At 71.2% G+C, this 115,343-nt stretch carries 98 protein-coding genes and 3 pseudogenes (1 of these 101 running past the window's edge); 62 read left to right on the forward strand and 39 right to left on the reverse strand.

All coding sequences use genetic code 11. The features are described from left to right. Window positions 1–165, forward strand: a pseudogene (locus SSP24_RS45075) (SDR family NAD(P)-dependent oxidoreductase); the annotation flags it as partial. A gap of 1,121 nt (window positions 166–1,286) precedes the next feature. Here SSP24_RS45075 and SSP24_RS06205 read toward each other — a convergent pair. Both SSP24_RS06205 and SSP24_RS06210 read right to left on the reverse strand, forming a co-directional pair. Then, a pseudogene (locus SSP24_RS06205) lies at window positions 1,287–1,953 on the reverse strand (nucleotidyl transferase AbiEii/AbiGii toxin family protein). A gap of 5 nt (window positions 1,954–1,958) precedes the next feature. After that, window positions 1,959–2,351: a hypothetical protein gene (locus tag SSP24_RS06210; RefSeq protein WP_141307777.1), complete on the reverse strand. Its 393-nt coding sequence runs from the start codon at window positions 2,349–2,351 to the stop codon at window positions 1,959–1,961. Between the two features lie 375 nt (window positions 2,352–2,726). Between SSP24_RS06210 and SSP24_RS45270 the strand changes: the two genes are divergently transcribed. Next, window positions 2,727–3,044: a hypothetical protein gene (locus SSP24_RS45270; protein WP_229864897.1), complete on the forward strand. Its 318-nt coding sequence runs from the start codon at window positions 2,727–2,729 to the stop codon at window positions 3,042–3,044. 44 nt (window positions 3,045–3,088) lie between these two features. On the opposite strand, the gene SSP24_RS06220 is transcribed toward SSP24_RS45270, so the two are convergent. Then, window positions 3,089–3,670: a DUF308 domain-containing protein gene (locus tag SSP24_RS06220; RefSeq protein WP_229864896.1), complete on the reverse strand. Its 582-nt coding sequence runs from the start codon at window positions 3,668–3,670 to the stop codon at window positions 3,089–3,091. Window positions 3,671–3,899: 229 nt separating this feature from the next. Here SSP24_RS06220 and SSP24_RS06225 point away from each other — a divergent pair, with 229 nt between their 5' ends. The 4 genes from SSP24_RS06225 to SSP24_RS06240 all read left to right on the forward strand — a co-directional run bounded on the left by SSP24_RS06225 (window position 3,900) and on the right by SSP24_RS06240 (window position 7,628). Further along, the gene (locus SSP24_RS06225) at window positions 3,900–5,081 is read left to right on the forward strand and encodes a sensor histidine kinase (protein WP_141307779.1); all 1,182 of its coding nucleotides are present in this window, start codon (window positions 3,900–3,902) and stop codon (window positions 5,079–5,081) included. Further along, on the forward strand, window positions 5,078–5,740 hold the full coding sequence (locus SSP24_RS06230; protein WP_141307780.1) for a response regulator transcription factor: 663 nt from the start codon (window positions 5,078–5,080) through the stop codon (window positions 5,738–5,740). Before SSP24_RS06225 ends, SSP24_RS06230 begins: the two co-directional genes overlap by 4 nt. Window positions 5,741–5,883: 143 nt before the next feature. Beyond that, window positions 5,884–6,597: a HEAT repeat domain-containing protein gene (locus tag SSP24_RS06235; RefSeq protein WP_141307781.1), complete on the forward strand. Its 714-nt coding sequence runs from the start codon at window positions 5,884–5,886 to the stop codon at window positions 6,595–6,597. Then, entirely contained in the window at window positions 6,591–7,628 is a 1,038-nt protein-coding gene (locus SSP24_RS06240) for a MerR family transcriptional regulator (protein ID WP_141307782.1), read from the forward strand. Before SSP24_RS06235 ends, SSP24_RS06240 begins: the two co-directional genes overlap by 7 nt. A 13-nt stretch (window positions 7,629–7,641) precedes the next feature. On the opposite strand, the gene SSP24_RS06245 is transcribed toward SSP24_RS06240, so the two are convergent. Then, window positions 7,642–9,360, reverse strand: coding sequence for an ATP-binding cassette domain-containing protein (locus SSP24_RS06245; protein ID WP_141307783.1), 1,719 nt, complete (start codon window positions 9,358–9,360; stop codon window positions 7,642–7,644). Further along, entirely contained in the window at window positions 9,357–10,607 is a 1,251-nt protein-coding gene (locus SSP24_RS06250; protein WP_229864895.1) for a P-loop NTPase family protein, read from the reverse strand. Before SSP24_RS06250 ends, SSP24_RS06245 begins: the two co-directional genes overlap by 4 nt. A 299-nt stretch (window positions 10,608–10,906) precedes the next feature. On the opposite strand from SSP24_RS06250, the gene SSP24_RS06255 reads away from it, so the two are divergent. The 11 genes from SSP24_RS06255 (at window position 10,907) to SSP24_RS06310 (ending at window position 24,275) form a co-directional block, all read left to right on the forward strand. Continuing rightward, window positions 10,907–12,316 (forward strand): sensor histidine kinase, encoded by a 1,410-nt coding sequence (locus tag SSP24_RS06255; protein ID WP_229864894.1) that lies wholly within the window; start codon window positions 10,907–10,909, stop codon window positions 12,314–12,316. Then, window positions 12,313–12,978 carry a response regulator transcription factor gene (locus tag SSP24_RS06260; protein ID WP_141307785.1) on the forward strand — a complete coding sequence of 222 codons (666 nt, stop codon included), beginning with the start codon at window positions 12,313–12,315 and terminating at the stop codon, window positions 12,976–12,978. Before SSP24_RS06255 ends, SSP24_RS06260 begins: the two co-directional genes overlap by 4 nt. A gap of 70 nt (window positions 12,979–13,048) precedes the next feature. Beyond that, entirely contained in the window at window positions 13,049–13,660 is a 612-nt protein-coding gene (locus SSP24_RS42745) for an NADH-quinone oxidoreductase subunit E (RefSeq protein WP_167529525.1), read from the forward strand. A gap of 129 nt (window positions 13,661–13,789) precedes the next feature. After that, the gene (locus SSP24_RS06270; protein ID WP_141307786.1) at window positions 13,790–14,956 is read left to right on the forward strand and encodes a glycosyltransferase family protein; all 1,167 of its coding nucleotides are present in this window, start codon (window positions 13,790–13,792) and stop codon (window positions 14,954–14,956) included. After that, window positions 14,946–16,214 (forward strand): glycosyltransferase family 4 protein, encoded by a 1,269-nt coding sequence (locus tag SSP24_RS06275; protein WP_141307787.1) that lies wholly within the window; start codon window positions 14,946–14,948, stop codon window positions 16,212–16,214. The genes SSP24_RS06270 and SSP24_RS06275 overlap by 11 nt, the downstream gene beginning before the upstream one ends. Next, window positions 16,211–17,389 (forward strand): glycosyltransferase family 4 protein, encoded by a 1,179-nt coding sequence (locus SSP24_RS06280; protein WP_141307788.1) that lies wholly within the window; start codon window positions 16,211–16,213, stop codon window positions 17,387–17,389. The genes SSP24_RS06275 and SSP24_RS06280 overlap by 4 nt, the downstream gene beginning before the upstream one ends. Before the next feature lies 1 nt (window position 17,390). After that, window positions 17,391–19,211: an ABC transporter ATP-binding protein gene (locus SSP24_RS06285; protein WP_141307789.1), complete on the forward strand. Its 1,821-nt coding sequence runs from the start codon at window positions 17,391–17,393 to the stop codon at window positions 19,209–19,211. Next, complete coding sequence (locus tag SSP24_RS06290; RefSeq protein ID WP_141307790.1) at window positions 19,208–20,311, forward strand: phosphotransferase family protein; 1,104 nt, start codon at window positions 19,208–19,210, stop codon at window positions 20,309–20,311. Before SSP24_RS06285 ends, SSP24_RS06290 begins: the two co-directional genes overlap by 4 nt. Continuing rightward, a complete protein-coding gene (locus SSP24_RS06295) occupies window positions 20,308–21,546 on the forward strand; it encodes a phosphotransferase (RefSeq protein ID WP_141307791.1) in 1,239 nt (412 codons plus the stop codon). Before SSP24_RS06290 ends, SSP24_RS06295 begins: the two co-directional genes overlap by 4 nt. A gap of 184 nt (window positions 21,547–21,730) precedes the next feature. Next, window positions 21,731–22,888 carry a PP2C family protein-serine/threonine phosphatase gene (locus SSP24_RS06305; protein ID WP_141307792.1) on the forward strand — a complete coding sequence of 386 codons (1,158 nt, stop codon included), beginning with the start codon at window positions 21,731–21,733 and terminating at the stop codon, window positions 22,886–22,888. A 163-nt stretch (window positions 22,889–23,051) separates the two neighbouring features. Beyond that, a complete protein-coding gene (locus SSP24_RS06310) occupies window positions 23,052–24,275 on the forward strand; it encodes a cytochrome P450 (protein ID WP_141307793.1) in 1,224 nt (407 codons plus the stop codon). A 508-nt stretch (window positions 24,276–24,783) separates the two neighbouring features. Here SSP24_RS06310 and SSP24_RS06315 read toward each other — a convergent pair. Continuing rightward, on the reverse strand, window positions 24,784–25,419 hold the full coding sequence (locus tag SSP24_RS06315; protein WP_141307794.1) for a TetR/AcrR family transcriptional regulator: 636 nt from the start codon (window positions 25,417–25,419) through the stop codon (window positions 24,784–24,786). A gap of 167 nt (window positions 25,420–25,586) precedes the next feature. Between SSP24_RS06315 and SSP24_RS06320 the strand changes: the two genes are divergently transcribed. From SSP24_RS06320 to SSP24_RS06335, 4 genes are all read left to right on the forward strand, one after another. Beyond that, complete coding sequence (locus SSP24_RS06320; RefSeq protein ID WP_141307795.1) at window positions 25,587–26,747, forward strand: VOC family protein; 1,161 nt, start codon at window positions 25,587–25,589, stop codon at window positions 26,745–26,747. After that, the gene (locus SSP24_RS06325) at window positions 26,744–27,685 is read left to right on the forward strand and encodes a fumarylacetoacetate hydrolase family protein (protein WP_141307796.1); all 942 of its coding nucleotides are present in this window, start codon (window positions 26,744–26,746) and stop codon (window positions 27,683–27,685) included. The genes SSP24_RS06320 and SSP24_RS06325 overlap by 4 nt, the downstream gene beginning before the upstream one ends. 49 nt (window positions 27,686–27,734) lie before the next feature. Beyond that, window positions 27,735–29,357, forward strand: a complete 1,623-nt coding sequence (gene mhpA, locus SSP24_RS06330) for a bifunctional 3-(3-hydroxy-phenyl)propionate/3-hydroxycinnamic acid hydroxylase MhpA (protein ID WP_141307797.1) — start codon at window positions 27,735–27,737, stop codon at window positions 29,355–29,357. 199 nt (window positions 29,358–29,556) lie between these two features. Further along, window positions 29,557–30,366 carry a VOC family protein gene (locus SSP24_RS06335; protein ID WP_141307798.1) on the forward strand — a complete coding sequence of 270 codons (810 nt, stop codon included), beginning with the start codon at window positions 29,557–29,559 and terminating at the stop codon, window positions 30,364–30,366. Window positions 30,367–30,451: 85 nt separating this feature from the next. Here SSP24_RS06335 and SSP24_RS06340 read toward each other — a convergent pair whose 3' ends face one another. The 5 genes from SSP24_RS06340 to SSP24_RS06360 form a co-directional block, all read right to left on the reverse strand. Further along, complete coding sequence (locus SSP24_RS06340; RefSeq protein ID WP_141307799.1) at window positions 30,452–31,057, reverse strand: DUF305 domain-containing protein; 606 nt, start codon at window positions 31,055–31,057, stop codon at window positions 30,452–30,454. 101 nt (window positions 31,058–31,158) lie between these two features. Further along, a complete protein-coding gene (locus tag SSP24_RS06345; RefSeq protein ID WP_373866236.1) occupies window positions 31,159–31,590 on the reverse strand; it encodes a DUF6153 family protein in 432 nt (143 codons plus the stop codon). Window positions 31,591–31,733: 143 nt separating this feature from the next. Further along, window positions 31,734–33,608, reverse strand: a complete 1,875-nt coding sequence (locus SSP24_RS06350; protein ID WP_141307801.1) for a DNA/RNA non-specific endonuclease — start codon at window positions 33,606–33,608, stop codon at window positions 31,734–31,736. Next, on the reverse strand, window positions 33,499–34,266 hold the full coding sequence (locus SSP24_RS06355) for a M14 family zinc carboxypeptidase (protein ID WP_167529526.1): 768 nt from the start codon (window positions 34,264–34,266) through the stop codon (window positions 33,499–33,501). Before SSP24_RS06355 ends, SSP24_RS06350 begins: the two co-directional genes overlap by 110 nt. Window positions 34,267–34,533: 267 nt before the next feature. Further along, window positions 34,534–36,087: a S8 family serine peptidase gene (locus tag SSP24_RS06360; protein ID WP_141307803.1), complete on the reverse strand. Its 1,554-nt coding sequence runs from the start codon at window positions 36,085–36,087 to the stop codon at window positions 34,534–34,536. Window positions 36,088–36,219: 132 nt separating this feature from the next. On the opposite strand from SSP24_RS06360, the gene SSP24_RS06365 reads away from it, so the two are divergent. The 5 genes from SSP24_RS06365 to SSP24_RS06385 all read left to right on the forward strand — a co-directional run bounded on the left by SSP24_RS06365 (window position 36,220) and on the right by SSP24_RS06385 (window position 39,867). Beyond that, window positions 36,220–36,417, forward strand: coding sequence for a hypothetical protein (locus SSP24_RS06365; protein WP_141307804.1), 198 nt, complete (start codon window positions 36,220–36,222; stop codon window positions 36,415–36,417). Between the two features lie 38 nt (window positions 36,418–36,455). Next, window positions 36,456–37,343: an IclR family transcriptional regulator gene (locus SSP24_RS06370; protein WP_229864893.1), complete on the forward strand. Its 888-nt coding sequence runs from the start codon at window positions 36,456–36,458 to the stop codon at window positions 37,341–37,343. Between the two features lie 277 nt (window positions 37,344–37,620). Beyond that, a complete protein-coding gene (locus tag SSP24_RS06375) occupies window positions 37,621–38,676 on the forward strand; it encodes a Rieske 2Fe-2S domain-containing protein (protein WP_141307805.1) in 1,056 nt (351 codons plus the stop codon). Next, a complete protein-coding gene (locus SSP24_RS06380) occupies window positions 38,673–38,861 on the forward strand; it encodes a hypothetical protein (protein WP_141307806.1) in 189 nt (62 codons plus the stop codon). Before SSP24_RS06375 ends, SSP24_RS06380 begins: the two co-directional genes overlap by 4 nt. 10 nt (window positions 38,862–38,871) lie before the next feature. Beyond that, window positions 38,872–39,867 carry a PDR/VanB family oxidoreductase gene (locus SSP24_RS06385; protein ID WP_141307807.1) on the forward strand — a complete coding sequence of 332 codons (996 nt, stop codon included), beginning with the start codon at window positions 38,872–38,874 and terminating at the stop codon, window positions 39,865–39,867. Window positions 39,868–39,874: 7 nt separating this feature from the next. Here the strand turns inward: SSP24_RS06385 and SSP24_RS06390 are convergent, their stop codons facing one another. Continuing rightward, a complete protein-coding gene (locus tag SSP24_RS06390; protein WP_141307808.1) occupies window positions 39,875–40,288 on the reverse strand; it encodes a VOC family protein in 414 nt (137 codons plus the stop codon). A 212-nt stretch (window positions 40,289–40,500) separates the two neighbouring features. Here SSP24_RS06390 and SSP24_RS06395 point away from each other — a divergent pair, with 212 nt between their 5' ends. The 4 genes from SSP24_RS06395 (at window position 40,501) to SSP24_RS06410 (ending at window position 43,164) form a co-directional block, all read left to right on the forward strand. Then, window positions 40,501–40,893, forward strand: coding sequence for a cell division protein SepF (locus SSP24_RS06395; protein WP_174864608.1), 393 nt, complete (start codon window positions 40,501–40,503; stop codon window positions 40,891–40,893). 83 nt (window positions 40,894–40,976) lie between these two features. Beyond that, window positions 40,977–42,152, forward strand: a complete 1,176-nt coding sequence (locus SSP24_RS06400; RefSeq protein ID WP_141307810.1) for an AAA family ATPase — start codon at window positions 40,977–40,979, stop codon at window positions 42,150–42,152. After that, on the forward strand, window positions 42,149–42,502 hold the full coding sequence (locus SSP24_RS06405) for a nucleotide pyrophosphohydrolase (RefSeq protein WP_141307811.1): 354 nt from the start codon (window positions 42,149–42,151) through the stop codon (window positions 42,500–42,502). The genes SSP24_RS06400 and SSP24_RS06405 overlap by 4 nt, the downstream gene beginning before the upstream one ends. Window positions 42,503–42,693: 191 nt before the next feature. Next, window positions 42,694–43,164 carry a DUF6099 family protein gene (locus SSP24_RS06410; RefSeq protein WP_141307812.1) on the forward strand — a complete coding sequence of 157 codons (471 nt, stop codon included), beginning with the start codon at window positions 42,694–42,696 and terminating at the stop codon, window positions 43,162–43,164. Between the two features lie 11 nt (window positions 43,165–43,175). Here the strand turns inward: SSP24_RS06410 and SSP24_RS06415 are convergent, their stop codons facing one another. Beyond that, window positions 43,176–43,382, reverse strand: a complete 207-nt coding sequence (locus SSP24_RS06415) for a hypothetical protein (RefSeq protein ID WP_141307813.1) — start codon at window positions 43,380–43,382, stop codon at window positions 43,176–43,178. 262 nt (window positions 43,383–43,644) lie between these two features. Between SSP24_RS06415 and SSP24_RS06420 the strand changes: the two genes are divergently transcribed. After that, on the forward strand, window positions 43,645–44,568 hold the full coding sequence (locus SSP24_RS06420; protein WP_141307814.1) for an LLM class F420-dependent oxidoreductase: 924 nt from the start codon (window positions 43,645–43,647) through the stop codon (window positions 44,566–44,568). Window positions 44,569–44,610: 42 nt separating this feature from the next. On the opposite strand, the gene SSP24_RS06425 is transcribed toward SSP24_RS06420, so the two are convergent. Together SSP24_RS06425 and SSP24_RS06430 are read right to left on the reverse strand one after the other, a co-directional pair. After that, window positions 44,611–45,093: a hypothetical protein gene (locus SSP24_RS06425; protein WP_229864892.1), complete on the reverse strand. Its 483-nt coding sequence runs from the start codon at window positions 45,091–45,093 to the stop codon at window positions 44,611–44,613. Next, window positions 45,093–45,947 (reverse strand): DUF4232 domain-containing protein, encoded by an 855-nt coding sequence (locus tag SSP24_RS06430; protein WP_141307815.1) that lies wholly within the window; start codon window positions 45,945–45,947, stop codon window positions 45,093–45,095. The genes SSP24_RS06425 and SSP24_RS06430 overlap by 1 nt, the downstream gene beginning before the upstream one ends. 195 nt (window positions 45,948–46,142) lie before the next feature. Here SSP24_RS06430 and SSP24_RS06435 point away from each other — a divergent pair, with 195 nt between their 5' ends. The 5 genes from SSP24_RS06435 to SSP24_RS06455 all read left to right on the forward strand — a co-directional run bounded on the left by SSP24_RS06435 (window position 46,143) and on the right by SSP24_RS06455 (window position 54,127). After that, on the forward strand, window positions 46,143–47,600 hold the full coding sequence (locus SSP24_RS06435) for a 3' terminal RNA ribose 2'-O-methyltransferase Hen1 (RefSeq protein WP_141307816.1): 1,458 nt from the start codon (window positions 46,143–46,145) through the stop codon (window positions 47,598–47,600). Further along, the gene (locus SSP24_RS06440) at window positions 47,597–50,137 is read left to right on the forward strand and encodes a polynucleotide kinase-phosphatase (RefSeq protein ID WP_141307817.1); all 2,541 of its coding nucleotides are present in this window, start codon (window positions 47,597–47,599) and stop codon (window positions 50,135–50,137) included. Before SSP24_RS06435 ends, SSP24_RS06440 begins: the two co-directional genes overlap by 4 nt. Before the next feature lie 103 nt (window positions 50,138–50,240). After that, window positions 50,241–51,464, forward strand: a complete 1,224-nt coding sequence (locus tag SSP24_RS06445; protein ID WP_141307818.1) for an arginine deiminase — start codon at window positions 50,241–50,243, stop codon at window positions 51,462–51,464. 81 nt (window positions 51,465–51,545) lie between these two features. Beyond that, window positions 51,546–52,553, forward strand: coding sequence for an ornithine carbamoyltransferase (gene argF / locus SSP24_RS06450; protein WP_141307819.1), 1,008 nt, complete (start codon window positions 51,546–51,548; stop codon window positions 52,551–52,553). Window positions 52,554–52,678: 125 nt separating this feature from the next. After that, on the forward strand, window positions 52,679–54,127 hold the full coding sequence (locus SSP24_RS06455; protein ID WP_141307820.1) for an amino acid permease: 1,449 nt from the start codon (window positions 52,679–52,681) through the stop codon (window positions 54,125–54,127). On the opposite strand, the gene SSP24_RS06460 is transcribed toward SSP24_RS06455, so the two are convergent. After that, a complete protein-coding gene (locus tag SSP24_RS06460) occupies window positions 54,066–54,539 on the reverse strand; it encodes an ATP-binding protein (RefSeq protein WP_141307821.1) in 474 nt (157 codons plus the stop codon). The genes SSP24_RS06455 and SSP24_RS06460 overlap by 62 nt on opposite strands. 342 nt (window positions 54,540–54,881) lie before the next feature. Here SSP24_RS06460 and SSP24_RS06465 point away from each other — a divergent pair, with 342 nt between their 5' ends. Together SSP24_RS06465 and SSP24_RS06470 are read left to right on the forward strand one after the other, a co-directional pair. Beyond that, complete coding sequence (locus SSP24_RS06465; RefSeq protein WP_141307822.1) at window positions 54,882–55,709, forward strand: enoyl-CoA hydratase family protein; 828 nt, start codon at window positions 54,882–54,884, stop codon at window positions 55,707–55,709. A gap of 5 nt (window positions 55,710–55,714) precedes the next feature. Continuing rightward, entirely contained in the window at window positions 55,715–58,081 is a 2,367-nt protein-coding gene (locus tag SSP24_RS06470) for a bifunctional salicylyl-CoA 5-hydroxylase/oxidoreductase (RefSeq protein ID WP_141308212.1), read from the forward strand. 34 nt (window positions 58,082–58,115) lie between these two features. Here the strand turns inward: SSP24_RS06470 and SSP24_RS06475 are convergent, their stop codons facing one another. Both SSP24_RS06475 and SSP24_RS06480 read right to left on the reverse strand, forming a co-directional pair. After that, window positions 58,116–58,928, reverse strand: a complete 813-nt coding sequence (locus SSP24_RS06475; RefSeq protein WP_141307823.1) for a PaaX family transcriptional regulator — start codon at window positions 58,926–58,928, stop codon at window positions 58,116–58,118. Window positions 58,929–58,943: 15 nt separating this feature from the next. Then, window positions 58,944–60,548: an AMP-binding protein gene (locus SSP24_RS06480; RefSeq protein ID WP_141307824.1), complete on the reverse strand. Its 1,605-nt coding sequence runs from the start codon at window positions 60,546–60,548 to the stop codon at window positions 58,944–58,946. Window positions 60,549–60,685: 137 nt separating this feature from the next. On the opposite strand from SSP24_RS06480, the gene SSP24_RS06485 reads away from it, so the two are divergent. Together SSP24_RS06485 and SSP24_RS06490 are read left to right on the forward strand one after the other, a co-directional pair. Further along, the gene (locus tag SSP24_RS06485) at window positions 60,686–62,059 is read left to right on the forward strand and encodes an acyl-CoA dehydrogenase family protein (protein ID WP_141307825.1); all 1,374 of its coding nucleotides are present in this window, start codon (window positions 60,686–60,688) and stop codon (window positions 62,057–62,059) included. After that, a complete protein-coding gene (locus SSP24_RS06490; protein WP_141307826.1) occupies window positions 62,056–62,454 on the forward strand; it encodes a RidA family protein in 399 nt (132 codons plus the stop codon). Before SSP24_RS06485 ends, SSP24_RS06490 begins: the two co-directional genes overlap by 4 nt. On the opposite strand, the pseudogene SSP24_RS43905 reads toward SSP24_RS06490, so the two are convergent. Then, a pseudogene (locus SSP24_RS43905) lies at window positions 62,454–62,615 on the reverse strand (DUF5999 family protein); the annotation flags it as partial. The gene SSP24_RS06490 and the pseudogene SSP24_RS43905 sit on opposite strands and share 1 nt — an antisense overlap. A gap of 216 nt (window positions 62,616–62,831) precedes the next feature. Here SSP24_RS43905 and SSP24_RS06500 point away from each other — a divergent pair. Beyond that, window positions 62,832–63,260, forward strand: coding sequence for a DUF6299 family protein (locus SSP24_RS06500; protein ID WP_141307828.1), 429 nt, complete (start codon window positions 62,832–62,834; stop codon window positions 63,258–63,260). Window positions 63,261–63,298: 38 nt separating this feature from the next. Here SSP24_RS06500 and SSP24_RS06505 read toward each other — a convergent pair whose 3' ends face one another. Then, window positions 63,299–63,532: a hypothetical protein gene (locus SSP24_RS06505; RefSeq protein ID WP_244951790.1), complete on the reverse strand. Its 234-nt coding sequence runs from the start codon at window positions 63,530–63,532 to the stop codon at window positions 63,299–63,301. 210 nt (window positions 63,533–63,742) lie between these two features. Here SSP24_RS06505 and SSP24_RS06510 point away from each other — a divergent pair, with 210 nt between their 5' ends. Further along, complete coding sequence (locus SSP24_RS06510) at window positions 63,743–64,726, forward strand: hypothetical protein (RefSeq protein ID WP_141307829.1); 984 nt, start codon at window positions 63,743–63,745, stop codon at window positions 64,724–64,726. A gap of 50 nt (window positions 64,727–64,776) precedes the next feature. Here SSP24_RS06510 and SSP24_RS06515 read toward each other — a convergent pair whose 3' ends face one another. Together SSP24_RS06515 and SSP24_RS06520 are read right to left on the reverse strand one after the other, a co-directional pair. After that, window positions 64,777–65,598 (reverse strand): GNAT family N-acetyltransferase, encoded by an 822-nt coding sequence (locus SSP24_RS06515; protein WP_167529527.1) that lies wholly within the window; start codon window positions 65,596–65,598, stop codon window positions 64,777–64,779. A gap of 171 nt (window positions 65,599–65,769) precedes the next feature. Then, the gene (locus SSP24_RS06520) at window positions 65,770–66,555 is read right to left on the reverse strand and encodes an alpha/beta hydrolase (protein WP_229864890.1); all 786 of its coding nucleotides are present in this window, start codon (window positions 66,553–66,555) and stop codon (window positions 65,770–65,772) included. 322 nt (window positions 66,556–66,877) lie between these two features. On the opposite strand from SSP24_RS06520, the gene SSP24_RS06525 reads away from it, so the two are divergent. Further along, entirely contained in the window at window positions 66,878–67,174 is a 297-nt protein-coding gene (locus SSP24_RS06525) for a hypothetical protein (protein WP_141307831.1), read from the forward strand. A 32-nt stretch (window positions 67,175–67,206) separates the two neighbouring features. Here SSP24_RS06525 and SSP24_RS06530 read toward each other — a convergent pair whose 3' ends face one another. Continuing rightward, a complete protein-coding gene (locus SSP24_RS06530) occupies window positions 67,207–68,034 on the reverse strand; it encodes a class I SAM-dependent methyltransferase (RefSeq protein ID WP_141307832.1) in 828 nt (275 codons plus the stop codon). Window positions 68,035–68,104: 70 nt separating this feature from the next. After that, window positions 68,105–69,304, reverse strand: a complete 1,200-nt coding sequence (locus SSP24_RS06535; RefSeq protein ID WP_141307833.1) for a hypothetical protein — start codon at window positions 69,302–69,304, stop codon at window positions 68,105–68,107. Window positions 69,305–69,404: 100 nt separating this feature from the next. On the opposite strand from SSP24_RS06535, the gene SSP24_RS06540 reads away from it, so the two are divergent. The 11 genes from SSP24_RS06540 to SSP24_RS06585 all read left to right on the forward strand — a co-directional run bounded on the left by SSP24_RS06540 (window position 69,405) and on the right by SSP24_RS06585 (window position 82,177). Then, a complete protein-coding gene (locus tag SSP24_RS06540) occupies window positions 69,405–70,382 on the forward strand; it encodes an ABC transporter substrate-binding protein (RefSeq protein ID WP_174864610.1) in 978 nt (325 codons plus the stop codon). Window positions 70,383–70,486: 104 nt separating this feature from the next. Next, a complete protein-coding gene (locus tag SSP24_RS06545) occupies window positions 70,487–71,506 on the forward strand; it encodes a FecCD family ABC transporter permease (RefSeq protein ID WP_141307834.1) in 1,020 nt (339 codons plus the stop codon). Next, window positions 71,503–72,510 carry a FecCD family ABC transporter permease gene (locus SSP24_RS06550; protein ID WP_141307835.1) on the forward strand — a complete coding sequence of 336 codons (1,008 nt, stop codon included), beginning with the start codon at window positions 71,503–71,505 and terminating at the stop codon, window positions 72,508–72,510. The genes SSP24_RS06545 and SSP24_RS06550 overlap by 4 nt, the downstream gene beginning before the upstream one ends. A 17-nt stretch (window positions 72,511–72,527) precedes the next feature. Continuing rightward, window positions 72,528–73,349 carry an ABC transporter ATP-binding protein gene (locus SSP24_RS06555; protein WP_141307836.1) on the forward strand — a complete coding sequence of 274 codons (822 nt, stop codon included), beginning with the start codon at window positions 72,528–72,530 and terminating at the stop codon, window positions 73,347–73,349. A 56-nt stretch (window positions 73,350–73,405) separates the two neighbouring features. Then, entirely contained in the window at window positions 73,406–73,519 is a 114-nt protein-coding gene (gene amiA, locus SSP24_RS43910) for a streptamidine family RiPP (protein WP_240980669.1), read from the forward strand. Between the two features lie 94 nt (window positions 73,520–73,613). Continuing rightward, window positions 73,614–74,435: a hypothetical protein gene (locus SSP24_RS06560; RefSeq protein WP_141307837.1), complete on the forward strand. Its 822-nt coding sequence runs from the start codon at window positions 73,614–73,616 to the stop codon at window positions 74,433–74,435. Beyond that, window positions 74,432–75,913: a CocE/NonD family hydrolase gene (locus tag SSP24_RS06565; protein WP_141307838.1), complete on the forward strand. Its 1,482-nt coding sequence runs from the start codon at window positions 74,432–74,434 to the stop codon at window positions 75,911–75,913. Before SSP24_RS06560 ends, SSP24_RS06565 begins: the two co-directional genes overlap by 4 nt. Next, window positions 75,910–77,289 (forward strand): YcaO-like family protein, encoded by a 1,380-nt coding sequence (locus SSP24_RS06570; protein ID WP_141307839.1) that lies wholly within the window; start codon window positions 75,910–75,912, stop codon window positions 77,287–77,289. The genes SSP24_RS06565 and SSP24_RS06570 overlap by 4 nt, the downstream gene beginning before the upstream one ends. A gap of 171 nt (window positions 77,290–77,460) precedes the next feature. Beyond that, window positions 77,461–78,699, forward strand: a complete 1,239-nt coding sequence (locus SSP24_RS06575) for a nitroreductase family protein (RefSeq protein ID WP_229864889.1) — start codon at window positions 77,461–77,463, stop codon at window positions 78,697–78,699. Further along, on the forward strand, window positions 78,696–80,435 hold the full coding sequence (locus SSP24_RS06580; protein WP_141307840.1) for an ABC transporter ATP-binding protein/permease: 1,740 nt from the start codon (window positions 78,696–78,698) through the stop codon (window positions 80,433–80,435). The genes SSP24_RS06575 and SSP24_RS06580 overlap by 4 nt, the downstream gene beginning before the upstream one ends. Then, the gene (locus SSP24_RS06585) at window positions 80,432–82,177 is read left to right on the forward strand and encodes an ABC transporter ATP-binding protein (RefSeq protein ID WP_141307841.1); all 1,746 of its coding nucleotides are present in this window, start codon (window positions 80,432–80,434) and stop codon (window positions 82,175–82,177) included. The genes SSP24_RS06580 and SSP24_RS06585 overlap by 4 nt, the downstream gene beginning before the upstream one ends. 20 nt (window positions 82,178–82,197) lie before the next feature. On the opposite strand, the gene SSP24_RS42750 is transcribed toward SSP24_RS06585, so the two are convergent. From SSP24_RS42750 to SSP24_RS06595, 3 genes are all read right to left on the reverse strand, one after another. Beyond that, a complete protein-coding gene (locus SSP24_RS42750) occupies window positions 82,198–82,587 on the reverse strand; it encodes a DUF2332 family protein (protein WP_218037067.1) in 390 nt (129 codons plus the stop codon). Beyond that, on the reverse strand, window positions 82,584–82,862 hold the full coding sequence (locus SSP24_RS06590; RefSeq protein WP_167529524.1) for a DUF2332 family protein: 279 nt from the start codon (window positions 82,860–82,862) through the stop codon (window positions 82,584–82,586). The genes SSP24_RS42750 and SSP24_RS06590 overlap by 4 nt, the downstream gene beginning before the upstream one ends. Before the next feature lie 424 nt (window positions 82,863–83,286). Continuing rightward, a complete protein-coding gene (locus SSP24_RS06595; protein ID WP_141307842.1) occupies window positions 83,287–84,990 on the reverse strand; it encodes a TIGR04141 family sporadically distributed protein in 1,704 nt (567 codons plus the stop codon). Window positions 84,991–85,146: 156 nt separating this feature from the next. Here SSP24_RS06595 and SSP24_RS06600 point away from each other — a divergent pair, with 156 nt between their 5' ends. Then, window positions 85,147–86,802: an N-6 DNA methylase gene (locus tag SSP24_RS06600; protein WP_167529528.1), complete on the forward strand. Its 1,656-nt coding sequence runs from the start codon at window positions 85,147–85,149 to the stop codon at window positions 86,800–86,802. 20 nt (window positions 86,803–86,822) lie between these two features. Here the strand turns inward: SSP24_RS06600 and SSP24_RS06605 are convergent, their stop codons facing one another. The 3 genes from SSP24_RS06605 to SSP24_RS06615 are packed head-to-tail and all read right to left on the reverse strand — an operon-like array spanning window position 86,823 to window position 92,046. Further along, window positions 86,823–88,958: a UvrD-helicase domain-containing protein gene (locus SSP24_RS06605; RefSeq protein ID WP_141307844.1), complete on the reverse strand. Its 2,136-nt coding sequence runs from the start codon at window positions 88,956–88,958 to the stop codon at window positions 86,823–86,825. Then, complete coding sequence (locus tag SSP24_RS06610; protein ID WP_373306662.1) at window positions 88,958–90,226, reverse strand: McrC family protein; 1,269 nt, start codon at window positions 90,224–90,226, stop codon at window positions 88,958–88,960. Before SSP24_RS06610 ends, SSP24_RS06605 begins: the two co-directional genes overlap by 1 nt. Continuing rightward, the gene (locus tag SSP24_RS06615) at window positions 90,223–92,046 is read right to left on the reverse strand and encodes a DUF4357 domain-containing protein (protein ID WP_141307845.1); all 1,824 of its coding nucleotides are present in this window, start codon (window positions 92,044–92,046) and stop codon (window positions 90,223–90,225) included. The genes SSP24_RS06610 and SSP24_RS06615 overlap by 4 nt, the downstream gene beginning before the upstream one ends. Window positions 92,047–92,889: 843 nt before the next feature. Here SSP24_RS06615 and SSP24_RS43915 point away from each other — a divergent pair. From SSP24_RS43915 to SSP24_RS06640, 5 genes are read left to right on the forward strand one after another with little or no spacing between them, the layout of a single operon-like run. Beyond that, window positions 92,890–93,807 carry a sigma-70 family RNA polymerase sigma factor gene (locus SSP24_RS43915; RefSeq protein ID WP_229864887.1) on the forward strand — a complete coding sequence of 306 codons (918 nt, stop codon included), beginning with the start codon at window positions 92,890–92,892 and terminating at the stop codon, window positions 93,805–93,807. A gap of 52 nt (window positions 93,808–93,859) precedes the next feature. Next, complete coding sequence (locus SSP24_RS06625) at window positions 93,860–97,009, forward strand: helicase-related protein (protein WP_141307847.1); 3,150 nt, start codon at window positions 93,860–93,862, stop codon at window positions 97,007–97,009. Beyond that, complete coding sequence (gene drmB, locus SSP24_RS06630) at window positions 97,006–98,886, forward strand: MrfA Zn-binding domain-containing protein (RefSeq protein ID WP_141307848.1); 1,881 nt, start codon at window positions 97,006–97,008, stop codon at window positions 98,884–98,886. The genes SSP24_RS06625 and drmB overlap by 4 nt, the downstream gene beginning before the upstream one ends. Window positions 98,887–98,891: 5 nt before the next feature. Beyond that, a complete protein-coding gene (locus SSP24_RS06635; RefSeq protein ID WP_141307849.1) occupies window positions 98,892–100,004 on the forward strand; it encodes a DEAD/DEAH box helicase in 1,113 nt (370 codons plus the stop codon). Between the two features lie 45 nt (window positions 100,005–100,049). Further along, the gene (locus tag SSP24_RS06640; RefSeq protein WP_141307850.1) at window positions 100,050–101,357 is read left to right on the forward strand and encodes a hypothetical protein; all 1,308 of its coding nucleotides are present in this window, start codon (window positions 100,050–100,052) and stop codon (window positions 101,355–101,357) included. 133 nt (window positions 101,358–101,490) lie between these two features. Here the strand turns inward: SSP24_RS06640 and SSP24_RS06645 are convergent, their stop codons facing one another. The 7 genes from SSP24_RS06645 to SSP24_RS45085 all read right to left on the reverse strand — a co-directional run bounded on the left by SSP24_RS06645 (window position 101,491) and on the right by SSP24_RS45085 (window position 109,193). Further along, on the reverse strand, window positions 101,491–103,992 hold the full coding sequence (locus tag SSP24_RS06645; protein ID WP_141307851.1) for an Hsp70 family protein: 2,502 nt from the start codon (window positions 103,990–103,992) through the stop codon (window positions 101,491–101,493). A 68-nt stretch (window positions 103,993–104,060) separates the two neighbouring features. After that, window positions 104,061–104,696: a nucleotide exchange factor GrpE gene (locus tag SSP24_RS42755; RefSeq protein ID WP_167529529.1), complete on the reverse strand. Its 636-nt coding sequence runs from the start codon at window positions 104,694–104,696 to the stop codon at window positions 104,061–104,063. Continuing rightward, window positions 104,693–104,986, reverse strand: coding sequence for a hypothetical protein (locus SSP24_RS42760; RefSeq protein WP_167529530.1), 294 nt, complete (start codon window positions 104,984–104,986; stop codon window positions 104,693–104,695). Before SSP24_RS42760 ends, SSP24_RS42755 begins: the two co-directional genes overlap by 4 nt. Beyond that, a complete protein-coding gene (locus tag SSP24_RS42765; protein ID WP_167529531.1) occupies window positions 104,983–106,818 on the reverse strand; it encodes a hypothetical protein in 1,836 nt (611 codons plus the stop codon). Before SSP24_RS42765 ends, SSP24_RS42760 begins: the two co-directional genes overlap by 4 nt. 144 nt (window positions 106,819–106,962) lie before the next feature. Further along, window positions 106,963–107,607, reverse strand: coding sequence for a PIN domain-containing protein (locus SSP24_RS06655; RefSeq protein ID WP_141307853.1), 645 nt, complete (start codon window positions 107,605–107,607; stop codon window positions 106,963–106,965). Beyond that, window positions 107,604–108,860: a helix-turn-helix domain-containing protein gene (locus SSP24_RS06660; RefSeq protein ID WP_141307854.1), complete on the reverse strand. Its 1,257-nt coding sequence runs from the start codon at window positions 108,858–108,860 to the stop codon at window positions 107,604–107,606. Before SSP24_RS06660 ends, SSP24_RS06655 begins: the two co-directional genes overlap by 4 nt. A 138-nt stretch (window positions 108,861–108,998) precedes the next feature. Beyond that, complete coding sequence (locus SSP24_RS45085; RefSeq protein ID WP_308439616.1) at window positions 108,999–109,193, reverse strand: ATP-binding protein; 195 nt, start codon at window positions 109,191–109,193, stop codon at window positions 108,999–109,001. Between the two features lie 414 nt (window positions 109,194–109,607). Between SSP24_RS45085 and SSP24_RS06670 the strand changes: the two genes are divergently transcribed. Continuing rightward, entirely contained in the window at window positions 109,608–110,489 is an 882-nt protein-coding gene (locus tag SSP24_RS06670) for a helix-turn-helix domain-containing protein (RefSeq protein WP_141307855.1), read from the forward strand. Further along, entirely contained in the window at window positions 110,486–110,680 is a 195-nt protein-coding gene (locus SSP24_RS06675; RefSeq protein WP_141307856.1) for a DUF397 domain-containing protein, read from the forward strand. The genes SSP24_RS06670 and SSP24_RS06675 overlap by 4 nt, the downstream gene beginning before the upstream one ends. A gap of 503 nt (window positions 110,681–111,183) precedes the next feature. On the opposite strand, the gene SSP24_RS06685 is transcribed toward SSP24_RS06675, so the two are convergent. After that, window positions 111,184–115,305 (reverse strand): Eco57I restriction-modification methylase domain-containing protein, encoded by a 4,122-nt coding sequence (locus SSP24_RS06685; RefSeq protein ID WP_141307857.1) that lies wholly within the window; start codon window positions 115,303–115,305, stop codon window positions 111,184–111,186. After that, window positions 115,305–115,343, reverse strand: the end of a protein-coding gene (locus tag SSP24_RS06690) for a DEAD/DEAH box helicase (RefSeq protein WP_141307858.1). 2,919 nt of this gene lie beyond the right edge of the window; 39 of the gene's 2,958 nt are visible here — the last part of the coding sequence; its start codon lies off the right edge, out of view; the stop codon is at window positions 115,305–115,307. The genes SSP24_RS06685 and SSP24_RS06690 overlap by 1 nt, the downstream gene beginning before the upstream one ends.

The raw sequence follows: 115,343 nt of genomic DNA on the forward strand, positions 1-115,343 counted from the left end.
TCGCCCGACTTCGCCAACCCTGACCCGCTCTCCAAGGAGTGGGAGACCACACCACGCGAGGCCAAGGACGCCCTCACCGCACAGTCACTCGTGGCGTGCATCCTGTTCGCCGTCGCCCAGCCCCGCGACTGCTTCATCAAGGCATTCCACTTCGAACAGGTCTGACCGATTCCTGGCATGTCCACGCACGGCGACTCACACCGCGGCCCGGGCGGCACATGGGCCCCGGACCGGGGGTGGGGGCATTCAGACAGTTCCCGCGCGAAGGCCCTGACCCAGCAAGTGAGGGCGTGGCAGCAAGCTGTGCGGATCCGCTTCTTCTGCGAAGGGTACGCGGTGCGGATCGACCCGCTGGCTTTCGAGACGCTCCCAGGGTGCCGCTCGACCTGCTGTTCTCGTGCCTGCGCAATGGCTGCGTACCAGCGGTGCCGCTGCTCGGCCTCGCGGAACTCCTTCTCCCGCTGTTGGCGCTCGGCGTCTGCCGCCAGGTGCTCGAGCTTCTGCAGCAGGCGCCCCAGCCGGGACTCCAAGGTCCATCGGGCGCCATCGCTGTACGAGTACGCATGCTCATACCGGCTTCCGAACGGTGCGCCGATCGCAAGACGCCCGTCGAACTTCTCGTCGTACGTGGGTGGTCGTACAGGGGTATGACCTCGGGCTTGCCCCTGGTGTTGACCACGGTCCGGGACCAAGCGAGCGCCTTGCGCGTCGCACGGACCAGACGGTGAGGGCGGCCCACGCTCTCGGGCACATCGACAGTCGCGCCGGTGGAGACTGGGCCGCCTTCTCGGCTTCCTCGTCGACCAGTCGGGGAAGATCACGGTCCCGGATCCCGCTCCTCAGATAAGGCGGAGCGCAGCCGGGAGATCAGCTCGACTCCGTCGGGCGCGCACAAGCTGGGCTGGTCCGGTCGCGCGAAGACGCAGTCGCCTCGCTGCCGGCAGGGGCACGGGCGGCTTCGTCAGCGTCTTCTTCCTACCGTTCCATTGCTGCCTGTACCTCGCGAGGGTGCTTGCCGTGCTTGACGTAGTAGCGGCCGTCCGCCGTGACGACCGCCACGGGTGGCCGCTGCTGCGCCACTTTCTCTTGATCAATCCGCGCTTCTCAAGCGCCGCAGCCGTATGGATGGCCTTTGGCGGGAGAACCACGGTCTCAGAAGCACCGCGATCTCTCGCTCCACTCGGCTTACTGCAGGGAGGAGCGTCACGATAGGCGGCAGAGGCAGGGTGCTGTCGGGTTTCGTAGCTCGTCTGGGCCGCTGGAGTCGTGTGAAGGTCCGGACGTGGTCAATCGATGTCCGGATCATCGGCCTCTTCCAGGAGCCGGGTCGCGAGGTCGTCGGCCCACTCCACAGCCCAAGCGCGGAAAGCGGTGATGGTGGCCTCATCGAGCCCATAGGCCGCAAAGGCTTCGTCATCGGTCCACTCGGCGCCCGTGAGGTTCGCCTGCAGGTCCTCGCGCTCGAAGCGGCCACGGGCATGGCGGCGGCCGAACTCCTCCAGCTCGGCATTGGACCAGCGGCGGGAGGCCGCGAACACGTCGATCAGGTCGCGGGGCGCTCCGCGGTCGGCGAGGGCACGGACCTTGGTTCCGATCACGTCTTCCTCCGCTAGGACGGGCCCGTACGGGCTCTGGGCGCCGGCCGCCAGAAGATCTCCTTGAGGATGTCGACCTCGCACTCCTGCCCGGTGGCCGGGTCGGTCACGGTGAAGCGGGCGGACAGTGGGGCGGTCTCCAGCGCGTGCACCTTCCAGCCGCGAGTTTCCAGGCCGGCCCGCAGCGTGGCCGCGTTGTCGGCCATGGGCGCCGGGTTCTCGGTGGCGACGTCGAGGTCCTGGCTGGGGCGGTTCACGAGGTGGTGCGCCTGCACGGCATATCCGCCGGTGAGGACCAGGGGTATGGGGAGCCGAGGGCGATCACGTCCGCCAGGAGCCGTGTGTGCAGCTCCGGCATGTCCGTCACGCGGCTGCCCGGGTGCGGGAGGCGAGCTGGGGGAAGGCGTCTTCCCATACGGTGCGCACGGTGCGACCGACGAGGGTGCGCAGCACCGGCCACAGCTGGAGGAGCAGGTCCCGGTTGAGGTAGCGGGGCAGGTCGTCGCGTAGGCCCTCGTGCAGGACGGTGCGGTACAGGCCCATGCGCTGGCGAGGCTTGCTCAGGTCGTACGAGGTCATCCCCGACCAGGCCATGTGCAGTGGCAGCTCCACGATCCCCTGGGTCGGGCCGTGCAACTCGTCCAGCGACTCCGGCAGACGCCGCCGGAACTTCTCCCGGTACAGCGCCAGGTCCTCGGCGACCGCGCCCGAGAGCTCGCTCGGCGTGGGTGCGGGATGCTGTGGGCTGGAGGGCATGAGTCCATTATGGCGGCCGGAGAAGTGGCGCGGGTCATGATGAGCCAGCGGCCTCTGGAGTGAGCGGGACGGAGCCTGCTGGGGGAGCTGGTCGTGGCAGCTCGGCTTGCCCTGGCCGTCGGGACGGGTTGTCGGCCGTGACGCTCGTTTGACGCTCTGGGCGCCCTCACGCTGCTGGAGTTCCCTGCCTCGATTTCGGCCTACTGTCGAGCCCAAGTCGCTGCTCAGCACGTGAGAGGTGGGGGCAGCAGCAGCGGTGTAGGAGGCAGGCGTCGAGCACGCCAGGACCGTCGCACACAGTTCGGTTTCCTTTACGAGGGCGTGGCGTGCGAGCTGGCGTCGAGGGCTGCGGCGCGGAGTGCGGCTGCCACGTGGGTGACGGCGTACGCCCGGAGGTGCGTCCGGGGCGAGGGCGGCGGGCACGGTGGCCGGGCCAAGCTCCACCTCGTCGCGGGCGGCGTCGCCATCCGGGTCGCCCAGCGCATCCCCGCGATGACCGAGGCGATCTGGCATAACCGCAGGACCAGCGGCGCCCCGGTCCCCCGATCCCTGATCGCGTACGACAGCGGTCCGGCGCGGGGTCCCGATGAACACTTCGCTGCTGTCAGGGCCGGCGCGGTGTCGATCTGCTGCTGGCCGGTGTGGAGCGCGGCCGCGACCATGTCTCTCCTCAGGTGGTCGTACTTCTGCTGAAGACGCCGCGCCTCCGGGAGAGACGGTGGCTCCGACGGGGTTGGTCAACGCTTTTCGCGTCGGCTGCGGATGCTCAGGGCGATGGCGGAGACGAGGAACCAGAAGGCACCGAAGGCTGAGTATCCGGCGACGGTGGACAGGCTGCTCGTCGCCGAGGCGGACATGGCGGCGAAGGAGGCACCGGCGAGGACGGACAGTCCGCCGCTGATGACCATGGGCCACTGGGAACCGACAGTGCGTCGGCGCCGGATCGCCACGACGAGCTGGAGCGCTCCGGAAAGGAGGGCCCAGATGCCGAACACGAGCAGGGCCGTCCCGATGGTGGAGAAGACGGCGATGATCATCCCGGCGGTGGTGGCGAGGCCGAGAGCCATGTTGGTGGTACCGACGCGGTCCGTGGAGCCGGTGCCGGCCATGCGACGCTCGAGGAGCGTGGCGATGACGTCCCACAGGGGATAGATGACGAGCAGCACGGCCGCGATCACTGTAGGCCTGTCCGTCGATACGAGCGAGGCGGAGGTCGTGACGACGAGTGCCACCCAGATCAGGGAGAAGGCGACTCGGATCAGGTAGAGCGATCGGAGACCGGAGGTCGTCGTCGTGGTCGTGGTCGTGCTCGAAGTCACGGAAGTCTGAGTCATCGGGTTGTCCCGTTTTGTGATCGTGATGGATTGAGACGGTCGCCTCGATGAGGAGTCTCAGCGGCCTCGGGAGGGGCCGTGTACTTCGAGCGAAGTAGTTCTGCCATCCACTTCGAAGATGAATGAGTTCTGCCGTCCCGATCGCCCGGACCGGGTTCGCCGTCTACATCATTCGAAGTACACGGCCGCAGCACCCGTGGACGAGAATTGGGCCATGGTCAAGGCGCAGAACTATCACGACGGGCCCCTGGCACCCCTGTGGGTCCGCCGCCCCGAGGCGCTGCACCTCATCGCCTATTCGGTGGCCGCGCTGGCGTTCACCGGCCAGATCGTGGCAGTGATCCTGCGAGGGTCGGATTGGCCGACGGCCCTCTCCGTGCTCCTCGCCGGTGGCGGTGTCGCCCTCTCATGGTGGAAACCGTGGGCAGGACTGGTCGTGACGAGCGCGGCGTCCTTCGCCGTCACAGCGGTGGGACACGACCCCCTGTCGGTGTGGATGATGGCGGTGCTCGTGCTGTTCTCGGTCACCCTCCGGGGGAAGCAGCCGCTGGCCGGAACCGGCCTCGTGGCGGCGTTCTTCCTGGGGGCGTTCATGACGCTGGGAGGATTCCGTGGCGGCGCGATCGTGGGAGCCGCCGCACTCTTCTCAGCCGTAGCAGGAGGTGCGACGGGGGCCGCGCTGCGCATCCATCGAGAGTACTGGCTCACCCTGGAGGAACGGGCCGAAAGCGCCATCGCCACCCGTGAGATCGAAGCCACCCGACGGGTGACCGAGGAACGACTCCGCATCGCCCGGGACCTCCACGACGTCATCGGCCATCAGGTCGCGATGCTGAGCCTGCATCTCGGTGCCGCGGAGATCGGGCTGCCCGAAGACGCCGAGTCCTCCCGGCAGGCCCTCGTCTCAGCCAGGTCCAGCGCCCGCACCGTCGTCGTCGAAACGCAACGGATCCTCGCGCTCCTCCGCCTCGGAGACGACATCTCCGACGACGAGGCGCTCCGGCCGGCCCCGGCGCTCAGCGGCCTGGAAAGCCTCATCGCCTCTTTCGAGAGCATCGGCCTCGACGTCCGGCCCTCCATCGACATCCCCGCCGGTTTCGTGGAGCCCAGCGTCGGCGTGACGGTCTACCGGGTCGTTCAGGAAGCGCTCACGAATGCCTACCGGCATGGAGAGGGGGCGGCAACGGTGGATGTGCGCGAGCGCGACGGCAGGATCTGCGTCACCGTGGAGAACCGCGTCGGTCACTCACGGCGCGGCTCCGGCTCGGGCAGCGGACTCGGACTCGTGGGGATGCGCGAACGCGTCGAGTCCTCCAGTGGGCGGCTGACGATCGACAGTGACGACGGGCGATTCCGGGTCCATGCGGAGTTCAGCCCGCTGGGAGCCGCCGTATGACGACGCGGATTCTGATCGTCGACGACCAGGACGAGATCAGGGCCGGGATCCGGGCGATGCTTCGGCTCGACCCGAGTCTCGTCGTCGCGGGTGATCTCTCCGATGGACTCCAGGTCGTCCCCTACCTCCGGGACCACCCCGTCGACCTGGTCCTGATGGACATCCGGATGCCCGGCATCGATGGTGTCGAAGCCACCCGCCGGATCCGCGAAGAGTATCCACCCGAAAAACTGCGGGTGATCGTGCTGACCACTTTTGACCAGGACGACATCGTTCTCGCCGCCCTTCGCGCGGGCGCCAACGGTTTCCTGAGCAAGACCGTGAGCCCCGCTGAACTCGTCGCCGGAATCACCGAGGTCGTGGGCGGTGGCGGTGCGCTGTCGGCCGCCGCGACGGCCGCGCTCATCGGTCACATGACCGACAGTCCGCCCCCGGTGATCGACCGGGAACTGCTGCGACGCTTCGACGCTCTGACACCCAGGGAGCGGGACGTGGTCGTTCTCGTCGCGAGCGGTCTCGGCAACGACGAGATCGCGGCCCAGATGTCCGTGTCGCCGTTCACCGTGAAGACGCATGCGGTGCGGGCCATGACGAAGGTCGGCGCACGTGATCGAGCGCAACTCGTCTCGTTCACCTTCCGGGCCGGCCTCTACCCCTGAGCCTGCCGAGCAGAACCGCAAAGAGCCTCTGAGCTGCGGGTCTTCTGGATTGGCCGGACGTGGCCGGGTGCGCGCTCCGGCTCGACTGCGTGAGGGGCGGGGTCACAGGCTTGACCTTGACATCGTGACAAGGTGTTCCCTGGGTGCAGGAGGTGGTTTCGATCAACCCGACAAACGGAACCCCGCAGAACGCCCGCGCGGCGGACGCCCTGAGCGCCGAGGACTCGTCGGTCCGGCTACAGGCGGCCCTGGCGGTCGGCTCGAACCCCGACCCCGGCTTGCTGGAGACGCTCGTCGAGCGCTGCGCGGCCGAGCCGGACTTCTTCGTGCGGGACATGCTGTCCTGGACGCTGACCCGCCTCCCGCCGGAGATCACCCTGCCCCGGATTCGCCAGGAACTCTCCTCCGAGCGCACCCAGGCCCGCAGCCAGGCGCTGCACACGCTCTCCAAGATCGGCAACAAGAGCGCGTGGGCCTGGATCACACGCGACTTGCTGCGCGATGCCGACGACGAGGTCGCGCGGACCGCGTGGCGCGTCGCGGTCGTCCTCGTGCCCGAGGACGAGAAGAAGTACCTGGTCGACGAACTGGTCATGCAGCTCGGCCGCGGCGACCGGAATGTGCAACTGAGCCTGAGCCGGGCCCTCGTCGACCTCGGTGACGTGACCGAGCCCGCCCTGGACAAGGCCGCGGCGAGCCCCGACCCGGCCGTGGCCGCCCACGCTCGTGCCACCGAGTTGCTCCGGCGGAACCCGGAGACCGGTTTCGACACGGCCATCGACGAGGCGAAGCGTGTCGTCCTGCTCGGCCCGGAGCGAGCCGAGGCCGCGAACGCTGTGGAGACCGCGGAGTGCTGATCGGTGAAGTAGCCCGTCATTCGGGGGTGAGCACCCGGATGCTCCGGCACTACGACGCCCTCGGGCTGGTGCGACCGACCGGTCGCACCGTCGGCGGCTACCGCGAGTACTCCGCCGAGGACGTCCGCAGGATCTTCCACGTGGAGGGCCTGCGGTCCCTCGGACTCTCGCTCAAGCAGATCGGGCGGGCGCTGGAGGATCCGTCCTTCACGCCGTCCACCTTGGTCAGCGACCTCATCCGGTGGACGGAAGACCGCTTGGAGCGGGAACGGCAGTTGCTCGAACGGCTCCGCGCGATCGATGCGTCGGCGCCCATGGGCTGGCAGGACGTCCTGCGCATCGTCGAGCTCATGCAGGGGCTCGGCTCGACCAGTGCCGCGCGCAGGCAGCAGGCCGTCTTGGCCCGGCCGGGGGGTGTGTCGGCTCCCGCCGAGGTGCTGGCCGGAGCGGTCCTGGCCGAATCCGATCCCAACGTCGCGGGCGCCCTGCGCTGGGCGCTCGCCCGGTCGGGCGGCGACGGCGTGGCGGCACTGACCGCCGGCGCGCACTCGGAGGACGTCGACATCCGGCGGCGCGCGGTGCTGGCGATCGCCGAGATGGCCGAGGCCCCCGGGGCGACCGCGGTGCTTGCGGACACGCTCGGCGACCCGGACACGACGGTGCGCAGGTACGCGGCTCTCGCCTTGGGCAGGCGTGGCGTGACCGGGGCCGTGCCGACGCTCGTCGGCATGGTGGTCGAGGGCTGCAACGACGTCGAAGCGGCGGAGGTCCTCCGAACGCTGTCCCAGGACCCCGGGTGTGCGGACCGGATTCTGACCGCGCTGGTCGACGAACTCGCCGCGCCCTCCGCGGACTCCGCGACGCGCATCCGTCTGACCCAGGCGCTGGTCGAGCTGTCGGGGACCGGCGTGCGGGAGATCCTGCGCCAACTGGCCCACGACGACGACCGCGCCGTCGCCCTCGTCGCCTCGGCCTTCATCACGGTTCTCGACGAGCGGTCTCCCGAAGACCGAGGCGACGAGGATTCCTGACGGGCTGCCGTGGCTACTTCCTTTCCGGCTCCCTGCCCGGCCGCAAGGACTCGTTGATCTGCCGCACCGGCTCATGGACCGTCAGCCTGCCGTCGTCGACGCGCCACAGCACGTCCGCGCGCGCGGCGAGCTCGGGCTCGTCCGTGACGTAGACGACCGTGCCCGGATACCGCTCCAGCAGACGTTCCACCAGGCCGGAACCGAGCGCTTCTCCCGACCTGGCCTCGTCCAGCAGCAGCACCCGGGGCCCGCTGCGCAGCGCCCGTACCATCGCCACCTGGTAGCGCATGGCCGTGGAGAGGCCGCGCCCGCCCTCGCCCACCCGGGTGTGCATGCCGTCGGGCAGCAGCTCGGCCAGGGCCTCGATGCGTTCCTCGTCCGCCTTGTCGGCCGTGTCCGGTGGTTCGCCGTGCCGCAGGTTCTTGCCCACGCTGCCGCGCAGCAACGGCAGTTCGGGGCTGGCCAGCCTGATCACCCGCCGTACCGATTCCGGGTCGTGCCGGGCCAGGTCCTGACCGTCGAGCAGTACCGCGCCGGCGTCCGGCTGCTGCAGCCGTGCGATGAGGCGGAGCAGGAGCGACTTCCCCGCGCCCGGAGGTCCCTGCAGCAGTATCCGCTGCCCGGGCCGGGCGATGGCCGACGCGTCCAGGACACCGTCCACGCGCAGCCCCGCGAGTTCCAGCTGCCCGGGCCCGTTCGCGAGGGGCTCGGCTCCGCGTGTGCTGCGCAGCGGCGCCGGCGCGGCGAGGACCTCGGCGATGCGCCGCCGGGCGACGCGCGACTGCTGCCAGTACTCCTGCACGCGGACCAGTGAGGTCAGGGGCCGGCCGAGGAAGTTGGCCACCGTCAGGAGCGAGGCGAGGGCCTCCCAGGTGGTGCCCGCCAGCAGGCCCACAGTGACCACGATCAGCAGGATCCCGATGCCGCACGCCTCGGCCGTCGCCGACATGGCTCCGGTGAGACGGGCCTGGCGCACCATGGCGCGGCCGTAGTCACGGCTGCGCCGCCGCATGACGCGGCGCTCCTGCGCGACGCGTCCGAGGGACTGCATGACGGCGGTGTGGGTGACCCGTTCGTTGACGAAGGCGGCGAGCCTGCCGTTGTGCCGTCTGGTTTCGCGTACGCGTTCGCGCAGTCGTCGCCCGAGCAGCGCGACGGCGCCGGCGGCGAGGAGGATCAGTGCCGCCGAGATCGCGCCGACGCCCGGGGCGATGACGGCCAGGACGACGAGCGCGCACGTCACGAACACCCCGTCCACCAGCAGTGGTGCCACGCCCTTGCTGATCCACAGCCGTAGGGCGGACGCGTCACCGGTGAAGCGGAGTACGGTGACACCGATCGTGCGCCGGTCCGGTCCCCATGCCTGGCTGCCGGCGACGTGGTCGAAGAGACGCATTCTGACGCTGTGCACGTAGCTCTGGGCGAGCCGTTCGGCGAGCGGTTCGCCCGCCGCCTTGAGCAGTACGGTCGCACAGGCCGACGCGGCGAGTCCGATGGCCAGTGCGGTGGGCGCGTAACCGGCGACGTGTGTGTAGATGGCGCTGCGGTCCTGGCCGGACGCGATCTGCCCGTCGTGCGTGACGCGGTAGGCCGCGCCATGCACCAGGAGGGCGAAAGCGACCACGCAGACCGCCTGCCCGAAACCCGCGAGCACCAGCAGGAGCATCAGCCGGCGCCGTACACCGCCGAGCGTGTGGGGCAGCCGGACGCGCTGCTGTCCCGGGGCGGTCACGCCACTGTCTCGGCCGTGAGGGGGCCGCTGTAGTCCGTCAGCCGACCGTGCTCCTGCGACAGCCCGCTGTTGCCCCCGGTGACCTGCGCGTCCGCCAGCAGTTGAGCGGCGACGGAAGGGTCGGACAGGGCAGCCGTTTCGTGCACGGGGATGTCCACGCCGGCCACCGCTTCGGCCATGGCCAGCGGGGAAGCCGTCAGCACCCCGCTGAGAGCCACGACGGGAAGGTGCTCGTCACGCAGCAGCCGTACGCCCGCCACCGCGCTGACCGAATCACCGGCCGCGAACACGATGGCGTCCACGTCGGCACGGAATTCCGGCGTCCGCATCAGCGCCGCCGTCTCCCGTTGCAGGATCCCGTCCGCGACCTCCAGCACGATGGCGTCTGTCTGGTGACTGGTCAGGTCCGTGATCGCGCCGCGCAGAATACGGATCACCTGCGGCATCGGCAGCTGGTAGGTGGTGGCGAAACCCAGGTCGGTGAAGTCGATGACCCGCGCCGCGCCCGCGTCGGCCATCAGGGTCGGATCCCCGGGCGCACCGGTGCCGGTCACCTTGGCCGCGCCGACCCGGAGGCCGGCCAGGCCGAGGCCGCGGATGAGGGCGGCGGCCACGGTCGTTTTGCCCGCGTTCATCGATGTGCCGAGTACGGCGATGGTGCGCGGGCGCGGAGCCTGGACCGGCACCACGAGCCGGGCCAGGTGGGCAAGGCTGATGACCTCGCCGTGCTCGTCGGTGACCAGGCCCAGCGGCTCCAGCCGGGTGGGAGGGTTCATTTTGGAGTGCGAGGAGACCACCCGGCCGGCTATGCCACCGCCGGCGACCAGGTCACAGGGTCCGAGGTCGCCGGGCACCTCCGCCTCGAATTGATCGGGGGCATAGCGTGCGCCATAGGCGACCACAATCGTGTCGCCGACGAACAGCCTATTCCGCTTTCCATGTGCTTGCCCGAGGAATTTGTGCTGCCCTATTCCGGTTACCCGGCACAGCACCAGGTCGCCTGCCCGCGGAGGCTCTTCCGACCTGCTCAGACCCAGTGCGCGGGTGCTGTCGTAGCCCAGTTCGACCAAGCAACGGGCCGTATAGGAAACCTTCGCCACCGCATTGCCGGAAGCGTTGAACCGCACGCTCTGCATGGATTTCTCCTTACCTGCACGAACCGAAAATCGTCCCGCGAAGCACCGTAGGGGAGGGCCGACGGAAAACCTAATGAGAGATTCCTCATCAGTTAAATCGGCGGTGACCAAAAAGGAAATCGTGGGGAGATCACCCGCAAGGGCACGGGCCCGAGTACCCCCTGACCAGCGCCGTCGGCAGAAAGGCAGAAAGATGAGGATTCCCTCACATGCCGGGTCACGGCGCCGGAGTGACGGCAATATGACTGGTCATGGTGGCACAGGACGAGCGTGCACCGGACGCGCCTCCCGTGTCCGGGGAGTCGGCGGTGGTCACACGCGTGTCCACGCGGCGTGACGACGTGCCCGGGAGGTCGCGAAAGGCGTCCGGCGGGCGGCGCCGTATCGCCGTTCCCGCACGGTTGCGGATCATGGGATGGCTGGTCCTGCTGCTGTTCATCGCGCTCGTGACCGTCACGATCGTCACCAGGAACCTGCTCGTCGGCCAGGCCCGCAGCGAGGCGACCCAGGCCCTGTACCAGGAGGCGCAGGAGTTCCGGCAGTTCGCCGAATCCGGCGTCAACCAGACCACCGGGCAGCCGTACAAGAACGGTGAGGAACTGCTGCGCCGCCACATCGCGCGCCAGTACCTCGAAAGCGGCGAAATCATGCTCGGCGTAACCGCGGACGGCACAGTGATCGGCCGTCCCGGCGGCGGGCAGGACGTCTTGACGAGCTCCACGACAGAGTTCCGGCAGATCCTACGGTCGCCGGTGCTCACCGGCACGGTGGCCACGCGCGACGGCCCCCTGCGGTGGTCGAAGGTCCCCGTCGTCGGCGATCAGGGCCGTTCCGAGGGGACGTTCGTCGTCGCGTACGCCGTCGACCGCGACACACGCGAGGTCGACCAGATGATGCGGACGCTGGCGCTGGTGAGCGCCATCGGGCTGGTACTCGCCGCCGGTGCCGCGTGGCTGGTGTCGGGGCAGATTCTGGAACCGGTCAACACGGTGCGGCGCGCGGCGGCCCGCATCAGCCACGACGATCTCACCGAGCGCATCCCGGTGCACGGACACGACGAGATCGCGGCGCTCGCGGAGCAGTTCAACGGCATGCTCGATCGCCTGGACCAGGCGTTCGGCGCACAGCGGCAGTTCCTCGACGACGCCAGCCACGAGCTGCGCACACCCATCACGATCATCCGCGGCAACCTCGAATTCGTGGCCGACGACGACCCGCTGGAACGCGCCGAGGTCGTCCGCCTGTGCACCGACGAGCTGGACCGGATGAGCCGCATCGTGGAGGACCTGCTGCTGCTCGCGAAGTCGCGCCGGCCCGACTTCGTGGTGCTGGAGGACGTCGCGCTCCCCGATCTGACCAGTGACATCCACGCCAAGCTGCGTGCGCTCGGTGCGCGGCAGTGGCAGCTGGACTCCATCGCCGAGGGCGAAGCGCGGCTCGACCCCGATCGCGTCACACAGGCGGTCGTGCAGCTTGCCGCCAACGCGGTGCAGCACACCGGGCCGGGCGACACGATCCGGCTGGGATCGGCCAGACACGTGGACGAGGTGCTGTTCTGGGTCGCCGACTCCGGCCCCGGAGTGCGGCAGGAGGACGGTGAGGCGATCTTCGAGCGGTTCTCGCGCGGCTCGACCGGCGGGGCCCGAGGCAACCGCACCGGCGCGGGACTGGGACTGACCATCGTCACCGCCATCGCCGAGGCGCACGGTGGCTGGGTCGAACTGGAATCGGTGCCGGGTAACGGCGCCACGTTCACCCTCCGCTTCCCCCAGCCCGAACGCCGCGACGACCACATCCGGGACCAGGAGGGACGGCCGTGAACCGGATACTGATCGCCGAGGACGAGGACCGCATCGCCAGGTTCATCGACAAGGGACTGCGCGCCAACGGCTTCACCACCACGGTCATCCGCGACGGCGACGCCGCGCTCGCCCACGCCCTGTCCGGCGACCACGACCTCCTCGTACTCGACATCGGCCTGCCGCGCCGCGACGGTTACGTGGTGCTCCGTGAGCTGCGCGAGGCGCGGGTCGCCCTGCCCGTGATCATCCTGACGGCTCGCGACAGTGTGCGCGACACGGTCGCCGGGCTGGAGGGCGGCGCGGACGACTACATGACCAAGCCCTTCCAGTTCCAGGAGCTGCTGGCCCGGATCCGGCTGCGGCTGCGCACCGCGGGGACGGCGGTGGCCGAGCCCATGATCCTCAGCATCGACGGGCTGACCCTGGACCTGCGCACCCGTCAGGCCCGGACATCGCAGGGGCGGACCGTCGAGCTGAGCGCGCGGGAGTTCGCCCTGCTCGAACTGCTGCTGCGGCACCCGGGACAGGTGCTCTCGCGCGGCCAGATCCTCAGCCAGGTCTGGGGCTACGACTACGACCCCGGCTCGAACATCGTCGAGGTCTACATACGCCAACTGCGGCGCAAGATCGGCCCGGAAAGGATCACGACCGTGCGCGGCATGGGCTACCGATGCGGGTGAGCAGCGTGGATGAACGATCCCTCAACTTCCCCTCACACCGGCCTCATCCGTTCGGAAGAGAGTAAGCGGCATGGATTCGGTCAGCAGCAACACGCGCAGCAGCAGACACCGTCGCTATGGCGTCCTGGCGACCGTGCTCGCCTTTCCCGTGGTGGCGGGCGCGACAACGTGGGGCTACGCGGACGGCTGGTTCGGCGGCTGGGGGCCGGCGGTCGTCCAGCAGGGCCCGGCCACCCCGCAGTCGATCCGGCCCAGCACGCCACCCCCGGCCGACGAGTCGCCGACAGGGGCGGGCGAGGCCCCGGCAGACACCAGGCCGAGGCCCACGCCCACCGCCGCAGCCGGGTGGGACGGCGCCGACGACACGGCGGATGACGACACCAATGCGGGCGACACCACCGCGGGCGACAGCGGCGAGGGCGACACCAGTCAGGCGTCCGCCGGTCAGGACGCGGGCAGCGACGACGAGGACGCGGGCAGCCGGGCCGGTGAGGGCACGGGCGGGAGCAGCGCGGGGGATGCCGGAGCGGGGAATGACACGTCCGCGGGCGATGGTGGTACGTCGGATGGGGGCTCCGCCGCTGGCGATGGGGGCGCGTCCGCGGGTGAAGGTGGCTCGTCCGGCGGCGACGGCGGCGGGGCCGACACCGGCGACGGGGACGGCGGCTCGGACGGCGACTGACGCCCCACACGGGACGTCACCGGTCCGCCGTCCTCGATGAAAACGGCCTCACTTTCGGCTCAACTCAGGCTCATATACGGGGTCCAACGTTGTCCTCATGAACGGCGAGTGGACACCAAGGAGCCTCAAGTGAACGAGCGAGTGGTCCTGTACGGACACGACACGATGGGGCTCGGCCACGTCCGGCGCAACCTCGCCCTGGCCGCGGCGCTCCGCGCGGGCCCGGGCGCCCCTCAGGTGCTGGTGCTCACCGGCGCCGCCGAGGCGGGCCGGTTCCCGCTGCCCGAGGGCGTGGACCTGCTGGTGCTGCCCGGCGTCGCCAAGGAGGAGTCGGGCGGCTACCGCAGTCGCCGCCTCGACGCCCCGCTCGCCGACATCGTGGCCCTGCGCAGCAGCGTCCTGGCCTCGGCCCTGACGTCGTACGCCCCGCACCTGCTGGTGGTCGACAAGGTGCCACGCGGCTTCGCGGGCGAACTAGAGCCGGTCCTCCCGGCGTTGCGCGAGGCCGGCACCCGCGTCGTACTGGGCCTGCGCGACATCCTCGATGCGCCCACCGCTGCCGCCGCCGAGTGGAGCCGACTGCGGACCACCGAGGCGCTGCGCCAGTACTACGACGAGGTCTGGGTGTACGGCGACCAGCGGGTCAGCGACCTGTCCGCCGACTGCCGTGTCCCCCCGTCGGTACGGCGGCTGCTGCGCTACACCGGTTTTCTCGCCGAGGGCCGCCCGAGCGCCCCGGAGGCCGGCCTGCCGCCCGTCGCCGACGGCGAGCCCTATGTGCTCGGTCTGCTCGGCGGCGGCCAGGACGGCGACGAGCTCGCCGAGGCGTTCGCCGCCGCGCCCCGCCCCGCGGGCGTCGCGGGCGTCCTGGTGGCCGGGCCCTATCTGCGTCCCGGCACGCGGGCCGCGCTGCACGCCGCCGAGGCCGCCGATCCGGGGCTGCGCGTGGTGGACTTCTGCCTCGACCCGGTGCCCTGGATGCGTGGTGCCCGTGCGGTGGTGTGCATGGGCGGCTACAACACCGTCTGCGAGGCGCTGTCCACGGACACACCGACGCTGGTCGTGCCGCGGGTGCGGCCGCGCGCCGAGCAACTGGTGCGCGCCCGGCGCCTGTCGGAGCTCGGCCTCGTCGACGACGTACACCCGGACGACCTCTCTGCCGCGCTGCTCGGCCGTTGGACCGCCGATGCCGTCACTCGGCCCCGCCGAGCGCGCAACGCGGTCGACCTCGGCGGCATGGACATGGTCCGCCGCCTCGCGGAAACCCACTTCGAGGAGGCCCGCCATGCTGCCTGAGACTGTTTCCGATGGACGCGTGGGGTATGTGCTGAAGCGCTATCCGCGCCTGTCAGAGACCTTCATCGTCACCGAGCTGCTGGCTCGCGAGGCCGCCGGTGAGGACATCGCGATCGCGTCTTTGGGCTTCGCGCGCGACCCGCGCTTCCACCCCGGGATCGCGGCGGTCCGTGCCCCCGTCACCTGGATGCCGGAGATCCACGGCACGCCCGCGCTGTGGGAGGTGCTGCGCGCCGCCCACCGCGAACTGCCCGGCCTGCCCGCCGTACTGCCCGAACTGATGGCCCTGCCGCCCGCCGAGGCCGTGCAGGTCCTGCACGTGGCCGGCTGGGTGCGCAGCGCCGGGATCACCCACCTGCACGCGCACTTCGCCACGCTGGCCACGACGGTCGCCCGGCTCGCCTCTGCCCTCACGGGAGTGCCGTACTCGTTCACGGCGCACGCCAAGGACATCTTCCACGACTCGGTCGATCGGGTGGCGCTGCGCGCGAAGCTCGCCGACGCCCACCACGTCGTCACAGTCAGCGAGTTCAACGCACGCTGGCTGCGCGAGCGGTTCGGCGATGCCGCGGCCAGGGTGCACGCCGTCCACAACGGACTCGACGTCGCAGGGCTGCCGTTCAGCGAGCCGAGGGTGCGGGGTGGCCGCGTCGCGTTCGTCGGGCGGCTGGTGGAGAAGAAGGGCCTCGCCGACCTCATCGACGCCATCGCACTCCTGCGGGAGCGGGGCAGGCCGGTACCGCTCGATGTCGTCGGAGGCGGAGTGCTCGACGGCGCGCTGCGCGAACAGGCGCAGGTACTCGGCCTCGGTGACCTCGTTACCTTCCACGGGCCGCTGCCCTCCGACCGCGTACGGCAGGTGCTGCGGGAAGCCAGCGTGTTCGCCGCACCGTGCGTCCACGCGTCCGACGGCGACCGCGACGGCCTGCCGACGGTGCTGCTCGAAGCCATGGCCGCCGGGACGCCGTGCGTGTCCACACCGGTCACCGGCATACCCGAGGCGATCGTCCACGGCCGTACCGGGCTGCTCGTCGGCGAGCGGGAGCCGGATGCCCTGGCCGACGCGGTCCTACGGCTCCTCGACGACGCCGAGTTGCGGGTGCGGTTGGCCATCGCCGCGCGCGCCCATCTGGAGGAGCGGTTCGACAGCCGGGTGCAGGCGGCGGAGCTCGCCCGGCTGCGGCGGGCGCACGCTTCCGTGACGGCACAGGGCCTTACCGCGGCGCCCGCCGCAGCCGGGATGGAGGCCGGGCGATGAGCGGGGGGACCGCCGTGTACGTCGTCACCGACCCCGGCGTACCGGTCTTCGGCGCCAAGGGCTGTTCCGTCCACGTGCAGGAAGTGCTGCGCGAACTGCGGCGCCGTTACCGCACCGTGCACCTGATCACCACCCGGCCGGGCGGCGCCGCGCCGCAGGACCTGGCCGAAGTCGTCGTCCACCGGCTGCCCCGCCCGGGCGGGGCCGATCTGGCCGCCCGGGAGGCCGCACAGCGCTCCGCCGACGAGGCAGCCGCCGCGATCGTGGGGCGCCTGTGCGACACGTACCGGATCGAAGTCCTCTACCAGCGTTACGCGCTCTGGAGCGCCGCCACGCTGGAGGCCGCCCGGCGTTCCGGTGTACCGACCGTACTGGAGGTCAACTCCCCGTTGCCGCAGGAGCAGGCCGAGCACCGAGGCCTGCACGACGCCGTCGCCGCGCACCGCTGGACGCTGCGCGTGCTGGACGCCGCGGACGCCCCGTTCGCCGTGAGCGGTCCCGTCGCCCGCTGGGCGGAACGGCTCGACCCGCGTGGCCGGGTGATCCCGGTCATCGGCAACGGCGTCGACGTCACCCGTTTCACGTCTCGGCCGCGCAGGCAGACCGCCGAGCCGGTGGTCGCGTTCGCCGGTACGTTCAAACCCTGGCACGGGCTGGACCTGCTGGTCGACGCCGTCGCCGTCGCACGTACCCAGGGCCCGGCGATGCGGCTGCTGCTCATCGGGGACGGCCCGGAACTCGCCGCGACGAGGGCGCGGGCCCGCGCCGCCGACGTGCCGGTGGTGGCGACCGGGCAGCTTCCCCCGGCCGAGGTGCCGGACTGGCTGCGCGGCGCCGACCTCGCCGCCGCGCCCTACCCGACGGGCGACCACTACTTCTCCCCGCTGAAGGTCGCCGAGTACCTCGCCGCCGGGCTGCCCACCGTGGCCAGCGCGATCGCCGACCTGCCGCAGCTCGTGGCCGACGGCACCGAGGCCCTGCTGGTTCCGCCCGGTGACGTCCGGGCGACCGGCGGCGCGCTGGCCGGGCTCGCCACCGACCCGGACCTGAGCGCGCGGATGGCGCGGGCGGCACGGCAAGCGGCCGAGCAGCGGCTGTCCTGGTCGGCCGTGGTCGACCGGGCGCTCGGCCTGGTCCCCGGCCTGCCGGGGACGACGACCGAGGCGGTCGGCTGACATGGGAGGCATACGCGGCACCGGATTTGATCTCGCCGCCCTGCGTGCCACCCTGCGCCATCTGCTGCCGCTGCTGCGGCAGGAGCGCGGGCTTGTCGCGCTCGGACTGCTCGCCATGCTGGTCGAGGTGCTCGCCACGCTCGCCGAACCGTGGCCGATGAAACTCGTGATCGACGAGGTGCTACCGGCCGTACTCAACGGCGAGCAGCCCGAGTCCGGGCAGGTGCTCGGGCTGCCGGTGCTCGCCATCGTCGCCGCGGTCGGGCTGCTCGCCGCCGCCGGGCTGCGGGCGGGCGCGGCCTACGCCGCCACCGTGTGCTTCGCGAAGGCCGGTGCCCGGGTGACGACCCGGATGCGGTCGGCGGCGTACGACCGCGTGCTGGCCCAGTCGGTGCGCTACCACCAGTCGAAGTCATCCGGCGACCTGCTGTCCCGGCTCACCGCCGACGTCATCCGCATCCAGGAGGTCGCCGTCACCGCGGGGCTGCCACTGGTCGGCAGTGTCGTGACCTTCGTCGGCATGACCGTGGTCATGCTGATCCTCGACCCGCTGCTCACCGTCGCGGCCCTGGTCGCCGTGCCGTTCTTCGTACTCGCCGCCCGCCGCACCGGCGGGAGGGTTACCGCGGCCGCCCGGGAACAGCGCCGCAACGAGGGCGCCGTCGCCGGGCTCGTCGGCGAGGCGCTCGGGTCGGTGCGCGTCGTGCAGGCCTACCGCCTGGAGGAGCCGCTCGCCAGCCGCTTCGGCGCCAGCAACGCCGCGAGTCTGCGCAGCGGCGTACGCACCCAGCGCCTCGCCGCCGGCCTGGAACGGCGTACCGATCTGGTCATCGGCGCGGCCACCGCGATCGTGCTGCTGGTGGGCACCAAGCGGGTGATGGACGGCGCCCTGACCCTCGGCGAGCTGGTGGTGTTCGTCAGCTATCTCAAGAGCGTGTTCAAGCCGATGCGCAACCTCGCCAAGTACACCGGGCGCATCTCCAAGGCGGCGGCGTCGGGGGAGCGGATCGCCGAGCTGCTCGACGCCGAACCGGAGCTGCGCGACATGCCGTGGGCGCGTCCGCTGCGCGATCCCCGAGGTGACATCCGGCTGCTCGACGTGACCGTCGAACACACTCCGGGCCACGCCGTGCTCTCCGATGCGTCCCTGCACATCCGCCCCGGCGAACGGGTGGGCATCGTCGGGCCGAGCGGCTCGGGCAAGTCGACGCTCCTGGCTCTGCTGCTGCGCATGCTGGATCCGCAGTCGGGCCGGGTCCTGCTCGACGGGCACGACCTGCGCGATCTCACCCTGGCGTCGGTCCGCTCGGCCACCGCGGTGGTGCTGCAGGAGTCGGTGCTGTTCGCCGACACCGTACGGGAGAACATCCGCCTCGCCCGCCCCGAAGCCACCGACGCCGACGTCCACGCCGCCGCCGTGGCCGCCGATGCCGACGGCTTCATCCAGGCCCTGCCCCACGGCTACGACACCGTCCTCGCCGAGCGCGGCGACTCCCTGTCCGGCGGGCAGCGCCAGCGTCTCGCCATCGCCCGCGCCATCCTGCGCGACGCCCCCGTCGTGCTGCTCGACGAACCCACCACCGGCCTCGACGCCGAGAGCCGCCGAGCGGTGCTCGCCGCGCTGGACCGGCTCACCGAAGGCCGCACCGTGCTGGTCGTCGCCCACCACGAGGAACTGCTCGCCTCCTGCGACCGGGTCATCCAGATCACCGACGGCCGCATCGAGCAGCTGCCGCACACGGGGCCCGCCCGCCCCAAGGGCGAACGGTGGCGCGGCGTGTGGCCCTTCCCGACATCCACGCGTTCCGGAGGCTCGCGATGACGCCCGTTCCGCTGCGTCCCTCTATTCACGATCCGGCGCTCGCCGCGGTCGCCCGACTCACCGACCGCACCGAGCTCGCCCGGCAGCTGGAGGCACTGCCCTGGCTGGAGGGCGCCGACGGCTCGCGCGCCGTGGTGCGGCTGCGCTGGAAGCCCGGCACCAACCTCCGGATCGGCGCCGTCGTGCCCACGGCAGCGGGCCCCGCCGCCGTCCTCCTCGCGGCGTTCGGCCCCGAGGCCCGCGGCAAGGCGGAGGGGCTTGCCGCACGGGCCGTCCGCCGGGGCGTACCGGTCTCCCTCGACGGCGACACCGTCGCGGTGCCCGCGCAACTCGACCCGCACCTGCGCCGACTCGTCCCGTCCGGAGGCGTTCCGCTCTCCTACAACCCCGCCCGCCGCTGGGTCGGACGCGACGGCGCCTGGGCGGTGAAGGCGCACGCCGCGGCCCCGCCACCCGGGGTGACGGCGCTGCTCACAGCGCCCTCCGCGGAGCTTGCCGAGCATCTGCCGCCCGCCCAGCACGACCACAGCGGGCGCCTGGTACGAACCGCCTGGACGTCGGGTTCACCGCCGCAGCCCGCCGACCTCCCGGCGGTACGGGCCGCGCTCACGACACTGCACCGATGCCCGCCGCCCCCCGGGCTTCCCGTCCTCGACGCGGCGTCGGCCCTACGGGCGGGGGGCCGCAGCGCCCGGGCCGTGGCAGCAGCACTGCCCGAGCAGGGCCCACGCGCGCTGGCCCTGCTCGCCGTCCTTGAGGAGCACGCACACCGCTGGCCCGCACCCACCGCGCTGCTGCACGGGGACTTCAGCCCGGACCAGGTCGTCGTGCGTGACGGCGGCGCCGTACTGCTCGACCTGGACCGAGCCGCGCTCGGCCCACCCGGATGGGACTGGGCCCAGTGGACCGTCGCGCAGATCGCGAACGGCGGCCTGGTGACGGCGGCACCACGGCACCCCGAGCCGCTGCTGCTCCTTGCCGCAGCGCTCCAGCGCGCCGTCGAGCCGCTACGCCGACTGCGCCCCGGCTGGACGCGACTGGTCGCCGACGTCCTGAACAGCGCCGAGTCGGCCGCGACCGAGCTGAGGAGTCAAGGGTGAAGGCGCTGGGCCGGATACCGGCGGAGTTCACGGCCCGTAGGGCCTGGCCGCATCCCGACGGCTTGGCGGTGGAGGCGACGACCCGCGAAGGGGCCGTCGTCGGGCTGATCGTCACGGACGACGAGGTACGTGTGCTGGCCGGCGCCGACCCGGCGTTGCCGGCGCTCGGCCCGGCGCTGGATCGGCCCGGCAGCGTCCTTCTGGGACATCGGCCCGGCAGACGCGCGGTGCTGCGCGACCACGAGGGGCACTACGTCAAGGTCGTCCGCCCCGGCCGGACGCACCGTGTCGCCGACGGGCTGCGCGAGGTGCGGGATCGTGTCGCTGGCCTCCCGGACGCCCCGGCGGTGCCCGCGGTGCTCGCCGCCGAGCCCACCGAGGGATGGGTCCGGCTGGCGGCGCTGCCCGGCCCGAGCCTGCACACACTGCTGGCGACCGCGCCCGACGACGTGGCCCAGTTCTGCGCCCGGGTCGGCGCCGCCCTGGCCGCACTGCTGCGGGCCCCGGCGGACGGCCTGCCCCGGCATTCCGTAGCCGACGAGGCGGCGGTGGTACGGCGGTGGGCTGCCGAGGCGGACGCCGCTGCGGGCGGCGGGGGGCGGTTCGGTGCTGGCGGGGTGGCTGGGGGGCGGTCTGGTGCTGGCGTGGGTGCTGGGGGGCGGTTCGGTGCTGGCGCGGGTGCCGGGGGACTGTTCGGTGCCGCTGCGAGTGCCGGGGAGCGGTCCGGTGCCGCCGCGAGTGCCGCGGGACTGTCCGACGCCGCTGGGGGCACCGCGGGCCTGTCCGATGCCGCCGCGTCGGTCACCGCCGCGCTCCTCGCACTGCCGCAGCCACGCTGGGCGGTCTGCCATCGCGATCTGCACGACAAGCAGCTCATCGCCCTCACCGCCGAGCCGTCCGGCGCACCGGCCGACGGCCCCCTCGTCGGCATGCTCGACCTCGACACGCTCGCCGCCGCCCACCCCGCGCTGGACACCGGAAACCTGCTGGCCCACCTGCACCTGCGCACCCTGCAGGGCCGCTGCGCACCGGCAGTGGCCGCAGCTTGCGCCCGCGCCCTGACCGGCGGTGCCCTCGGCGCCGTCCTCGACCCCGTCGCCCTGCGGGTCCACACCGCCGCCGCACTCCTGCGACTCGCCGCCGTCTACACCTTCCGGCCCGGCCGACCGGACCTCCCGGCCCGCCTCGCGGCCGTCAGCGGTGATCCCGTCCCTCCCTCATGGAGCAATGCGTGAAAGAGCGGAGGCGTTGCTGAGGAACGCCTAACGGAGCCGGTCCGGCAGGCCAGGCCGAGTGCGGTCGAGGCGCCGAAGGAGTTGCCCGCGACGTACGCCGGTGTCAGCGCCGCGAGGTCCTCCTCGTCGTAGACGGCCAAGTCAAGAGCAGGTGCAAAGCGCCGTACGGGTGTATTCAGGTTTCATGGGCGCTGGACGACTGCGCGGCAGTCATCGCCGATCACAGGAGCCGCATCAGGCTGTGCTGGCGGTACCACTCGGGCTCATCGTGCTCGTGGCGGTGGGTGACATTCTCGCTCCCCCCGAAGTACACCTCGGCCCTTTCCTGGCCGCTGCTCCCGCGATCACCGCATCGTTCGCAGGGCCTCGGACCACCGCGTGCATCGGGGCGGTCGCGGTTCTGGCCCAGGCCGTGATCGCGATCGTGCGCACCAGTCTCACCGACCTCAACCACAGCTTCCAGCTCACGACGCTCGTTCTGATCTCGGTGTTCGTCACGCTGTTCGCCCACCGGCGCGAGCGACACGAGAAGGAGCTGACGCAGCTGCGCTCAGTGGCGCAGGCCGCACAGCAGGTCGTGCTACGACCGCTGCCGCGCCGGATCGGCCCGCTGCACATCGCCTCGGTCTACCTGGCCGCCGAAGCCGAGGCGCAGATCGGCGGCGACCTGTTCGCCGCGGCGCGCGCCGGGCAGGGGACCCGGTTCATCGTCGGGGACGTACGGGGCAAGGGCCTGGAGGCGATCGGCGACGCTGCCCTCCTTCTCGGCGCCTTCCGCTCCGCCGCCCACCGCCAGGCCGACCTTGCCACGCTGGTCGCCTATCTGGAAGGAACCGTCGCCTCGGACCTCGACGACCCGGGAGCGGCCGTATCCGGAACCGGATCTCAGAGCGAAGCGTTCATCACCGCCACCGTCCTGGACATCCCCGATGACGCGCCGGTCGTCCACCTGATCAACTGCGGCCACCCACCGCCTCTGCTGCTGCACAAGGGCCAGGTCACCTCGCTTGATGTGAGCGATCCGGCCCCGCCTCTGGGGCTCGCCGAGTTCGCCGCCGCCCCCTCCGCTGCGGAGACCTTCCCGTTCGAGCCTGGTGACGTCCTCCTGCTGTACACCGACGGCGTCATCGAGGCCCGTGACGGCTCGGGGGCCTTCTATCCGCTGGCCCAGCGCATGGGCACCGTTCCCGAAGACGATGCTCAGGGGTTCGTGCGTCATCTACAGGAAGACCTCCTCGCGTATACGCCGGGAGGTCATCTGGGCGACGACGCTGCCATGGTGGCGATCGAACGCGGACTGACAGCCAGGACGAGCCGAGCGCGAGAGGTGAAACCCTCGTAGGTCTGTCTCTGTGTGCGCGGTGTTGCGCCGCGACACCGCACTCAGTCCAGAACAGCCGGTCCAGGACAGCCGATCAATGATCTCCGCTATCACCCTGGCGTGAGGTGCGGCCGAAAAACTTACAATTGACAGAAGCGCTCCCCTACGCCGCTAGCGTGAGCTGATGCACACTTCCGCGTCTCGCGCGTCCCTGCTGCCTGCCCTGAGGCCCCGGACCCAGGAAGGTCTCTACGACTTCTACAAGGAACTACGCAGCACCGACGACCTCTTCTGGGACCGCCACCTGGACGCCTGGATCGCGACCAGCCATGCCGTGGTCAGCAGCACTGCCGGTGACCCGCGATTCTCCTCGGTGCGCTATCCCGACATCGCGGCCGTCTCCGAGGAACTAAAGCCGCTGGCCCGGGTCCTGAGCCGGCAGATGCTCTACAGCGACGCACCCGACCACCCCCGGCTGCGCGCCCTGCTGAGCAAAGCCTTCACCCCCCGGGCAGTGGCGACGCTCCGCGACCGGATCTCCGTGGCCGTCGAGCAGATCATCACCCGCGCGGCGCCGACCGGACGAATGGACATCGTCGCGGACCTGGCCCGACCCCTGCCCCTGAACGTCATCTGCGACCTCCTCGGCGTGCCGGAACCAGACCGACCCACCTTGTCCTCCTGGTCCGACCCGATCGCCGCGGCCATCGGCAGTTCCCGGCTCGACGCCGACGACAGCCGTGCCGCCTCCCAGAGCATGGAACGCATGCTCGCCTACCTCCGGGAACTCCTCACCCGCCGTGACTCCCCGCCCGCGCCCCACACTCTGCGCGCACTGCTGACCACGCGGGTCGACAGCACCGACCAGGACTTCGACGAACTCCTCGCCAACTGCGCCCTGCTCCTGATCGCCGGCCACGAGACCACCACCCACTTCATCGGCAACGCCGCCCTCGCCCTGCTGCGCCACCCCCAGGCAGCCGACCAACTGCGCCATCGGACCGACCTGATCCCCGCCGCCGTCGAGGAACTCCTGCGCTACGACAGCCCGGTGCAACTGATGCTGCGCCGAGCGCGGCACGATCTGGACCTGGCGGGCCGCGCCATCGCCGCCGGGCAGGTGGTGCTCCTCGTGTGCGGCGCAGCCAACCGGGATCCGGCCGCGTTCCCCGACCCGGACGTGCTGGACTTCCAGCGGCCCGGTGGACGGCACGTCGCCTTCGGGTACGGCCCCCATTTCTGCCTCGGCGCGGCGCTGGCCCGGCTGGAGGGCACCATCGTCCTGGAAGCGCTCCTGACCCGGCTTCCCGACCTGAGGCTCGCCGGCACCGCGCCGCAGTGGCAGCGCAGCCTCAACTTCCGCGCGCTGACCCGCCTGGACGTCGCCTTCACCCCTGTCTTCGGATGATTACGCACGAGGGTTCTCGGCATGGCGGAGTTCAGCGCCGCTCAGGGGCTGCCCTTCAGGGATCCCGTCTCGCGGCTACTGAGAGTCCGGTGCGGGCAGCAGCCGCTGTAGCAACGACTGCTCCAGCCCGGCCAGGATGGCTCCGCTGCCGGTGTGGTGGCTACGTGGTCACTGTGCCGTGGGGCCGCTTCGGTCAGCGCTGCCCGCCCCTTCTGTGTGAGCGTCACGTAGGTGGCGCGCGCCTCGCCGCTGTGGCGCTGCTCCGCTTGGACGTGCGGGCGAGCTGGTGATGCAGGCGGCTCTTCTCCCAGCCCATCAAGCGCACCGAGGGCCGACCTCCAGCGGCAGGAGTGCGACGAGGAAGTCTGCGCCGACGAGTAGTTGATGCGGAGGGCGAAACTCACATGCACGCCTCGGTGATGACCTTCACCTTCTCGAAGATCCCGTCGAGCAGGTCCTGTTGGCGGATCATCCAGAAAGCGACGGCGCGCAGCGCGCCGAGAGTGCGTCAGTCGCTTGCGGGAATGGGCCGCCCGGCGATCTCCCGGGCCTCGTCCGGGGGAACCCCCAGCATGCGCAGCATCATCTCCGCCATGCCTCTGGCGGTCGCGTCGCTGTCGGCATCCGGACGGGTGAGGCGCAGGTCCAGGAGGGCCAGCAGGCTGCCGCCCAGTGCGGAGAGGGCGATCTCGGGGTCGGTGAAGGTGAAGCGGCCCGAGGCTGCTCCCGTCGTCAGGTCGCCCAGCGCGCGGGGGGACAGGCCGCGGTCGGAGTGGATGTGCCCGAGGCCGCGGTGGCGCAGGATCCGCATGATCTCCGGGTGCGTCTCGGCCATCCCGGCGCTGAGCCGTACACCGAACGCGACCCGCTCGGCGGGGTCGTCGATGCCTTCCAATCGTTCGTCGATCGCCCGGCCGTACTCGTCGAGGGCGTCGAGCACCGCCTCGTCGAAGAGGGCGGCCTTGGACTCGAAGTGGTTGTAGAAGGAGCCGAAGCCGACGTCCGCCCGATCCGCGATCGCCTGGATGCTCACGCCGGTGTCGCCGGACTCGGCCAGGATCTGCCGGGCCGCACGGATGAGTGCCTGCCGCGTCGCGGCGCGGCGGCGTTCGAACCGGTTGCTGGGCGGGGCTGACGTCGGCATGGGGCAAGTCTATCCATGACCACCAGTACTGATGGATTCATCAGAAATATTTTGTGAAACCGTTGACGTGGATCGAGTCAGAGCTGATGATTTCCTCAGATAAGCATAAGCAGGGCTAGCCGCTGATCGGGGACGCCACGCCCTGCCGCACGAGCCACGGAGGGCACATGCCTGACCCCCACAGCACCCATCCCCACAGCCCGCCGACCGACCTCAAGACGGCCCACCAGGACCTGCACAGCGAGCAGGGCGCCCTGCGCGGCGAGCACCCCGGGCGGTCCCGCAACCCGGTGATCAAGGTGGCCGATCTGGCCTGGCTGGAGTTCGAGAAGCCCGACCTGGACCGGGCCGAGGTGTTCGCCCGCGACTTCGGCTTCGCCGTCGCCGCCCGCACCGAGCGGGAGCTGTGGCTGCGCGGCACCTTCGCCGGCACCCTCTGCACGGTGATCCGCAAGGGGCGCACCTCGCGGTTCATCGGCCCGGCGTTCCGCGCCGCCGAGCGGGCCGACCTGGACCGGCTGGCCCGCGCCACCGGCACCGCCGTACGGGACGCGAACGTGCCGGGCGGCGGGAAGGCCGTCGACCTGCTGGACCCCTCGGGCTTCCCGGTGCGGGTCGTGCACTGTGCCGAGCGGCTGCCCGCGCTGCCCGAGCAGCAGCCCCTGCTCCTCAACTTCGGCACCGAGCACCGCCGTACGAACGCCACCCAGCGTCCGCCGCGTGAGCCGTCCCGCGTTCAGCGGCTGGGGCACGTGGTGCTGGAGACACGGGTGTTCGCCCGCGCCCTGGACTGGTACCTGGACACGCTCGGCATGATCGTGTCCGACTTCCTGTTCCTGGACGGGCAGCGCGACCGGGGCCCGACGATGGCGTTCATCCGCTGCGACCTGGGAAGCGCGCCCGCGGACCACCACACGCTGGCCATGCACCTCGGTCCCGGCGCCGGCTACGTCCACTCCGCCTACCAGGTCACCGACCTCGACGCGATCGCCACCGGCGGCGAATACCTCAAAGAGCGCGGCTACCAACGCAGTTGGGGCATCGGCCGGCACATCCAGGGCAGCCAGCTCTTCGACTACTGGCGCGACCCGGACCACTTCATGCTGGAGCACTTCGCCGACGGCGACCTGTTCTCCTGCGACGTCGAGCCCGGCTGGGCGCCCATGTCCGCGAGCGGGCTCGCCCAGTGGGGACCGCCGGTCACGCGTGACTTCCTCGGTGCGAACCCCTCTCCCGCCAAGGTCCGCGAGGTGCTGCACGCCCTGCGCGGCGACAACGAACTCGACCCGGCGCGACTGCTGGGCCTGCTGAAAGCGATGAACTCATGAGCACCAACGTCCTGCGCACCACCGACGGCTGGTGGGCCGTCCGCGGCGACCGCGCCATCCGCATCGAGACCAAGGCGGCTACGACGGCTGAGCTGATCGCCGACCGTGACGCGGTCCGCGAGGCGGCCGCCGCGAGTGACGCGACCGGCACGCCCGTCGCCGACCTGGCGGCGCTCTCCCCGGTCACCACCCCATGCCGCGTGGTCGCCCAGATGGTCAACTACCGCAGTCACGCCCGCGACTCGGGCTTCACCGGCGAGATCCCGCCCACCTTCTTCCGCAAGGCGTCCGGCTCGGTCAGTGGCCCGGCCGACACCGTCGTGCGGCCCTCGCACGTGAAGTTCCTGGACTACGAGATCGAACTCGGCCTCGTCATGGGCGCGCCGCTGCCGCTCGGCACCGTCGTCACGGAGCAGGACCTGCCCTCGTACGTCGCCGGGCTGGTCATCACCAACGACGTCAGCGCACGCGACGTACAGCTGACCAAGACGCAGTTCTACGAGAGCAAGTCGTACCCGACCTTCACGCCCACCGGGCCGTACCTCGCCCTGCTGGAGCCGGAGGACTTCGCCCATCTGCTGAACCTGCGGCTGAGGCTGAGCGTCAACGGCGACCTGCGCCAGGACCGCACCCTGGCCGACATGATCGTCCGTCCCGCCGAGGCGCTGACGCTGCTGGCCCGCTTCCAGACACTCGACCCGGGCGACCTGCTCCTGACCGGCACCCCCGGCGGTACGGCGCTGAAGGCCCCGCCCAAGGCGGTGGAGAAGATCGGCGCGCTGCTGCCGCCCGCCGTGAAGTGGAAGGCGTTCTTCAAGAGCCAGGCCCGCAACCCGCACTACCTCCACGCGGGCGACCTGATCACCGCAACCATCGCCACCCCGGACGGGCGGATCGACCTCGGCGAGCAGCGCACCGCCGTCGCGGACGCCAAGTAACGCGAGAGCCGAGTGACGCGAGAGCCGAAACGCAAGAAGTGAGCCGCACATGAAAGCACATCAGGCCGACCCGGGCAGCGCGGCCCGCACGGCGCCGGTGGTCATCGTCGGGGCGGGCCCGGTCGGTGTCACCGCCGCCATCCTGCTCGCCCGCCGCGGGGTCCGGAGCATCCTGCTGGAGCGGCACCGGGACGTGTACCCGTTGCCGCGCGCCGTGGCCATGGACGACGAGGTCCGCCGGATCCTCCAGGCCGTCGGCATCCACGAGGAGTTCACCGCCATCGCCCGCCCCGCCAACGGCCTCAGGCTGCTGGACGCCCGGCACCGGGTGATGGCCGAGTTCCGGCGGGACGACCCGCACGGCTACCACGGCTTCCCCCAGACCACCCTCTTCGACCAGCCCGAACTGGAGCGGCTGCTGCGACGCGAGCTGGCCCGGCATCCCGAGTGCGAGCTGCGGGGCGGAGTGGAGGTCGTCGCCGTCGAACAGGACGTCCCCGGTGGCGGGGTGCGGGTCACGCTGCGCGACGAGGCCACGGACGTGGTGGAGCACCTGTGGGCGGACGCCGTCCTGGGCTGCGACGGCGCGGGCAGCCTCACCCGCGACGCGATCGGCGCCGTATGGGAGGACCTGCGCTTCGAGGAGACCTGGACGGTCGTCGACGTGCGCACCGACCTGCCGGTACGCACCTGGGAAGGCGTCGACCAGGTCTGCGACCCGGCCCGGCCGGGGACTTTCATGCGGGTCGGCGAGGACCGCTACCGCTGGGAGTTCCGGCTGGGCGCGGGCTCCGAGGACCTGCGGGAGCTGGTGGCTCCCTGGGTGGAGCTGCCGTACGACGGCGAAGGCTTCGAGGTGATACGGCAGGCGCGGTACACCTTCAGGGCACGCGTCGCCGACCGCTGGCGCCGGGGCCGGGTCTTCCTGCTCGGCGACGCCGCGCACCTGACCCCGCCGTTCATCGGGCAGGGCCTGTGTGCGGGGCTGCGGGACGCCTACAACCTCTCGTGGAAGCTCGCCCGGGAACTGGAACAGGGCGCGGACGACCGCCTCCTCGACACCTACGAGAACGAGCGCAAGCCGCATGCCCGGCGCATGATCCGGCTCGCGATGGCGACGGGCTGGGCGATGACCGGCGGACAGGGCAGAGCCGCCGCCGTACGCCGCACCGCGCTCGGCGCGGCCTGCCGTGTCCCCGCGCTCACCGCGTACCTCACCGAGCACGGCCTCAGCCCGGCGCTGGGCCGCGGCCCCCTGGTGCACCACGGCCGCCGCTTGGCGAGTGTCCTCGTCCCCCAGCCGTGGGTGACGACGGACCGTGGCCGCATCCGTCTCGACGACGTGCTCGGCGACTCCTTCGCCGTCCTGTCCGCCGTACCGCCCACCCCGGCCGTCCGGGCCGTCGCCCAGGCGCTCGGCGCCCGGATCGTCCGCATCGACATCCCCGACGGCGCCACTGCCGGGGACACGGCCGTCACCGACGACGGAACCCTCGCGACCTGGCTGCGGGCCGCCCGGGCGGACGCCGTCCTGCTGCGTCCCGACCGGGTCGTGATGAGCATCGTCCCGGCAGCCGACGGCGGCCTCACCGGTACGTCCACCTGGTCGCCGCTGCTGTGCACGTCCCGCCGCCCCGTCCCTGCCGCCGCACAGGCAGCCGACGACCAATGAGCCGTCACACGGCTGTTCACACGGTTCCGATGAGGTGGGGGACGGTGACCAGCACGCGACCGCGGCCGCCGGCGTCGACGCTGGCTGACAGCTTCCGGTCAGTTTCCTGACCTCAACCAGACGTGGTCCACGCTGACGCGCGATTGTCAGTGCCGGGTGTCACGCTGGTCTCAGACTGGACCTGCGAAAGGGAATCGCCGTGATCACCACTGACCTCACTCCCGGCTCCCCTTGCTGGCTCGACCTCGGTGCCCCCGACGTCCGGGCCGCCGCGGACTTCTACGGCGCGGTGCTCGGCTGGGAGTACGAGTCCATGGGCGAGGGGGAGGACATGGAGGGCGGGATGTTCCGGAAGGACGGCAAGACCGTCGCCGGGCTCGGCAAGCTCACCGAGGAGGGCGCCCGCTCGGCCTGGATGATCTACTACGCCGTCACCGACGCGGACGCCACAACCCAGGCCGTGGAGCGCTCGGGCGGCACGGTGCGGGTCGCGCCGAGAGACCTCGACGACTGGGGCCGGATGGCGCAGTACAGCGACCCGTTGGGGGGCCAGTTCGCGGTCTGGCAGCCGGGGAAGAACGCGGGCTTCGAGCTGGCGGACGAGCCGGGGTCGCTGTCCTGGACCGAGCTGTACACGACCGACGCCGCGGTGGCGAAGGAGTTCTACGGCGGCGTCTTCGGCTGGCAGTTCAGCGACATGGAACTGCCGGGCGGCGGGGGCGCGTACACTCTCATCACCCCCGCCGGGCTTCCCGAGGAGCGCATGCAGGGCGGCCTCATGCAACTCCCCGCGGAGAACCTCACACTGGCGAACGGGCGGCCGTACTGGCACCCGGTCTTCAACGTCACCGACTGCGACGCCGCGGTCGCCAAGGTCACCGAGAACGGCGGCAGCGTGCAGATGGGGCCGGAGGACGCCGAGGGCGTCGGCAGGCTGGCCGTCTGCGTCGACCCGTCCAACGCGGACTTCGTGGTGCTCACGCCCGCACGGCCGACTCAGCCGAGCTGAAAGGAAAGGGGGCGCGGGAACTGCGCGACCAGCCACACACAACCCGCAGCCGCCGTCCCGCAGGCACGCGCCCCCACCCTTGCGTCTACTGCCGCCCGAGCAGCTTGTTCATCCGGGTGATCTCATCGGTCTGGGCCGTGACGACGGCGTCGGCCAGGTCCTTCGCGGGTTGGTAGGCGCCGTTCTCGATCTCACTCCTGGCCATCTCGACCGCGCCTTCATGGTGCTCGACCATCAGCGTCAGGAACGCCGTGTCGAACGCCTTGCCCGAGGAGTTCTCCAGGCCCTCCAACTCCTCCTCGCTCATCATCCCGGCCATCGAGTGACCGCCGTGCTCCCCGGAACCGCCCGCGCTCGGGACCGGCTCGCCCCACTCGGCCAGCCAGCCGGACATCGTCCTGATCTCCGGGTCCTGCGCCTTCCTGATCTGCGCGGCGAGGCTCCTGACCTCCGGCGAGGCAGCGCGGGTGGCGGCCAGGTCGGCCATCTCCACGGCCTGGCGGTGGTGCGGGATCATCCCCTGCGCGAAGGAGACGTCGGCGGCGTTGTGCCGGGCGGGCGACGCGCTCGGCCGGGTGGACGGGGTGTGGTCGTCGTGCGCGGTGGAGCCGCAGGCGGACAGGACGACGACGGCTGCGACGACGCCTGCCGCGGCGGCGGCAAAGCGCGCGAGGGTGTGGTGTGTGCTCATGGTTTCGGAACTCCCTTGACGGTGACTGGAGGCATGCCGGAGCACGGCGGTCACCCCTGACCGGACAGTCCGGGCAGCAGGGGGATGCCGTGCGGGTGCCTCTAGATCCGCAGGAGTTGGAGTTCCGCCAGGTCGGGCGGCGCCCGCCCGGTTTCTGTCGCCGCCGTCGCGCGGCCGGGTGCCGCGAGGAGTACGGCCGAGGCCGTCGCCACGGCGGGGATGAGCACGGGCGGGGCGTACGACGTCCCGATGCCGCTCGCCGAACAGCTGGCGTCGGCGTGGTCCACGTGGCCGGGCAGGCCGTCCTCGACGGCGTGGGCACAGGCCTGCCCGGGCTCGTGGATGGTGGGTGCGGGTGGGGCGTGCGAGTCGGCGTGGCTTGCCGCCGCGTGCCGGATGGGCGAGTCGGCGTGGCCGGCCGTCGCGGCGCCGGGCGCCAGTCCGTGCATGGCCAGCAACCCCGCCAGCACCGCGAGCAGCATCAGGCCACGCCCGGCGGGGCCACGACGGGTCTGCTGCGCGGAGCTGGTCACGGCGCTCATCCTAGGCGGCACGCGTCATGCCGACGTGGCGGGACCTGGCACGCCCTCCTCCAGAGGGGTACCCCCAGCGGCGTTGTCGTCGGTTGCCGACGGCCCGTGCTCTCCGCACGCCCCCGCGGCGGTCCACCCGAAGTTCAGTCCCACTGGATGTCGGCCAGGCTCCCCAGCGGCTCCCGGTCGGCTGTGGCCTCGGGCACGTGCAGAGTGTCGCCCTTGTGCAGGGTGGCGGAGAAGCTGAGGTGGGTACGTTCTTCCAGCTCGCCGAGGGTTACCTGGAAGACACGGAACTCATCCAGTTCGAGGGCCTCGAGCTGGTCGAGGTTCTGGGTGAGCAGGAACGCCCTGGCCTTCAGTTCCCCCTGCTCCATGAAGGTGATGATCTTCCAGAACTCACGGGGAAGCTTCACGCGGCGGAAAGTGCGGTCGTTGTCCTGGAAGACCGGGCCGCCGAAGACGCTGACTTTGAGGTCGTCGACGTCGATGTCCTCGAAGACGGCGTCCTCCAGTTCCCCCCACAGCCCGTTCCTCGAGCTCTGGTTGAAGTCGTCCATCTGCGGGGTGATGTTGGTGTAGAAGAACGAGTCGGTGTTGGCCTTCTTGGCCTCCGGCAGGCTGCCCCACAGCAGGTCGGCGCGGCGGGCGAGGTGCCCGCGATCCAGCCGGTTGTTCTCGTACAGTTCGTTGCCCACCTGGGCGCCGGCGGGCAGCCGCGCGTCCTTGACGAAGGGAATTCCGCTGCGGTTGAGCCTCTTCAGCGAGTTGCCGTCGATGTTCCAGGCGACCCAGAACGGGAAGCGCCGCTTCTTGCTCAGCGTGAGCGAGAAATGGGTGTAGGGGATCACTTCGGAGCCGTCGAGAAGGACGGCGTCGCGAGCGAGGTCGGCGTCCAGTTGCGGGGCTTCTATGCGCTCGCCGAGGAAGTCGGGGTTGTAGCCCGCGACGGCCCGGATGTCCTCCGGCGCCGGCGGAGCCAGGGTGATCTCAAGCTTCTCGAACACCGAGGCCGGCAGGCAGGCCAGTCCGTGCTCGTCGGGCTCGCCCCGCCTTTCCCCGCCGAAGTGCAGCCCGGCCATGACATTGCTCGGGCGGCCGTTGCCCTGCTTGAACAGCCACACCGCGCCGGAGTCGCCGCCCATGCTGATCTCGCCGTCGGCCGCCGGCCGGTCGGGGTCGGGGGCGATCTCGAAGCAGCCGATGGTCTTGATGCCGACCTGACCGCCGTAGTTGAGCTTGGCGATGGTGTCGATGCGGCGGACGATGCCATGGGTGACGCCGGTGGTCCGGCCGCTCTTGACCACCTTGTCGTCGAGCTGGGGCTCGCCCAGCTCCGTGGGCGCGACGCCGAGCTCGAAAATCTCCTGGATGAAGGCGCGGTCCTCGATCGTGGCGACCGCGCAGTCACCGGCGACGCCGAGGTGGGAGCGCTTGAGCACGCCCAGGTGATTGCGGTCGATGCGGTTGTCGTCGTGCCGACCGGGCTGGACGACCTCGGCGCCCAACTCACCGTCCGGTCCGTGCAGGACGTGCCAGTTGCTGAGCACGTACGGGGTGCCGTCGGCCCGGTCGAACACCACGCAGCCGATCGTGCCGGCCGACACCGTCACCGCACCGACGCTCACCCCGGGCTCGATCGGGTCCAGCCGGGTCTTGCGGGCCGGGCTCTCCACCTCGGCCACCTTCCGGAACTGCGGCTTGTAGCTGCGCTCGATGACGTCGGTGGGCACCTCGACGCCGTCCACCGTGATCGTCTCGGGGATGAGCGTCGTGCCGAGCGCCGCCAGCGACTCCGGCTCGGCCTTGCTCTCCACCGTGAACTGCAGCGCGACCTTCCTGCCCCGCCGCCCGTTGGTGACTTTCCGGCCGATGCCCACGGAGGTGATGTTCGGATCCGCCAGCAGCTCAGGTCCACGGCTGCGGATGTAGCGCCGCAGCGAGGTGATCAGTTCGTCCTCGGAGGACGCTGTCTTCTTGGCCGACGAGGTGGTCTTCTTCTTGGTCTTGGTGGCCATGACAGGGTTGGTCCCTTCGCCAGAGGGGACGGCGCACCCTGAGGCGCCGTCCCTTACGTTCTGTGTGCCTCGGGGGCGCAACGGCACGTACCGCGTCGTTCATCTCTTCCGCCAGTGCGACAGCGGTCTTGAGGTCCCCCTCGGTGATGAACTCGCCGATGCGTCGTCCGGCCGTCCCCGCACCGGGTCGAGACCCGGGGTTGCGGAAGTTGTCGGTCGGGACGGTGGCCTGATTCTGGTCGGAGCCCCAGTTACAGACCACGTTCCGTGTCTCGGGTTCCGACGCGGCGGTCGGCCCCCGGTATACCTGGGGGTCGCACGGCTTGTCCGATGTGTGGACATCGGCGTCCGGTGCGAACTTCGCGGTGTGGACCTGCGGTGCGGTGTACGACTTCGACCCGTAGCCGAGCCCGGTGGCCGAGTCGTGGGCTTCCAGCAGATCCGCTGCCAGCGAGATCAGTGCGTCGGGCGGCACCCACTCCCGGGCGTGCACCCCGCCCAGCATCAAGACCCCTGGTACCTCGTCGGCCTGCCGTGTCTCGACCCGCAACAGCCGCGTGGTGCGGCCCTCGTGGGTGGTGTGGGGCGGAGTGATGACCTCGGTGGCCCCGGGGTACGCGCTGTGCAGGCCGGCGATCGCCGATTCGGTCTCGGCCACGTTGAGATACACGGTCATTCCTTCCGGCCGAGACCGTGAGGGAAGGCGTCCCGGTCGGCGAAGCGGTCACCGCCGCCGGCCTCTTCCTTCCGGGCGAGCCAGTTCTCCGTGACGTTCTCCACCGCGGTCGGTGGAGTTCCACGCCCGCCCGGCTGCCGCGCGCGACGGCACGGCAGCCGACGTCGGGACGGGTATCGTGGATGAAGTCTCTGAGCGCTTCAGCGCTCTCCGCGACCACATGGCAGCGGAAGAAGGCCGGCTCCTCGCTCATGGCCGCAGCCCGTCAGCGAGCGCCACGGCCTGCGAGGCGTTCACCCGGCCGAAGCCGTAGTCGTCGTTGTGACCGGCCCCGTCGTAGTGGACTCCCGGGCCTCCGACCTTGTCGGCCGACTGGTGCATCACCTCGCGCAGCTGGTCGCGCGTGAGCTGGGGGTTCACGGACAGCGCCAGTGCCGCGCACCCGGCCGCGCAGGGTGCGGCGAAGCTGGTACCGGTGTTGGTGCCGTAGCCTCCGCCGGACCTGGTGCTGAGGACGTCGACGCCGGGGGCGATCAGTTCGACCTCCGGACCGCGTGCCGCGTTGTCCTCCCGGTCCCGCCTGGTCGAACGCACCACGGCGATCACATCCGGGTGGGAGACCACCTCATCCTTGGCGACGTCGACATTCTTTCCGTTGCTCGCCGCCCAGAAGATCGGCAGTCCCTTGCCCTGACGGCCGCTCGAGGCGGCAAACATGAGGGCGAGGTCGAGCGTGCTGGTCAGATCCCACTCCGCGACGTTCGGACCCAGGCTGCTGACCAGGATGTCCGCCCCAGCCTCAGGGCCGGTCCCGGTGAGCTCCGTCGAGGGGTCGGCCGCGTAAGCCACGGCGCGGGCGAGGGTCGTCTGCGTACCGATCTGGTCCGTCAGGCACGCCAGCAGTACCAGATCGCACTTGGGGGCCGCGCCCGTACCGCCCGCCGCGTTGTTGAGCCGGGCCCCGGCCATGCCGGCACAGAAGGTGCCGTGATCGCTGTCGGGCATCCCCGAGATGCCCTGGAAGAAGGCCACGCCTCCCATGTCGTCGCTGAAGAAGCCGGACAACGGATCCACCCCGGCGGCGAGGTCCGGGTGCCCCGCGTCGAAGCCATTGTCGATGACGGCGACACGGACCCCTTCCCCGAAGGTACGGTCCCAGGCCGGCTCGATGTGGACGTCGGCGTCCGGAGTACCGCCGTTGGTGCCGAGGTTGTGCCATTGCCACTGCTCGGCGTAACGGGCTCCGGTGGGCGTGAATCGGCCCGGGACGTGCTCGATGAACGCCGGTTCGGCGAAGACGAAGCGGTCGTTGTCATGGAGTTCGACGGAGGCGGCGAGGGCGTCCTCTGAGGTCGTGGTGCGCACCTCGTACAGGTTGTTCGCGAAGCCGAGTTTGCCCACGACGGTCAGACCGGCCGCCGCCAGCTCGCGCTCCGCCTCCTCCTCCGAGAGGGTCGGCTCCAGTCGGACGGTCAAAAGGTCGGTCGCGATTCCGATCCTGCCGTTGGGCCGCCGGATCACCTTGCCGGCGGCCTCCGCCCCGGGGATCTCCTCGCCCGTCCTGAACGCTTCGCGGGTCTGCCGGTTCGGCCTGACGAATACCCAGTTGGCCCGGGTGAAGGCGTCGGTGGTCTCGTCGTCGACACCGGCATCCCGTATCTCCTCGCGGGCGCTCCTTCCCAGTTCCTCCTCCACCTCGGTAGCGGCTCCGGCCTGACGTTCCGCGCCTATCCTGACCGCGACGACATCGTCGAGTTCTTCGGCCTCGACGAGATGACCACGCTGGTAGTACTGCCGTGACATCGCATTCGCCTCTTCCACGCGCGCATTCACACATTCCGTATCGCGATGGAAACCCTTGGTGATGCCCCATTTCCCCCTGGAATTGGTAGGCCCTCTTTCAGTAAGCGACGGGGTGCGAGGATCGGCAACTCCGTGGCAAAGGCGGCAAATCCGGTTTCCATTTCACCTTTTGCCTCATCAACGAAAAAACTGGTGACGTGGGATCAATTGTGGAGGATTGTGGGTGTAGGGGCGTTGCTGATCCTTAACGAGCGCCTGAATCGCCGTCAGGTGCTCGTTGTCGTCGGGAGTCTCGACGCCGGGTGCGCCGTGCCGCAGACTCACGCCTGACCGGGTCGTTTCGCGTGAGCCGAGGAGGTGGGCACGGAGTGGATACGACCGTGGAGTCGGCGTCGGACCGATCGGACGGCGGGAGCCGGGCCGCGCCGGGGCCCGTGCTGGGCCGGGCGCTGCGGGTGCTCGGTGCGTTCAGTCCCGCCCGGCCCGCGCTCACGCTGAGCGAGCTGTCGCGGAGCTGCGGGCTGCCCACCTCGACGGTGCACCGGATGCTCGGTCCGCTGCTGGAATGGGGCGCGCTGGAGCGCGGCGCGGACGGGCGGTACCGGGTGGGGCTGCGGCTGTGGGAGCTGGGCGCACTCGCGCCGCGCGGGCCGGGGCTGCGGGAGCGGGCGCTGCCGTATCTGGAGGACCTGTTCCAGAGCACCGGGGAGAACGTGCAGCTCGCGGTGCGGGAAGGCACCGAGCTGGTGTTCGTGGAGCGGATCCGGGGGACCGGTGCGGTGCCCGTGCTCACCCGGGTCGGCGGTCGCTTCGCGATGACCGCGACGGGCGTGGGCCTCGTGCTGCTCGCGCACGCGCCGCGCGAGGTGCAGGACGAGGTGCTGGCCGGGCCCGTACGCCGCTTCACCGAACGGACCCTCACCGATCCGCAGGCCCTGCGCCGCGTCCTCGGCGACATCCGCCGCGTCGGCTACGCCGTCAGCGACCGGCAGGTCACCATGGACGCCCTCTCCGTGGCCGCCCCCGTGTACGGGCCGGGGGAGGGCGTGGTCGCCGCGGTCTCCCTGGTCGTACGCCACTGCGAGGGCCACCCCCGCTCACCGCACCTGCTGGCACCCCTCGTCTGCACGACGGCCCGAGCCATCACCCGCGCCCTGGGCACCCAGCCCACCGCCCCACCGGCCCGGGAGGCCACACAGTGCATGGTGGGGGAGGACTGCACCTGCGGGGTGCCTTCGGCGACCCGGGAGGGGTGACCCCCTCCGCCCCCCGCCCCCGATTCCTTCCCGGCATCCGGGAAACCCCCTCGCCCCCCGTCGCCCGCCCGGCCAGAATCCCCGCATCCGCCGCACCCCGGGGCGCGTCGAGCCGCCGTACCGCACCACCTGCCCCGACCGGCGTGCGCCGGACGCCGGACCGAGCCGTCGGCGACGGGGCGACGGAGGCTGCCATGCCTGTCCCGCGCAGCTGTTCGCCACCCCGCGTCCCCGTCCAGTGACCAGCCTTCGCGTGAGCCTCACGAAAGGAACGCCAGTGACCGCATTCGTGCGCAACCAGTGGTACGTCGCCGCCTACGCCCACGAGGTCGGCCGGGAGCTGCTGGGCCGTACCGTCCTCGGTGAGCCGATCCTGCTGTACCGGACCGAGGACGGCCGTGCCGTGGGCCTCGCCGACCGGTGTGTGCACCGCCGCTTCCCGCTGTCGGAGCACCCCAGCCGCCTGGAGGGCGACAAGGTGGTCTGCGGCTACCACGGCTTCACCTACGGCACCGACGGCGTCTGCGTCCGCGTCCCCGGCCAGACCCGCGTCCCACGCACCGCCCGCCTCGCCACGTACCCCGTCGTCGAGCAGGACTCCTTCGTGTGGGTGTGGATCGGCGACCGCGAGCCCGGCGACACCCTTCCGCCCCGCGCCCCCTGGCTGGACTCGCCCCACTACACCACGGTGTGCGGCATGGAACCGATCGAGGGCGACTACGGCCTCCTCGTCGACAACCTCCTCGACCTCTCCCACGAGACTTATCTGCACGGCGGCTACATCGGCACCCCCGAGGTCGCCGAGACCCCGATCACCACCGAGGTCGACGACAAGTCCGCGATCGTACGGGTCAGCCGGCACATGGACGACGCCGAGTGCCCGCCGTTCTACGCCAACTCCACCGGCATCCAGGGCCGGATCACCCGCTGGCAGGACATCGAGTACCACGCCCCCGCCCTCTACCTGCTGCACTCCCGCGTCGCCCCCGTCGGCACCCCCGCCCCCCGCCCGGACGGCAGCGACCCGGACGCCTTCCACGTCGAGGTGGTGTACGGAATCACACCGTCCACCGAGAAGTCGACGTACGACTTCTGGGCCGTGGCCCGCGACTTCGCGCTCGACGACCAGGAGGTCACCGAGTACCTGCGGTCCAGCAACCACACCGTGGTGATGCAGGACGTCGTCGCACTCAACGCCCTCCAGCGCGCCCTGGACACCGAGAAGCCCGGCTACCAGGAACTGTCCATCAACATCGACACCGGCGGCCTGGCCGCCCGCCGCATCCTGGCCCGGCTCGCCGCCGAGAACTCCCCTCAGGCAGCGGCCCGATGAACACCCTCACCGAGGGCGAGGTGTACCGCATCCACTGGGTCCCCGGCACCGACCGCCTGCTCGCCGTCTGCCACTGCGGCGGCGAGCGGGAGTTCGAGGACCCGGTGGCGCTGTGGGACTGGCTGCTCGCCCACCCGGAGGGCCACAGCAGCCCGCACGCCCACGCCTCGCCCGCCGCCTCCTGACCGTCCGGAGATGCACGTGACCACCGTGAGCACCGCCCTGCCGACCACCGCGGAGCCCGAGCACGAAGGCGAACTCACCCTCGTCGTCGCGGCCCGCGACCACCTCGCCGAGGGCGTCGTCCGCCTCACCCTCACCCGCCCCGACGGCGCTGCGCTGCCCCCCTGGCAGCCCGGCGCCCACCTCGACCTCTGCCTCGCCTCCGGCCTCGTACGGCAGTACTCGCTCTGCTCCGATCCCGCCGACCGCACCCGCTGGCAGGTGGCGGTGCTGCGCGCCCCGGACGGCCGGGGCGGCTCCGCCGAGGTCCACGACCGCCTCGCCGCCGGCGACCCGGTGCGGGTTCGCGGCCCCCGCAACAACTTTCCGCTGCACCCCGCACCCCGCCACCTCTTCCTGGCCGGCGGCATCGGCATCACCCCGATCCTTCCCATGGTCCGGCAGGCCGAACAGCACGGCGCCGACTGGGAGTTGGTGTACGGCGGGCGCAGTCTCGCCACCATGGCGTTCCACGCGGAACTGCGTCAGGCGTACGGCGACCGGGTACGGCTCGTGCCCCAGGACCGGGACGGGCTGCCCGACCTCGACGCCCTGCTCGGCACCCCGCGCCCCGGCACCCTCGTCTACTGCTGCGGCCCCGAGGGGCTGCTGCGGGCGGTGGAGGAGCGGTGTGCCTCCTGGCCGGCCGGTGCGCTGCACGTCGAGCGGTTCGCACCCAAGGTCGCGACCCAGGAGGCGGAGGGCGAGTTCGAGGTGGAGCTCGCCCGCAGTGGCCGGACCCTCACCGTCCCACCCGGCACCTCCGTGCTGGACGCCGTCGAGCAGGCCGGTGTGCAGGTGCTGTCCTCCTGCCGCGAGGGCACCTGCGGCACCTGCGAGACCGCGGTCCTGGCCGGGACCGTGGACCACCGGGACTCGCTCCTCACCCCCGACGAACAGGCCGCGCACGACACGATGATGATCTGCGTCTCGCGCGCCGCCTGCCCACGGCTGGTCCTCGACCTGTGAGCGCGGCTCAGCCCTGCTGCCCGCTGATGTTGACCATCCAGGCGACCCCGAAGCGGTCCGTGCACATGCCGAACACATCGCCCCACATCTGCTTCTCCATGGGCACGGCCACCGTGCCGCCCGCCGACAACTTCTCCCAGTAGCCCCGCAGTTCTTTCTCGTCGTCGCCGGTCAGGGCGATCGAGTAGGCGTTGCCGCGGTTGAAGTCCTCGCCCGGGGAGTCCGCGCCCATCAGGGTGAACCCGCTCGGCGTCTCCAGCATGCCGTGCATGATCTTGTCGGCGTCGGGCGTGTCCGCCTGGCCGCCGAGCTCGCCGTAGGTGTTGACCGACAGGGTGCCGCCGAAGACCTCCTTGTAGAACTCCAGCGCCTGGCGGGCGTCGCCTTCGAAGTTGAGATACGGGTTGAGTCGCGAAGCCATGAGAACCTCCCGAAGAGAGCGAACGGCCATTGCTTTCGCACCCTAGCGGGGGCCACTGACAACGGCCTGTCCACGCCATTACGCCGTCACGGCGTCGGTGCATCGAGTCAACGGGACTGTCGCGGAGCGTGTCGCTGTTCGGCCGAACGGGTGACATCGCGTAAGAATTGGCTGGTGCAGGCGATAAGTGCGAGGCAGATCGGGGGGAGCCGGTGAACAGTCACGATGTCACCGATGAACAGTGGGAAGGGCTCGCCCAGGTCGTGCCGCTGCGGGGCCGGGACGCCTGGCCGTCGGCGGTGGACCACCGTGCCCTGCCGGAGGCGGAGACCGAGGCGCGCCGCCGTTTCGTCGTCCTGCGCGTCAATGTCTTCGCGGACGCCCGCGAGGTCGCCGAGACCCTGATGGCCGGTATCCCGGTGCTGCTCGACCTCACGGGCGCCGAGACGGAAGTCGCCAAGCGGGTCCTGGACTTCAGTACGGGCGTCGTCTTCGGCCTGGCAAGCGGGATGCACCGCGTGGACCGCAACGTGTTCCTGCTGACCCCGCCCGGGACCGAGGTCCAGGGGCTGATGGAGGGTGCGGCGGGCGTTCCCGGGATGTAAGGGACACGCTGTCGTCGCCCGATCGTAGGAAGGTCCGACAGACGGAACGGTTCGGCCGTCCCGAGGTCTTCTACGGTCCGGACATGGCCGCGTCCCCCACCATCACCGCCCCGCCCCACGCCCCCCTCCCCTCCGGCCCCGGGTGTCCGGAGCGGCCGTGCGTCACGGAGTTGCGGCTGTCCGCGTTCGCCGGGCACCGCGGGGCCCGGTTCCCGCTCGGGCCGTGCACGCTGCTCGCCGGGCCGAGCGGATCCGGCAAGACGACCGCGCTGCGGGCCTACGAGGCGCTGGCCCGGCTCGGCGGCGGCGCCCCGCTCGGGGACGTGTTCCCCGACCCGGTCGCCTGCGTGCCGGAGCGGGCCCGGCCGGACGCCCAGCGGCGGCGCGGTTTCCGGATCGGCTGTACGACGGACGGTCCCGAGGGTCCGGTACGGCTCGACGTCGCCGTACAGGTCGAGCCCGAACTGCGCATCGTGGGCGAGCGGTTGACGTCCGGACGGCTCGTCCTGCTGGAGACGGCCCTGCGCGATCCCGGTCGGCGTGCCGTGCAGGCCGCGTGGCACACCGGGGGGTCGGCGCCCGTGACGCGGGCCCCGCTGCCCGACGACCGGCTCGGCACCGCGCTGCTGCCGTTGCGCGTGGCGGGCAAGACCGACGGGCAGCGGCAGGTGCTCGCCGCCGCCGAGCAGATGGTCGTGGCGCTGCGGTCGGTGTTCGCCTGCGATCCGCTGCCCGAGCGGATGCGCACGCCGGTGCCTGCCGGTTCCGGACGGCTCCTCGGCGGCTGCGACAACCTCGCCGACGTCCTGTGGCGCACGCGGCAGGAGTGCGTGCGGCGGCACGGGCAGTTCGTCGCGGCGGTACGGGCCGGCTGCGCCGGGAGCGTGGCGGACGTACTCGCCGAACCGTCGGCCGACGGCACGATCCGGGGGAGCCTCGACCGCGGCGACGGCTACCGGACCGGCTTCGGGCGGCTGGGGGACGGGGAGTTGAGGTACCTCGCGCTCGCCCTGGTGCTGTTCACCGGGCCCGGCGTCCTGGAGGTGGACCCGGTCGGCGAGGTGCCCGCCGCGCTGCAGACGCTCACGGTGCTCGCCGACGGCTTCGACCGCTCCCTGGACGTGCCGCAACGCACCGAACTGCTGCGGCTGGCGGCCCGGATGGGCGAGCGCGGGCACATCCGCTGCGTCGGCGCGGTGAGCGACGCCTCGTGGGCGGCGGGGGAGGACGGGATCACGGTGGTACACCTGAAGCCGTGACAGCACAGTCAGCACATCCCGAACCGCCGGACCTCGCCGCGCTTCAGCGCAGGCTCGCCGCGTTCGCCGCCGCGCGCAACTGGCAGCCGTACCACACGCCCAAGAACCTGGTCGCCGCGCTCAGCGTCGAGGCCTCCGAACTCGTCGAGATCTTCCAGTGGTTGACGCCCGAGGAGTCGGCCCGCGTCATGGCCGACCCCGACACCGCGCACCGCGTCAGGGACGAGGTCGCCGATGTGCTGGCGTATCTGCTCCAGCTGTGCGAGGTGCTCGGCATCGACCCGCTGGCCGCGCTCGCCGCGAAGATCGACCGCAACGAGGAGCGGTTCCCGGCGCCGGACGGTCCCTGAGCAACCAGCCCGGGAGGGCGCCGCTCCACTTTCACGCTCCGTATCCAAATTCCGAACTGAATCCGAATTGTTGTCCACAGATTTCCGTCTTCCACTGGCTTTTCGTCTCAGGCGCCCTCACGCTGGGTAGTGAACAAGGGAGTGCGGGCAGACGTGCGGAGAGAGCGCGTCGGGACAGACGGGGGCAGCGCATGGACGCGGTGCGACTCATCCTGACGAGCAGGCGTGCCCTGGCGGGAAGCGGTGAGGTGGCCGAGATCATGACGGAGGTGTGGCAGGCGCAGGCCCTGGCCCAGGCGATCGGCAGCCGCCTCGCGGTCTTCGGCCCGCCCGAACTGCGCGGCGAGGCCCTGGGGTTGACCGAGCTGGCGGGCCGCGGCTGCGGCGTGCTGGACGCCCCGGAGCTGGCCCCCGGTGAGCTGCGCGCGGCCCAGCTCACCGAACTGGGCGACGCCCGCCAGGCCCTGCTCTATCTGGGCAGCCTGCTCGGCGAGGTGGGCATAGCCCTCGTCGGCATCACCTGCGCCGCCCCCGACGAGGGGACGTACTGGCAGTGCATGGAAGCCATCGACGCGGCGGACGAATCGAGGGACCGGGTCCTGGAGATGCTGCGCAAACTGGCGGACCGAGAGCAGACCGTGCCCGCACGGGAGGCGGGTTAGGCTCCCCGCCCCTACACCCGCCCCAGCCCCTCCGGAGGCTCGACCCCCCGCTCCTCCGACGTCACCGGGGCCGGTCTGTTCGTGCCCGCCGCCTGAAGGTCCGCGTCCAGGGCCGACAGGTCCGCGTTCAGCGCCGCCATCAGCTCCTCCATCTGCTGCAACAGCCCCTTCGGCCGGGCGTCGCCCCCGCCCTGCTGCGGCACGGTCTCTTCGGACATGACGGCCTCCTCGGCCTGGCCCCCCGGGGAGGCCGGTGCGGGTGTCGCTCCGGTGTCGACGGCGTCGAGGGGCCGGTGCGGGCGCCGGGCGGTCCGGCTCCGCCCGAGCCAACGATCACCACCCGAGCGGGTCACTGGCACCGGCGCGCACCCGTGAACGGGGTTGACGTATTTCACCCTCGGCGGGGAAGCGGCGGCGCCCCGCACGACGGCCGCCGGGACCGATGGGGCGCCCGGAATCCCGAACGGGCAGGATGGAGGCATGGATCTTCGAATCTTCACCGAGCCCCAGCAGGGGGCGACCTACGACACCCTGCTCACCGTCGCGAAGGCCACCGAGGACCTCGGCTTCGATGCCTTCTTCCGCTCCGACCATTACTTGAAGATGGGCTCCGTGGACGGCCTGCCCGGCCCCACCGACGCCTGGATCACCCTCGCCGGACTGGCCCGTGAGACCCGGCGCATCCGGCTCGGCACGCTGATGACCGCCGGCACCTTCCGGCTGCCCGGCGTGCTCGCCATCCAGGTCGCGCAGGTCGACCAGATGTCCGGCGGCCGGATCGAACTCGGCCTGGGCGCGGGCTGGTTCGAGCAGGAGCACACGGCGTACGGCATCCCCTTCCCGAAGGAGAAGTTCGGCCGCCTCGAAGAGCAGCTGGCGATCGTCACCGGGCTGTGGGCCACGGAGGTCGGCCGGACCTTCGACTTCCAGGGCACGTACTACGAGCTCAAGGACTCGCCCGCGCTGCCCAAGCCCACCCAGCCGAAGATCCCGGTCCTCATCGGCGGCCACGGCGCGACCCGCACGCCCAAGCTGGCCGCCAAGTACGCCGACGAGTTCAACATGCCGTTCGCCTCCGTCGAGGACAGCGAGCGCCAGTTCGGCCGGGTCCGCGCCGCCGCCGAGGAGGCGGGCCGCAAGGGCGACGACCTCGTCTACTCCAACGCCCTCGTCGTCTGCGTCGGCAAGGACGACCAGGAGGTCGCCCGCCGCGCCGCCGCGATCGGCCGCGAGGTCGACGAGCTGAAGCTCAACGGCCTGGCCGGTTCCCCGGCCGAGGTCGTCGACAAGATCGGCCGTTATGCCGAGATCGGCTCCAGCCGTCTCTACCTCCAGCTCCTCGACCTGCACGACCTGGACCACCTGGAGCTGATCTCCGCCCAGGTCCAGTCGCAGCTGTCGTAAGGCCACCCGAGGCCGGGGCCGCCGACCCCGCCGCCGCGTCCCTCATCCCTTCCGCCCCTGCTCCCGCGCCTTCAGCTCGGACACATACCCCGCCCCGACCGCGAGCAGGGCCGAGGACAGGGCGAGGAACGCGACGGCGGGGTTGACGTATCCCGGGACCCCGGCCGCGTAGCTCTCGCCCGTCTTCGTGTGGCACATCAGCCGGATCGGGACCACGTGCACGCTGGCGCGCAGCGTCACTGCCGCCTTCTCCGGGCCCCCGGCCGCCAGGCACGGGCGGATCGGCGAGGAGCTCGTACCACCGTCCTCCACCTCCATATGCGCCCCGAACACATGCAGCGCCCCCCAGGAGTACAGCGCGGCGGTCGCGGCTCCGGCGAGGGCGGCGCCGAAGCGGAACCGCGTGGCCCTGTCCGCCCGACGGATGCCCTGAGCGGAGAGGCTGCTGAAGGCGTAGCCGCACAGGCCGAACGCGGTGATCGCACCGACCATGATCAGCAGCAGGAGCAGGAACCAGTCGCCCATCAGGTCCCCGGCCTCTCCTGCTGCCGTTCCTGCTCCTCCTTCTGCCAGGCGCCCACCCCGAGCTTCCCCGTCGTCCCCAGATCCAGTTCCGGGACCACCGTCACGGGCGCGGCGCCGGGCTTCGCCCAGGTCCGCACGTAGGGGGCGTTGACCGCCTCGCCGAACTGCGTGGTGTTGCGCCAGACCAGACCGGCCCAGGCGCGCTCGCCGGGCGCCAGGGTCAGCGGCCGGGGCGGGGCGTCGGCCCCCGTGCCGGAGGCTATGGCATCCCCGCCCTTGAGGATCCGCACGCCCTCGACGGGCTCGTGCTCCTCGTCGAGGATCTGGACCTTCGGGTAGCCGTTGAGCTGGTACGGCTCGGTGCCGCAGTTCTCCAGGTGCAGGCCCACGACCCGCAGCCCCATCGCGGCGTTGCCCTCATCGGCGTACACCCGCACCCCCGAGGACGGGCACGCGCCTCCGGCGGAGGGGGCCTCGGCGGTGGGGACGCTCCTGACCATGGAGATCGAGACCCGTTCCCCGCCGCCGGTCATGACGACGGTCCGGCGCACCGGGCGACCCGGCTCCACCGACTCCACGGTCTCCTCCCCGGTGGACATCACCTCACCCGTCTCCTTCGTGAAAGCCAAGGAGACGGTGTACGTGAAGGGTTCGGTCCCGTCGTGAGTGATCTCGAACTCGACGCGGTCGCACGCGGCGCCGCGCAGGCCGGTGATCCTGACCCCGCCCCGCTCCGTCCACGACGGGTCGGCAGGGCAGGAGGAGGCCGCGTCGCCGCTCGGCGAAGCGGCTTGCTGGGTGCCGCACGCCGTGAGCAGCAGCAGGGCGGAGGCGGGGAGAAGGAGGGAGCGCATCCGCCGAGTCGATCAGTACCGGCCCCGTGGAGCTGTGACGGAAGCCACCCCTCCGGTCACAGCCCTGTCACAGCCGAGCGGTGCCCGGCCCCGCCCGAGCGGAAAATCCCAGGTGGTGCCGCTCTGTTGTCTGTACGTTGTCAGGGACCCGCGGGCGCGCATACCCGCACTTCAGACCCTTTCGAGGCAACCACCGTGTTCCTGACGATCAGTACCACCGGCACCCAAGAACGCCCCGCGACCGACCTCGGGTTCCTGCTGCACAAGCATCCCGGCAAGGCGCAGGCGTTCTCCACCTCCTACGGCACGGCGCACGTCCTCTACCCCGAGGCCGACGCCCAACGCTGCACGGCGGCGCTGCTGCTGGAGGTGGACGCGGTGGCACTGGTCCGGCGCGGCAAGGGCAAGGGCCGGGGCGGCGCACCCGACGCGGCCCTGGCGCAGTACGTCAACGACCGCCCGTACGCGGCCTCCTCGCTGCTCGCCGTCGCGCTGAGCGGCGTCTTCTCCAGCGCGATGCGCGGGGTGTGCAACGCCCGCCCGGAGCGCGCCGCCGAGCCGCTCCCGCTGCGCATCGAGGTACCCGCGCTGCCCGCACGCGGCGGCCCGGATCTCGTACGAGGCCTCTTCGAGCCGCTCGGGTGGGCGGTCACGGCCGAACCCGTGCCGCTGGACACCGAGTTCCCGCAGTGGGGCGACTCGCGGTACGTGCGGCTCGTCCTGGAGTCCGAGGCGCTGACCCTCGCCGCCGCCCTGCGCCACCTGTACGTCCTGCTGCCCGTCCTCGACGACGCCAAGCACTACTGGGTCTCCTCCGACGAGGTCGACAAGCTGCTGCGGGCCGGTGAGGGCTGGCTGCCGGACCACCCGGAACAGAAGCTGATCACCAGCCGTTACCTCTCGCGGCGCTGGTCGCTGACCCGCGAGGCGATGGAACGCCTGGAGCTGGTTCGGCTGGCCGAGGCCGACGACAGCGAGGTCGAGGACCTCGACAACGCGGTCGAGGCCGAGACCGAGCAGGAGGAGAAGCCGACGCCGCTCGCCGTGCAGCGGCGGGAGGCGATCGTGGCCGCGCTCCAGGAGTCCGGTGCCGCCCGGGTCCTCGACCTCGGCTGCGGGCAGGGCCAGTTGGTGCAGACGCTGCTCAAGGACGTGCGGTTCACCGAGATCGTCGGTGTCGACGTGTCGATGCGGGCGCTCACCATCGCCTCCCGGCGGCTGAAGCTGGACCGCATGGGGGAGCGGCAGGCCGCGCGCGTCAAGCTCTTCCAGAGCTCGCTCGCCTACACCGACAACCGGCTCAAGGGCTATGACGCCGCCGTGCTCAGCGAAGTCATCGAGCACCTCGACCTGCCCCGGCTGCCCGCCCTGGAGTACGCCGTGTTCGGCGCCGCGCACCCCCGCACGGTCCTCGTGACCACCCCCAACGTCGAGTACAACGTCCGCTGGGAGACCCTCCCGGCCGGGCACGTCCGGCACGGCGACCACCGCTTCGAGTGGACCCGCGAGGAGTTCCGCGCCTGGGCGGACGCGGTCACCGAACGGCACGGATACGACGTCGAGTTCAGGCCGGTCGGACCGGACGACCCGGAGGTCGGCCCGCCCACACAGATGGCCGTTTTCACCATGCGCAAGGAGGCGAAGGCAGCATGACCGAGACGCACAAGGGCCGTGTCCTGCCCGTCACCGACCTCTCCCTCGTGGTCCTCGTCGGCGCCTCCGGCTCCGGCAAGTCCACCTTCGCCCGCAAGCACTTCAAGCCCACCGAGGTGATCTCCTCCGATTTCTGCCGCGGCCTCGTCTCCGACGACGAGAACGACCAGAGCGCCAGCCGCGACGCCTTCGACGTCCTGCACTACATCGCGGGCAAGCGCCTGGCCGCCGGCCGGCGCACGGTCGTCGACGCGACCAGCGTGCAGTCGGACGCCCGGCGGCAGCTGATCGAGCTGGCCCGGGAGTACGACGTGCTGCCCATCGCCATCGTGCTCGACGTGCCCGAGGAGGTGTGCGCCGAGCGCAACGCCGCCCGCACCGACCGGGCCGACATGCCGCGCCGGGTGATCCAGCGGCACATCCGCGAACTCCGCCGCTCCATACGCCACCTGGAGCGCGAGGGCTTCCGCAAGGTGCACGTCCTGCGCGGTGTGGCGGACGTGGAGAGCGCCACCGTCGTCACCGAGAAGCGCTTCAACGACCTCACCCACCTCACCGGCCCGTTCGACATCATCGGCGACATCCACGGCTGCTCCGCCGAACTGGAGTCGCTGCTGGGCAAGTTGGGCTACGTCGACGGAGTGCACCCCGACGGCCGTACGGCGGTCTTCGTCGGCGACCTCGTCGACCGCGGCCCGGACAGCCCCGGTGTGCTGCGCCGCGTGATGTCCATGGTGACGTCCGGCAACGCGCTCTGCGTGCCCGGCAACCACGAGAACAAGTACGGGCGTTACCTCAAGGGCCGCAAGGTCCAGCACACCCACGGGCTCGCCGAGACGATCGCGCAGATGGAGGGCGAGAGCGAGGAGTTCAAGCAGCAGGTACGGGAGTTCCTCGACGGACTGGTCAGCCACTACGTCCTCGACGGCGGACGGCTGGTCGTCTGCCACGCCGGTCTGCCGGAGAAGTACCACGGCCGCACCTCCGGCCGGGTCCGCTCGCACGCGCTGTACGGCGACACGACCGGCGAGACCGACGAGTTCGGGCTGCCGGTGCGCTACCCGTGGGCGGAGGACTACCGGGGCCGGGCGGCCGTGGTGTACGGCCACACCCCCGTCCCGGAGGCCACCTGGCTGAACAACACCATCTGCCTGGACACCGGCGCCGTTTTCGGCGGCAAGCTCACCGCGCTGCGCTGGCCGGAGCGGGAACTGGTCGACGTACCGGCGGAGAAGGTCTGGTACGAGCCGGTCAAGCCGCTGCGCTCCGAGGCGCCGGGCGGGCAGGACGGGCGGCCGCTGGACCTGGCGGACGTACAGGGCCGGCGGGTCGTGGAGACCCGGTACGCCGGGCGGATCTCCGTCCGTGAGGAGAACGCGGCGGCGGCCCTGGAGGTGATGAGCCGTTTCGCGGTCGACCCGCGGCTGCTGCCGTACCTCCCGCCGACGATGGCTCCGACGGCGACCTCCCACATCGAGGGCTATCTGGAGCACCCGGCCGAGGCCTTCGCGCAGTACAAGGACGACGGTGTCGCGCGGGTCGTGTGCGAGGAGAAGCACATGGGCTCGCGGGCGGTGGCGCTGGTGTGCCGGGACGCGGAGGCGGCGCGGAAGCGGTTCGGGGTGGATGGACCCACGGGGTCGCTGTACACCCGGACCGGCCGCCCGTTCTTCGACGACGAGTCGGTCACCGAGGAGATCCTCGGGCGGCTCAGGTCTGCGGTCGAGTCGGCGGGCCTGTTCGCGGAGCTGGACACGGAGTGGCTGCTGCTCGACGCGGAGCTGATGCCGTGGTCGCTGAAGGCGTCCGGGCTGCTGCGCAGTCAGTACGCGGCGGTCGGCGCCGCCTCCGGAGCCGTGTTCCCGGGTGCGCTGGCCGCCCTGGAGGGCGCGGCGGCACGCGGCGTCGACGTCACCGGCCTGCTGACGCGCCAGCGGGAACGGGCGGCCGACGCGGCCGCGTTCACCGAGGCGTACCGGCGCTACTGCTGGACCACGGACGGCCTGGACGGCGTACGCCTGGCCCCGTTCCAGATCCTGGCCGTACAGGGCCGCAGCCTCGCCGCGCTGCCGCACGACGAGCAGCTCACCCTGCTCGACCGCCTCGTAGAGCACGACGGCACGGGTCTGCTGCAGACCACCCGGCGGCTGTACGTCGACACCGGCGACCCCGAGTCGGTCCAGGCGGGCATCGACTGGTGGCTGGAGATGACCGGCCGGGGCGGCGAGGGCATGGTCGTCAAGCCGCTCGGCGCCGTGGTGCGCAGCGAGGAGGGGCGTCTGGTGCAGCCCGGCATCAAGTGCCGGGGCCGTGAGTACCTGCGGATCATCTACGGTCCCGAGTACACCCGCCCGGACAACCTGGCCCGGCTGCGCTCCCGGTTCCTGAACCACAAGCGGTCGCTGGCACTGCGCGAGTACGCGCTCGGCCTGGAGGCCCTGGACCGGTTGGCCGAGGGCGAGCCGCTGTGGCGGGTGCACGAGGCGGTGTTCGGGGTGCTGGCCCTGGAGTCGGAGCCGGTGGACCCGCGGCTGTAGGGCCTGTCCGGCGGATCATCCCGGAAGACGCGGGACCTGATCCGCCGGACAGCCCTGGCCGAAAGAGGGGGTGAACAGGAGCGCGAATGGTCAGGATGGAGGCATGGGATTCCACGTCGACTCCGAGGCCGGGCGGCTGCGCCGCGTCATCCTGCACCGGCCCGATCTAGAGCTCAAAAGGCTCACCCCCAGCAACAAGGACGCCCTGCTCTTCGACGACGTCCTGTGGGTACGCCGGGCGCGCGCCGAGCACGACGGGTTCGCCGACGTGCTGCGCGACCGCGGTGTCACCGTCCACCTGTTCGGCGAGCTGCTCACCGAGGCCCTGGAGATCCCGGCGGCCCGCGCGCTCGTCCTGGACCGGGTCTTCGACGAGAAGGAGTACGGCCCGCTGGCCACCGACCACCTCCGGGCGTCCTTCGACGCGCTGCCCACCCGGGAGCTGGCCGAGGCGCTGGTCGGCGGGATGACCAAGCGGGAGTTCCTGGACGCGCACGCGGAACCGATCTCCGTGCGCTTCCACGTCATGGACCTCGACGACTTCCTGCTGGACCCGCTCCCGAACCACCTCTTCACCCGGGACACCTCCGCCTGGATCTACGACGGCGTCTCCATCAACGCCATGCGCTGGCCCGCCCGGCAGCGCGAGACCGTGCACTTCGAGGCGATCTACCGGCACCACCCGCTCTTCCGCGACGAGGGGTTCCACATCTGGTCGGAGGGGCAGGCCGACTACCCGTCGACCATCGAGGGCGGGGACGTCCTGGTGATCGGCAACGGCGCCGTGCTCATCGGCATGAGCGAGCGGACCACCCCGCAGGCCGTCGAAATGCTGGCGCACAAGCTGTTCGCGGCCGGCTCCGCGGAGACGATCGTGGCCCTCGACATGCCCAAGCGGCGGGCGCTGATGCACCTCGACACCGTGATGACCATGGTCGACGGCGATGTGTTCACCCAGTACGCCGGGCTCGGCATGCTCCGCTCCTACACCATCGAGCCGGGCGTCGGCGAGAAGGAGCTGAAGGTCACCGACCACCCGCCGGAGCACATGCACCGCGCGATCGCCGCCGCGCTCGGGCTGAGCGAGATCCGGGTCCTGACCGCCACCCAGGACGTGCACGCGGCCGAGCGCGAGCAGTGGGACGACGGCTGCAACGTGCTCGCCGTCGAACCGGGCGTGGTCGTCGCCTACGAACGGAATTCCACCACCAACACCCATCTGCGCAAACAGGGCATCGAGGTGATCGAGATCCCGGGCAGCGAGCTGGGGCGGGGGAGAGGCGGGCCTCGGTGCATGAGCTGTCCGGTCGCCCGGGACGCCGTATAGAGCCACCGGCCGCCGTATAGAAATGCTGAAGTTCGTATAGACTTCCAGCGTCCCTGTCCCTGTACTTCTGGAGCGCCCCCCATGGCGACAGTCCCGACCGCCCTCGCCGGCCGCCACTTCCTCAAGGAGGTCGACTTCACCGAGGAGGAGTTCCGTGGCCTGATCGAGCTGGCAGCCGAGCTGAAGGCCGCCAAGAAGGCCGGGACCGAGACCCAGTATCTGCGGGGCCGCAATATCGCGCTGATCTTCGAGAAGACGTCGACGCGCACCCGCTGCGCCTTCGAGGTCGCCGCCGCCGACCAGGGCGCCTCGACGACGTATCTCGACCCCTCCGGTTCGCAGATCGGGCACAAGGAGTCGGTGAAGGACACCGCCCGCGTGCTCGGCCGGATGTACGACGGGATCGAGTACCGCGGGGACAGCCAGGCCAAGGTGGAGGAGCTGGCGGCGTACGCCGGCGTGCCCGTCTTCAACGGCCTCACCGACGACTGGCACCCCACGCAGATGCTCGCCGACGTCCTCACCATGACCGAGCACGGCGCCCGGCCGCTGACGGAGACCGCGTTCGCCTACCTCGGCGACGCCCGCTTCAATATGGGCAACTCCTACCTGGTCACCGGCGCCCTGCTCGGCATGGACGTCCGGATCGTCGCCCCCAAGTCCTACTGGCCCGCCCAGGAGATCGTCGACCGGGCCCGCGCGCTCGCCGAGACCAGCGGCGCGCGGATCACCCTCACCGAGTCCCTGTCGGAGGGCGTCGCGGGCGCCGACTTCGTCGCCACCGACGTCTGGGTCTCCATGGGCGAGCCCAAGGAGGTCTGGGACGAGCGGATCGCCGCGCTCGCCCCGTACGCCGTGACCATGGACGTGCTGCGCGCCACCGGCAATCCGGACGTGAAGTTCCTGCACTGCCTGCCCGCCTTCCACGACCTCGGCACCAAGGTCGGCCGCGAGATCCACGAGCGGCACGGGCTGGACTCCCTGGAGGTCACCGACGAGGTCTTCGAGTCGGCCCACTCGATCGTCTTCGACCAGGCGGAGAACCGGCTGCACACCATCAAGGCGGTCCTGGTCGCCACCCTCGCCTGAGAATCCTGGTCCTGACCGTGCTTGATCAGGCCTTATGCTGACCGGCGGCCCGGAGCCACCCTTTCCGCGGCCGTCGCGCGCCCCACCCCGGCGCACCCCGCACCACCAGAAAGAGCACCACCCGCATGCCCCGCATCAAGTCCCCCGCCCTCCTGGTGGCCGAATCCGGCGCCGACCGCGAGGGCCACGGCCTCAAGCGCACGATGGGCCTTTTCCACCTCATCTGCTTCGGCGTCGGCGCGATCGTCGGCACCGGCATCTTCGTCGGCCTGTCCGACTCGGTCGCCCAGGCCGGTCCCGCGGTCGTCGTCTCCTTCGTGCTCGCCGCGATCACCTGCGTGTTCACCGCGTTCGCCTTCGCCGAGCTGGGCGGCGCGATCCCGGTCTCCGGCTCCTCCTACTCCTTCGCCTACGCCGGACTCGGCGAGACCACCGCCTTCCTGGTCGGCTGGTGCCTGCTCCTGGAATACGGCGTCTCGGTCTCCGCCGTCGCGGTCGGCTGGAGCCAGTACGTGAACGAGCTCCTCGACAGCCTCCTCGGGCTCCAGCTGCCCGCCGCGCTCTCCGCGAGCCCCGGCGACGGCGGGATCGTCAACCTGCCCGCCGTCCTGGTGATCGCCATGGCCGCCGTCCTGCTGGTGCGCGGGGTGCGCGAGAGCGCCCGGGCCACGGCCGCGATGGCCGTGCTCAAGCTGGCCATCCTCGTCGCCTTCTGCGCGATCGGCTTCAGCGCCTTCAAGGACGGCAACCTCATGCCGTTCGCCCCGGCCGGTCTGGCCGGCATCGGCGCGGGCACGACCGCCGCCTTCTTCTCGTACATCGGCTTCGACGCGATCACCACCGCCGGTGAGGAGGCGAAGAACCCGCGCCGGGACATCCCGGTCGCCATCCTTGTCTGCATCGGCGTGGTCACCGTGCTGTACTGCGCGGTCGCGCTCGCCGCGATCGGTGCCGTCGGCGGCGACGAGGTCGGCGGCCGGCCCGCCGCGCTGTCGTACGTCGTCGACCGGGTCACCGGCTCCGGGATCGGCGGCGGGATCATCGCCTTCGGCGCGGTCGTCGCGATCGCCTCGGTGGTGCTAGCGGTGATGTACGGCCAGAGCCGCATCCTGATGTCGATGTCCCGGGACGGACTCGTCCCGCGCGTCTTCGAGAAGGTGTCCCCGAGGACCGCCACCCCGGTCGCGGGCACCCTGATCATCGCGGTGGTCTTCGCGGTCCCGGCGGCCTTCTCGTCGCTGGACTCGGTGGTCAACCTGTGCACCATCGGCACGCTCGCCGTCATGGCCGCCGTCAACATCGCGGTGATCGCCCTGCGCCGCCGCGAGCCGGACCTGCCCCGCACCTTCCGCGTGCCGCTGTACCCCGTGCTGCCCCTGCTGGGCGTTGCCTTCTGCCTGTACCTCATGTACGAGACGGGCCGGACGACCTGGATCCAGTTCGCGGTGTTCCTCGCGGCCGGTCTCCTGGTGTACCTCGGCTACGGGCGCCGCAACTCCCGAATGGCCCAGGTCACGTCGCCGGACGCGGACGCCAGTGAGGCTGACGCTGACGCGGTACCACAGGCAGTCTGAACCACACCGCCTTGCCGGACTCGGTGGGGCGGTGACCGCAGGACGCGCTCAGGGTGCGGATCAGCAGCAGCCCGCGCCCGTGCTCCTGCCAGGGGTCGGGCTCGCGGTCGGCGGGATGCGTGAGATTGCCGGGCGGCGCCGGGTCGGGATCGTGCACCTCGACCCGGCAGCCGGTCGGCAGCAGCTCCACGACCAGCTCTATCGGGGCGTTGCCCGCCGTGTGCTCCACGGCATTGGCGACCAGCTCGGCGGTGAGCAGCTCGGCGGTGTCGCTGTCGGCGCCGTGCTGCAGCTCCGCGAGCGCCGTACGGACCAGTGCGCGAGCCACGGGCACGGCCGCGGCGGAGTGCGGCAGCGCGATGCGCCAGGAGGCGGGGGCAGAGGGGCGTTCGTGCAAGGCTGTTCCGTTCATGGTGCAGGGCGTGTCCCGAGTGCCGAGAGATTCAGGCTGTCCTGCTTTCAACTTTAGGAATCGTACGGCGCCCCTCGGCAGGGTCTCACGACGGGCACCGCCCGGGACCTTCGGCCCGGTGAGTGCGGCTTACCCCGGTGAACGACCGGCCTCGCCCGGGTGCTCCCGCTGTTACCGCGTTATTGATGTCCGGTGACCTCTGTGACGAGACCGAACCCCTGTGACCAGGTGAGACACCCACGCTTGCTCCTATCGCGCACTCCTGACGACAGTCACGAATGAGTGATAGCTTCAAGGGGTAGAGGTCAGTGAGGCAGTGCCCGCCCAAGGAGGCCGCACCCCATGAGTCCCTTCACCGGCTCCGCCGCCCCCACCTCGCCCTGGCGCCATCTGCGCGTCGACCGCGCCGACGGTGTGGCCACCGTCACCCTGGCCCGCCCCGACAAGCTCAACGCCCTCACCTTCGGCGCCTACGCCGACCTCCGCGACCTGCTCGCCGAGCTGTCCCGCGAGCGGTCCGTGCGCGCCCTGGTGCTGGCCGGCGAGGGCCGCGGCTTCTGCTCCGGCGGGGACGTCGACGAGATCATCGGCGCCACGCTGTCCATGGACACCGCCCAGCTCCTCGACTTCAACCGGATGACCGGCCAGGTGGTGCGGGCGGTACGGGAATGCCCGTTCCCGGTGATCGCGGCGGTGCACGGCGTGGCGGCGGGCGCCGGGGCGGTGCTCGCACTGGCGGCCGACTTCCGCGTCGCGGACCCCAGCGCCCGCTTCGCGTTCCTCTTCACCCGGGTCGGCCTGTCCGGCGGCGACATGGGCGCCGCGTACCTGCTGCCCCGCGTCGTCGGCCTCGGCCACGCCACCCGCCTCCTCATGCTCGGCGAACCGGTCCGCGCCCCCGAGGCCGAGCGCATCGGCCTGATCAGCGAACTGACGGACGAGGGCCGAGCCGACGAGGCAGCCCACCGCCTGGCCCACCGCCTGGCCGAGGGCCCCGCCCTGGCCTACGCCCAGACAAAGGCCCTCCTCACAGCCGAGCTGGACATGCCACTGGCAGCAGCCGTGGAACTGGACGCATCAACGCAGGCCTTGCTGATGACCGGCGAGGACTACGCAGAGTTCCATGCGGCGTTCAAGGAAAAGAGGCCCCCAAAGTGGCAGGGGAGGTAGGGGTGGTGATTTCGGCTCAGGGGACTGTCCCACCCTCAGGGGCGCGGGGAACTGCGCGACCAGCCACACACAACCCGAAGCCGCCCACAAAGACCAGCCACCCCCTACGAGTCGCGATCCTCGGCGGCGGCCCCGGCGGCCTCTACGCCGCAGCCCTACTGAAACGCCTAGACCCCACCCGCGAAATCACCCTCTGGGAACGCAACGCCCCCGACGACACCTTCGGCTTCGGAGTAGTCCTCTCCGACGAAACCCTCGGCGGCATCGAACACGCCGACCCACCCGTCTACGAGGCCCTCCAACAGCACTTCATCCGCTGGGACGACATCGACATCGTCCACCGAGGAGTACGCCACACCTCCGGAGGCCACGGTTTCGCAGCCCTCGGCCGCAAACACCTCCTGGAGATCCTGCACACCCGCTGCCACCACCTCGGCGTAGACCTCCGCTTCCGCACCGAGGCCCCACCCCCACCGACCCTCGCGAGCTCCTACGACCTCGTCATCGCCGCCGACGGAGTCAACAGCACCACCCGCGACACCTACGCCGACGCCTTCCGCCCCCACATCACAACGCACCGCTGCCGATACATCTGGCTGGCCACCGACTTCCCCTTCGACGCCTTCCGCTTCGAGATCGCCGAGACCGAACACGGCGTGATGCAACTCCACGGCTACCCCTACGCCCCCGACGCCTCCACCGTGATCGTCGAGATGCGCGAAGAGGTCTGGCACGCGGCCGGTTTCGACGAACTCGGCGAGCCCGAATCCATCGAACGCTGCGCCAAGATCTTCGCGGACGCGCTCGGCGGCCGCCCGCTGACATCCAACAACTCCACCTGGACCACCTTCCGCACCGTCGTCAACGAAAGCTGGTCGCACGGCAACGTCGTCCTCCTCGGCGACGCCGCCCACACCGCCCACTTCTCCATCGGCTCCGGAACCAAGCTCGCCGTCGAGGACGCCCTCGCCCTCGCCGCCTGTATCCAGGAACAGCCCTCGATCGAGACGGCCCTGACCGCGTACGAGGAGGAGCGCAAGCCCGTCGTCGCCTCCACCCAGCGCGCCGCCCGGGCCAGCCTGGAGTGGTTCGAGAACCTCTCGCTCCACCTCGACCAGCGCCCCCGCCAGTTCGCCTTCAACCTGCTCACCCGCAGCCGCCGCGTCACCCACGACAACCTGCGGCTGCGCGACACGCACTTCACCGAGGCCGTGGAGCGCGAGTTCGGCTGCCCGCCCGGCACGCCCCCGATGTTCACGCCGTTCCGGCTGCGCGGCCTGACCCTGCGCAACCGGGTCGTGGTCTCGCCGATGGACATGTACTCGGCGGTCGACGGCGTCCCCGGCGACTTCCACCTCGTCCACCTCGGCGCCCGCGCGCTCGGTGGCGCCGGGCTGGTGATGACCGAGATGGTGTGCGTGAGCCCGGAGGGCCGGATCACCCCCGGCTGTGCCGGTCTGTACACCGGCAAGCAGGCCGAGGCGTGGCGACGGATCACCGACTTCGTGCACAGCCAGGCACCCGGCACCGGAATCGGCGTGCAACTCGGCCACAGCGGACGCAAGGGCTCGACCAAGCTCATGTGGGAGGGCATCGACGAGCCGCTCGACGACGGCAACTGGCCGCTCGTGGCCGCCTCCCCGCTGCCGTACAAGCCCGGCAGCCAGACGCCGCGCGAGCTGTCCCGTGCCCAACTCACCGACATAAGAGAACAGTTCACCGCCGCCGCCTGGCGTGCCGCGCGGGCCGGTTTCGACCTGCTCGAACTGCACTGCGCCCACGGCTATCTGCTCTCCGGTTTCCTCTCCCCGCTGACCAACCGGCGCACCGACGCCTACGGCGGCTCGCTCGCGAAACGGCTGCGCTTCCCGCTGGAGGTCTTCGACGCCGTAAGGGCCGTGTGGCCGGAGGAGAAGCCCATGACCGTGCGCATCTCGGCCACCGACTGGGCCGAGGGCGGCACCACGCCCGAGGAGGCCGTCGCGATCGCCCGCGCCTTCGCCGCGCACGGCGCCGACGCCATCGACGTGTCGACCGGGCAGGTGGTGGCCGAGGAGCGGCCGGAGTTCGGGCGGTCGTACCAGACGCCGTACGCCGACCGGATCCGGCACGAGGCGGGCGTCCCGGTGATCGCGGTCGGCGCGATCTCCTCCTGGGACGACGTCAACTCCCTGATCCTGGCGGGCCGCACGGACCTGTGCGCGCTGGCCCGCCCGCACCTGTACGACCCGCACTGGACCCTGCACGCGGCGGCCGAGCAGGGCTACGACGGTCCGGGCGTCGTCTGGCCCGCTCCCTACCGTGCGGGCAGCAGGCCACCCCGCACCGGACGCACGGACGCCCCCAAACCCCGGTTGACACTCAGCAGTTGAGGCCGGCCATCCCGGCCGTGAGGGTCATGCGTGGTCAGAGGCCCGCGAAGACCGCCCCCGCGTCCCGCAGCCGTTCGTGCAGCCCTTGGAATACCGCCGCCGATCGCACACCCGGCCAGTTCGCGGGGAGCAGGCTCGCCGGCAGGCCGGGGTCGGCGTACGGCAGATGGCGCCAGGAGTCCAGGGCGAGCAGGTAGTCGCGGTAGGCGTCCTCGGGCGGGGTGTCGGTGCGCCGCTGCCAGTCGTGCAGCACGCCCGCGTGCCGGTCGAGGAACGCCTCGTGCTGCTTGGCGATCGCGGCCAGGTCCCACCAGCGGGCGACCGCCTCGACGGTCGGCGCGAAGCCGAGGTGCTCGCCGCGGAAGAGGTCGACGTAGGGATCGAGGCGTAGCCGTTGCAGGGTGTGCCGGGTCTCCTCGTAGAGCCGGGCGGGAGCGATCCACACGCCGGGTGAGGCCGTGCCGAAGCCGAGCCCGGCCAGGCGGGAGCGCAGCACGTGCCGCTTCTGCCGTTCCGACTCGGGCACGGAGAACACCGCGAGCACCCAGCCCTCGTCCTCGGGCGGCGCGGTGGCGTAGATGCGCCGGTCGCCGTCGTCGAGCAACTGGCGGGCGTCCGGGGAGAGTTCGTAACCGGCCGCACCTTGTGCGGTGCGGGCCGGGACGAGCAGGCCGCGCCGCTTGAGCCGGGACACCGACGAGCGCACCGAAGGCGCGTCCACCCCAACCGCGGCCAGCAGCCGGATCAGCTCGGCGACGGGTACCGGGCCGGGCATGAAGCGGCCGTACGCGCCGTAGAGCGTGACGATGAGAGACCGTGGAGCGTGCTGGTCGGACACGTTGATCATCTTAGGTCGTACGGATCACTGCCGGTCACCTTCGGTGCGCAGGCGGAACCTCTGGAGCTTTCCGGTCGCGGTGCGCGGGAGGGCGTCCAGGAAGACGATGTCGCGGGGGCATTTGTAGGGCGCGAGTTCGGACATGACGAAGGCGCGCAGGGCCGTGGCGTCCCGTTCGGCGCCCTCCTTGAGGACCGTATACGCCACCACCGCCATGCCGCGCGCCTCGTCGGGCCGGCCGACGACCGCCGCCTCCACCACGTCCGGATGCCGCAGCAGCGCGTCCTCGACCTCGGGTCCGGCGATGTTGTACCCGGCCGAGATGATCATGTCGTCGGCGCGGGCGACGTACCGGAAGTAGCCGTCGGGCTCGCGGACGTAGGTGTCGCCGGTGATGTTCCAGCCGTCGCGCACGTACTCCCGCTGCCGTGGGTCGGCGAGATACCGGCAGCCGACCGGGCCGCGCACGGCCAGCAGTCCCGGCTCGCCGTCGGGCAGTTCGCGCCCCTCGGCGTCCACCACGCGCGCGTGCCAGCCGGGGACGGGCACACCGGTGGTGCCGGGTCTGATGTGCTCGTCGGCCGCCGAGATGAAGATGTGCAGCAACTCGGTGGCGCCGATGCCGTTGATGACGCGAAGGCCGGTGCGCTCGTGCCAGGCTTGCCAGGTGGCCGCGGGCAGGTTCTCGCCGGCCGAGACGCAGCGGCGCAGGGACGTCAGGTCGTGGCCGTCGAGGTCGCCGAGCATGGCCCGGTACGCCGTCGGCGCGGTGAACAGCACCGACACCCCGTGTTCGGCGATCGCGGGCAACAGCTGCTTCGGGCCCGCCTGTTCGAGCAGCAGCGCGCCGGCGCCGGCCCGCAGCGGGAAGACGACGAGACCACCGAGGCCGAAGGTGAAGCCGAGCGGGGGGCTGCCCGCGAAGACGTCGTCGCTGTGGGGGCGCAGCACATGCTTCGAGAAGGTGTCGGCGATTGCCAGCACATCCCGGTGGAAGTGCATGCACCCTTTCGGGCGACCGGTGGTGCCGGAGGTGAACGCGATCAGCGCCACGTCGTCGGCCGCCGTGTCCACGGCCCGGTACGGCGTGCCGGGCGCCGGGAGGTTGAGGAGGTCGTCGGGCGCGTCACCGCCGTAGGTCGTGATCCGCAGGTCCGGGATCTCCGCCTTGGCGAGGTCGTCGACGGCCCGGATGTCGCACAGCGCGTGCCGCACGCGGGCGATCTCGCAGATCGTGCTCAGCTCGTGCGGGCGCTGCTGGGCCAGCACGGTGACGGCGACCGCGCCCGCCTTCAGCACCGCCAGCCAGCAGGCGGCCAGCCAGGGCGTGGTGGGGCCGCGCAGCAGGACACGGTTGCCGGGGACGATGCCGAGGCGGGTGGTGAGGACGTGCGCGAGCCGGTCCACGCGGGCGCGCAGGTCGCCGTACGTCCACGTGGGGCCCTGCGGGGTGTGGAACACCGGGCGGTCGTCGGGCGGGCCGTGCAGGAGGTCGGCGGCGCAGTTCAGCCGTTCGGGGTAGTGCAGCTCCGGCAGGTCGAAGCGGAGGTCCGGCCACTGGTCGCGCGGGGGGAGGTGGTCGCGCGCGAAGGTGTCGACGTGGGCGGAGCGGATCGGACGATCGTCCATGGTGGTTCGCCCCCTTGCCTGGTGGGCGTCGTGGTGGGCGTCGTGTTGGGTTCGCACCAGGAGCGTATCGCGTTGGTGACGGCAGTCAACGGGGCGCGATACCGTCGGGTGAGACCGCTCCGGAGGGAGGACCGGCAGTGCCCGCATTCTCACTCGAACCGGAACAAGCCGCCTGGTGCGCCGAGCTGCGCACCCTCGCCGCGGAACGGCTGCGCCCGCTCGCCGAGAAGGGCGAACCCGGCCACGTCAACCGACCCCTCGTCACCGAGCTCGGCCGCCTCGGCCTCCTCGACCGCCTCTTCACCTCCGGCGCGCTCGACCTCTGCCTGATGCGCGAGTCCCTCGCCTACGCCTGCACCGAGGCCGAGACCGCCCTCGCCCTCCAGGGCCTGGGCGCCCACCCCGTCCACGCCCACGGCACACCGGAACAGCGCGAACGCTGGCTGCCGGGGGTGCGCGCGGGCAGCGTGGTGGCCGCGTTCGCACTCAGCGAGCCGGGCGCGGGCTCGGACGCGGCGGCGTTGTCGCTGAGGGCGGAGCCGGAGGAGGCTGGTGGTCCGTCGAGGGGCGGTGCTTTGGTCGGTGAGGCCGGTGATCTGCCGCGAGGAGGCGCTTCGGTAGGTGAGCCCGGCGGCCCCTCGTGTGGAGCCCCTTCGGTGGGGGAGTCCGGCGTTCCGCCGCGAGCCAGCGCTTCGGTGGGCGAGCCCGGCGTACCGCCCCGAGCCGACGCTTCGGTTGCTCAGCCGGGTGTCGTACCGACCGGCGCCTCGCTGGCCGCCGAGGCCGACGGCTCCCGGTGCTGGCGGCTCAGTGGTGAGAAGTGCTGGATCTCCAACGCCCCCGAGGCCGACTTCTACACCGTCTTCGCGCGTACGACCCCGGATGCGGGTGCGCGCGGAGTCACCGCCTTCCTGGTGCCGGCCGACCGGCCCGGCCTCACCGGCACTGGGCTCGACATGCTCTCCCCGCACCCCATCGGGGCCCTCCACTTCGACGCCGTGCCCGTCACTGCCGACGATGTGCTCGGCGAGGTCGACCGGGGCTTCCGGGTCGCGATGGGCACGCTCAACCTGTTCCGGCCCAGCGTCGGCGCCTTCGCCGTCGGGATGGCTCAGGCCGCGCTGGACGCGAGCCTCGTGCACACCGCCCAGCGGGACGCCTTCGGCGGCAAGCTGAGGGACCTTCAGGCCGTCGCCCACCAGGTCGCCGAGATGGCCGTACGCACGGAAGCCGCCCGCCTGATGGTGTACGCGGCGGCGACGGCGTACGACGACGGCGCGGACGGTGTCCCGAAGCGGGCCGCGATGGCGAAACTGCTCGCCACCGAGACCGCGCAGTACGTCGTCGACGCGGCCGTCCAGCTGCACGGCGCGCGGGCGCTGCGGCGCGGCCACCTCCTCGAACACCTCTACCGCGAGGTGCGCGCCCCACGCGTCTACGAAGGGGCGAGCGAGGTCCAACGCGGCATCATCGCCAAGGAGTTGTACGCCACCCTGGAGGCCCGACCGTGACCGCCGAGCGCATCGATCCGCCCGACCTCTCCCCGGCCACCGGCTTCTCGCACGCCGTCGTCGCCACCGGCTCCCGGCTGGTGTTCCTGGCCGGTCAGACCGCCCTCGACACCGACGGCAAGATCACCGGCGACACCCTGCCCGAACAGTTCGAGCGGGCGCTCGGCAACCTGCTGACCGCCCTGCGCGCGGCCGGCGGCACCCCGCCCGACCTCGCCCGCGTCACCGTCTACGCCACCGACGTCGCCGCCTACCGCGCCCACGCCCCCGAACTGGGCCGCATCTGGCGGAGTCTGGCCGGACGGAACTACCCGGCGATGGCGGTCGTCGAAGTCGTACGGCTGTGGGACGAGGCGGCGATGGTGGAGCTCGACGGATTCGCCGTGCTGCCCTGACGCCAGGGCGAGACGACCCGGCCGTCCGGCAGCAGCTCACCGGTGTCGTCGAAGACGATCGCGCCGCTGCACAGCAGGGTCCACCCCTGCTCCGGGTGGGCGGCGACGACGTGCGGGGCGCGGGCGTCGGGCCGGGAGCACGAAGGCTGGTGGGAACACATGGCGCACCTCCACGGTCGTAAGACCATCCGTACGGCCCACACCATGCTCCCGCCGTGAACGTGGGGGAACCGACCGCCTAGAAGCGTGACAAGAAGGGGACAACACCCGGACGGTTCCCGGACGGCCGGGCGGACTCGCCACCGAAGGAGTGACGATCACACTCCTGGACGCGGGCGCCCGGTACCAGTGGTAGCCCCACTTCAGGAGGTCCTTCCATGTTCCTGCGCCCTGCGCTCGGCGCGGCCGCCGCCGCCCTGGCCCTGTTCGCCGCCACCCCCTCCACACCGGCCGCCGCCGAAACGCACGAGTCGGTCACCGTCGACTCCAAGGGCCGGATCGCCCCCGACGGCACGATCACCCTCACCGGCACCTACCGCTGCGTCGGCAGTACCGGACCGGTCTTCGTCAGCTCAATGATCGCCCAGAGCGACCCGTCGATCCGGCACGGCATCGGCGGCTCCCTCGCGGTGTGCGACGGCAAGGAGCACCGCTGGGAGAACACCGGCAAGCCGTACAACCGCGTGATGAAGGCGGGCACCGCCCAGGTGGAAGTCACGCTCATGGAACTGCGCCCGCAGGGCGGCCTGCCGCTGCCCGCCTTCCACGCGACAAAGCAGCAGGACGTCCGGCTGGCCAAGAGCTGAACGGCCTGTTCGGGACCGGGTGCGCCCGCACCGTCATGTCACCGGGCGCACCCGACATCCAGCACTTCGATCACGTCACCATGGCGGGTGTACAAAAGCCAGCACCAGTCACCGAACGCCGCGGACAGATCCGAGGCCCGTGTGGTCCGGTCCGTGGCCACGGCCCCGATGAGCGTGATGATTTCCTCGTGCGCGTCGTCCGGGACGTCGCACAGCACGTTGGCGGCCCGCTGGACCATTTCCACTTTCATCTCGCCCCCCGCGGACAGCATGAGCAGCCGAATACAGAGGTCGCTCGACCAGGATAATCCCCCATTGGGATGAATCACGATCCGTCACCGGGCCGGTGAGCCCGAGCAACGCGGCCACACCGATACGGGCCCGAATGAGCAAGATGCAGAAGTGGACATTTGCGGTCACTGTGGGACAGGGCCGGACACCGGCCGATCTTGCCGAGCATCGGACTAGCCGAAGGAAACGTGATGGCCGTAGCTTCAGACATGCTCGTCCCGGCACTGCGCGAGGTCCGCAAGGCCGAAGTCGCGCTGGCCAACCGCTTCAACGCCCACCTCGCAGGCACGCCCGCCGGGGAGTACCGGGAGGTCCTGGAGCGCCGCGCCGGCGACGCCCGAGGGCACATCTACCGCATCGACGAACGCCTCGGAACGCTTCAGTCCCGCGGCCTGATGCAGACCGTCTGGGGCAATGCCTGGCGGTTGACCGGGCAAGCCGCCCGGCTGCCCTTCAGCGTGACCATGGCCGTCCCCAGCGCCATGTTCGGGGGACGTGGACCGGCGACGGAGCACCAGCTGCTGAAGAACGTCGAGGACGAGTACGCCGTCACCGCGTACGCCGTGGCCATCTGCCGGGCCGCCGAGCGCATCGCCCAGGAGGCCCAGGACGCCGCCAGCTCGGAGCTGCTCAGTTCCATCCGCCGCGACCACGAGGAGGCGCTGGAAGAGCTCGGCAACAACCTTGAGCAGCGCGCCGAGGCAGCGGTGGCGGCCGCCCAGACCGCCGACGGTCTGACCGCCACGGGCGCAGCCCAGGGCGTCCGCGCCTGGAGCAGCTGGCTGCGCGAGACGGCCGAGCGCATGCCCGGTGCCGACCGGCTCCAGGGGGCACCCGAGGGAGCCCTGATCAGGGATTTCGAGCTGCCGATCCCCGACTACCGCAGGCTCAGCAGCAGGACGATCCTCGAACGCCTCCCGCACCTGCCCCAGCGGGACCTGGCCACCGTCGGCGCCTATGAGCGCGCCCACGCCGCCCGCCCCGCCATCCTGAGCAGGATCGCCGACCTGCTCGGTCCGGAGCCCTGGCCCGGCTACGACGGCATGCACGAGGACGAGATCATCAAGCGGCTCGGTGACGCCGAGGAGAGCCTCACCCGGCGGGTGCTGACCTACGAGCGCCGCCATCAGGCCCGCTCCAGCATCCTCTCCGCCGCCGAACGCATCCCCGCCTGACCGGCCTCTCACTGGCCTTTCGGGCAGGGCATTCACCGGGCACCCCGGGCTCACGCGGGCCGACCGCGCGACCCGGGGTGTCGGCACTGATAGGTCCACAGCTGGTCGACGAGGGTGAAGCCGAAGGAGTCGAAGAGCCGTGGCGCGGCCTGGCAGTCCTGGCCGGGGTGCGTTGGGTCATCGACGACGAGCGCGACCTCGGTGGCGCCTTGCGCGGCCAGCAGGGCCAGGGCCTGGCCGAGCAATTCGTGGCCCAGGCCACGGCGGCGGTGACTGGGCAGGGTCTCGATCCAGTACACGGTCGCGGTGCGGTCGGGTCCCACACTGACCACGGCCTCCGCGACCGGCTCGGCTGCCTCGCGGACGATCAGCCGCTGCCCGGGCGGGAAGTCGCAGGGGACGACCTCGGCGGCCGGCTTCGCCGACCGAGGAGCGGCAGACAGCGCGCAGTACAAATAGCGGCTCTGGCAACGCCCGGTGAAGCCGCTGCGCAGCAGGGCGTCGTGTGTGGCGCCGCGGTGAGCGCGGGGCAGCCCGCCCGGTCCCAGCGGACCCGGCGGACCGCCGACGAACGCCTCGATCAGCGCGCAGTGGGCGAGCGCGGCGAGGGCGTGCCCGATCAGGGCACGCAGCGCAGGCGGATCCTCGTGGGCGTGGACCCAGCAGATCACCCCGGTGTGCACATCGGCCCAGGACAGATGGGCGATGACCCCCTGAGGACGGTCCCCGGCAGCGGCCAGCACACTGATCCGCGGCCGAGCCGGTACCGCCCAGCCGACCGGGGGAACAGGACCGCGCAGCGCGGTGGCCAGCCTCTCCGGCGTGCAGGGCGGCTGTCCCGGCAGCCGGTCGGTGTCGATCAGTGCTCGCACCCCCGGTTCGTCGTCGGGACGATACGGGCGCACCGTCGACCCGCTCTCGGGGCTGGGCGAAGAGGCCATGGTGTCCGTCCGCACGGGTGCTGACGTCGTTACCGGCTCTCTTTCAGCGTCCTCCGTTCAGCCCCCGCTGTCACGGGAAACGGTGACTGTCCCGGAGGCGCCCTACGGAGAGCCGCTGTCCGGTGGGCATACGGCGAACGTGACCTGGGCCGCGGCCAGCAGCGCGCGTATCTCGGCGATGACCGGCCGGTGCAGGGGCAGCGTGAGGTGGCCGACGCCCGGCACCAGCACGTTGCGGGCCTTGAGGTCCGGATGGTCGATGCGGCCCCTGGCGGCGGGGATGACGGCCTCGTCCAGGTCGCTGTAGAAGGCCACGAACCTGGTGTGGCATCCCGGGGCGGGTTCGGCGAGTTCGGTCAGCAGCTCGCTTCCGGGCCGTAGCTGGCGCAGCAGCGGATGGGCCGGGGCCAGCAGGGCGGTGGCGGTCCCGCCGTGCGGTGTCGCGAGCGTGATCACCAGCGGCACGTACGCGTCACCGCCGAGCCGCTGCACGTAGTAGCGGGCGATCAGCCCGCCCAGGCTGTACCCGATCACGATCGCGGCCCGCCCCGTGCCGTGGGCACACGCGGGCTCGACCTGGTCGCCCAGCGACCGGGCCGCCGTACGGATGTCCGGGCCGAACGCGTTGCAGGCGACCTGGATGAAGGGGCCCACGCCGTCGCCGCGCAGCTCGCGCTCCAGCGGTGGGACGACCGACGCGCCGTCGGCCAGCCCGTGCACCAACAGCACAGGAATCCCCGAATCGGGGGGCAGCGGGTCGGCCGGGCCAGCCGGCCGCCCGTGCAGGGCACGACCGAGCAGCCCGGTCAGCTGCCCGACGCCCTCCGCGGCGATGTCGAGCGGGAGCCGGGCCAGCCGTACGACCGCCCGGCTCGCCTCGACACCCACGCCGCGCGCCGGTGACAGCCCTGGGACCGTCAGCTGCGGCTTGAGAGGAATGCCCGTAGCCGTTCACCTTCCCTGCACGAACCGCACCTGTCCTGCGTGGCGGAAGAGCCGGACAACCGAACTGCGGAACCGGATGGGACTACATGGAAACGTTGCGCAAGTCGGCTCAATTCCATCCATCGCTACGGTTCACTTTGGCCGATCCCGGTCAAAGATGCACTTCGGCCTCCGCCGACGGCCGCGCAGGCGCGAGCGGTGCCTCGGTCCTACGGTGGTCCTGAGAGGGCCGTCGAACCGACCCGGCCCAGTGGAGGAGGCTGCGATGGATGAGCAGTTCGTCTGGGTGACGACACGCCGCCTTCGGGCGGGCAGCCTGGAGGAGTTCGAGCGGTCATGGCGCCCCGATCCCTACCCACAGGGTCTGCGCCGCGCCTTCGCCTACTGGTCCGAGGACGGACTGGAGATCACCGGGGTCTCGTTCTGGGACTCGAAGGAAGCGTGCGACTCCTGGCGGGACTCCGAGCCGGAGAAGCAGCGGCGCGCGGCCATGGCCCCCTACGTCGTCGAGGAGCGGGAGGGTTTCTACCGCGGCCGTGAACTCACCGTCCCGCAGCGATAGCTGTCGGTGAACGAGCACGGCTCAGGGGGTTGTCAGGTCAGCTGGACCAGGTTGAGCCGATACTCCTCGACCTGTGCCAGCTGCTGAGTGGCGAGGTCCGCGAGCATCTCCTGGTAAGGGGTGGGGAGTTCGGTGTGCATCGCCGGGGGCAGGCTGGTGAGGGTGTGGGAGGCGAGCAGCTGTGGCCCGGGGTGCCACGAGGTGAGTTCGGCCGGGTCGGCGCAGGCCCAGCGCATGCGGGCGTCGACCTTGCTGAGCGCGTCGTGCTGGTCCTGGGTGTCGATGATTCCGGGGCCGGCGGTGTCCAGCGCGAGCAGGGAGCCGGGGAAGCGGTTCGCGAGCAGGTCCACGACGTGCCGTACCTCTGAGTCCTCCAGGTAGGGCAACACGGCTTCGGCGGCGAAGAAGTACGGGCCCTCGGCCTGCGAGGCCACTGCCTCGGTCCATGTCCGGTCGGTCACCGACGCGGCGATCATCGTCCGGCGCGGGGTGTCCTCGAAGAAGGCGCGGCGCAGCTCGATCACGTCGGGCAGGTCGAGGTCGAACCAGCGTGCCCGGCCGTTGCCGACGCGGTCGTAGCGGGTGTTGAGCCCGGTGCCGATCTCCACCACGGTGCCGGTGGGGTGGGTGGCGAGGAAGTCCGCCACCCATCGGTCGAACAGGCTCGTACGCAGCACGGAGCCGATCAGGCTGGGCAGGTTGTCGAAGCGGGTGAAGTCGTAGTCGATGGACGCCACGATCTCCTCGGCCCGAGGGTCGCGCAGGGCAGCGTCCTGCTTGCGGTTCTCCACCGCCCGGCCGTACAGGGGGATGAGAAGCGTTTCCTGGACCGTGCCCAGGCGTGCGGAGTGCTGTGTCATGACTCTCCCTCGTCCGAAGGGACTTCGACGCTATATGAAAATGGATCCCGTTGTAAGAATTGCCAGGCTTTCACCTGCCCACAGGGTCGCCTTCGGCACCGTCGGTCTGTGTGCGCAGCATCGCGTGGCCGCCGTGATGCAGGGGCGTGTTCAGCTCAAGTCGGGCCGCCTCGCTGCCTGTTCGGGCGTCGAAGACGTGGACCTCGCCGTGACCGCCGCGCGTGACGGCGACCCAGTCCGCGCCCGGTGAGGCGGCCACCGCACGGCGCTGGACGCCCTCCCAGGGCGTACCGCCGCGGCGGGGTGCGCCGTCCATGGCGGGGAGGGGGACGCGGCGGGCTGTGTCGTCGGCGTCCAGCAGGATCAGTTCGTCGCCGTCCGGGTGGACATGGGTGAACGCGGTGTGGTGCCGGGCGAGGGCCAGCCGGAAGACCAGGCCGGGGCCGAGCTCCGTCACGGTCGTGCGGTTCGTCTCCAGGTCGTGACGCCACGCCTGGTTGGTCCATTCCGGCCACCGCAGCGGGTCTGCGGGGCCGCCCCGCAGCGTCGACCACAGCGCCCGCCGCCGGGGATCGAGCCGCAGATACCAGCCCCGGGCGGGCGAACCCCACGGGATCACCGGCTCCGGGACGAGTTTGTCGCCCTCGCGGCGGGCCCGGTGCACCCCGTCGCCCGTGGCCGCGAACACCTGGCCGGAGTTGGGGTCTTGGGCGTCTCCGTGTCCGTCGTCCGGCAGCGGAAGGTCGGCGTGGGGCGCGACCGGAGGGCAGCCGGGCGGTGCCCCGAGCAGGTCGGCGAACCGGTGGACGGCCAGCGCGCCGGGCTCCCGGTGTCGCAGGACGACCAGCGGATCGTCGTAGCCCAGGACCGTCACACCCGGTTCGCCGACGCGCGTGCGTATCCGGGCCGCGTCTCCCGTGGCGAGGTCGATGACGGTCAGGAGGTCCGACCACGGCTCGGCGTTCTTGCCCAGGCCCGTCGTGACGGCGACCCACCGCCCGGACGGGTCGCAGGCGAGATGCTCGGCGGGCACGGCGACCGGGATCGCAGCCTGCACCAGTGCGTCACCGAAGGGGTCGAGCACCAGCAACTCGCCCCTGCGGTCGTCGACACAGGCCGCTCGCCCGCCTGGCAAGGCCAGGAACCCGGCGTGCTCGGAGAGGTGACGTCCGGTGAGGCGGCCCGTCTCGGTGCCGTCCGGCACGGTCCGCACGTGGAGCGATCCCTCCACGTGGTCGGAGACGAGCAGCAGGGGAGGGGCGGCGGTCATCGGTGCCTCCATGGGAGCAGGGGCCTATTGAGGACAATGAAAACGATTATCATGTATCTTCGGGTCGTTCCGGGGTCCCTGAAAAGAAGCGAGGGCATCGATGCTGCGCTCACCGTCGAGATACGTCCGAGGCTGGATCACCGCAGCGCTGGTGGGTTCCGTACTGGTCGGGTGCGGCTCGGCCACCGAACCGGCGAGCGAGAAGGCCGCCGCGCCCGGCCCGAAGACCGACGTCAACGTCGAACCCATCAAGGCGACACGGGAGTTGACCGACACGGGCGGCGTAAAGGTCTCCCTCAAGAAGGAACCCGAGCGCATTGTCTGCCTGTTCGCGCTCTGCGACGACATCCTGACCGAGCTGGGCATCGTCCCCACGGCCACGAACAGCGCGCTCCTCACCCACCCCGACTTCCTGGGGGAGGAGAAGGCGAAGGAGGTCGACATCATCCCCGGCGGGTTCATCGCGCCCGAGGTGGAGGCGATCCTCTCCCACAAGCCCGACCTGGTGATCGGCCTGGAGGACACCCACGGCAAGCTCGCCCCGGCGCTGAAGGACGCCACCACGTTCTGGGCCATGCAGCCCGAGACGTGGGAGGACAGCGTGGGCTATCTGCGTGATGCCGCCGCGCTGACCGGCCGTACCGCCGAGGGCGAGAAGGCCGAGAAGGCCTTCCGTACCAAGCTCGCCGAGGCCGAGAAGGCCCCGAGCGACAAGACCGCGCTCATCATCTACGGCAGTGACGAGAACTTCGGCGTCGCCACCCCGGAGACGGACGTGGGCGCCAGCCTCTTCCCGAAGCTCGCCGACTACCCCTGGAAGTCCCGTGGCGTGGAGGGCAGTTACAGCCTCGAAGAGATCCTCGCCCGTGACGTCGACGTGCTGTTCGTCGAGACGCTGAGCTTCGGCGAGGCGGACGGCAAGCTGTCGGAGAAGCTGGCGAAGAACCCCCTGTGGGGCAAGATCCCGGCGGTGAAGAACGGCGACGTCCACGAGGTGAACTCCGAGGTGTGGGCCAAGGGGCGCGGTACCCGTTCGCTGGGCATCATCCTCGACGAGGCCACGGCCGCGCTGCGGTGAGCACGCCCACCGCGACGCACTCCGCGGCGGGTGACACGGCATCGGGCGCACAACCATCCGGGCGCCTCGTAATCGGATGGCAACTGCCCGTCCTGGTTGCCCTGTTGGTCGCCGCGTCGGCCTGCGCGCTGAGCCTGGGCACGCCCTACGTCCCGCTGCACCGGCTGCCCGGTGCGCTGCTGGACGGGGACAGCACACTGGCCGGGATCGTCGTGACCGAACTCCGCGTGCCCCGGCTGGTGCTGGCACTCGTTGCCGGGGCCTGCCTGGGTGCGGCGGGGCTCGTGCTCCAGGAGGCGCTGCGCAATCCCCTGGCCGTCCCCGAGATGCTGGGCGTGTCGTCCGGGGCCGCGCTCGGGGTGGCCGCGCCGCTGGTGCTGGCGGTGTCCCTGCCCGCCGCCGTCCAGCCCCTGCTGGCCATCGGCGGGGCCGCGCTCGGCGGGGGACTCACGCTGCTCGCCGCCGGGTTGGGACGCAGCCCGTCCGCCGTGCTGCTGACCGGCGCCGCGGTCGCCGCCGCCCTGCAGGCCGCGCTGCTCGTGCTGATGGTGATGGCCGACCAGCTCGACCTCCAGCTGATCTACCGCTATCTGCTCGGCTCGCTCTCCGCCCGTACCTGGGAGGACGTCACCGGGCTGTGGCCGTGGCTGCTCGTCGCGGTCCCCGCGCTCGTGCTGTGCGCGCCGGTGCTCTCGGTGCTGCGGCTGGGGGACGAGGACGCCGAGGCGCTGGGGGTGCGCGCCCAGCGGGCCCGGCTGGCCGCGCTGGCCATCGCCGTCGTACTGATCGCGCCCGTGACGGCCGTGTGCGGGCCGGTGGCGTGGGTCGGGTTCCTCGCTCCGCACCTGGCGCGATGGTTCAACCCCGCGGCGGGCGCGGTGCGTTGGTTGCCCTGGTCTGCCGCATGGGGCGCTGCCGTCGTGGCTGTCGCCGACGTCCCGGCCCGCCTCGCGCTGGCGCCCGTGGAGACGCCGGTCGGCGCTTGGACGGCCCTGGTCGGTGTGCCCGCCGGGGTCGCCCTGCTCCGGTCGGGCAGGCGCAGGCCGGCGGGCACTGCTGTCGTGCGCTCGGCGCCGCAGGGTACGGACGCCGTGCCCGCACGCCCTTCGGAGGAGGTCAGGTGAGCCGCCGTTTCGCGGTGCTCGTCGCACTCATCGTCGTATGCGCCGGTGTCGAACTGGTCGCCGGGCGGGGCATGTCCCCGGCCGCGGTCTGGGACGTCCTCGGCGGGGGCGGCGATGCGACGGAACGGCACATCCTGCTCCAACTCCGGCTGCCCCGCCTTCTGGTGGCCCTCGGTGCGGGGGCGTGCCTCGGCGTGGCGGGCCTGGTCCTGCAGTCGGCGCTGCGCAACCCGCTGGCCGGGCCCGAGGTGACGGGTGTGACGCCGGGCGCGGTGCTCGGAGCCGTCGCCGCGACCGGCCTTGGACTCGCGGGGTGGGAATCGCCCCTCGCCGTGGTCGTCGCCGCGTGCGTGGGCGGCTGCGCCGGGGCCGCGCTGCTGTGGCTGCTCGCCGGGCGCGGCCGCAGCGACCCCGCGCAGACCGCCGTGCACGGGGTGCTGGTGTCGGCGGTGCTCGGCGGGCTCACGGCCATGGTGCTGCTCGTCGCACCGGGCGAACTCGGCAGCGTCGTCCAGTGGCTCGTCGGCACCACCGAGGGCCGGGTGTGGCAGCACTGGCACCTGCTCTGGCCGTGGGCACTGGCCTGGGGAGTGGTGGCGTGGCTGCTGGCCGGGCCGCTGACCCTGCTGCGCTGCGGGGACGACATCGCCCTCGCCGCCGGACTGTCCGCGAGGCGGGCCCGGACCCTCGCCCTGCTGTGCGCGGTGGCACTGACGGCGGGTGCGGTGGCCGCCGTGGGAGCGCTGGGGTTCGTCGGGCTGCTCGTACCGCACCTCGCCGTGGCCGTCTTCGGCGCCGACCTGCGGGTGACCCTGCCCGGCGCCGCCCTGGTGGGCGCGGCGGTGGTGTGCGGGGCGGACGCGGCGGCGCAGCTGTCCTCGCGGCTGCTGGCGGCCGCGCTGGACTCCGGGCGGCTCACGCTTCCGGTCGGGGCCCTCACCGCCTGCCTGGGAGCCGCGCTGCTGCTGGTCGTCGTGCGCCGCACGCCGAGCCGTACGTTCTGATGTCGACGGAGGACAGCATGACCGAGTCCGTGGGGATCCACGTCGAGGGGGTCCACTTCGGCTACCCCGGACAACCCGTGTTGCGGGGCGTCGACATGACCGTCGAACCCGGGGAGCTGACCGCCCTCATCGGCCTCAACGGCTGTGGGAAGTCAACCCTGTTGCGGCTGGCCGCCGGGTTGCTGCGGCCGGACGAGGGGCGCGTGCTGCTCGGCGGGGACGACCTCGCCCGACTGTCCCGGCGCGCCACGGCCCGACGGGTCGCGCTGCTGCACCAGTCGGCCCCTGCCGTCCCCGGCATGACGGTGCGTCACCTCGTCCGGCAGGGGCGGTACGCGGCGCGCGGCCCGCTCGGCATGCTGCGCGAGGGCGACGATCCCGTCGTACGCCGCGCCCTGCGCGACGTCGGGGTGGAGCAGTGGGCCGAGCGTGATGTCGACGCGCTGTCCGGGGGTGAGCGGCAGCGGGTGCGGCTCGCGATGGCGCTCGCCCAGGACACCCGCGTCCTGCTGCTGGACGAGCCGACCACGTACCTGGACCTGCACCACCAGCTCGACGTGCTGCAGACCGTGGTCCGCCTGCGCGAGGAACGCGGCCTCACCGTCGTCATGGTGCTGCACGACCTGGCCCACGCCGCCCGCTTCGCCGAGCGGATCGTCGCGCTGCGCGACGGCCGTGTGGTGGCCGACGGGACGCCGAAGGAGGTCGTCACGCCGGGGCTGCTCGCGGACGTGCTCCGGGTGGCCGGCCGGGTCGGCCGGGATCCCGAGGGTGGCTGGCCGGTGTGTTACCCAGATCACCCCCTCCCAGCCCTAGAAGATGAAAATCATATTCATTAGAGTCCTGTGTGGCGCTCACCAGAACGCCATATCTCCCTGATGACGAAGGAGAGTTCATGGACACCGAGCAGGTCTTCGCGCCGATCGCCGACCCGGGTCAGCTGGCTCACGACTCGGCCTCCCACTCCAACGCGCTCGTCGAGAACCCCTTCGAGGACACCGAGGAGTAAGCGAGGGTCCAGCACCCTCGACCGTGGGCCCGCCCGCCACGTCGCGGGCGGGCCCACGCCCTCCCCAGGCCCCCTTTCCCACAGGAGGATCGACGTGTCCCGCAACCGGCTCGTGCCCGGTGTCGAGGTTGTCGCCGTGCCCGGACGGGGTCTCGCCGTCCGTACGGCCGAGGGGGAGTTCCTCAGCGTCAGGACCGGGGACGCGGACGAGGACACCCTGCTGTCCCGCCTCTCCGGTACGGCCGCAGGGGAGCCGGACGACGAACTCGACCGCGTCGTCCGGGCCTTCGAGGACGCCGGGTATCTGGTGGACGGAGCGCGGAGTTCGCGATGGCCCGCCGATCGCCGGGACGTGCGGCTGCTGGGCGACCCGGTACTGACCGAACCGCTGGCCGCGCTCCTGCGGGCGCTGGGCGCCGAGCCGACGAGAGCAGCTCCTGACGACCTGTCTGACGGAAACCCCGCCGCCGTCGTGTGGTGCCTCGACGGGCCCGTGCCCGAAGGGCTGTGGGACGCCGCCGACCGGCTGCCCGAGCGCGGCATCGCCTGGTTGCGCTGCCACCGCGAGGGCTGGCAGGCCTACGTCGAGCCTCTCGCCGCCACTCCCGGGGACGTCACCTCGGCCCACGTCCGGGCCCGTCGGCTCGCCGCCACACCCGCGTACCGCGAGCTGGCCGCCTACTGGAGCGGGCCCCGTACCTCCGGCGCGCCCGTTCACCTCACCGCCCCCGCCGCGGGGCTGCTGGCCGCCCTGCTCGCCGACGACCTGAGCCGGTGGATCACCGGTGCACCTGACACCGGCGACCTGCCCGCCCGGCGCCGGCTCCGGCGCGTGGACCTGCGCACGCTGACCGTCACCGAGCACGCCGTGCTGCCCGTGCCCGACGTCGCTCCGATGCCGAAGAAGGCCGGATGACGCCGTTCACTGTGGTCGTTGAGGGGCTCGCCACCGACGTCCACCTCCCGGACGGCGAGGGTCCCGTCCCGGCCGTGCTCATCCGCACGCCGTACGACCGCAGACGGCTCCGCGCCGAGCTGCGCGGCTGGGCCCGTCGCGGGTTTGCCGCACTGGCCCAGGACGTACGGGGCCGGTACGCGTCACCGGGGGAGTGGCACCCGTACGAGAACGAGGCCGCCGACGGAGCGGCGACCGCCCGCTGGATCCGCGGGCAGCCATGGAACGACGGGCGGTTGGTGGCCGTCGGCGCCTCCTACGCAGCCCACTGCGCCCTCGCCCTCGCGCTCGACGCGCCCACGGACGCCCGGCCCGACGCCGTCATCGCCGCCGTGCCCGCGCTGGGCACCGCCGAGACGGCGCGCGAACCCTCGGGTGTGGAACGGCTGCTGGCCCGCGCCGGATGGTGGGCCGCCCACGGCGACCGGCGGGACTCCGACGAGAGCGCCCTGGACAAGGCCCTCGCTGCGAACCCCGGCCTGCTCACCCATCTGCCGCTGACCGGCCTCCCCGAACGGCTCGGCCGGAGCCTGCCCTCCTGGCCGGGCCTATGGCGGCACCGCGAACGCGGCCTGCTCCTCTCGAAGGCGACGCACGCCGGGATGCCCCTGCTCGCGGTGGGCGGCCACCACGACCACTTCACCGAGGACACCGTCGCGCTGTGGCGCCGCTGGGGCGGTCCGTCGGCGCGGCTGCTGCTGGGCCCCTGGGGGCACGGCCTCGTCGCCGAGCCCGGTCCCGACGCCCGGCCCGCGCACCGGGTGAATCTCGGCGAGCTCTACGTGCGCTGGGCCCGCCGCGCCCTCGCCGGGGACCTCGGCCCCGGGCACCGTGGCGCGGTCGGCCTGGGCGGCAGCGCTCTGTGGATGTCCGCCGATCGCGAGGGGGAGCCGCGCACACAGAACGTACGGCTGCTGCACGGCTCCTCCTTCACGGCCGATCCCGAACACCCCGTGTCATCCGAGGACTTGGCCGTCCCGACGGGCGGTCCACCCGACCGCTGTCTGCTGGTCACCCCGCCGCTGCCGCGTCCGCTGGACGTGGTCGGGGACGCGGAGGTGCGGCTGCGGGCCACCGCGCACACTCCATCCGCCGACTGGGCCGTCCGGCTCGTCGCCCTCACGCCGGAAGGGTTGGCTCAGCGGCTCGCCGTCGGTGTCGTCCGACGCGAGGAACCGCCAGGAAGGGCCGCCGAGTTCACCGTAGGGCTCGGCAGGCTCGCGCGGCGGCTGCGCGCGGGCACCCGGCTCCGCCTGGAGATCGCCGGGCACCACTTCCCGGCCCACGCCCGCAACCCCCACACCGGCGACGACCCGGTCACGGCCACCCGGCTGCTCCCCTCCCGGCGTGAGGTCGACGCCGGGAGCGTGGCGCTCCGGCTGCCCGTGCTCACGTCCCGTCCCACTGCCACCGATCCCGCAGAGGAGATCCCGCGATGACGGCTCTGCCGCTGGAAGCTCTCGTCGACCCCGTCTGCGGCATCGTCCGCAAGGTCAAGCCCGTCGAGCACCCGGCGGGCGCGCCACCCCGCTACACCGCGCTCACCGCCGAGATCGCCGACGCCCGCAGGCTCGGCCTGTGGCCCGCCGACCGGGTGTCGCTCGGCACGACCTTCGGCGACCCGGAGGGTGCTCGAACAGCGGCGATAGCCGAGGGGATAGAGAGATACTGCGGCAACCGCGTGCCGCCGCCCGGCCACCCCGACGCCCCCCTGCGTGCCACGGCCGCCGAGCTGGCCGAGAAGGGGTTGCGGCTGTACGGGCCGGGCGAGCTGCCGTCCTACGCCGACTGGCAGTACGCCCGCGAGAAGTTCCCGTACCGCCCCCTCACCGCGGACACGCCGTCCCTGTGGACGCGCGGCATCGAACGGCTGCCCGAGGGCCGGACCGCCGAGGTCTGGGCGCCCGTCGCCCTCACCCACCTCAACTGGCGCCAGGGCGAGCTGCGTTCACTGCCGCGCACCCACCACCTCAACTACGCCGGAATAGCCACCGGGCAGGGCTTCGACGACGCAGTCGAGCGCGGCCTGCTGGAGATCGTCGAACGCGACGCCCTCGAACTGTGGTGGCACCTCGACGGCCCCACCCGCGGCATCGACCCGGCCACCGTCCCCGGGCTCACCGACGACCTCGCCGGATCCGCGCTCGATGTCCATCTCGTCGAGATGCCCTCGGAGTTCGCCCCCTGCATGGCCGCGCTCGTCCACGACCCGCGGCTCGGTCTGTACGCCGCCGGGTTCGCCTGCAAGTACGACCCGGCCGAGGCCGCCCGCAAGGCCGTCCTGGAAGCCGTCCACACCTGGGTCTTCACCCAGGGTCTCACCGACCCCGACGGCTGGGTCTTCCAGGCCGTCGAGGCCGGGCTGCTGGCCCGCGGGCTGTACCTGGACCACCGGGAGGACGGCAGCTATCTCGACGTGTGCGGCGAACAGTTCGAGCACGTACGGGACCTGGGGGCGCACGTCCAGGTGTGGCTGGACGAGCGGATGGCGCCCGAGGCACGGCGGTTAACCGAGCCTGCGCAAGGGACCGTGTCCATCGACGCGGTCGAGCCCGGCAGCCGGGACCGGCTGGAACGTGCGCTGCACGAGGGCGGCCACCGCGTCATGACGTTCGACCTCACCACCGAGGACGTGGCCGAGACGTCCCTGCGCGTCGCCCGGGTCCTCGTCTCGGGGCTCCTCCCCAACGCGCCCGCCGCCTTCGGCTACTTCGGCTGCCCGCGCCTTGCCGATGCCGCCGTGGCCCGTGGCTGGCGGTCGACCGCGCCGAGCGCGCCGGAGGACTTCACGCTGGCTCCTCCGCCGCACATGTGAGGGCGCGCTGTGGAATACGTCGGTGAGGTCGGTGCCGTGAGGTACAGCCGTGAGGCGGGTCCCGTGGAACGCGGCCGTGGGGCCGGTCTCGGGGAGCACGGTCGTGGGGCCGGTCTCGGGGAGCACGGTCGTGGGGCCGGTCTCGGGGAGCACGGTCGTGGGGCCGGTCCCGTGAAGCGCAGCCGTGAGGACGCTCCCGGGGACCACGCCCGCGAGGCCGCTCCCGGGGACCACGCCCGCGAGGCCGCCCCCGGGGAACACGCCCATGAGGCACGCCTCATGGAACCTGCACGCGAAGACCGTCCGGTGGACCTCGTCACCGCCCTCGCCCGCGCCCGCTCCCCGGAGAATCCCGGCCCCGACACACCCGCCGGTCCCGCCGTCCGCGCCTGGCCGGGACCGCCGAGCCCCATCCCGGAGGCCCGCGCCGGGGAGCTGGACCTGCGGGCCTTGCTCCGCCTCTCCCTGGCGGCCTCGGACGACTCCGGGCGGCTGCGGCCCGCCCCCTCCGCGGGCGCGCTGCACCCGGTGGACGCCCAACTCGTCGTAGGCACCCGCTGCCCGCTGCCGCCCGGGCGGTACGGCTACGACCCACTGCGCCACCCTGTGCACCGCCTCGGCCGGGAACCCGACGGCGCGCTGCCCGGGGCGACCGTCGAACTCTCCGTCACCCCGCAGCGCACGGCCTCCCACTACGGCCACCGCGCCTGGCCGCTGTTGCTGCTGGACACCGGGCATGCCGCCGCGGCGCTGTGGCTCGCGGCTCGCGCGCTGGGCACATATGCGTCCGTGCCTCGGCTGGACGGGCTCGCCGAGGACCCTCTCGCCGCAGTGCACTTCGCCCCACCTCAGAGAGTTGGCCGGGTTTCTCAGCCCGAAGAGCCCTCGGACGTGCCCGCCCCCCGCGAGCTGCTGGCCCGCCGCAGCGCGCCGCCACCGCTCGGAGGCACCCCTTCCCGGGACGTACTGCGCACGCTGCTCACCACCGCCGTCCAGGCAAGCGCCGATGAGCTCGCCTGGTGCGCGGCTGTCGGCGAACCACAGCCCGAACTCGTCGAGTTGGCCCCCGACGGCACACTGCGGCGCCTCGCGGCGGGGGAGGCCCGGCCGACGCTCGCCGTCTGGGCCGCGGGTCAGGCGTGGATCGCGGACGCGGGCGCCGTCCTGCTCGCCTACGGCTGCCCGGCGGACGCCGACGCCGCGCGGATCCGCCGAACGCACCTACGGGCCGGTTTCGCCGTCCACCTGGCCCACCTGACCGCCGTACGAAACGGGCTGGCCGCCCGCCCCGTCGGCTCCTGGCAGCAGGCGGACCTGGGCGCCGCACTCGGCGCCGCACCGGGCCGGGACTGGATCGTCCACGGCCTGGCCCTCGGCACCACCCACCCCGACGAGGAGAAGACCTCGTGATCGTCCACCCCGAGCTGCGCCGCGCCGCACGGCACGCACGGCGCCCCCTGCTCGCGGCCACCCTCCTGCAGGCGGCCGTCACCCTCACCTACCTCGCGCAGTCCGTACTGCTGGCGGTCGCTCTCGCCGACCTGTCCCGCGGTGACACGGACCGGCTCCCGCTGCTCCTCGGCGCGGTGCTCGGCGTCGTCGTCGCACGCGCCGGGCTCGGCAACTGGCAGCGGCGCACCGCCACCCGCGCCGGGGCCAGGGTCAGGGTCGCTCTGCGGGACGAACTCCTCGCCCACCTCGGACGGCTGGGACCCGCGCACCTGACGACCGCACGTGCCGGGGCCGTCCGCACCACCCTCGTCGACGGCGTGGAGGGCGTCGACGCCTACGTCTCCCGCTACCTGCCCCAGCTCCTGATCACCCTCACCGTGCCGCCCCTGCTGCTCGCGGCCCTGGCGGTCATCGAACCGGCCGCCCTCCTCGGCCTCGTCCCCGCCCTGCTGCTCGCCCTGGCCGGGCCGCGCGCCTGGGACCGGCTGCTGGCCGAGCGCGGCAAGGAGCACTGGGACACGTACGAGGGGCTGGGCGCCGACTACCTCGAAGCCCTGCAGGGCATGCCCGCGCTGCGGGCCGCAGGCGCCGTCGGGCGTACCCGGGAGCGGCTGGAGAAGCGTTCGGCGGCGCTGCACCGTGCGACCGTCGCCAAGCTGCGCGTGTCCCTCGTCGACACCGGCATCACCGACCTGGCCATCCAGGGCGGCACCGCGGCCGCCGCGCTCCTCGCCTGCTGGTCGGCCGTGACCGGATCCACCGCGGCGACCGGCACGTACCTGGTGCTGCTCCTGGCCTCCGAGTGCTTCCGGCCCGTCCGCGACCTGTCCCGCGAATGGCACGCCGGGTACCTGGGCGTGTCGGCCGCGGACGGGCTCGCGGCACTGCGCACCGCCGAACCCGCCGTCCCCGACACGGGAACGGCACCAGCGCACTGGCCGAGCCCGCCAGAACTCCGCGTCCAGGACGTCGAGTTCACCTACGACGGTGCCGAGACGCCCGCCCTCCGCGACGTCACCTTCACCGCCGAGGCGGGACGTACGACCGCGATCGTCGGCCCTTCCGGCGCCGGCAAGTCCACACTCCTCGCCCTGCTCCTGCGCCACCACGACCCGCAAGGGGGCCGGATCACCCTCGACGGCCGCGACGTGACCGCGTACGCACTCGACTCGCTTCGGCAGGGCATCGCCGTCGTCTCCCAGGAGACGTACCTCTTCCACGCCACCATCGCCGACAACCTGCGCCTGGCCCGGCCGGACGCCACGGACGACGAGCTGAGGCGCGCGGCCCGCACCGCCGGGATCCACGACGAGATCACCGCCCTCCCCGACGGCTACGCCACCGTCCTCGGCGAACGGGGCGCCACCCTGTCCGGCGGCCAGCGGCAGCGGCTCGCCCTCGCGCGCGCCCTGCTCGCCGACGCTCCGGTACTCGTCCTCGACGAGGCCACCAGCGCGGTCGACGAACGCCGCGAGGCGGACATCGTCCGTGAACTGCTGGACGCCGCGGGCGGCCGGACCGTCCTGGTGGTCGCCCACCGGCTCGCCGCCGTCCGGCACGCCGACCGCATCGTCGTTCTCGACGGCGGACGCGTGGACGCCGTCGGCGAGCACACCACCCTCGTCGAAGCCGGGGGCGTCTACGCCGAGCTCGTCAAGGCGGGCCACGCTCACCAGGGAGGGCTCGCCGCATGAGCAGCAGCACTACTACGGACCTGCCCGCGCGCGGCTCACTGCGCGCCCTGCTCCCCGCCCTCGCCGGGCACCGGATCATGATGGCCCGCACCTGTGCCGCGGCACTCGTCGAACAGGGCTCGCTCGTCACGTTGCTGACGCTGGCCGCGCACACCGTCGGCACCGCCGTCATCGAGGACCGCGCCCCCTCGGCCGGTACGGTCGCCGCGCTCATCGTCCTGGTCCTCGTACGGGCCCTGATGACCTGGCGCGAGATGGACCTCAGTCACGACCTGGCCTACCGGGTGCTGGCCGAACTGCGCGTGCGCGTCTTCGACGGGCTCGCCCGCAGCGCGCCCGCCCGCGTCGCAGGCCGGCGCAGCGGGGACCTCGCCGCCACCGCCATGGCCGACGTCGAGGCACTGGAGTTCTTCTACGCCCATACCACCGCCCAACTCCTGGCATCCGGCGTGGTGTTCACCGGCGGTGCCGCCGTGCTGGCCACGGTGGAGCCGTGGCTGCTGGTGGCGGTGCTGCCGGTCGCCGCGCTGCTCGCCGTGGCGCCCTTCGCCGACGCACGCGGACGCGCGGCGCGCGGGGCCCGCACCCGGGCGGCCTCGGCGAAGCTGTCGGCCGACACCGTGGAGACCGTCGACGGGCTGCGTGAGCTGCTCGCCTTCGGCGGGCTCGCCGAGCGACGCGGCCGTCTCGCCGAACAGGGCCGGCGGGTAGGGGAGGCCCAGCGTGCCGAGGCCACCTGGGAGGCCATGGCCGCCGCGGTCCGTGACCTCCTCATCGTGCTCGCGGTCCTCGGCGTGGTGGCCGCCGCGGCGCAGTCCGTGACCTCCGGGCGGCTGCACGGCGCCTGGGCCCCGGCGGCGATGGCGCTGGCCCTGTCGGTGCTGGGCCCGGTCGCCGAGTCGGCGAGGGCACTGAGCCAGGCGGTGGGGCTGCGCGCTGCCGCCGCCCGGGTCGACGCGGCCCTGAAGGCACCCGCTCTCGCCCCGCAGCCCGCCTCACCCCGCCCGCTGCCCTCCGGTCCGCTGGGCGTCCGGCTGCAGCAGGTGAGTTTCGATTACGGCGGTCACCCCGTGCTGAACGGAGTCGAACTGTCGGTCCGCGCGGGGCAGACCCTCGCACTGGTCGGCGTCTCGGGGGCGGGCAAGTCGACGTGCGCACACCTGTTGGCCCGCTTCTGGGACCCGTCCTCGGGCACAGTGCACCTCATACCCAGCGACGACGATCCCGTGGACGTACGTGACGTGAGCGATGCCGAACTCCGACGTGCCGTCGCCGTGGTGGGCCAGGACACCCCCCTCTTCCACGGCACCCTCGCCGACAACCTGCGGCTCGCCGCACCCGAGGCGGACGACGACCTCCTCGCCGAAACGGCCAGGTTGTGCGGGGTCGACCGGATCGCCCCCATGGACACGCTCGTCGGCGAGCGCGGCTCCACCCTCTCCGGCGGCCAGCGCGCCCGGATCGCACTCGCCCGCGCCCTGCTGGCCGAACCGAGAGTCCTCGTCCTCGACGAGACCACCGCCCACTTGGACAACGCCAGTGACGCCGAACTCGCCACCGCGCTCGGCCAGGAAGGCCGCACCACGATCGTCATCGCCCACCGCCCCGCCACCATCCGCCGCGCCGACCGCATCGCCGTCCTCGAAGCCGGCCGCATCGCGGAGGAAGGCACCTGGGAGGAACTCACCACGCGCCCCGACAGCGCGCTGGGCCGCGTCCTCGCCGTCACTCCACCCAACTAGCGACAAATCTCCGACTCAGGTCACTGGGCCTCTGCCAGCCACGCCAGCATGCGGCCCTGCGACCAGCATCGACCGATGGCCTCGGCACGCAGCGCCGACTGGCCGAACACCACCAGGCCGATGATGCTGTGGCCAGAGGCGCGGCGATCACCCAGTGTCGGTATCGTCGGCGCGACTCCGACCCCCTCCACTGCGACAGCGCCCACGTCAACCGGATCGAGGTCGACGCCCACCCGGGCGACGACCTCGGGAATCGCCCGCGTTGGGATGGACCGGTCTCCCACGGTCGAAGACGACATCTGGACGGGAGATGACGGGTCGCCCAGCGATGGTCCGTTGCCGTACGTGATGCCCACGCGATCGACATTGAGATTGAGCCCGGCCGAACAGCCCACGTCGATCAGCCTCACCGCATGCGCGCCCACCCGGGCGCGCCGCCTCGGCAATGGCCGGATACAGCACGGCGCAGCGTCCGGTCTCGTTGGCCCGGGTCGGCAAGCGCCGGGGCGCGTCCGGCGAGGGCGAGGTCGTCCAGCGCGGCGAGGATCACGGTGGGGTGCCGCTTGCGCGCCGGAGCCGCCTCGATGGCGCGCAGCGCCTCGTCGGACTCACTCAGGGAGACGGCGACACGCGCGTACAGTGGCGATGTCTCGGCGGCATCGACCTCACCAAAGCGTCGGTACACCTGAGCGAGTGTGCGGGCCCTACCCACGGGTCCAGCGCTCCCTGCGGCCGATCTCGACATCCCGCGGAGTCTAGGCGGACCACGGATCGTCAGGAACCACTTCATGGTCACAGACCAGTCCCACGGATGCCACCGCACCCTTCCTGACCCGTTGCACCGCGGGTCAGACGGGGTGCGGCGGCATTCGCTTGTCAAGTGTCCCGGAAGGGACCACGCGACCTGGTGACCTGCCACGCGGGGTTGCTGCGCCTCGCTTACCTGAGAAGATGGCCTTTCGGCTGTCTCACGCCCATGCCCGTTGATTCAGCCGGCAGTCCCAGCAATGTCCCAGGCGGGGATCTCGCCTCTGACGGCCGATCTCTGTGCCGTGCAAGGTGGGGGCGCGGGTGTTTCGAGGAGTGCGGAGGAGTATTTTCGGGGAGAATCAGCCGGGGACCGCCGTACGCATTCCCCCGTCACATAAAGGCGGGGACAGTGTGTCAGCGCCGCCTTGAGGGATTCCGACAACCTCGACGGTCACCCCTCGTGCTGCCAGGGCCTTCGCGGTCTGGGCGATGGTGATCTGGGAGAACCCGAAGACGGAATCCGGGGTCAGGCTCCCGCGCTTCTTGAGTAGCATCGCAAGGACGATCCGCTTGGGCGTGTAGTCATTCGGAAGCAGGCGAGCGCCGCCACTCAGCCTGGCCACCTTCGCGGTGAAGTCCGCGCGGACCTGGGCGGACTCCTGGAGCAGTTCGACCGCCACCCTGGCCTGGCTGAACAGGTGACTCAGCGGACCGGATCCGCCTGCGCGCTTGACGAGGATCAGGGTGCCGTCGGGCATGAGCAGATCGCAGATCTCGACCTGGTCCCTGGGCCGGAGAGGGTTGGCGACGTTCTTGGTGTCGAGGCAGAGCCAGTTGGGCCGGTCGTCAGCCACCCTGTTGTTGTAGGTGTTCTCCGACTCGCCGTCCGCCCAGGGGGGAAGGGAGACGGAGGGCGAAGGTGAGAACAGCGCCCGCACGGCGGCCTGGCACTCTTCGACATAGGTGGCCCCGACCTCGTACCACTCACCGTCCATCAGGAAGAACCGTCTGGAGCCGAGCGAGACGCCGGTCTCCAACCACGTCAGCGCGTTGGTGACGGCGAGCGTGTCGGCGGCCCTCGCCCGGCGGTCCCGGGCAAGCGTCACGGTTCCCTCGCGCAGCGCGTTGAGGCGTTGCCCAGGCTGTGCGAGGCGGGCCCGAGTGAGTACGTATCCGAGGTCGAAGTCGTCGGAGCGCAGGGCACCGTGGCTATTAATCTGCGTTATGTATGTGGTGGCCTCCACATATGCCATGTGATGTTCGGAGGGGACACAGGCGGAGATGCTTCCGTCGGCGGGCCGGCCGAGACAGTCGTCCAGGGCCTCGTCGAGGGCGTCGAGGGTCGTCGGAGCGCTGACCGGGACGATGTGGTCGACGAACTCCAGCTCCTGGTGCGGCATGTCCTCGCGGCAGATTCTGGTGATGGTCCGCAGGTCGGAGAGCAGGGCCTCGGGCTCGACTCCGAGGGCGATCCTCAGTCCGCACCCGCCCTGGGCACTCACGGCCTTTCCGTGCGTGTAGCGCGACCGGGTGAGCGGCAGGTCGTCGAGGTATCCGCCCAGGCTGCGCACGATGCGCGAGTGGTCACGTATGCCCAGCAGTGGGACCGGGGCGCCGCCCGGGACCAACGAGATGTCGGTGCGTGCCCGCCCGAGAGACCTTGAGACAGCTCCGCGGATCAGGCTCGGGTCCATCTGCCGGATGGCGAACGAGAGACCGAAGCGCTTGTCCTTGAGATGGTCGGGGATCAGTCGGTACCCCTGGTCACAGCCGATGGCGTACACGGTGTCGTCGACGGCGAGCAGAAGCACGGCAGCGGTGCGCCGGACACTCTCGCTGACCGTGATGCCGGTGGTGCGCGACATGGGTTCGCACCACGGGGCCTCAGTGCGCTCCATCCCGCAGGTGATGTACACGGCCGGGACTCCGAGCGCCTCCGGTAAATGCGGATCGGCGCCGAGCCTGTCCAGAAGTTCGAGGTCAAGGGTGTACAGCATGGCTTCCGTGGTGGGAGCGACGCCGGACAGCCGGTAAACGGTGCGTACTGCGGTGTTCGATGCCAAGGGGTGCCTCCGGGGAGAGCTGTGGCTGGGACACGCTCTGCGGCGTGTTGGTTCAGGGGCGAACCAAGTACACGGGTGAGAGTGGCACCGATGTGTGTACGTTGTCAACGGACTGCACTCTGGAAAGGGAGGTGGCGTCCCGTGTACGCTGGGGCTATGACGGACAATGCCGCTTCATCGGTCGGCCCACTGGTCACCGGCGCCGAGATCGCCCGGCTGGCCGGAGTCACTCGGGCCGCTGTCTCCAACTGGCGTCGGCGCTACGACGACTTCCCCGCGCCGGCGGGAGGTGCCGCGAACAGTCCGCTCTACGCGCTCGCCGAAGTCCAGGAATGGCTGGATGCGCAACGCAAAGGCCAGGAGGTGTCACCAGAGGTCGAGTTGTGGCAGGCCATGAGGGCCGCCTACGGGGAGCAGATGGTCGCGGGCCTGGCACAGGTTGCCGCGGTGCTGGCCGACCGGACCGGACCGGAGCTGCCGGACGACGTTGCCGCCCGGGTACGGGAGCTCGCCCGAACCGGATCGCCCGTCGACCTCGTGAACGGACTGACCGAACGGTTCATGGACTCCGCTCGGCGCGCCGGGTCCGACCAGGTAACTCCCGAGCGTGTGGTGCGTGCCGTGTGCCACTTTGCTCCCGAGCTGCCGTCCGATGCCACGGTCTTCGATCCAGCCTGTGGAATCGGGGTGCTGCTCCTGTCCGTCGCTTCCGAACCCGGGATTGTCTGCCGCGGCCAGGAGCTGGATACCGACAGCGCCCGCTTCGCACAGCTCCGCGCCGACCTTCTGGGCCGATCGGGCGTGCGCATCGTGGCTGGAGATTCCCTGCGCTCGGATGAATGGCAGGACCTCAAGGCGGATTTGGTCGTCTGCGACCCTCCGGCCGGCGTGACCGAGTGGGGGCGGGAGGAACTGCTGCTCGACTCCCGCTGGGACCTCGGCACCCCCTCCAAGGCCGAAGGTGAGCTCGCGTGGCTCCAGCACGCCTACGCCCACACCGTGCCCGGCGGCCAGGTCCTCATGGTCATGCCGGCTTCGGTCGCCTACCGCAAGGCAGGTCGCCGCATCCGAGCGGAACTCGTACGCCGGGGCATCGTGCGCCAAGTGATCGCCCTGCCACCTGGTACGGCGACCTCGCACGCCCTGCCTGTTCATCTGTGGTGTCTGCAGCGCCCCGAGGGCCCGGGAGGGGCGGACACGCAGCACACCGTGCGCATGGTCGACCTGACGGACAACAGCCCCGACGGGGACCTGGAACCACGCCCCGACCAGGCTGCCGACGTACCGCTGATCGAACTCCTCGACGACACCGTGGACCTGACACCCGGGAGCCATCTCCGTTCCCGGCACCGCGACTACCCCGGTGAGTACGCCGCCCTGCGTAAGGAACTGGAGGATCAGATCCGTCGACTCGCCGCCCTCCTGCCGGAGCTGGCGACGGGCGGCGGGCCGGGCTCGCTGGATGGTGCCACCACCAGCGTCGCGGATCTCGCCCGCGCCGGGCTCGTGGCGTACGACGGTCCGGAGCCGGTCTCGGCCAGCGAGCAGCTCGACACGGACTATCTGCAGGGGTTCCTGCGCAGCTCCGCCAACGCCCGCAGGGCCACGAGCGCGAGCGGGACCTACCGCTTTGACGGCAGGGGTTCACGCATCCCTCGTATGGGCATCGACGAGCAGCGTCGGTACGGCTCTGCCTTCCGGGCCCTGTCCGCGTTCGAGGAGGGAATGCGCAAGGTCGACGAGCTGAGCCGGCAGCTCGCCGAGGTCGCCCGTGACGGTCTCGCGACGGGCGCCCTGACGCCGGAGGAATGAGGACCGAGCCGGGCGGCTGATCAGGCGACGGGCGGAAGGAAGGGGCTCGCGGTCCCGCTCCACGTGACACTCAGGGTTTCGCGAGCGCGCGTGCAGGCGACGAAGAGCAGACAGCGCTCCCGGAGCAGGTCGGCATCGTGCTGGAGCGGGTCCGCCTCACGCGGGGTGATCTCACGGGCGAACGGGACGGTGCCCTCGGCGACACCGAGCACGGACACCGCCCGGAACTCCAGCCCCTTCATTGCGTGCATCGTCGCCAGCCGCACTCCTTCGGATCCCTGCGCGACCTGCCCTTTCACCCGTAGCACCGGGATACTGGCGGCCTTCAGTTTCTCCTCGGCCGTGTCCAGGGCGAGGTTGAAGCGTGCGCACACACCGATCTCGTGCGGCGCGAGGCCCTCGGCGAGCAGGACTCGGATCCGCTCCACCAGCGCGTCGGTCTCCTCCTGCCGGGTGGCGTATCCCCGCACCCGGGGGCGGCTGCCGTGGAGCAGGGAGTGGTAGCCGGCCAGCGAGTCCGTCCCCTCGCCCTCGAGTGCGTCGATGGTGACAGGTGCGAGGAGGCGGGCCGACCAGGCGAGGATCTCCTCCGTGGAGCGGTAGTTGACGCGCAACCGGAAGCTGCGGCCGACCGTGGCGATGCCCAACGAGCCCAGCGACACCCGGGAGTCGTAGATCCGCTGATGCGGGTCGCCGGTGACGAACAGGTCGTCGGGGCTGGGGGAGACGGCCGCGCGCAGCACCCGCCACTGCGCGGGATGCAGGTCCTGTGCCTCGTCGACGACGACATGCGCGTACGGAGCCGGCGCGTCGGCCAGGAGCTCCGCCGCGCGGCCGCAGATGCGCAGGTGTGTGGTCTCGCCGCGTTCGCGCAGCATCTGTTCGAACCGCTCCACGCCGCTCCACACCTCCCGCCGACGCGCGGGACCGAGACCGGTGCCGCGGCCGCGGCGGCTCGCGCCGAGGTAGGCGTCGAGATCGCGGAGGTTCTGGCCGAGAACGACGTGCCGGTACTCCTGGGCCAGGAACTGGGCGGTGAACGGCAGATCGAGCTGCCTGACCACCTTCTCCCACAACTGCCGCTGTTCCCGGTCCCCGATCGGTTTGGGCACGGCCGCCGAGTGTGCGCGCACGACGCCGTTCGCACAGGCGTCGATCGTCGTCACATCGACCCGCGCCAGCAGCTTCTCGTCCTCGTCGAGGAGCAGGCCGAGCATCTCGCGCAGTCCGGCGGCGAGCGCGTTCGTGTACGTGGTGAGCAGGATGCGACCGTCCTCGGAGCGGCCGAGCAGGTGCTTGACCCGGTGCAGGGCAGCCACGGTTTTGCCTGTGCCGGGTCCCCCGGTGACCTGGACGGGACCGCCGTACGAGGTGCGGTAGGCGACGCGCCGCTGGGAGGGGTGGAGGAAGACGCGCCAGGCAGCGAACGGCTTCGCCAGCATCTCCTCCAACTCCCGCGGCCCGGTGACCAGTCGGATGCGGGCGGACGTGTTGGTGATCACCGTGGCCAGGTCCTCGACCGGTTCGGCGGGCGCGTCGGCCGGGCGACGTACCGCCACGACATCCCGGTAGACCTCTTCCGGGCTGAAGCCCTCGGCGAGGTACTGGAGCACCTCCAGCTGATCCTCCGGCAGCAGGGTGGAGAAAGCCTCCAGTTGAGCCTTGTCCACCAGTGAACGCGCGGCGCGCAGTACTTGGTCGTCGATGCCCAGTTCGCGCAGTGTGCCGTCGGAGACGTCCGCGAACAGCAGCCGGGGAGCCGTGCGTGCGGCCGTCTCGTACAGGGGTGTCAGCTCGTCCAGAGCGACGGCGTTGCGCACTTCCAGGGCCCGTGTCGCGGAGTTCGCGCTGTACAGACGCTTCGCCGCCCAGGTATAGGCATCGTCGTGCGGCAGGACGTTGACCAGGAGGAACATGTCGCTGCCGTCGTCGGGGGCGAGCACGACCCCGCGCCAGAAGTCGGTGATGCGAATGGTGCGCATCCGCGGGTCACGGGCGTTCTGGACGGACTCCAGGTGCAGCCCCTTGTCCGCGTTGAGTTCGGCGGCGCTCATGGCCTGGAATTTCGCCATGGCCTTGCGCACCCCGGCCCGGACCGGCTTCTCCAAGGTGTCGTAACCGTCCCAGAAGCTCTGGGCGAAGGCGAGCCGGGGCATCAGGTCCCTTCCTTTCTCCCGGACGCCAGTTGTCCGGCGATCTCTCGGAAAGATATGAGGAGTTGTTCTGGTTCGCGAGAGAGATCGAGGCTGTGCTGGAAAATCCGCACTCCCTGTCCGTCCGGCCCCGCCGCCGTTCCTCGCACCTCGTGGAAGCGCTCGGGCTGTCGTCCGGCCGCGTACACCAGGTGCGCCTCGCGCAGACCGAGCACGGTGGCGTATGCGAGCGCCTGGTACAGGTCGGCGTTGTGCAGTCCGTCGGCCTTCTCGACCTTGTACTTGGCATCGACGACCGCGAGCGGGGTACGGCCGTCACCGGTGCGGACGACCAGGTCGGGACGCATGCCCACGAGACCCGCGATGTCGAGGTGATTGGGGTCCTGGAGGCGCGCGGTCAGGCCGTGCTCCCTGAGCGCCTCGCGCAGGGCGACGGTCACGAAGTCCTCGAACAGCTTGTTCATGTCGAGCAGGAAGCCGTCCATGGCGAGCGGCTCGGCGCCGGCCGGCCGGTGCTCCGGCGAGGTTCCTCGCAGGACGGCTTCGGCGAGCCGCAGCGCGGGCTGGTAGCGGGAGTTGAGGCGTGACGGCTGCCAACGCGGCAGTTCCTGCCCCCGTATCAGCGGCGCCGCGTCGGCCAGACGTACGCGCTGATGAGCGAGGCGCCGCCGGACGGGACCGGGAACGTCCGGCAGCCGCAGCAGCCGCTCGGCGGCGGCGCGCAGGATGCGGTTCTCGGCGGTGTCGGCGGTGTACGCGTCGTAGGCGATCTCCACCGGCGGCGTACGGCCGAAGTGCCGCCGGATCTGCTCGGCCTCACGCAGTCTGCCGCGCACGACCAGCGCGGACTCCTCCACTTCCCCGTAGCCCTGGAGGACTCCCCGCCGCAGTGCCCCGTCGATCTGCCGCTCCACGGCGTGGGCGAGTGCGGGGACGACGTCGTCGTACGCGCCGGTGTCGATGGTGCCTTCGCGGCTGTCGCGCCAGGCGCGGGCCGGGTCGAGGCTGAACCCGAGGAGGAAGAACAGCCGGCTCACCGAGGTCTTGGGCATGATCCGTACGATCGGACCTCCAGGCATGCGCACGGCGCCGACCCGGCTGCCCGCCCGCAGCAGCCAGTGCCCGTTCCGGCGGGGATCGGGGGTCGCGCTCTGCAGGATGCCGGAGGTGGCCAGAGCCTGTCCGGCTCCGGCACCCAGGGGGACGGAGACGGCGGGCCCGTACTCGCGCAGCGACACCTCGGCCACGGCCACGGTCGCGGACACGGTCACGGGTGCTGCTCGCGCAGCGAGTCGAGGCCGTAGCGTGCGGTGACGTCGAGGCCCTCGCCGTAGTGGTGTTCCTCCAGCAGCGGCAGGATCTTCGTGCGCCAGGTCCGTTCGAGGCCGCCGTCGCGGTAGACGCCCGGCTTCATCAGGTACGACGGCCCGATGGCGAAGTCGGCGTCGTCGATACGGGCGTTGAGGGCGTCGAGAAGGCGGGCGGGCTCCACGTCCCTGCCCTCTCGCTTCAGCCAGCGCGCGAGCAGGCCGGCGGTCGGTTCGGTGCGCGGGGACAGCTCCGCGAACGCGAAGCGGCGCCGCATCGCCGCGTCCACGAGAGCGATCGACCGGTCGGCGGTGTTCATCGTGCCGATCACGAAGAGGTTGGGCGGCAGCGCGAAGTCGTCCCCGGAGTAGGTGAGACGGACCGACCGCGTCCGGTACTCCAGAAGGAAGTACAGCTCGCCGAAGACCTTCGCCAGATTGGCACGGTTGATCTCGTCGATGATCAGGAAGTGCGGGATGTGCCGGTTACCCTCTCGGGAAGCGAGATCGGCGAGCTCCCGGAGCGGGCCCGCCGTCAGCCGGAAGGCCACGTCCCGGGTCTCGGGGTCCTCCACGGGCCGGAACCCCTCGAAGAAGTCCTCGTAGGCGTACGAGGGATGGAACTGCACGATCTTGACCTGCTCCGGACCGCCACCGAAGTACTCGGCGAGCTTCATCGCCAGGTAGGTCTTACCGGTGCCCGGTGGGCCGTAGAGCACCAGCTGCCGCTCATCAATGAGGAGTTCGCGCATCTCCTCCAACCAGGCGCGATCGTGGACGAGGAGGTCGGTGGCGAGTTCCTCGGTGATGTGCGGCAGCGACAGCTCGCGTTGCGCCGGTCGTTCCACGGCCGGGTGCTCGCCGGTGTCGCCGGTTGCCGCCGGGGTCGTGGGGTCCGTCTGCCCCGTGAGCCCGTCGAGCGCGTCCAGCACACCGGTCAGATCGACGACGTCGTGTTGGACGGACAGCTTCTGTTGGATCTCCTCCGGCAGCTCCTCGTACGCATGGCTCTGCGGCATCCAGGCGACGGTCCTTCGCAGATTGGACAACCCGCCCGGCGACGAGGTCTGTACGGCATCCCCGGTGATCCGCCCGATGTGCAGCCATCCGTCGCCGATGGTGGCGACGGTGTCGCCGATGCGCATCTGCGTCAGGAAAGCGTGAAGTTCGTCGACGAGGCCCCGCTTCTGGTTGTACGAGGCCGCCCCCTCGTACCCCTCCTCCACGAAGCGGCGCAGCGCGCTCTTGGTCGGGTCGGTCTCCTCCAGGGGAGGCAGATGTGCGGCCGCCAGAGAGACGAAACCCTCCGTCAGCCACAGCTGCCGCACCAGGTTGTGCCCGGAGACATTGGATCCGCGCACCAGCCACGCCTTGCGCGGGGCACGCCAGCCGGTGGACAGATAGTCGGCGAGCGGGTGGCCCTCCGCGGTGCGCCAGGACTCGGGGCCGGAGGCGTCGTAGCCGTACACGAGCGCGGCGGCGGCCGAGGAGGAGTTGCACTCGATGTCCTGAATCGCCACCCAACGGCGCTCCGCCTGCGGCAAGCTGGGATCGGCGGCCGCGTCGACGAGGCCGCCGCTAGCGCGCAGCTCCGCGCGGTTGCGGCGGGCATGGTCGCCGAGCCCGGGCCAGGCCTCGGCGGCCACCAGGGAACCCTGCCGCAGCAGGAACTTGTGGGTGCCGTTGCCGCCGAACTCGGCGAGCAGATGTCCGCGCGCCTCACCGCCCTTGGGCAGCTTGATACGGAACTCGGGTGTGCCGGGGAGGAGTTCGGGTTGGGACACGGGTGACCTTCCGGGAGTCGCGAGGCCTGCGCCAACGTCCTCACCCTACCTGTTGACGTCGTCAAGTGACCCTACAACGGTGTAAACAAATCGGAGGAATGTGTTGACGATGTAAACGTGTCGGCTCTAGAGTGCTGGTTGTGCCCGGCCGACCCTTTGCCGGAAGTCCGGGTGCTCGAACGCTCAAGTGGGGGGGGCACTATGGGTGGGGAGCCGACGGCCGAGGCCAGACGGCGCACGATCGAGGCGGAGTTGCCGTCGGTCATTGAGAGGCTGAGACGTTCCGCGTCTCGTTCGGGCTTCGTGAGTCATCGGGCCTTCGTCGTGGAGGCGGACCGGCTCGGGCTCACAAGCGACGAGCAACAGCGAAGGCTGCGCGATGGGCTGGCCGCTGTCGGTCTTCACGTGAAGCCGTTGCGCCGGAAACCGGATCGGACCTCCGCCGCGGCACTTGTCGCTGTGCCGGACACGCAAGCCGCCGGGCCCGTGCCGCCGCCGGGACCGCGGTGGAAGACCGTCCCTGATCCAGCGGCCGTCCCCAGCGAAGCGGCCCGACGCCTGGCCCAGGCCCGGCGGATGCTGTCGCGCTACACCGACACCGACGGCACTGTCAGCAAGCTCGCCCACGACGGTGTCGTACGGCTCCACGGGCTGAGCCCCGCTGAGGGGCGCGAGTTGACCGCCGACTTTCCGATCACCCGTCCCCGCCCGCTCGGTATGTCCGTTCAGGCAGCGGCGGGCGGCCAGATTCGCCCGGCGGCTCCTTCCACGGGTCCGGCGCGAAGCGCTGTGCCCACGAAGGTGCCGACCGGCAAGAAGCGCGTTCGATCCGCCGCTTCCGTCATGGACGAGAGGCTGGCCGAGGCCGTCCGTGCGGCCCGGGCCGTGCTGGAGGAGGACCGGTGGCGCCGGGACCTGGCCAAGGTGGTGCTCAAGGCGGACGAGGAGGTCGGCCTCGCGGTTCTCCTGCGCGGCGGTACGGACAGTCTCAGCCGCGATGTTCCGGCGGAGGAGATCGCGGAGTTGCCCCGCGACGGTGAGCGGTGGCGTGCCTACGAGTGCCTTGTCCGGCACAACCAGCGGCTCGTGTGGAAGATCGCGCTGGGATACCAGGGGCGGGGACTGGACGTCGATGACCTCGTCCAGCACGGAACCATCGGCCTGATGCGCGCCGTCCGCAAATTCGACGTCGACAAGGGCTACAAGCTGTCGACCTACGCGACTTGGTGGATCAGGCAGGCCATCACCCGGGCGGTCGCCGACGAGGGCACTCTGATCCGGATACCCGTGCACATGCACGAAAAGGTGAGCAAGGTCGCCGTGGCCGAGCGCAAGCTTCTGGGCGAAGGCCGTCCCAGGACCATCGACAACGTGGCCTACGCCAGCGGCTTGACCTTCGCCGAAGTGGAAGAGGTGCGCAGAATCAGCCGGCCCACCGACTCCCTGGACCGGATCATCGGCGACGATACCGCCCTCGGTGACCTGATCATCGGGCCGAGCCGACTGCCCGGCCCCGCCGCCGTGGTGGTCCGCAAGGAGTTCCTGGCACGCCTGCGGCACGTCCTGGAGCACCTCACCGAGCGTGAACGGCATGTCGTCATCCGGCGCACGGGACTCGACGGTGACGAGCCGGACACGCTGGAGGACATTGCGGCTGTCTTCGGCGTCACCCGCGAGCGCATCCGCCAGATCGAGTCGAAGGTCAAGTGGAAGTTCCGCGGCCAGCTGGACCGCCATGGGCTGATGCCGCGGCCTCGCTGAAGCCGACGGACGCACGACCCTCTCAACTCCCCTCATTCGAAGGAACCCGCACATGGACCCGCGCCAGGAGCTGGTCGACTACCTCACCCGTCAGCTCGTCGGCCCCGTCGGCGGTGACGACGAGGTGCTCGACGCGCCGCCGGACCGGCAGTACCTGATGGGCACGCTCTACCCGCAACAGGCCGACCGCCGGCGTCGGCTCGACCTCGCCGCCGACGACCCCGAGGCACCCGGCGCCGAGCAGGACGCCCCCGACGTGGACCCGGCCGCCGACCCCGTGCCCGAGACCAACAGCTGGCTGCCCGCGTCCCTCGGCATCAGCTTCTACACCGATGCCGTGGACGTCGAGGTGAGTTGTGCCGCCGCCCGCTACGAGACGCAGCGGAACGAACCCGGGCGCGGCCGGCGCTGGAAGCGCGTCCCCCTCACGCCCGAGACACACACCATCGGCCCCGACCGGGAGGAGGTGACCGTCTTCGACCGCCGCGCGAAGATCCAGCTGACCCGCCGCTCCTACGGCGCGGGCACGCTCATCACCGTGGCCCTGGTCAACGAGAAACGCCACGACGGTGCCGACGACAAGGCGCCGGACTGGGACGACATGCTGTTCCAGTGCCGGCTCAGCGTCCGCCCCGCCGATGGCGCCGTGCTGCCGTATCCCAGCGTCCGGCTCGCCAGTCGCGATCCCGAGGAACGCGAACTGCGCCTTCAGTACCGGCACGTCGTCACCCACGCCGTCGGACATGGCTGCGCCGTCCGCGAGGACCGTGGCGAGGACCGCGGTGTCGAACTCCTCACCTGCGAAGCCCTGCCACGCGCCGAGGTACCCGCCGTCCGGGCCGGCGGCCCGCTCGACGCCCCCGCGCTCACGATCTCCCACCTCGCCGACCCGACCGTCGACAGGGACCAACTCCGCGAGGAACTCGCTGAGTTCGCCGCCTCGTACCACGCCTGGTACGTGGGCCAGCGATCCGTCGAGGTGCCGCCCTGGGGCCGCGAAGCCGCGGAGCGGATCCTCGACCGCGTCCGCCAGGCGGTCACCCGCATCGAGGCCGGCGTGCGCACCCTGTGCGACCCCGACCGCCCCGAACTCCTCGACGCCTTTCGCATCGCCCAGCGCGCCATGCTGCTCCAGATGCGGCACTCCGCCCCCGACCAGGCCGGTCAGCGGCGCCACCGCGCGGACCCCGTAGCCCTCGACCCGCCCGTCGACCCCGAGGCCACCTGGCGCCCGTTCCAGCTCGCCTTCTTCCTCCTCGCCCTCGACGGCGTCGCCGACCCCGGACACCGCGACCGCGAGACCACCGACCTGATCTGGTTCCCCACCGGTGGTGGCAAGACCGAGGCGTATCTGCTCCTGGCCGCCTTCACCATCGCCCTGCGCCGGATCCGCGGCGAAGGCGGCGGGACCACCGTGCTCAGCCGCTACACCCTCAGTCTGCTCACCACCCAGCAGTTCCAGCGCGCCGCCACCACGATCTGCGCCCTGGAACACCTCCGCCGCACCGAACCCGGACTCGGCCTCGGTAGTGAACCCATCACCATCGGCCTGTGGGTCGGCGACACCACCACCCCGAACAAGTTCGACGCGGCCAAAGTCGCCTTCGACGAGCAGGGCGCGGCGAGCCACCCCGAGGACGTCTTCATTCTCGACCGCTGCCCGTGGTGCGGCACCCGCATCCTGCCGCCCACCTGGTCGAGCGTCCGCTCCGACTACGGAGTCCGCGCCGAGGCGGACGAGTTCGCCTTCCACTGCACCCGTGACGAGTGCGCCTTCCACGACCTCCTGCCCGTCGCCGTCGTCGACCAGCACCTCTACGAGGATCCGCCCACCTTCGTCCTCGGCACCGTCGACAAGTTCGCCCGGCTCGCCTGGGAGCCCGACTCCGGCAACCTCTTCGGCGCGGGCACCGGCCACCGGCCCCCGTCCCTGATCATCCAGGACGAGCTGCACCTGCTCACCGGACCGCTCGGCACCACAGTCGGCCTCTACGAGGCGGCCATCCTGGAGCTGTGCACCGGCCCGGACGGCCGCCCACCCAAGATCGTCGCCGCTACGGCCACCATCCGGCGCTCCGCCGAACAGGTCCGAGCCCTGCACCACCAGGACGTCCAGCTCTTCCCGCCGTCCGGACTCGACGCCCGCGACAGCTTCTTCGCCGTCCCCGACACCGGCAGCCCCGGCCGTCTCTACCTCGGCGTCATGGCGCAGGGCCACACCGCGGGCCGCGGCGCCGTCGCCACCACGGCGGCCATGCTCCAGGGCGTCCACCAGCTCCCCGAGGAACACCGCGACGACTACTGGACCCTCGTCGCCTACCACCACAGCCTGCGCGAACTCGGCCGTACCGTCACCGCGGCCGGCGACGACATCCCCGCCCAGCTCCGCGGCCTCGACGAGGGTGCGGGCACGCGCGAGCTGGTCGGTGAGCAGGTGCAGCAACTCGACAGCAGCGTGAAGCGCGCCGATCAGCCCATCCTCCTCGACCGCCTCGAAAAGCCCTGGACGGACCCCCGGTCGGTGTCGTTCCTGCCGTGCACCAACATGCTCTCCGTCGGCGTCGACGTGAAGCGGCTCGCGTACATGCTCATGCAGGGCCAGCCCAAGACCACCGCCGAGTACATCCAGGCCACCAGCCGCGTCGGCCGCCACCACGTGCCCGGACTCGTCGTCACCTACTTCAACGCCACGCGCCCGCGCGACCGGTCCCACTACGAGACCTTCATGGACTACCACCGGGCGCTCTACCGCTACGTCGAACCCGCCAGCGTCACCCCCTGGTCCCTGCCCGCGCGCCGACGTGCCCTGCACGCCGCGCTCGTCATCCTGGTCCGCCACCGGCTCGGCCTGGCCGCCGAGAGCCGGGCCGGACGGATCACCGACCACAAGGACGAGGCAGGGCGGATCGCCGACGCCCTCGCCGAGCGCGCCGCGACCACTGAGCACGGTGCCACAGAAGCCGACGCCGACGCCGTACGCGCTGACGTACGAGCGGAACTCGGCTACCTCCTGGATGACTGGTACCGGCAGGCCGACACTGCCGCCGCCGAGGGCAAGGACCTCTACTACCGCAGTCAGGGCAAGGGCCAGCACAACCTGCTCAAGGGCTTCGAGCAGCGTTGCGGCCTGTGGGAGACCCTCAACTCGATGCGCAGCGTGGACCGCGAGTGCCAGATCACCGTGACGGGAGCAGGAAAGTGAAGCGCAAACTCCGGGTCCGCCAGGCGCAGACCGTGCTGCCGTTCGGCGTGGGCGCGGTACTCGACGTCCAGGGCGAGTCCTTCGTCGCCGCCGGTATCGAGAGGTGGCCGGACCTCAAGACCCCCGTCCCCTCCGACCGGCTCGCCACCCGCCTCGGCGTCAAGGGCTTCTACGCCGCGCCCCACACCCTCAACGACCGCTACGACAAGGTCGATCGCCCCGGCGTTCCCTATGTACGCTTCCCCGGCTGGCTGTTCTGCGGCTCCTGCCGGGCCATGGTCCGCTTTCTGCGCGAGCACGAGAAGCCGGGCGAGCCGCCCGTCTGCACGTCCTGCGCCGCAGCACCCCGCCTCACCCCGATGCGGTTCGTCCGCATCTGCCCGGACGGACACCTCGACGACGTCGACTGGTGGTACTGGGCCCACTCCAAGCTCGCGCCCGAACTGCGCGAGTCCTGCTCGGAGTCGAAGCACGCCTGGAAGGCACGCCGGCTCAGCTTCCGCGTCGCCGACCGCGCCTCCGGACTCGAAGCGCTCTCGGTGCGCTGCGAAGCGATCAGGGAGGGCGGCAAGCCCTGCGGTGCCGAACGCGACCTGCTCGACGTCCTCGGCCCCCAGGGCGGACACTGCTCCGGCCGCAACCCCTGGCAGCACTGGGATACGAGGACTTCCTGCCGCCAGCAGGTGCACATCGTGCAGCGCACCGCAGGCAACGTCTACTACCCGGTCGTCTACTCGGCGCTCGACATCCCCCAGACCGCCGAAGCCCCGCGTGCGGAGCGGAGCATGGCGGAGGCCGTCCTGGATCACGGCTACTGGACGAACCTGATCGACGCGCTCGGCACGCCCAGGGCCGACATCTTCCGCGACATGATCAAGGAGGACACCGACGCCCCGGACAGCCTCATCGACCAGCTCGTCGCGGAGGCCACGGGCGCCCCCGCGCCGGCGCCCGACCGGCAGGAGTCCGGAAGGTCCGGAAAGATCGACCTGAGCCGCGACGAGTGGTACGCCTTCGACGCCGCCCGACTCCCGGAAGCCACGAAGGAGTTCGCGGTCCGCCGCAGCGGACTCGGCCTCGACGGCGAGAAGGAGGAGCCCTGGGCCACCCTCGACGCGCATATCGGCGGTGTCGTCCTGGCCGACCGCCTCCGCGAGGTGCGGGCGCCGACCGGCTTCCGCCGCCACTCCCCGGGCGGCACCCTCGTACCCGCCGACACCAGCGGCCGCCTGCGCTGGCTCCCCGCGACCGAGGTGTACGGCGAGGGCATCGTCCTCACCCTGGACGAACAGCGCCTTGCCGCCTGGGAGAACGACCCCCGCGTACGGGCCCACGTCCACGGTGTCCGTACGGACCTCGACGCGTCGTTCCGCGACGAACAGCTCGCCGAGACGACCGGCAGCGAACTCTCGCCCCGCTTCCTGCTCCTGCACACCGTCGCCCACCTCCTCATCCGCCAGCTCTCCTTCGACTCCGGCTACACCACCGCCAGCCTGCGCGAGCGCGTCTACGGCCGCCCCGAGTACGGCCAGCACGGACTGCTCATCTACACGGCCGCCGGTGACGCGGAAGGCACCCTCGGTGGCCTGGTCCGGCAGGGCGAGGCACCGCACTTCGCCGAGACGCTCATCCGGATGCTGGAAGCCGCCGCCTGGTGCTCCGCCGACCCGCTGTGCGCCGAGCACACCGGCCAGGGCTTCGGCAACCTCAACCGAGCTGCCTGCCACGCCTGCACCCTGCTGCCCGAGACCAGCTGCCAGACCGGCAACACCCTGCTCGACCGCGCCCTGGTCGTCGGCTCCGCCCGCGTGCCCGGCTACTTCACCGACGTCCTCACCTCGAGCCGCGAGTCCGCCGCCGCCATCGCCCAGGGATGACACCCATGACCACCGCGAACACCCCCGTGCTCCACCCCGATCTCACCCCGGCCCAGCGTGACTGCCTGGACGCCCTGCCGCTGACCGGCAACCACGTCGTCAGCGGCCCACCCGGCAGCGGCAAGAGCCTGCTCGCCGCGCACCGCGCCGTCCACCTCGCCCTCACCGGCCGCCCCACCCTGCTGCTGTCCCGCTCCAACCTGCTGCGCCAGCTCCTGAACGGCATGGTCCAGGGCCTCACGGTCCCCGGCACACCGGTCGAGGCAGCCACCGTCCACGGCTGGGTTCTGCGCCACTTCGGATACGGCGCACCGCGCGTCCAGGACGGCTGGTTCGACTGGGCGGCCCTCACCCAACAGGCTGCCGCCGCCCTCGGCGAGAACAAGGCGGCCACCCCTCACCTCGTCGTCGACGAGGGCCAGGACCTGTCGGCGGGCTTCTACCGGATGGCCCGCCTCGCCGCCGCCTCCGTGACGGTCTTCGCCGACGAGTGCCAGCGCCTCACGGAAACGAACTCCACCCTCACCGAGATCACCGACGCCCTCGGCCGCTCCACGCGACGAGTCGAGATCGCCGGGAACCACCGCAACAGCCGCGAGATCGCCTCCCTCGCGGAGCACTTCCGCACGGGCGGTACCCGCCCCGAAATCCCCTTCCGCAGCGGGACGCTGCCCGTGGTCCGCCACTATTCCGGCACCAAGGACCTCGCCGACGACATCGTCGGCCTGGCGGCCCGGCACCCGCGGGACCGCATCGGCGTCATCGTCAACTCCCTGCGCACGGCTGCCGACCTGATGCGCCGCCTGGAACGCGCCGGCCTCGCCCACGAACCCCAGCTCTACAGCTCGGCAGCCTCCTCCGGCCGCTATCGCGACCTCGACCTCGCCCGCCCCGGGGTCGTCCTCGTCCACCGCGCCAGCGCCAAGGGCCTCGACTTCGACACCGTCGTCATCGCAGACGCGGAAACCGACTCCGCCACCGACCCCACGGCGGCGACCCTGTGCATGGCGTACTACGTCATGATCACCCGTGCACGGGAGCGGCTGGTGCTGGGCTGGCAGGGGAGTCGGCTGCCGCGGCATCTGGAGGGGCTGCACGGGTGGGTGCACGTGCGGTGATGGCGCGACTGAGGCTACGAGCATGCTGGAAGACAAGGGGAGACGATGACTGACGACCGCAAGACGACCGTGCCCGTGTGGACGCTGGCGACCGCTGACGTCCGGGTGCCAGCGTTGACCGCGGGCGAGTCGATGACGGCTGAGCGTCTGGCTGAACTGCGCGGAGTGCTGGCCGTCCTGGCCGACGAGCCGATTGCCACACTTGAGGTACATCCGCTGCCCGACAGGATCGACCGCGGCCGTGGCATCCCGCTCGACGCCGCGAGTCCCTTGGCGCAGCACCTGTCCCAGTTCATCACTCAATCGACGCGAAGTTCCCTTACGGCGGCCAGAGCGACCGCTTCCGGCGAGAATCTGTATCGCATGGTGGTCCCGGCGAAGGTCGCCGCCCAGTTGGGGCAGGGCATCGTTCGCCCGATGGCGTCGAAGGCGGCGGCCGGTGGCATTCGTGGTCCGCTCGTGGACACAGCGGGCAAAATCGCCGGCGGTGCGACGTTCGTGCCGGTCGGAGGAGCGGCGGCGGGCACGGCCGGCGGGGCCGGTGCGACCGCCGGTGCCGTGGCCGCCGGCGGCACGGCGCTCACCGTGGCCGCTCCGCTCGTGCTCATGGCCGTGGCGGTGGGCGTGAGCGCGCACGCCGACCACAAGCGCCAGCAGGCCATCGAAAACATCACGGAACTGCTGGAGCAACTTCAGCAGGACAAGCTCGACGACGAGCACAGTGCACTCAACGGCTGCCGTGCCGCCATCGACAAGGCCACGGCCATCCTGCTCGACCAGGGCAAGCTCGGTGTCTCGCTGGGACTCGACTCGGCGGTGCACACCATCGACACGGCGCTGAGCAAAGCCGACATCCGCCTCGCCCGATGGCAGAGCGCGCTCGACAGACTCCCCGAGGGCGAGGCCGTCGAACTCGGCACGCTGACCAAGTCGTTCCCCGGCGTCGACGACCATGGAGGCACGTTTCGCACCCACCTCGAACTCGCTTCCCTGGCCATCGCGCTGATGCGGCGGGTCGTCGTCCTCCAGGCCGTCGAGCACGCCCAGAGCGAGCCTGGCAATCCGTTCGAGAACTTCACCCGCGCACTCAAGCGCGATCAGCAGCGCCTCGACGAGCTGGAGTCGGGTATCGCCGGTGTCCTGGTACGCCTGTCGGCACTGGAACTGGCCCGCCCGAACGGCAAGCGGCTCGTCTTCACGACCGGTGAAGTCGATCGCCTCATGAGCGCGGCCCACCGGATTCACCAGCTGGCCGACGGTGTCACGGTCAACAACCGCACGACAGACGTGGCGATTGAGATCGCCCGCGACAAGGACGGCTCGGTGGTCGTGTTCCCTGCGCTGCCCGTGTAGGCGTGGGTGTGCTCGCGCTCTGCGCCCCACTGGGACCCGCGCCCCGCACCGGAAGTGTCCAGGGGCTGGGCCCATCGACGCATGCGGTGCAGGGCCGAATGCGCCCTGCACCCGTGCCGCATCCCGCAGCCTGTCACCGCTTCGACGGCAGTACGCTCCCGGTGGTGGGCGTGCTCACCTCCGCGAACTCGCCACGGCCCTGTTCGGCGAGCCGCCCCAGGCGTACGAGCTGGGTGTCCTGGGCAGCCTGGTCGCCGCGTTCCACGGCGCTGCGCAGGGCGTCCCGGGCGGCCAGGACCTCCCTGCGCAGGGTTGCCGGGTAGGCATCCTGTTCGGCGAGGCGGATGGTGAGGAGCGAGGAACGGACCGCCGGGTCGAGTGAGCTCAGGAGCTCCTCGGCCCGCTCCGTGGCGGCCCGCATCGCGTCGGCGTTCATGGCCCTGCGCGCGTCCATGACAGCTTCCGCGGTTTTCCGCAGGTCCTCCAGGAGCGGCGGCGGCAGCAGCCCACGTCCGCCCCGGGCGGCGATCGTCGCCCGGGCGAAGACACTTCGGGCCCGTGTGCAGGTCTCCAGGGTGTCGCGGGCCGAGTCCAGCAGTCCGTCCAGGGAACGGCCCATTGCCTCCCCCTGGCTGAGGGCCGCCAGATCTGCCATGACCTCGGTGAGGGCGTCACGCTCGGCGGGTGTGGCCTCCTGGCCCCAGTTGCGGAGGAAATCGGTGTAGCGGTCGTGGAGTTCAGCCGCCTTTCGGCCGACAGTCGTGGAGACCATGCTGCGCCGCAGCCGGGCACCGCGCCAGTCGCCGGAGCCGATGCGGTACTTCAGTTCGACGGTCCGGTCGGAGTCGAGCCGCACCTGAAGGTCGAGCGATACGTCCCCCCGGAGTCCGTCCGTCCGGTGGTCGGCGAAGCCGCCGCAGAACTCGTTGCGCTGAGCCGAGCCCAGGTGCGGCCCCTCCCAGACCTGGAACCGTACTGATCTGCCGTTGCCGCCGTGCACCACGAGGTCGTCCACCGGGCGCCATTCGGTCGGGTAGGGCGTACCGCTGGGGAAGAGGAGCTCCACGGTGCCGTCAGCGAGCTCGAGTCCGAGGCGCTGTGCCGTGACCTGTTCGGCGGGGGCGGTGCCGAAGTCACCGCCGCAGAGCGAGCAGGCGCTGAGGCCGGTGGCGTTGACCATCCCGCAGTCGGGGCATTTCAGGCCGCCCGCGTCGAGCGGCGCGTCGCAGTCGAGGCACACGGTCGCGGAGGCGGGGTTGTCGGCCCGGCCGCATTCCGGGCACTCCGTGCGGGTGGCCGTCGGAGCGGTCGCGCGCAGCCCGGAGAGGTCCGTGGCACACACGGGACAGGCGGCAGTGAGCTCGGGGGCGGGGACGTGGCAGGTCGGGCAGTCCACCGTGGCCGTGCCGAGCAGCGGGGTGGCACAGCCCGGGCAGGCGTCGGCGGTGACGGGAATGCCCTCGACGGTGCAGGTCTCGGCGGGACAGTCGAGGGTGCTGAGGAGACCGGCCTCGACGGCGGCGCCCTGGGCGACGGCCATCATGGGATCGACCGTGTGCGCCACCCTTTCCTTGCCGAAGAGGTCCTCCAGGTCGTGTCGGACGGCCGGGATGAAGGTGGAGCCGCCGACGAGGAGGACGCGCTGGACGTCCTCCGGCAGCGTGTCGCCTTCCTTCAGCACCGACTCGACCGTCTCCCGCATCCGGCGCAGATGCTCGGTGAGGAGCCCTTCGAAGACCGTGCGCCGCACCGCACCGGACCAGGATCCTCCCTGCCTCCCGAGTGGGGCGAGGATCACCTCGGAGACGTCCCGCGAGGACAGTTCGATCTTCGCGCGCTCGGCGGCGGCCCGGATCCGGAAGGCGTCCAGTTCGCCGCTGTGGTCGCGTCCGTCGAGTTGCTCGCGCAGGTGCCGGTCCAGCAGCGCGTCGAAGTCGGAGCCGCCGAGGAGGTTGTCTCCGCCCAGTTCGCTCACCGAGAAGTAACCCGGACCGATCGTCAGCAGCGACACGTCGAAGGTGCCGCCGCCCAGATCGAAGACGAGCACGGTGGCGTAGTCCGTGGTGCCGTTCTCCCTGGTTCTGACGCCGAAGGCGTGCGCGGCGGCGGTCGGTTCCTCCACGATGCGCGCCACGTGGAAACCGGCCAGTCGTCCCGCCTCACGCACCGCGTGTCTCTGCGGCTCGGCGAAGTGCGCCGGCACCGTGATCACCGCACGCCGGAACGGCACCCCCGCGGTGCTCTCCGCGTCTTCCCTCAGCCGGCGCAGCAGGATGGCGGAGACCTGCACCGGGGAGAGGTAGTGCTCGCCGAGCCGGATCTCCACCGAACCGTCGGCGCTCGCCCGGACGGGAGGCGCATCGTGAGGCCGTGCCTTCAGCGCCTGCTGTACGAGTTCGTCGTCCCAGCGCCGCCCGATCAGCCGCTTGACCTCAGTGATCACAGAACTGGAATCGGCAACACGCCAGTTGAGGGCTTCCTGCCCGAACAGCAGGGCACCGTGGGAGTCAATGCCGAGGGCCGAGGGGGTGACCTTGTCCCCATGCCGGTTGGGCAGGACGACGGGAGCGCCGCCGTGCAGCCAGGCCGTGACGGAGTTGGTGGTGCCGAGGTCGATGCCGAGAGTCCGGTGCATGGAAGGTTGCTTCCTGATGGTCGTGGGGCGTCGGATATAGGGGGGAGAGGGGCCGTGCGGCCGTCGGGTCAGGTGCGACGGGAGCGACGTCTCCGCCCGGCCGAGGACTTGCGCGGGAGCTTGCGCTGGGAGCGGGTGGTACGTCGTGGCTGTGCCCGCCTGCCGCCACCCGGGGGCACCTCGGACGCCGCCGGATCGGGACTGTCCTCGGCTGCCGGAACCGCCTCGGATCCCGGTGCGGGGCCCGGCACCGCGACGACCACCTGCGCGACCCGCAGGGTGGACGCGCCCAGGCGGAAGCCGGTGACCCTCTCCCTCAGCACCGTACCGGCCGGGGCGGAGGGGTGCGCCTGCGTCCCGACGACGCGCATCTCCGCCGGATCGACGGTCCTGCCCACCGCATCCATCGGCCTGACGTCGTGCCGGGCGAACTCACTGCGCAGCATCAGGTGCGCCGCGTCGATCTGCTCGCTCAGCGCGAGGGCGGCCGAGGTCGCCTCGCGGGCGGATCGCGCCCCGTACAGGGCGCCGGTCCGGCGGCGCGTGTCGGCGAGCAGGTCGTCCAGCGGCAGCAGGGAGCTCAGCAGGGCTTGCAGCCGGGACTCGGCCTCGTCGCGTTTGCGGGACAGCGCCTCGACCCGGCGCCGTAGTTTGTCGAGTTCGGACGGCGGGCCGGTGGGAGTGGCCGGGGCGGGACCGTTCACGGAAGTTCCTCGGGGTCGTTGCGGGGCAGGGGCGGGGTCAGCATTTCGGCGACGAGGGAGCCGACGGCGCCGCGGGAGGCACGGTCGGCCCGGCGGATGAGCTCCTGCTTGACCGGGTCCTGCCGGGCCGCGGCGAGGGCCTGGCCCACCTGCCTGCGGAGAATCGGGGGTCGGATGCCCGGCGCGGCGCCCGGGACGAGTTCGTGCAGCGTGGGGCCGAACCAGGGAATCGGTGGTGCTTCGACGCCCTCTGCTTCCTCGGCTGCCGGGGTGGGCTTGTCGACGGTCAAAAGAGAGCTCCCTGTCCCGAGTCGTGGCGGGGGTGTCGGCGGCTTCGGGGGACGGGGCCGAACAGCAGGCGCTGGGCAGGCAGTCCGGCGCCGATCCGTTCCGCGCACGCGCGGTCGTGCTGCGCTCCGCCGAGGTCGCCCTGCTCCTCGCGTGCCTCGGCGCGGCGAAGATAGGCGGCTTCCACAGTCTGGTCGAAGCGCGCGCTGACACCGGTCCGCATCCGGTCCTGCAGGAACAGCTCGATGACGTCCGACGGTGACGCCGTGGACTCGAGGTGCTCGGCGAGGTCGAGCACCGCCGCGTCGCGTTCCTCCCTGACGTGGCCGCGGTCCGGACCCGCGATGCCCGCAGCCGTGCTCAGCAGGTCGACGCGGCGTTCCATCCCGGCGCGAGTGCTCTCGGCTTCGGCGGTCCGGGCCGCGTCGATCAGGAGGTCGACGAGCATGTTGTCGACGCTTTCCTTCCCGTAGGGGCCCTCGCCGCCGTCGTAATAGATCATGCTGCGCACGGCGGAGCGCGCTGTTGCCGTACGTCCGTCGGAGGCGGCGACGACGGCCTGCTCGGCGTAATGGTTCCTCAGCCACTCCCGGGCCGACGCACAGTCCGGATCGCGCTGCAGCAGGTCCAGCACCGCGACTGCGCGGATCCTCTCCCGAGGCTCCGCCCCGTCGAGTGCCCGGCGCAGGTCCGCCCTCAGATGGTCGTCGAGGCCGGTCCTGGCGTCCATGTCACCGGGAGACACGACCAGGGCCCGCGCGAAGCGGTACCTGCTCTGCCGAGGGTCGCTGCCCAAGACCTTCTGCCCCTGCCGCACCAGCTCGGCGGTGAGCTCGGCGGCCAGCGAGCCGTCCTCGGGCAGCAGCGCATGTGCCACCTCCAGGCCCTGGATACGTGTGACGGGGGAGTAGTCGCGCCCGGTGCGGCTCCGCCCGACGTTCTTCCCCGCGCGCTGGACGGCCGCCCGCTCTCCGGAGCCGAGGGTGCGCCCGAGCCGCGCCGCCGTACTGAAGTCCGCGAGCGCCTCGCTCCACTCCCCGGCCCGCACCCGGCTCTGGCCCCGTTCCGCGAGGGCCTGGGCCAGAACGTCGGCGCACGCGCGGTGGTCGGGCGAATCCGCGGTCCAGGTAGTGGGGTCGGGGTGGCGGGCGGAGTAGGCGTCGAGGAGGGCGTCACCGCGGTCGCGGCTCACGAGATGGCGGGCGGCGTCTTCGAGCGGAATCAGGCAGTCGGGGCCGGTGTTCTCGAGGAGGACCGCGAGAACGGCGCGCTCGGTCTCCCAGGCCGTTTCCCAGGCGGCGAGGGCGTCCCGGCCGGCCCGGACGTCCAGGGCGCGCAGCAGGTCGGTGATGCGCCCGAGCAGATGACTGTGGGCCTCCTCCCAGAGTTCGTCGGGCACGGGAGCGCCGCGCCGCTCGGTGAGCAGTGCGCGGAAGTCGCCCGGGTCGTCCTCGTCCAGGAGATGCGCCCACAGCACGATGGCGAGCGCGGCAGTGCCGAACTCGGTGTGCCGTCCGCCCTCTTCGCTCAGCCGGCGGAGGGCCCCCACCGCGAGGGCGTGCACGACCCCCGTCGCAGCCAGGTCCAGATCACTGTCGGGACACCGCCGGACCGCCTCCGGCCAGTTCCCCACCCGTGCGGCCAGGGCGGCGCGGAGTACGGCGTACCGTACCGCCGCCTCGTGGGTGTCGGCTGTGCCGAACTCGGCCTGAAAACGCTGGAGAAGCGGTCGTACGACGCCGAACTCGGCGCGCAGGAAAGCGTGTTCAGCAGCGTCGAGCAGGCGGCCGGCCGTGACGGTTCCGCCGGGCTCGCCAGTGTCGTCGACCTGCACGGCTTATTGCCCCCCTGAGCCCCTTACGCATCAACAGTCACCGTAGATAAGCGTGTTGGCGACGTCAACGCGCTATCGGATGGAGTGGGTGGTTTCGACCTGCCTGCCGTCACTCCGGGGCGTCTGCAGAGACTCCCATGGGTGTCACCCTCCGCTGCGGTACTCCTGCCAGGTGTCGGGCAACTCTGTCTGGTCGAAGGGAGGCAGTCCGTCACCGAACTTCCGGAGGCGATCCCACGTGGCTTTCAAGGCGGCCAGGTCCGGGAAGCAGTCGGCGTGAACGGCGTAGTGCATGACGTCCTCGACGGTGAAGCAGTCGAGTCCGTAACGGGCGGCCATGCGCTGTCCGTCTCGATCGTCCATGCCGACATATACGGTTCGCCCGCGCTCCGCGAGGTATGAGCCGTGAGCGACGACGACACACTCACCCAGGTGCTGCCGTTGCTCGTGAGCGCTCTCGAAGTCGCTGTCACGGATCTCGCTGAACCGGTCGATCAGGTCGGGGTCGCTGGATATGAGAGTCAGCTCGGGCAGGACGTTGATCCGGGGGCTGCGCTCGACCGCCGCCCAGCGCCTGCGCAGGCCCGGGAACTTGAGGTCCTTGCCTTTGACTTCCTCGCAGACCTCGTGAGGAACATGGATCTGCCAGCCTGCGAAGTCCAGCGCCCTCAGCAGAACGTCGACCAGGTTCGCGCCGGCGAAGTGCACGCAGACCACCGCGTCGAGGATGGAGACAGCGGGTTCGGGGTTGTTCTCGGACTCCCCGGTTTCGTTCGCCCTGACGTTCACGCCCGTGGTGGCTCCTCGTCGTTCCGGCGCGGGTGCCCTCGGCGAGCAGCTGCCATCGACCGTGCATTGATCCGTCGGGGCTCCGGAGGCGCAGGCGGCCGGATACCGGCCTTCTCCAGCTGGGTTTCGGCTTCCTGAGGTTCCATGCACAGCAGGCGGGCCAGCGGCTTCAGACCGATGGAACCGGCTTCGTACGCCCTGACCGCACGTTCGAGGATCCGACGCGGCGGACTGATCTGCTGCGCGGCCTTGACCTCGGCCTCGTACTCGGGCCCCCAGCCGAAACGCCAGGCGGCCTCCCGGTTGGTGGGGAGAGTGTCCTGGCAGTCCGAGGGCAGGCCGATGCCGAGCTTCGTGCACTGGATGCGGGCAACGGAGAGCGAGACGCGGTAATGCCGTGCGACTTGGGCGAGGCGCCGCAGCGGGTCCACGCTGCCGTCCTTCGTCGTCGGCTCGCAGTTCGTCGCTGTGCGCTCCCACTCCTGGCGGACCCCTTCCAGGGGCGCCAGGAAATGCCGGGCGAACGCGTCGCACCGGATCTCTTGTGGGGAGCGGCCGCCGCGCAGGTGGTCGACGACGACTCCGTCGTCGAGGACGACGTGGCCGAGCTCGTGCGCGTAGGAGAAGCGCTGCCGTTCGGGTACGTCGCAGATGTTGACGAGTGCGACGGCCACTCCTCGGGCGGGGTCTTGGGCGGAGATACCGCTGATGGTGCTTGGTATCGAAACCGCACCGGCGTCGAGGCGGGTGGCGGTCTCGAGCAGTTCGGGAAGGTCCACGAGTGGCGCGAGGCCCAGACCGAGCCGTGTGCGCAGAGCTGCTGCGGCGGCCATCCCCTCACTCTCGGCGTCGGTGACAGGGGCCGATCGACTCGATGGGTGAGGTGACGGGGTGCACGCCCGATGGGGGGTACTGGATTCCGTCAGCCGGTCATCGAGGGCCAGGAGATCGACGACCAGCCGTCTCGCCTCGTCCAAATCCTCCTGGGTGGCCTCCCGCGCTGTTCGCGGAGCGACGCGGACTCGGTCGGCGACCGGGTTTCCACGGAGGAGGTACCGCACGGGCACGTCCAGCGCCCGCGCGATCCGGTCCAGCTCTGTGACACTCAGTGCTGCTCGGGCGCCCTGCTCGATCCTGTGCAGCGTGGGTTGGCTGAGCCCGGCCTGTTCTGCCAGATCACGCTGGTTGAGACCCGCGCGTGCCCGCTCCTGCCGGATGTGCCGGCCTACCTCTTCCAGTTCTTCCAGCTTCATGACTGCCCCCGCGCTCGTCCTTGAATCAAGGATTCTACCGTTGATTCACGCACGCTGCCAGAAGGGGCGCGTCGGCCTAGGCGTTGCGGTTCCCCTGGTCCGGAGCGCGCTGCGCCGGCTTCTCCCCGGCCGACGCGGTCACGCTTCGACGACCGGCCTGGAGAGCACCGCTCGGACGGTCTTGCCGCTGGGCGGGTAGGGGACGCAGTCCCAGTGGTCGGCGAGGGCGGTGACGAGTGACAGGCCGCGTCCGCCGGGGCGGAGCGCATCGGGTGAGTCGGCGCCCGTCACGATCTGTGGGTAGAGGTCCCCGCGGGCGTCGGTGACCTCCATGTGGAGGCGGTCGACCGGTGGGTGAAGACGAGGGCCAGTCGAAAGCTGCGACCGGGCAGGCGGCCGTGGAGTACGGCGTTCGCCGCAAGCTCGGCGACGACGATTTCGGCACGCTCCGTGAGGTCCTGCGGGGCTGCCCCAGGACTGGAGTTGGCTCACGGTAAGCAGCCGGGCGAGCCGAGCGCCGCGCCGCGCGGAGGAGAGGAGTTGTGTGAAGGTGTGCGGTGAGGCGGTGAGTTGGGGAGCGGGTTGGTTCATAGCGCCAGCGTGGCGTTCGTGGTGGCCCGTTGCGAGCTCCGGACCGCGTACGCGGAGTCAGCGTACGAGCACAATGAGTGGACAGTACGCGCGCCGACCCGTCACGCTGTGTGCCGAACGTGTGCGGGCCCGAGCGGCTGGAGAGAGGGGCGGCGGATGGACATCGGCGAAGGGGAGGCGGCCACGGGCGTGGGCGACCGGACGGTTCCGGCGGGGGAGTGGGAGCGGGAACCCCATCCGTCGGACAGTCTGCGTACGTTCGGCGCGGTCGTCCAGGCCTTACGGGAGCACGCGGGGCTCAGCCGTAGTGAGTTCGCCGACATCGTCGGGTACTCCAAGCACACGGTGGCGTCGGTGGAGTTGGGCCGACGGATGCCGGACGAGGCGTTCGTCGAGCGCGGGGAGGAGGCAACCGGAAACACCGGTGCGCTGCGCAAGGCCGCTCGCCATCTCACCCGGGGCGAGGCGGGACTCGCGGCCTGGTTCCGGCGGTGGGTGCGGCTGGAGCGCGATGCGGTGAGTCTGTGTACGTACGAGTGCCGGTTGGTGCCGGGGCTGTTGCAGTCGGAGGCGTATGCGCGGGCACTCTTCGAGAACCGGATCCCGCTGCTGACGGATGAGCAGCTGGAGGCTCAGGTTGAGGCGAGGATGGAGCGGCAGCAGATGCTGTACGAGCGTCCGACAGTTCCGTTCCACTTCATCGTTGAGGAAGCAGTCCTGCGGCGGAGGCTGGGCGGTGCCGAGGTACGGCGCGAGCAACTAAACCACGTTCTGGAGCACACGTTGCCTCGCAACGTGACGTTGCAGATCATGCCGCTGGAAGCCGAGTACCACTCGTGCATGGATGGGCCGCTGCGCCTACTGGAGACCCCAGAAGGGCGTCGACTCGCATACTCGGAGGGCCAAGAGAGCGGGCGGCTGATTGGCGACTCGAAAGAGGTGAGAGTTCTCCAGCAGCGCTATGACACACTGCGGTCGCAGGCCCTGCACCCCAAAGATTCCAGGGCCTTGCTGGAGCGACTGCGAGGAGAGACATGAGCACGACGGAACTCGCCTGGTTCAAGTCAAGCTATAGCGGTAGCTCGGGCGACGACTGTGTGGAGGTCGCCGTCACCGAGCAGGCCATCCACGTACGGGACTCCAAGGATCTGGCCCGCCCGCCCTTCGCCGTGGGCCGCGAGGGCTGGGCGCCCTTCGTGAGGTTCGTGTCGGGCGCCTCGGAGGTGTAGCCGAGCGCGGCACGGTTGATGTGGCGGTCGCCGAGGTCGGGAGTCGGCTTCGGCGCGGCCTTCGATGGCGCGGGTTTCGCGGCCGACTTCTTGCCGCCTGCTCGCGCCCCGTTAATTGCCTTCGCTTTCGCGGCCTTCTTGGCGGCCGGTGTGCCGCGTGCCTCGAACTTCTTCCGCAACAGCGAGAGTTGCTCGCGTTCTTGGACTGTCTGGTCGGCGGGCAGCGCGTTGACCAGGGCGCGGGCCCGGCTGAGCATGTAGCGCGCCTGGGCCCAGCGCTTGGCGTTGATCGCCGTGCGTATCAGGCCGAGGGTTAGCTGCAACGCCTTGAGCTTCGCCGCCTGTCGCCGGGGCATCGGGAACTCGGCCCCGCTGCCGCGGCGTTGCCGGGCGGCACGCGTGCCCCAGTCCGCGCCCGACGTCAGGACAACGGTTGAGCGCGGGTTGCTGGTCTGGCTTCGACGTACCACGGGGTGCTTGTTCCTTCGGGGAGGTGTGCGGGGTCAGCTGTGGCGGGGGCCCTGGCCGGGGGGCGGGGTGAGGATGGAATGGTAGGTGCCGGACTCGCCCTCGGTGAGCGGGTTCTCCAGGGTGAGGCCGGCGGCGGCCATGCGGTCGTATTCGGCGAGGATCAGGTTCTTGGTGCGGTACTCGCCGTGCGCCTTCATGTCGTTGTCGCGGGTGACGTTGAAGGTGTCCAGGATGTAGGCCGTGTCGTCGCGCGTGATGCCGTAGAGGTGGAAGAAGAGAGCGTCCAGTTCGGCGCGGATGACGGCACGGCGGTCCGGGTCCCAGCGGAATGGGGTGCCGGTGTCGAGGAGGTCGCGGGCGAACGGAGACATGTCGTTTGACGTGTAGGTGAGTTCGAGGATGCGAGGAATGATAAAGGTGGAATGTGGGGTTACTTGACTCGGAGACAAGACGGGAAACTGCTCAACGTAGTTGAATGAGAGGTTGGTTCCGCCGACCTTTTGCCGAACGCCATAATCGCACACCATGGAGGACAGGATTGCACCCAAGAGGGGTGCATTGCTAGCTACACGAGGAAGCGCAAGAGGGAAGGAGTGCTGAAATCCATATCGGGGCGCAGTAGAGACAATCATGGTGCGTTCGTCTGAGGCGCGACCAATGTTCCGCCACCCGAGGAGCCATTCCCGGTTCCAGCCCTTGGCAGCCAGGCGGCTGCGGACGCCCTGCTCCATGATGGGCGTGCCGTTCTTGTCGACTTCGCCGGTCGAAACATCCTGCTCTGGCACCCAGTAGCGAGGCATGGGTACGACGGAGGCGTCCTCGTGCTGTTCCACGGTGAAACGAGGAAGAGTCCCCTTGTTGAGCTGCTTCTCCGTGGCGTTCTCGTATGTGGAGAAGCGGTGGTCGTAGTGGTGGAGCATCTTCGCCTCGTACAGCGGGAGCAGACGCTCCTCGCCGCGGACGAGCACGCTGCCTTCGAGTGTCCACCCGGCCTTGACGAGGTCGTCGAACGTCTCGTTGTCCTGTGCGGCGGGACGGAACAGGTAAGAGTCGGTCGACATGTGGAACATGGTCATGAACGAGATGCCCCAGGGGTTGCCGCCTGCTCCCTTCGTCTCGTTAATCAGGACCGGCACCCGGCGGTAGATGCCCAGAGCGATGTCTGCGTCTCGCTTGCTGCTGAACACGGGGCAGGTACCCGTGTTCGGGTTCATGGTCAGGATGTCTTCGGCTGTCAGCAGGTAGCTTCGCTCGATGATCTGCTCAGGCTGCCGAACCTTGAATACCATCCGGATTGGTTCACTAAGAGTGCCGGAGCCGCGCAGCATGAATAGGCAAAAGCGCAGTTGATTGTGGACCTCAGGGAAGACCTTGTCCTCATTCTCGAAATCGTAGAGGGCAACGAGCTGCCCCTTCGTGACGATGTCCTTGAGGAAGAACTGTGTTGTTGCGTCCGTAGCGATTCCCGACGGCACAATCATGCCCGTCCGTCCGCGCGGTCCCGTCAGCGTGCGGTTCGTCTCCGTAAAGACGGCGTACGTGTTGATACGGCCTCGACCAGTGAGCGGATAGCGGTCGCTGCCACGGAGGAAGTGACTCTCCCCTTCCGCACGCCGCTTGGCAGCCTCGAACTCGGCATACAGGAGCCCGCCATCGCGGTCGTCGCGCAGCTCGGCGATGAGGCGCTTCCGTGCAGCGGAGTTCTTGGCCCCGGCGATGCGCGGGTCCCGCTGGGCGAAGAACTCATGCTCCACCATCTCGACCCGCTCCCACGGCGGATTCCCCACCACCGCATCGAACCCCCCAGCCCAGCCCGTACCCCGCTGAACCCCAACCCCCGACTCCGGAACAGAGAAAACCTCCGGAAACTCCAAGTGCCAGTGGAAGAAGCTGTACTGATCCCGAAGCCGCAGAATCTCCTCATGCGTGCTGTCCGGCACCGCAGACTGGTCACGCCCCCGCAGCGCCCGAAACACCTGGTCCGTCGGCGCCTCCGGCGCACCCTCATGCTTCGGCCACACAAACGCAGCGCACCACGCGTCGGCGGCATGCAGGTCGTGCACATACGCGGTCGACTCCACATAGGCCTGGTAGGCAGACTCCTGCGCCCGCACCTGCTTCAGGGAGTTGGCCGGGGCAGCAGTGATCCGGGCCAGCTCAGCGGCGTACCGCTCGTTCCCCGGCAGGGGCTCCGCGTCGAATAGAAGCTCGTCCTGCCCACCCCGCTGGGCCTTGTTCCGCTTGACGAGTCCGGCCGCGTACTTCCGGTCGTCCCCCTCGATCGGCTTGAAGGCGTCGTCCGGAACCCCGTCCGCGAGCAGCTTCGGTGTCGCCCCGATCAAGCCGTTCCCGTGCTTGACATGGGCGTCCAGGAACCCGAGCGGCTTCCCCGGTTCCATGGCCTCGATCCACAGCGAGACCTTGGCCAGCTCCACAGCCATCGGGTTGAGGTCGACACCGTAGATGCAGCGCGCGACGACCTCGTGCAACGCATGCCGCATCGCATCGACCGTCGGCTCAGGGTTGCGCTCCCGCACGGAGGCCACACGCTTGGCGATGCGACGGGCCGAAGCAACCAGGAAGTGCCCGGACCCACAAGCCGGGTCGCACACCGTAAGGGACAGCAGCTCATCGACGATGTCGTCGGCCGGGTCGGGATGACCGGCCGCGGTGGCCCGCTGCTCACCACGCTTCACAGCGTCGTCTATGACCGGGTCGAGCGTCGTGTCCAGCAGGCACTCGATGAGCGAGGACGGGGTGTAGTAACTCCCCGTCGTCTTACGACTGTTACCCGCCACCTCGATCAACTCGAACGAGCGGTCCGTCGCCGAGTGCTTCGGCTCCAGCTCCAGCAGGGACTCGTACACCGAGCCCAGTTCCTCGGCGTCCAGATGCCGGTAGTCGACCGCCCGCCAGCGCCGCGCGCCCGGGTCGCGGACCTGCGCGAGGTGCCGTACAGCCGCGAGCAGCGACTCGTTGGACAGCTTCAGGCCGTCCAGCGGCGCATCGGCCTCCTTGTGCGAGAACAGCCCACCGAGGCCCGGCAGCCCCAGCTCCGGACGGCCACCCTCCGTACCCAGAGCGTCCAGAACGATGCGCAGAGCCTCGTACTGATCACCATGCGCCGTGCCCTGCCGCCGCCGTGCCCGCTCACGCAACCGCGCCGAGGAGAAGTACCGCTCGTACGCCTCCCGTTGCCGCTCCCCGGCCTCCGGGTCGAGCAGCGCCCCGCGGTCCTCGGCGACGAAGACGAACAGCAGACGGTAGACGAGCCGCAGCAGAGCATCCCGTAGGGCCTTCGGATCGACGTCCTCCCGCAGCCGGACGTTTTCCGGATGCCGAAGGAACCCGGTACCAAGCACCGTCAGCGCGTTCTGCACGCCCAGCCGCAGCTGATCCAACGCCCGCGCCCCTGAAGTGACAGCCTCCGCACGCCACTTCTCCAGCCAGCACCCCGCAGGCGCCGCCCCCTCCGCCACCGTGAACCGCGACGCGTGCAGCAGGCTGTACAGCAGCACGAACTCGCTGAACAGCTCACCGTCGAACAGGGCCTCCAGGTCGAATTCGACGTAGGCGGCCGTGGAGAAGGACGACGAGTCGCGCAGCAGGCGCAGGCGGCGGCCGTTGGTCAGGACCGCCCACAGGTGGGCCTCGGTGCGGTTGAGGCAGTCCTGGAGCATGGACTGGGCCGGGACCTGGCCGGCCGCCGGGCGCTTGTCCAGCTCCTGGTTCCAGGGGATCAGGTGGACCAGCGCCGGGCCGTGGCGGTGGGAGACCGGGAACCGCTTCTCCGGGTCCGAGTCGGCCGGGATGCCCGCCGCGCCGACCTCGGTCAGCGCGCCGAAGTCCAGCTTGCGGAAGAGCTGGGCGAGCCAGTCTGTGCCGGCCCGGCCGGTCGGGTCGGCGGCGGGCGCCCCCGTCTTCGGGTCCGAGGGCAGGGCCGTGCGCAGCTCGCGCCAGAGCGGCTTGAGGTACTCCCAGGCGCGCTCGGCCTCGTCCCGCACCGGCACCGAGGCGGGCAGGCCGTAGTCGGCGGGCTTGGTGCCCGGCAGGTTCCGGGCCTCGGCGATGCGCAGCAGCATGTCGGCGGGGAGCAGGCCGCCGACCGTGGTGACGGCGGTGAAGGCCAGGGCGGTGCGGGTGGCGGCGGACATCAGGCTTCGGCTCCCGACGAGATGGAAACGGGCTGCTG

The sequence above is a fragment of the Streptomyces spinoverrucosus genome (assembly GCF_006539505.1).
GTDB lineage: Bacteria > Actinomycetota > Actinomycetes > Streptomycetales > Streptomycetaceae > Streptomyces > Streptomyces spinoverrucosus.

Excerpts from the sequence above, each read along its gene's own strand:
- SSP24_RS06210 (WP_141307777.1), bottom strand. The coding sequence starts at position 2,351 with ATGCCCTCCAGCCCACAGCATCCCGCACCCACGCCGAGCGAGCTCTCG.
- SSP24_RS06225 (WP_141307779.1), top strand. The coding sequence starts at position 3,900 with ATGGTCAAGGCGCAGAACTATCACGACGGGCCCCTGGCACCCCTGTGG.
- SSP24_RS06230 (WP_141307780.1), top strand. The coding sequence starts at position 5,078 with ATGACGACGCGGATTCTGATCGTCGACGACCAGGACGAGATCAGGGCC.
- SSP24_RS06255 (WP_229864894.1), top strand. The coding sequence starts at position 10,907 with ATGGGATGGCTGGTCCTGCTGCTGTTCATCGCGCTCGTGACCGTCACG.
- SSP24_RS42745 (WP_167529525.1), top strand. The coding sequence starts at position 13,049 with ATGGATTCGGTCAGCAGCAACACGCGCAGCAGCAGACACCGTCGCTAT.
- SSP24_RS06275 (WP_141307787.1), top strand. The coding sequence starts at position 14,946 with ATGCTGCCTGAGACTGTTTCCGATGGACGCGTGGGGTATGTGCTGAAG.
- SSP24_RS06280 (WP_141307788.1), top strand. The coding sequence starts at position 16,211 with ATGAGCGGGGGGACCGCCGTGTACGTCGTCACCGACCCCGGCGTACCG.
- SSP24_RS06285 (WP_141307789.1), top strand. The coding sequence starts at position 17,391 with ATGGGAGGCATACGCGGCACCGGATTTGATCTCGCCGCCCTGCGTGCC.
- SSP24_RS06290 (WP_141307790.1), top strand. The coding sequence starts at position 19,208 with ATGACGCCCGTTCCGCTGCGTCCCTCTATTCACGATCCGGCGCTCGCC.
- SSP24_RS06305 (WP_141307792.1), top strand. The coding sequence starts at position 21,731 with ATGGGCGCTGGACGACTGCGCGGCAGTCATCGCCGATCACAGGAGCCG.
- SSP24_RS06310 (WP_141307793.1), top strand. The coding sequence starts at position 23,052 with ATGCACACTTCCGCGTCTCGCGCGTCCCTGCTGCCTGCCCTGAGGCCC.
- SSP24_RS06315 (WP_141307794.1), bottom strand. The coding sequence starts at position 25,419 with ATGCCGACGTCAGCCCCGCCCAGCAACCGGTTCGAACGCCGCCGCGCC.
- SSP24_RS06320 (WP_141307795.1), top strand. The coding sequence starts at position 25,587 with ATGCCTGACCCCCACAGCACCCATCCCCACAGCCCGCCGACCGACCTC.
- SSP24_RS06325 (WP_141307796.1), top strand. The coding sequence starts at position 26,744 with ATGAGCACCAACGTCCTGCGCACCACCGACGGCTGGTGGGCCGTCCGC.
- mhpA (WP_141307797.1), top strand. The coding sequence starts at position 27,735 with ATGAAAGCACATCAGGCCGACCCGGGCAGCGCGGCCCGCACGGCGCCG.
- SSP24_RS06340 (WP_141307799.1), bottom strand. The coding sequence starts at position 31,057 with ATGAGCACACACCACACCCTCGCGCGCTTTGCCGCCGCCGCGGCAGGC.
- SSP24_RS06350 (WP_141307801.1), bottom strand. The coding sequence starts at position 33,608 with ATGGCCACCAAGACCAAGAAGAAGACCACCTCGTCGGCCAAGAAGACA.
- SSP24_RS06360 (WP_141307803.1), bottom strand. The coding sequence starts at position 36,087 with ATGTCACGGCAGTACTACCAGCGTGGTCATCTCGTCGAGGCCGAAGAA.
- SSP24_RS06380 (WP_141307806.1), top strand. The coding sequence starts at position 38,673 with ATGAACACCCTCACCGAGGGCGAGGTGTACCGCATCCACTGGGTCCCC.
- SSP24_RS06385 (WP_141307807.1), top strand. The coding sequence starts at position 38,872 with ATGCACGTGACCACCGTGAGCACCGCCCTGCCGACCACCGCGGAGCCC.
- SSP24_RS06390 (WP_141307808.1), bottom strand. The coding sequence starts at position 40,288 with ATGGCTTCGCGACTCAACCCGTATCTCAACTTCGAAGGCGACGCCCGC.
- SSP24_RS06400 (WP_141307810.1), top strand. The coding sequence starts at position 40,977 with ATGGCCGCGTCCCCCACCATCACCGCCCCGCCCCACGCCCCCCTCCCC.
- SSP24_RS06410 (WP_141307812.1), top strand. The coding sequence starts at position 42,694 with ATGGACGCGGTGCGACTCATCCTGACGAGCAGGCGTGCCCTGGCGGGA.
- SSP24_RS06415 (WP_141307813.1), bottom strand. The coding sequence starts at position 43,382 with ATGTCCGAAGAGACCGTGCCGCAGCAGGGCGGGGGCGACGCCCGGCCG.
- SSP24_RS06420 (WP_141307814.1), top strand. The coding sequence starts at position 43,645 with ATGGATCTTCGAATCTTCACCGAGCCCCAGCAGGGGGCGACCTACGAC.
- SSP24_RS06425 (WP_229864892.1), bottom strand. The coding sequence starts at position 45,093 with ATGGGCGACTGGTTCCTGCTCCTGCTGCTGATCATGGTCGGTGCGATC.
- SSP24_RS06430 (WP_141307815.1), bottom strand. The coding sequence starts at position 45,947 with ATGCGCTCCCTCCTTCTCCCCGCCTCCGCCCTGCTGCTGCTCACGGCG.
- SSP24_RS06440 (WP_141307817.1), top strand. The coding sequence starts at position 47,597 with ATGACCGAGACGCACAAGGGCCGTGTCCTGCCCGTCACCGACCTCTCC.
- SSP24_RS06445 (WP_141307818.1), top strand. The coding sequence starts at position 50,241 with ATGGGATTCCACGTCGACTCCGAGGCCGGGCGGCTGCGCCGCGTCATC.
- argF (WP_141307819.1), top strand. The coding sequence starts at position 51,546 with ATGGCGACAGTCCCGACCGCCCTCGCCGGCCGCCACTTCCTCAAGGAG.
- SSP24_RS06455 (WP_141307820.1), top strand. The coding sequence starts at position 52,679 with ATGCCCCGCATCAAGTCCCCCGCCCTCCTGGTGGCCGAATCCGGCGCC.
- SSP24_RS06460 (WP_141307821.1), bottom strand. The coding sequence starts at position 54,539 with ATGAACGGAACAGCCTTGCACGAACGCCCCTCTGCCCCCGCCTCCTGG.
- SSP24_RS06465 (WP_141307822.1), top strand. The coding sequence starts at position 54,882 with ATGAGTCCCTTCACCGGCTCCGCCGCCCCCACCTCGCCCTGGCGCCAT.
- SSP24_RS06475 (WP_141307823.1), bottom strand. The coding sequence starts at position 58,928 with ATGATCAACGTGTCCGACCAGCACGCTCCACGGTCTCTCATCGTCACG.
- SSP24_RS06480 (WP_141307824.1), bottom strand. The coding sequence starts at position 60,548 with ATGGACGATCGTCCGATCCGCTCCGCCCACGTCGACACCTTCGCGCGC.
- SSP24_RS06500 (WP_141307828.1), top strand. The coding sequence starts at position 62,832 with ATGTTCCTGCGCCCTGCGCTCGGCGCGGCCGCCGCCGCCCTGGCCCTG.
- SSP24_RS06505 (WP_244951790.1), bottom strand. The coding sequence starts at position 63,532 with ATGCTGTCCGCGGGGGGCGAGATGAAAGTGGAAATGGTCCAGCGGGCC.
- SSP24_RS06510 (WP_141307829.1), top strand. The coding sequence starts at position 63,743 with ATGGCCGTAGCTTCAGACATGCTCGTCCCGGCACTGCGCGAGGTCCGC.
- SSP24_RS06525 (WP_141307831.1), top strand. The coding sequence starts at position 66,878 with ATGGATGAGCAGTTCGTCTGGGTGACGACACGCCGCCTTCGGGCGGGC.
- SSP24_RS06530 (WP_141307832.1), bottom strand. The coding sequence starts at position 68,034 with ATGACACAGCACTCCGCACGCCTGGGCACGGTCCAGGAAACGCTTCTC.
- SSP24_RS06535 (WP_141307833.1), bottom strand. The coding sequence starts at position 69,304 with ATGACCGCCGCCCCTCCCCTGCTGCTCGTCTCCGACCACGTGGAGGGA.
- SSP24_RS06540 (WP_174864610.1), top strand. The coding sequence starts at position 69,405 with ATGCTGCGCTCACCGTCGAGATACGTCCGAGGCTGGATCACCGCAGCG.
- SSP24_RS06555 (WP_141307836.1), top strand. The coding sequence starts at position 72,528 with ATGACCGAGTCCGTGGGGATCCACGTCGAGGGGGTCCACTTCGGCTAC.
- amiA (WP_240980669.1), top strand. The coding sequence starts at position 73,406 with ATGGACACCGAGCAGGTCTTCGCGCCGATCGCCGACCCGGGTCAGCTG.
- SSP24_RS06565 (WP_141307838.1), top strand. The coding sequence starts at position 74,432 with ATGACGCCGTTCACTGTGGTCGTTGAGGGGCTCGCCACCGACGTCCAC.
- SSP24_RS06570 (WP_141307839.1), top strand. The coding sequence starts at position 75,910 with ATGACGGCTCTGCCGCTGGAAGCTCTCGTCGACCCCGTCTGCGGCATC.
- SSP24_RS06585 (WP_141307841.1), top strand. The coding sequence starts at position 80,432 with ATGAGCAGCAGCACTACTACGGACCTGCCCGCGCGCGGCTCACTGCGC.
- SSP24_RS06600 (WP_167529528.1), top strand. The coding sequence starts at position 85,147 with ATGACGGACAATGCCGCTTCATCGGTCGGCCCACTGGTCACCGGCGCC.
- SSP24_RS06605 (WP_141307844.1), bottom strand. The coding sequence starts at position 88,958 with ATGCCCCGGCTCGCCTTCGCCCAGAGCTTCTGGGACGGTTACGACACC.
- SSP24_RS43915 (WP_229864887.1), top strand. The coding sequence starts at position 92,890 with ATGGACGAGAGGCTGGCCGAGGCCGTCCGTGCGGCCCGGGCCGTGCTG.
- SSP24_RS06625 (WP_141307847.1), top strand. The coding sequence starts at position 93,860 with ATGGACCCGCGCCAGGAGCTGGTCGACTACCTCACCCGTCAGCTCGTC.
- SSP24_RS06635 (WP_141307849.1), top strand. The coding sequence starts at position 98,892 with ATGACCACCGCGAACACCCCCGTGCTCCACCCCGATCTCACCCCGGCC.
- SSP24_RS06640 (WP_141307850.1), top strand. The coding sequence starts at position 100,050 with ATGACTGACGACCGCAAGACGACCGTGCCCGTGTGGACGCTGGCGACC.
- SSP24_RS06645 (WP_141307851.1), bottom strand. The coding sequence starts at position 103,992 with ATGCACCGGACTCTCGGCATCGACCTCGGCACCACCAACTCCGTCACG.
- SSP24_RS06660 (WP_141307854.1), bottom strand. The coding sequence starts at position 108,860 with ATGAAGCTGGAAGAACTGGAAGAGGTAGGCCGGCACATCCGGCAGGAG.
- SSP24_RS45085 (WP_308439616.1), bottom strand. The coding sequence starts at position 109,193 with ATGGAGGTCACCGACGCCCGCGGGGACCTCTACCCACAGATCGTGACG.
- SSP24_RS06670 (WP_141307855.1), top strand. The coding sequence starts at position 109,608 with ATGGACATCGGCGAAGGGGAGGCGGCCACGGGCGTGGGCGACCGGACG.
- SSP24_RS06675 (WP_141307856.1), top strand. The coding sequence starts at position 110,486 with ATGAGCACGACGGAACTCGCCTGGTTCAAGTCAAGCTATAGCGGTAGC.
- SSP24_RS06685 (WP_141307857.1), bottom strand. The coding sequence starts at position 115,305 with ATGTCCGCCGCCACCCGCACCGCCCTGGCCTTCACCGCCGTCACCACG.